The 112,503-nt window shown below is 70.7% G+C and carries 111 protein-coding genes, 2 rRNA genes and 1 pseudogene (1 of these 114 only partly in view); 62 read left to right on the top strand and 52 right to left on the bottom strand.

Annotated features, from left to right (window positions below):
• Positions 1–361 carry the 5' portion of a hypothetical protein gene (locus ACFVH0_RS18870; protein WP_385821502.1) on the bottom strand. It extends 251 nt beyond the left edge of the window, so only the first 361 of its 612 coding nucleotides appear in the window; the start codon lies at positions 359–361; its stop codon lies beyond the left edge, outside the window.
• A 154-nt stretch (positions 362–515) separates the two neighbouring features.
• Here ACFVH0_RS18870 and ACFVH0_RS18865 point away from each other — a divergent pair, with 154 nt between their 5' ends.
• The 3 genes from ACFVH0_RS18865 to ACFVH0_RS18855 all read left to right on the top strand — a co-directional run bounded on the left by ACFVH0_RS18865 (position 516) and on the right by ACFVH0_RS18855 (position 3,339).
• Positions 516–1,595: a MerR family transcriptional regulator gene (locus tag ACFVH0_RS18865; protein WP_385821500.1), complete on the top strand. Its 1,080-nt coding sequence runs from the start codon at positions 516–518 to the stop codon at positions 1,593–1,595.
• A 124-nt stretch (positions 1,596–1,719) separates the two neighbouring features.
• A complete protein-coding gene (locus ACFVH0_RS18860) occupies positions 1,720–2,343 on the top strand; it encodes a histidine phosphatase family protein (protein WP_385821498.1) in 624 nt (207 codons plus the stop codon).
• A gap of 99 nt (positions 2,344–2,442) precedes the next feature.
• Positions 2,443–3,339: a LysR family transcriptional regulator gene (locus ACFVH0_RS18855; protein WP_385821496.1), complete on the top strand. Its 897-nt coding sequence runs from the start codon at positions 2,443–2,445 to the stop codon at positions 3,337–3,339.
• Positions 3,340–3,447: 108 nt separating this feature from the next.
• On the opposite strand, the gene ACFVH0_RS18850 is transcribed toward ACFVH0_RS18855, so the two are convergent.
• Positions 3,448–4,224 carry an SDR family oxidoreductase gene (locus ACFVH0_RS18850; protein WP_385821494.1) on the bottom strand — a complete coding sequence of 259 codons (777 nt, stop codon included), beginning with the start codon at positions 4,222–4,224 and terminating at the stop codon, positions 3,448–3,450.
• A gap of 219 nt (positions 4,225–4,443) precedes the next feature.
• On the opposite strand from ACFVH0_RS18850, the gene ACFVH0_RS18845 reads away from it, so the two are divergent.
• From ACFVH0_RS18845 to ACFVH0_RS18825, 5 genes are all read left to right on the top strand, one after another.
• On the top strand, positions 4,444–5,133 hold the full coding sequence (locus ACFVH0_RS18845) for a HEAT repeat domain-containing protein (protein WP_385821493.1): 690 nt from the start codon (positions 4,444–4,446) through the stop codon (positions 5,131–5,133).
• Positions 5,120–6,124, top strand: coding sequence for a MerR family transcriptional regulator (locus ACFVH0_RS18840; protein ID WP_385821491.1), 1,005 nt, complete (start codon positions 5,120–5,122; stop codon positions 6,122–6,124). Before ACFVH0_RS18845 ends, ACFVH0_RS18840 begins: the two co-directional genes overlap by 14 nt.
• A 232-nt stretch (positions 6,125–6,356) precedes the next feature.
• Complete coding sequence (locus ACFVH0_RS18835; protein ID WP_385821490.1) at positions 6,357–7,283, top strand: oxidoreductase; 927 nt, start codon at positions 6,357–6,359, stop codon at positions 7,281–7,283.
• A 93-nt stretch (positions 7,284–7,376) separates the two neighbouring features.
• Positions 7,377–8,396 carry a UDP-glucose 4-epimerase GalE gene (gene galE / locus ACFVH0_RS18830; protein WP_385821488.1) on the top strand — a complete coding sequence of 340 codons (1,020 nt, stop codon included), beginning with the start codon at positions 7,377–7,379 and terminating at the stop codon, positions 8,394–8,396.
• 58 nt (positions 8,397–8,454) lie between these two features.
• Positions 8,455–8,979 (top strand): DUF2199 domain-containing protein, encoded by a 525-nt coding sequence (locus ACFVH0_RS18825; protein ID WP_385821486.1) that lies wholly within the window; start codon positions 8,455–8,457, stop codon positions 8,977–8,979.
• A 1-nt stretch (position 8,980) separates the two neighbouring features.
• On the opposite strand, the gene ACFVH0_RS18820 is transcribed toward ACFVH0_RS18825, so the two are convergent.
• From ACFVH0_RS18820 to ACFVH0_RS18800, 5 genes are all read right to left on the bottom strand, one after another.
• Positions 8,981–9,616: a TetR family transcriptional regulator gene (locus tag ACFVH0_RS18820; RefSeq protein ID WP_385821484.1), complete on the bottom strand. Its 636-nt coding sequence runs from the start codon at positions 9,614–9,616 to the stop codon at positions 8,981–8,983.
• A 25-nt stretch (positions 9,617–9,641) separates the two neighbouring features.
• Positions 9,642–10,457 (bottom strand): TetR/AcrR family transcriptional regulator, encoded by an 816-nt coding sequence (locus ACFVH0_RS18815; protein ID WP_385821482.1) that lies wholly within the window; start codon positions 10,455–10,457, stop codon positions 9,642–9,644.
• A 112-nt stretch (positions 10,458–10,569) separates the two neighbouring features.
• Positions 10,570–11,835: a GNAT family N-acetyltransferase gene (locus ACFVH0_RS18810; RefSeq protein WP_385821480.1), complete on the bottom strand. Its 1,266-nt coding sequence runs from the start codon at positions 11,833–11,835 to the stop codon at positions 10,570–10,572.
• A 97-nt stretch (positions 11,836–11,932) separates the two neighbouring features.
• A complete protein-coding gene (locus ACFVH0_RS18805) occupies positions 11,933–12,907 on the bottom strand; it encodes an asparaginase (protein WP_385821478.1) in 975 nt (324 codons plus the stop codon).
• Positions 12,908–12,954: 47 nt separating this feature from the next.
• The gene (locus ACFVH0_RS18800) at positions 12,955–13,569 is read right to left on the bottom strand and encodes an ABC transporter substrate-binding protein (RefSeq protein ID WP_385821476.1); all 615 of its coding nucleotides are present in this window, start codon (positions 13,567–13,569) and stop codon (positions 12,955–12,957) included.
• Positions 13,570–13,686: 117 nt separating this feature from the next.
• Between ACFVH0_RS18800 and dtd the strand changes: the two genes are divergently transcribed.
• Entirely contained in the window at positions 13,687–14,136 is a 450-nt protein-coding gene (gene dtd / locus ACFVH0_RS18795) for a D-aminoacyl-tRNA deacylase (RefSeq protein ID WP_385821474.1), read from the top strand.
• Between the two features lie 75 nt (positions 14,137–14,211).
• Here the strand turns inward: dtd and ACFVH0_RS18790 are convergent, their stop codons facing one another.
• The 6 genes from ACFVH0_RS18790 to ACFVH0_RS18765 all read right to left on the bottom strand — a co-directional run bounded on the left by ACFVH0_RS18790 (position 14,212) and on the right by ACFVH0_RS18765 (position 19,232).
• Positions 14,212–15,177: a YgfZ/GcvT domain-containing protein gene (locus ACFVH0_RS18790; protein ID WP_385821473.1), complete on the bottom strand. Its 966-nt coding sequence runs from the start codon at positions 15,175–15,177 to the stop codon at positions 14,212–14,214.
• A 50-nt stretch (positions 15,178–15,227) separates the two neighbouring features.
• Positions 15,228–15,701 carry a Fur family transcriptional regulator gene (locus tag ACFVH0_RS18785; RefSeq protein ID WP_385821472.1) on the bottom strand — a complete coding sequence of 158 codons (474 nt, stop codon included), beginning with the start codon at positions 15,699–15,701 and terminating at the stop codon, positions 15,228–15,230.
• An 81-nt stretch (positions 15,702–15,782) separates the two neighbouring features.
• Complete coding sequence (locus ACFVH0_RS18780) at positions 15,783–16,355, bottom strand: FABP family protein (protein ID WP_385821470.1); 573 nt, start codon at positions 16,353–16,355, stop codon at positions 15,783–15,785.
• A gap of 251 nt (positions 16,356–16,606) precedes the next feature.
• On the bottom strand, positions 16,607–17,449 hold the full coding sequence (locus ACFVH0_RS18775) for a hypothetical protein (RefSeq protein WP_385821468.1): 843 nt from the start codon (positions 17,447–17,449) through the stop codon (positions 16,607–16,609).
• Positions 17,446–18,420: a hypothetical protein gene (locus tag ACFVH0_RS18770; RefSeq protein ID WP_385821466.1), complete on the bottom strand. Its 975-nt coding sequence runs from the start codon at positions 18,418–18,420 to the stop codon at positions 17,446–17,448. The genes ACFVH0_RS18775 and ACFVH0_RS18770 overlap by 4 nt, the downstream gene beginning before the upstream one ends.
• Positions 18,417–19,232, bottom strand: coding sequence for a hypothetical protein (locus tag ACFVH0_RS18765; RefSeq protein WP_385821464.1), 816 nt, complete (start codon positions 19,230–19,232; stop codon positions 18,417–18,419). The genes ACFVH0_RS18770 and ACFVH0_RS18765 overlap by 4 nt, the downstream gene beginning before the upstream one ends.
• A gap of 175 nt (positions 19,233–19,407) precedes the next feature.
• Between ACFVH0_RS18765 and ACFVH0_RS18760 the strand changes: the two genes are divergently transcribed.
• Positions 19,408–19,770, top strand: a complete 363-nt coding sequence (locus tag ACFVH0_RS18760) for a DsrE family protein (RefSeq protein ID WP_124717294.1) — start codon at positions 19,408–19,410, stop codon at positions 19,768–19,770.
• 10 nt (positions 19,771–19,780) lie between these two features.
• Here the strand turns inward: ACFVH0_RS18760 and ACFVH0_RS18755 are convergent, their stop codons facing one another.
• From ACFVH0_RS18755 to ACFVH0_RS18720, 8 genes are all read right to left on the bottom strand, one after another.
• Positions 19,781–20,038: a DUF3099 domain-containing protein gene (locus tag ACFVH0_RS18755; RefSeq protein ID WP_266730944.1), complete on the bottom strand. Its 258-nt coding sequence runs from the start codon at positions 20,036–20,038 to the stop codon at positions 19,781–19,783.
• A gap of 147 nt (positions 20,039–20,185) precedes the next feature.
• A complete protein-coding gene (locus ACFVH0_RS18750; RefSeq protein WP_018490348.1) occupies positions 20,186–20,473 on the bottom strand; it encodes a DUF1416 domain-containing protein in 288 nt (95 codons plus the stop codon).
• Between the two features lie 49 nt (positions 20,474–20,522).
• Positions 20,523–21,368: a sulfurtransferase gene (locus tag ACFVH0_RS18745; protein WP_385821462.1), complete on the bottom strand. Its 846-nt coding sequence runs from the start codon at positions 21,366–21,368 to the stop codon at positions 20,523–20,525.
• Positions 21,369–21,527: 159 nt separating this feature from the next.
• The gene (locus tag ACFVH0_RS18740; RefSeq protein WP_350983699.1) at positions 21,528–21,635 is read right to left on the bottom strand and encodes a putative leader peptide; all 108 of its coding nucleotides are present in this window, start codon (positions 21,633–21,635) and stop codon (positions 21,528–21,530) included.
• A gap of 223 nt (positions 21,636–21,858) precedes the next feature.
• Positions 21,859–22,548: a DUF2993 domain-containing protein gene (locus tag ACFVH0_RS18735; protein WP_385821460.1), complete on the bottom strand. Its 690-nt coding sequence runs from the start codon at positions 22,546–22,548 to the stop codon at positions 21,859–21,861.
• A gap of 131 nt (positions 22,549–22,679) precedes the next feature.
• The gene (locus ACFVH0_RS18730; RefSeq protein ID WP_385821458.1) at positions 22,680–24,119 is read right to left on the bottom strand and encodes a hypothetical protein; all 1,440 of its coding nucleotides are present in this window, start codon (positions 24,117–24,119) and stop codon (positions 22,680–22,682) included.
• A 10-nt stretch (positions 24,120–24,129) separates the two neighbouring features.
• Complete coding sequence (locus ACFVH0_RS18725; RefSeq protein ID WP_124717298.1) at positions 24,130–24,384, bottom strand: MoaD/ThiS family protein; 255 nt, start codon at positions 24,382–24,384, stop codon at positions 24,130–24,132.
• A 41-nt stretch (positions 24,385–24,425) separates the two neighbouring features.
• Positions 24,426–25,322, bottom strand: a complete 897-nt coding sequence (locus ACFVH0_RS18720) for an alpha/beta hydrolase (protein ID WP_385821456.1) — start codon at positions 25,320–25,322, stop codon at positions 24,426–24,428.
• A 275-nt stretch (positions 25,323–25,597) separates the two neighbouring features.
• On the opposite strand from ACFVH0_RS18720, the gene ACFVH0_RS18715 reads away from it, so the two are divergent.
• From ACFVH0_RS18715 to ACFVH0_RS18690, 6 genes are all read left to right on the top strand, one after another.
• Positions 25,598–26,401, top strand: coding sequence for a response regulator transcription factor (locus ACFVH0_RS18715; protein ID WP_385821454.1), 804 nt, complete (start codon positions 25,598–25,600; stop codon positions 26,399–26,401).
• Between the two features lie 24 nt (positions 26,402–26,425).
• A complete protein-coding gene (locus tag ACFVH0_RS18710; RefSeq protein ID WP_385821452.1) occupies positions 26,426–27,466 on the top strand; it encodes a LacI family DNA-binding transcriptional regulator in 1,041 nt (346 codons plus the stop codon).
• 267 nt (positions 27,467–27,733) lie between these two features.
• Entirely contained in the window at positions 27,734–28,861 is a 1,128-nt protein-coding gene (locus tag ACFVH0_RS18705) for a S1C family serine protease (protein WP_385821450.1), read from the top strand.
• Positions 28,862–28,871: 10 nt separating this feature from the next.
• On the top strand, positions 28,872–29,039 hold the full coding sequence (locus ACFVH0_RS18700) for a hypothetical protein (protein WP_385821448.1): 168 nt from the start codon (positions 28,872–28,874) through the stop codon (positions 29,037–29,039).
• A 57-nt stretch (positions 29,040–29,096) separates the two neighbouring features.
• Complete coding sequence (locus ACFVH0_RS18695; RefSeq protein ID WP_385821446.1) at positions 29,097–29,828, top strand: response regulator transcription factor; 732 nt, start codon at positions 29,097–29,099, stop codon at positions 29,826–29,828.
• On the top strand, positions 29,825–31,252 hold the full coding sequence (locus ACFVH0_RS18690; protein ID WP_385821444.1) for a sensor histidine kinase: 1,428 nt from the start codon (positions 29,825–29,827) through the stop codon (positions 31,250–31,252). The genes ACFVH0_RS18695 and ACFVH0_RS18690 overlap by 4 nt, the downstream gene beginning before the upstream one ends.
• Positions 31,253–31,270: 18 nt before the next feature.
• On the opposite strand, the gene ACFVH0_RS18685 is transcribed toward ACFVH0_RS18690, so the two are convergent.
• The 3 genes from ACFVH0_RS18685 to ACFVH0_RS18675 form a co-directional block, all read right to left on the bottom strand.
• Complete coding sequence (locus tag ACFVH0_RS18685) at positions 31,271–31,756, bottom strand: PIN domain-containing protein (RefSeq protein ID WP_385821442.1); 486 nt, start codon at positions 31,754–31,756, stop codon at positions 31,271–31,273.
• A gap of 89 nt (positions 31,757–31,845) precedes the next feature.
• Positions 31,846–32,292 (bottom strand): helix-turn-helix domain-containing protein, encoded by a 447-nt coding sequence (locus ACFVH0_RS18680; protein WP_317862598.1) that lies wholly within the window; start codon positions 32,290–32,292, stop codon positions 31,846–31,848.
• A gap of 136 nt (positions 32,293–32,428) precedes the next feature.
• Positions 32,429–33,019, bottom strand: coding sequence for a TetR/AcrR family transcriptional regulator (locus ACFVH0_RS18675; RefSeq protein WP_385821440.1), 591 nt, complete (start codon positions 33,017–33,019; stop codon positions 32,429–32,431).
• Between the two features lie 222 nt (positions 33,020–33,241).
• Here ACFVH0_RS18675 and ACFVH0_RS18670 point away from each other — a divergent pair, with 222 nt between their 5' ends.
• Positions 33,242–35,149 carry a serine/threonine-protein kinase gene (locus ACFVH0_RS18670; protein WP_385821438.1) on the top strand — a complete coding sequence of 636 codons (1,908 nt, stop codon included), beginning with the start codon at positions 33,242–33,244 and terminating at the stop codon, positions 35,147–35,149.
• A 26-nt stretch (positions 35,150–35,175) separates the two neighbouring features.
• On the opposite strand, the gene ACFVH0_RS18665 is transcribed toward ACFVH0_RS18670, so the two are convergent.
• The 8 genes from ACFVH0_RS18665 to ACFVH0_RS18630 all read right to left on the bottom strand — a co-directional run bounded on the left by ACFVH0_RS18665 (position 35,176) and on the right by ACFVH0_RS18630 (position 43,190).
• Positions 35,176–36,069, bottom strand: coding sequence for a phosphatidylinositol-specific phospholipase C (locus ACFVH0_RS18665; RefSeq protein ID WP_385821436.1), 894 nt, complete (start codon positions 36,067–36,069; stop codon positions 35,176–35,178).
• 209 nt (positions 36,070–36,278) lie between these two features.
• Positions 36,279–36,875: an immunity 49 family protein gene (locus ACFVH0_RS18660; RefSeq protein WP_385821434.1), complete on the bottom strand. Its 597-nt coding sequence runs from the start codon at positions 36,873–36,875 to the stop codon at positions 36,279–36,281.
• 230 nt (positions 36,876–37,105) lie between these two features.
• Entirely contained in the window at positions 37,106–37,957 is an 852-nt protein-coding gene (locus ACFVH0_RS18655; protein WP_385821432.1) for an immunity 49 family protein, read from the bottom strand.
• An 11-nt stretch (positions 37,958–37,968) separates the two neighbouring features.
• Positions 37,969–40,761: a hypothetical protein gene (locus ACFVH0_RS18650; RefSeq protein ID WP_385821430.1), complete on the bottom strand. Its 2,793-nt coding sequence runs from the start codon at positions 40,759–40,761 to the stop codon at positions 37,969–37,971.
• Positions 40,758–41,183, bottom strand: a complete 426-nt coding sequence (locus tag ACFVH0_RS18645) for a DUF6507 family protein (protein WP_385821428.1) — start codon at positions 41,181–41,183, stop codon at positions 40,758–40,760. Before ACFVH0_RS18645 ends, ACFVH0_RS18650 begins: the two co-directional genes overlap by 4 nt.
• Positions 41,184–41,434: 251 nt before the next feature.
• Entirely contained in the window at positions 41,435–41,794 is a 360-nt protein-coding gene (locus ACFVH0_RS18640) for a hypothetical protein (RefSeq protein ID WP_385821427.1), read from the bottom strand.
• A 336-nt stretch (positions 41,795–42,130) separates the two neighbouring features.
• Positions 42,131–42,325: a DUF397 domain-containing protein gene (locus tag ACFVH0_RS18635; protein WP_384766848.1), complete on the bottom strand. Its 195-nt coding sequence runs from the start codon at positions 42,323–42,325 to the stop codon at positions 42,131–42,133.
• A 13-nt stretch (positions 42,326–42,338) separates the two neighbouring features.
• Positions 42,339–43,190 carry a helix-turn-helix domain-containing protein gene (locus ACFVH0_RS18630; RefSeq protein ID WP_385821425.1) on the bottom strand — a complete coding sequence of 284 codons (852 nt, stop codon included), beginning with the start codon at positions 43,188–43,190 and terminating at the stop codon, positions 42,339–42,341.
• A 249-nt stretch (positions 43,191–43,439) separates the two neighbouring features.
• On the opposite strand from ACFVH0_RS18630, the gene ACFVH0_RS18625 reads away from it, so the two are divergent.
• Positions 43,440–43,898, top strand: a complete 459-nt coding sequence (locus ACFVH0_RS18625) for an ATP-binding protein (RefSeq protein ID WP_385821423.1) — start codon at positions 43,440–43,442, stop codon at positions 43,896–43,898.
• A gap of 77 nt (positions 43,899–43,975) precedes the next feature.
• Here the strand turns inward: ACFVH0_RS18625 and ACFVH0_RS18620 are convergent, their stop codons facing one another.
• From ACFVH0_RS18620 to ACFVH0_RS18610, 3 genes are all read right to left on the bottom strand, one after another.
• Positions 43,976–45,829, bottom strand: a complete 1,854-nt coding sequence (locus tag ACFVH0_RS18620; protein ID WP_385821421.1) for a bifunctional metallophosphatase/5'-nucleotidase — start codon at positions 45,827–45,829, stop codon at positions 43,976–43,978.
• A gap of 860 nt (positions 45,830–46,689) precedes the next feature.
• On the bottom strand, positions 46,690–47,532 hold the full coding sequence (locus ACFVH0_RS18615) for a hypothetical protein (protein ID WP_385821419.1): 843 nt from the start codon (positions 47,530–47,532) through the stop codon (positions 46,690–46,692).
• A 145-nt stretch (positions 47,533–47,677) separates the two neighbouring features.
• The gene (locus ACFVH0_RS18610) at positions 47,678–48,010 is read right to left on the bottom strand and encodes a PadR family transcriptional regulator (protein ID WP_385821575.1); all 333 of its coding nucleotides are present in this window, start codon (positions 48,008–48,010) and stop codon (positions 47,678–47,680) included.
• A gap of 307 nt (positions 48,011–48,317) precedes the next feature.
• Here ACFVH0_RS18610 and ACFVH0_RS18605 point away from each other — a divergent pair, with 307 nt between their 5' ends.
• The gene (locus tag ACFVH0_RS18605) at positions 48,318–48,839 is read left to right on the top strand and encodes a SigE family RNA polymerase sigma factor (protein WP_385821573.1); all 522 of its coding nucleotides are present in this window, start codon (positions 48,318–48,320) and stop codon (positions 48,837–48,839) included.
• Positions 48,840–48,844: 5 nt separating this feature from the next.
• Positions 48,845–49,414: a PASTA domain-containing protein gene (locus ACFVH0_RS18600; protein WP_385821417.1), complete on the top strand. Its 570-nt coding sequence runs from the start codon at positions 48,845–48,847 to the stop codon at positions 49,412–49,414.
• Between the two features lie 117 nt (positions 49,415–49,531).
• Here the strand turns inward: ACFVH0_RS18600 and ACFVH0_RS18595 are convergent, their stop codons facing one another.
• The 3 genes from ACFVH0_RS18595 to ACFVH0_RS18585 form a co-directional block, all read right to left on the bottom strand.
• Positions 49,532–49,969, bottom strand: coding sequence for a DUF4267 domain-containing protein (locus tag ACFVH0_RS18595; RefSeq protein ID WP_385821415.1), 438 nt, complete (start codon positions 49,967–49,969; stop codon positions 49,532–49,534).
• Positions 49,970–50,111: 142 nt separating this feature from the next.
• Entirely contained in the window at positions 50,112–50,462 is a 351-nt protein-coding gene (locus tag ACFVH0_RS18590) for an antibiotic biosynthesis monooxygenase (protein WP_124720115.1), read from the bottom strand.
• Positions 50,463–50,543: 81 nt separating this feature from the next.
• Positions 50,544–50,990 (bottom strand): anthrone oxygenase family protein, encoded by a 447-nt coding sequence (locus tag ACFVH0_RS18585; RefSeq protein WP_385821413.1) that lies wholly within the window; start codon positions 50,988–50,990, stop codon positions 50,544–50,546.
• A gap of 90 nt (positions 50,991–51,080) precedes the next feature.
• Here ACFVH0_RS18585 and ACFVH0_RS18580 point away from each other — a divergent pair, with 90 nt between their 5' ends.
• The 12 genes from ACFVH0_RS18580 (at position 51,081) to pstB (ending at position 63,636) form a co-directional block, all read left to right on the top strand.
• The gene (locus ACFVH0_RS18580) at positions 51,081–51,659 is read left to right on the top strand and encodes a TetR/AcrR family transcriptional regulator (RefSeq protein ID WP_266620717.1); all 579 of its coding nucleotides are present in this window, start codon (positions 51,081–51,083) and stop codon (positions 51,657–51,659) included.
• Between the two features lie 184 nt (positions 51,660–51,843).
• A complete protein-coding gene (mshD, locus tag ACFVH0_RS18575) occupies positions 51,844–52,767 on the top strand; it encodes a mycothiol synthase (RefSeq protein WP_385821411.1) in 924 nt (307 codons plus the stop codon).
• 101 nt (positions 52,768–52,868) lie between these two features.
• Positions 52,869–53,279: a GntR family transcriptional regulator gene (locus tag ACFVH0_RS18570; protein ID WP_259931416.1), complete on the top strand. Its 411-nt coding sequence runs from the start codon at positions 52,869–52,871 to the stop codon at positions 53,277–53,279.
• Positions 53,276–54,172, top strand: a complete 897-nt coding sequence (locus tag ACFVH0_RS18565) for an ABC transporter ATP-binding protein (RefSeq protein WP_385821409.1) — start codon at positions 53,276–53,278, stop codon at positions 54,170–54,172. Before ACFVH0_RS18570 ends, ACFVH0_RS18565 begins: the two co-directional genes overlap by 4 nt.
• The gene (locus tag ACFVH0_RS18560; protein WP_385821408.1) at positions 54,169–55,194 is read left to right on the top strand and encodes a hypothetical protein; all 1,026 of its coding nucleotides are present in this window, start codon (positions 54,169–54,171) and stop codon (positions 55,192–55,194) included. Before ACFVH0_RS18565 ends, ACFVH0_RS18560 begins: the two co-directional genes overlap by 4 nt.
• Positions 55,195–55,454: 260 nt before the next feature.
• Entirely contained in the window at positions 55,455–57,710 is a 2,256-nt protein-coding gene (locus ACFVH0_RS18555; RefSeq protein ID WP_385821406.1) for an RNA degradosome polyphosphate kinase, read from the top strand.
• Positions 57,697–58,692: a CHAD domain-containing protein gene (locus ACFVH0_RS18550; RefSeq protein WP_385821405.1), complete on the top strand. Its 996-nt coding sequence runs from the start codon at positions 57,697–57,699 to the stop codon at positions 58,690–58,692. Before ACFVH0_RS18555 ends, ACFVH0_RS18550 begins: the two co-directional genes overlap by 14 nt.
• On the top strand, positions 58,689–59,138 hold the full coding sequence (locus ACFVH0_RS18545; RefSeq protein WP_385821403.1) for an NUDIX hydrolase: 450 nt from the start codon (positions 58,689–58,691) through the stop codon (positions 59,136–59,138). The genes ACFVH0_RS18550 and ACFVH0_RS18545 overlap by 4 nt, the downstream gene beginning before the upstream one ends.
• Before the next feature lie 305 nt (positions 59,139–59,443).
• Positions 59,444–60,580, top strand: coding sequence for a phosphate ABC transporter substrate-binding protein PstS (gene pstS, locus ACFVH0_RS18540; protein ID WP_385821401.1), 1,137 nt, complete (start codon positions 59,444–59,446; stop codon positions 60,578–60,580).
• A 174-nt stretch (positions 60,581–60,754) separates the two neighbouring features.
• Positions 60,755–61,750, top strand: coding sequence for a phosphate ABC transporter permease subunit PstC (gene pstC, locus ACFVH0_RS18535; protein ID WP_385821399.1), 996 nt, complete (start codon positions 60,755–60,757; stop codon positions 61,748–61,750).
• The gene (gene pstA, locus ACFVH0_RS18530; protein ID WP_385821397.1) at positions 61,747–62,832 is read left to right on the top strand and encodes a phosphate ABC transporter permease PstA; all 1,086 of its coding nucleotides are present in this window, start codon (positions 61,747–61,749) and stop codon (positions 62,830–62,832) included. Before pstC ends, pstA begins: the two co-directional genes overlap by 4 nt.
• Before the next feature lie 27 nt (positions 62,833–62,859).
• Positions 62,860–63,636, top strand: a complete 777-nt coding sequence (gene pstB / locus ACFVH0_RS18525; protein WP_266416316.1) for a phosphate ABC transporter ATP-binding protein PstB — start codon at positions 62,860–62,862, stop codon at positions 63,634–63,636.
• 231 nt (positions 63,637–63,867) lie between these two features.
• On the opposite strand, the gene ACFVH0_RS18520 is transcribed toward pstB, so the two are convergent.
• Positions 63,868–64,866 carry an inorganic phosphate transporter gene (locus tag ACFVH0_RS18520; protein WP_356083757.1) on the bottom strand — a complete coding sequence of 333 codons (999 nt, stop codon included), beginning with the start codon at positions 64,864–64,866 and terminating at the stop codon, positions 63,868–63,870.
• Positions 64,867–64,871: 5 nt separating this feature from the next.
• Positions 64,872–65,492: a DUF47 domain-containing protein gene (locus ACFVH0_RS18515; RefSeq protein WP_072488031.1), complete on the bottom strand. Its 621-nt coding sequence runs from the start codon at positions 65,490–65,492 to the stop codon at positions 64,872–64,874.
• Between the two features lie 200 nt (positions 65,493–65,692).
• Between ACFVH0_RS18515 and ACFVH0_RS18510 the strand changes: the two genes are divergently transcribed.
• On the top strand, positions 65,693–66,043 hold the full coding sequence (locus tag ACFVH0_RS18510; RefSeq protein WP_124720102.1) for a metal-sensitive transcriptional regulator: 351 nt from the start codon (positions 65,693–65,695) through the stop codon (positions 66,041–66,043).
• 30 nt (positions 66,044–66,073) lie between these two features.
• Here ACFVH0_RS18510 and ACFVH0_RS18505 read toward each other — a convergent pair whose 3' ends face one another.
• Both ACFVH0_RS18505 and ACFVH0_RS18500 read right to left on the bottom strand, forming a co-directional pair.
• On the bottom strand, positions 66,074–66,268 hold the full coding sequence (locus tag ACFVH0_RS18505) for a hypothetical protein (RefSeq protein ID WP_385821394.1): 195 nt from the start codon (positions 66,266–66,268) through the stop codon (positions 66,074–66,076).
• Between the two features lie 176 nt (positions 66,269–66,444).
• Positions 66,445–67,371 carry a hypothetical protein gene (locus ACFVH0_RS18500; RefSeq protein ID WP_385821392.1) on the bottom strand — a complete coding sequence of 309 codons (927 nt, stop codon included), beginning with the start codon at positions 67,369–67,371 and terminating at the stop codon, positions 66,445–66,447.
• A 133-nt stretch (positions 67,372–67,504) separates the two neighbouring features.
• On the opposite strand from ACFVH0_RS18500, the gene ACFVH0_RS18495 reads away from it, so the two are divergent.
• Both ACFVH0_RS18495 and ACFVH0_RS18490 read left to right on the top strand, forming a co-directional pair.
• The gene (locus ACFVH0_RS18495; protein WP_385821390.1) at positions 67,505–67,693 is read left to right on the top strand and encodes a hypothetical protein; all 189 of its coding nucleotides are present in this window, start codon (positions 67,505–67,507) and stop codon (positions 67,691–67,693) included.
• A 108-nt stretch (positions 67,694–67,801) separates the two neighbouring features.
• Positions 67,802–69,415 carry an FAD-binding oxidoreductase gene (locus ACFVH0_RS18490; protein WP_385821388.1) on the top strand — a complete coding sequence of 538 codons (1,614 nt, stop codon included), beginning with the start codon at positions 67,802–67,804 and terminating at the stop codon, positions 69,413–69,415.
• A 20-nt stretch (positions 69,416–69,435) separates the two neighbouring features.
• Here ACFVH0_RS18490 and ACFVH0_RS18485 read toward each other — a convergent pair whose 3' ends face one another.
• From ACFVH0_RS18485 to ACFVH0_RS18465, 5 genes are all read right to left on the bottom strand, one after another.
• On the bottom strand, positions 69,436–70,167 hold the full coding sequence (locus ACFVH0_RS18485) for a phosphatase PAP2 family protein (RefSeq protein WP_385821386.1): 732 nt from the start codon (positions 70,165–70,167) through the stop codon (positions 69,436–69,438).
• Positions 70,168–70,457: 290 nt separating this feature from the next.
• Positions 70,458–71,468, bottom strand: coding sequence for an NlpC/P60 family protein (locus tag ACFVH0_RS18480; RefSeq protein ID WP_385821384.1), 1,011 nt, complete (start codon positions 71,466–71,468; stop codon positions 70,458–70,460).
• Between the two features lie 251 nt (positions 71,469–71,719).
• Positions 71,720–72,322, bottom strand: a complete 603-nt coding sequence (locus ACFVH0_RS18475; RefSeq protein WP_385821382.1) for a hypothetical protein — start codon at positions 72,320–72,322, stop codon at positions 71,720–71,722.
• Positions 72,319–74,643, bottom strand: coding sequence for an alpha/beta hydrolase (locus tag ACFVH0_RS18470; protein WP_385821571.1), 2,325 nt, complete (start codon positions 74,641–74,643; stop codon positions 72,319–72,321). The genes ACFVH0_RS18475 and ACFVH0_RS18470 overlap by 4 nt, the downstream gene beginning before the upstream one ends.
• A 659-nt stretch (positions 74,644–75,302) precedes the next feature.
• Positions 75,303–77,333 carry a hypothetical protein gene (locus tag ACFVH0_RS18465; protein WP_385821380.1) on the bottom strand — a complete coding sequence of 677 codons (2,031 nt, stop codon included), beginning with the start codon at positions 77,331–77,333 and terminating at the stop codon, positions 75,303–75,305.
• A 228-nt stretch (positions 77,334–77,561) separates the two neighbouring features.
• Here ACFVH0_RS18465 and ACFVH0_RS18460 point away from each other — a divergent pair, with 228 nt between their 5' ends.
• The 8 genes from ACFVH0_RS18460 (at position 77,562) to ACFVH0_RS18425 (ending at position 86,251) form a co-directional block, all read left to right on the top strand.
• Positions 77,562–78,311, top strand: coding sequence for a DUF4232 domain-containing protein (locus ACFVH0_RS18460; RefSeq protein ID WP_385821378.1), 750 nt, complete (start codon positions 77,562–77,564; stop codon positions 78,309–78,311).
• 459 nt (positions 78,312–78,770) lie between these two features.
• Positions 78,771–79,586, top strand: coding sequence for a serine/threonine protein kinase (locus tag ACFVH0_RS18455; RefSeq protein WP_385821569.1), 816 nt, complete (start codon positions 78,771–78,773; stop codon positions 79,584–79,586).
• Entirely contained in the window at positions 79,583–81,238 is a 1,656-nt protein-coding gene (locus tag ACFVH0_RS18450; RefSeq protein WP_385821376.1) for a protein kinase, read from the top strand. The genes ACFVH0_RS18455 and ACFVH0_RS18450 overlap by 4 nt, the downstream gene beginning before the upstream one ends.
• Positions 81,239–81,365: 127 nt before the next feature.
• Positions 81,366–81,839, top strand: coding sequence for an RICIN domain-containing protein (locus ACFVH0_RS18445; protein WP_385821374.1), 474 nt, complete (start codon positions 81,366–81,368; stop codon positions 81,837–81,839).
• Between the two features lie 70 nt (positions 81,840–81,909).
• Complete coding sequence (locus ACFVH0_RS18440; protein ID WP_385821372.1) at positions 81,910–82,929, top strand: LGFP repeat-containing protein; 1,020 nt, start codon at positions 81,910–81,912, stop codon at positions 82,927–82,929.
• Between the two features lie 88 nt (positions 82,930–83,017).
• Complete coding sequence (locus ACFVH0_RS18435) at positions 83,018–83,959, top strand: hypothetical protein (RefSeq protein ID WP_385821567.1); 942 nt, start codon at positions 83,018–83,020, stop codon at positions 83,957–83,959.
• A 9-nt stretch (positions 83,960–83,968) separates the two neighbouring features.
• Complete coding sequence (locus ACFVH0_RS18430; protein ID WP_385821370.1) at positions 83,969–84,958, top strand: alpha/beta hydrolase; 990 nt, start codon at positions 83,969–83,971, stop codon at positions 84,956–84,958.
• A 54-nt stretch (positions 84,959–85,012) separates the two neighbouring features.
• Entirely contained in the window at positions 85,013–86,251 is a 1,239-nt protein-coding gene (locus ACFVH0_RS18425; protein WP_385821368.1) for a DUF4185 domain-containing protein, read from the top strand.
• 104 nt (positions 86,252–86,355) lie between these two features.
• Here the strand turns inward: ACFVH0_RS18425 and ACFVH0_RS18420 are convergent, their stop codons facing one another.
• Positions 86,356–86,793 carry an ATP-binding protein gene (locus tag ACFVH0_RS18420; RefSeq protein ID WP_385821366.1) on the bottom strand — a complete coding sequence of 146 codons (438 nt, stop codon included), beginning with the start codon at positions 86,791–86,793 and terminating at the stop codon, positions 86,356–86,358.
• Positions 86,794–87,006: 213 nt separating this feature from the next.
• On the opposite strand from ACFVH0_RS18420, the gene ACFVH0_RS18415 reads away from it, so the two are divergent.
• From ACFVH0_RS18415 to ACFVH0_RS18385, 7 genes and pseudogenes are all read left to right on the top strand, one after another.
• Positions 87,007–87,858, top strand: a complete 852-nt coding sequence (locus tag ACFVH0_RS18415; RefSeq protein WP_385821364.1) for a Scr1 family TA system antitoxin-like transcriptional regulator — start codon at positions 87,007–87,009, stop codon at positions 87,856–87,858.
• An 11-nt stretch (positions 87,859–87,869) separates the two neighbouring features.
• Positions 87,870–88,061, top strand: coding sequence for a DUF397 domain-containing protein (locus ACFVH0_RS18410; protein ID WP_385821362.1), 192 nt, complete (start codon positions 87,870–87,872; stop codon positions 88,059–88,061).
• Entirely contained in the window at positions 88,054–88,293 is a 240-nt protein-coding gene (locus tag ACFVH0_RS18405) for a DUF397 domain-containing protein (RefSeq protein ID WP_384766187.1), read from the top strand. Before ACFVH0_RS18410 ends, ACFVH0_RS18405 begins: the two co-directional genes overlap by 8 nt.
• A gap of 324 nt (positions 88,294–88,617) precedes the next feature.
• Positions 88,618–89,043, top strand: a complete 426-nt coding sequence (locus tag ACFVH0_RS18400) for a DUF6507 family protein (protein WP_385821359.1) — start codon at positions 88,618–88,620, stop codon at positions 89,041–89,043.
• Complete coding sequence (locus tag ACFVH0_RS18395) at positions 89,040–91,874, top strand: hypothetical protein (protein WP_385821357.1); 2,835 nt, start codon at positions 89,040–89,042, stop codon at positions 91,872–91,874. Before ACFVH0_RS18400 ends, ACFVH0_RS18395 begins: the two co-directional genes overlap by 4 nt.
• On the top strand, positions 91,871–92,725 hold the full coding sequence (locus tag ACFVH0_RS18390; RefSeq protein ID WP_385821355.1) for an immunity 49 family protein: 855 nt from the start codon (positions 91,871–91,873) through the stop codon (positions 92,723–92,725). The genes ACFVH0_RS18395 and ACFVH0_RS18390 overlap by 4 nt, the downstream gene beginning before the upstream one ends.
• 786 nt (positions 92,726–93,511) lie before the next feature.
• Positions 93,512–94,269: pseudogene (locus tag ACFVH0_RS18385) on the top strand (immunity 49 family protein).
• A gap of 184 nt (positions 94,270–94,453) precedes the next feature.
• Here ACFVH0_RS18385 and ACFVH0_RS18380 read toward each other — a convergent pair.
• Positions 94,454–98,563, bottom strand: coding sequence for a hypothetical protein (locus ACFVH0_RS18380; protein ID WP_385821353.1), 4,110 nt, complete (start codon positions 98,561–98,563; stop codon positions 94,454–94,456).
• 278 nt (positions 98,564–98,841) lie between these two features.
• Between ACFVH0_RS18380 and ACFVH0_RS18375 the strand changes: the two genes are divergently transcribed.
• The 8 genes from ACFVH0_RS18375 (at position 98,842) to ACFVH0_RS18340 (ending at position 107,437) form a co-directional block, all read left to right on the top strand.
• Positions 98,842–99,003, top strand: a complete 162-nt coding sequence (locus ACFVH0_RS18375) for a hypothetical protein (protein ID WP_385821351.1) — start codon at positions 98,842–98,844, stop codon at positions 99,001–99,003.
• A gap of 53 nt (positions 99,004–99,056) precedes the next feature.
• Entirely contained in the window at positions 99,057–99,722 is a 666-nt protein-coding gene (locus tag ACFVH0_RS18370) for a DUF402 domain-containing protein (RefSeq protein ID WP_385821565.1), read from the top strand.
• 303 nt (positions 99,723–100,025) lie between these two features.
• Positions 100,026–100,334 (top strand): hypothetical protein, encoded by a 309-nt coding sequence (locus ACFVH0_RS18365; RefSeq protein ID WP_018101695.1) that lies wholly within the window; start codon positions 100,026–100,028, stop codon positions 100,332–100,334.
• A gap of 178 nt (positions 100,335–100,512) precedes the next feature.
• Positions 100,513–101,391 carry a hypothetical protein gene (locus tag ACFVH0_RS18360; protein ID WP_385821349.1) on the top strand — a complete coding sequence of 293 codons (879 nt, stop codon included), beginning with the start codon at positions 100,513–100,515 and terminating at the stop codon, positions 101,389–101,391.
• Positions 101,381–102,745 (top strand): hypothetical protein, encoded by a 1,365-nt coding sequence (locus ACFVH0_RS18355; protein WP_385821348.1) that lies wholly within the window; start codon positions 101,381–101,383, stop codon positions 102,743–102,745. Before ACFVH0_RS18360 ends, ACFVH0_RS18355 begins: the two co-directional genes overlap by 11 nt.
• Entirely contained in the window at positions 102,742–104,292 is a 1,551-nt protein-coding gene (locus ACFVH0_RS18350; RefSeq protein WP_385821346.1) for an SCO6880 family protein, read from the top strand. Before ACFVH0_RS18355 ends, ACFVH0_RS18350 begins: the two co-directional genes overlap by 4 nt.
• A gap of 75 nt (positions 104,293–104,367) precedes the next feature.
• Positions 104,368–105,786 carry an ATP-binding protein gene (locus ACFVH0_RS18345; protein ID WP_385821344.1) on the top strand — a complete coding sequence of 473 codons (1,419 nt, stop codon included), beginning with the start codon at positions 104,368–104,370 and terminating at the stop codon, positions 105,784–105,786.
• Position 105,787: 1 nt separating this feature from the next.
• A complete protein-coding gene (locus ACFVH0_RS18340) occupies positions 105,788–107,437 on the top strand; it encodes a type IV secretory system conjugative DNA transfer family protein (RefSeq protein ID WP_385821343.1) in 1,650 nt (549 codons plus the stop codon).
• 263 nt (positions 107,438–107,700) lie between these two features.
• Here the strand turns inward: ACFVH0_RS18340 and ACFVH0_RS18335 are convergent, their stop codons facing one another.
• Positions 107,701–108,261: a GNAT family N-acetyltransferase gene (locus ACFVH0_RS18335; protein ID WP_385821341.1), complete on the bottom strand. Its 561-nt coding sequence runs from the start codon at positions 108,259–108,261 to the stop codon at positions 107,701–107,703.
• Positions 108,262–108,399: 138 nt separating this feature from the next.
• Between ACFVH0_RS18335 and ACFVH0_RS18330 the strand changes: the two genes are divergently transcribed.
• The 4 genes from ACFVH0_RS18330 to ACFVH0_RS18315 are packed head-to-tail and all read left to right on the top strand — an operon-like array spanning position 108,400 to position 112,163.
• Positions 108,400–109,344 (top strand): ATP-binding cassette domain-containing protein, encoded by a 945-nt coding sequence (locus ACFVH0_RS18330; RefSeq protein ID WP_385821338.1) that lies wholly within the window; start codon positions 108,400–108,402, stop codon positions 109,342–109,344.
• Positions 109,341–110,162, top strand: coding sequence for an ABC transporter permease subunit (locus ACFVH0_RS18325; protein WP_385821336.1), 822 nt, complete (start codon positions 109,341–109,343; stop codon positions 110,160–110,162). The genes ACFVH0_RS18330 and ACFVH0_RS18325 overlap by 4 nt, the downstream gene beginning before the upstream one ends.
• A 31-nt stretch (positions 110,163–110,193) precedes the next feature.
• On the top strand, positions 110,194–111,501 hold the full coding sequence (locus tag ACFVH0_RS18320; protein ID WP_385821334.1) for a sensor histidine kinase: 1,308 nt from the start codon (positions 110,194–110,196) through the stop codon (positions 111,499–111,501).
• Complete coding sequence (locus tag ACFVH0_RS18315; RefSeq protein ID WP_385821332.1) at positions 111,498–112,163, top strand: response regulator; 666 nt, start codon at positions 111,498–111,500, stop codon at positions 112,161–112,163. The genes ACFVH0_RS18320 and ACFVH0_RS18315 overlap by 4 nt, the downstream gene beginning before the upstream one ends.
• 73 nt (positions 112,164–112,236) lie before the next feature.
• On the opposite strand, the gene rrf is transcribed toward ACFVH0_RS18315, so the two are convergent.
• Together rrf and ACFVH0_RS18305 are read right to left on the bottom strand one after the other, a co-directional pair.
• Positions 112,237–112,353, bottom strand: a 5S ribosomal RNA gene (gene rrf / locus ACFVH0_RS18310).
• 77 nt (positions 112,354–112,430) lie between these two features.
• Positions 112,431–112,503, bottom strand: a 23S ribosomal RNA gene (locus tag ACFVH0_RS18305); the annotation flags it as partial.

Here is a 112,503-nt window from a genome sequence, read left to right as displayed (position 1 = left end):
CGGCCGCGCGGCGAGTCGCGCGGACTGCGTCGATGGCCACACCCCGCCGGATGTCATAGCGGTGTTGGTCGAATGGCTCCAGCGTCAGCCGCCCCAGCTGCCAGATGGCCCCCTGAGCCTCATGGGCGGCGTCCAGCAGGCTCTGATAGGCGGATTGCCTGCGATCCCTGCGCCATTTCCGGTGCTCGACCCGCAGTTCGTGACGTTGAGTGCGATCGTGCGCGGCCTCTTCACGTACTTGCTGACGCTCCAGCGCTTCGCTCCGGCGCCGCTCGGTCCGAGCGGCCGCGAACGCTGTCAGACCACTGCCGAGCAGGGTGCCGCAAATCGCGATGACTGTCGTGATCAGGCTACTCGTCATGGAGGACAGTCTGACGGGACGGCGTTCAGCCGCCGAGCGAGTGGGAGACCCTCTCGACCGGGCCGGAGCAGAACTCCGGTTGACCTTCACCTTGGGGGAGGCCACAGCATCGGTGAGGCCGGGCGAAGTGCTCGGCATGAGGAGGAGAGCGGGCATGGGGTTGCTGACCATCGGGACCTTCGCGAAGGCGTCCCGGCTGTCGCCGAAGGCGTTGCGTCTCTACGACGAACTCGGTCTGCTGACCCCCGCTCGCGTCGACCCGGTGACCGGCTACCGCCTCTACGACCCGGAACAGCTGGACCGAGCCCGGCTCGTCGCCTGGCTCCGGCGCCTGGGCATGCCCCTGGCCCGCATCCAGCACGTCTGCGCACTGGAGGCAGGCCCGGCAGCCCGGGAGGTCCGCGCGTTCTGGGCGCAGGTCGAGGCCGACACCGCCGCGCGGCGAGACCTCGCTTCCTTCCTCATCGGCCATCTGTCCTGGAAGGACCCCGCCATGTCTCCGACCACCAAGCCCCTGGGACTCCGTTACGCCGCTCTCTCCGACACGGGCCTGGTCCGTGAGAGCAATCAGGACACCGCCTACGCGGGATCCCGCCTGCTCGCCGTCGCCGACGGCTTCGGGAGCAAAGGAGCGCCCGCGAGCGCCGCCGCAGTCGACACGCTCAAGCGCCTCGAAACCGACGGCATCCCGGCAGGCGATCTGCTCAACCTCCTTGAAGACGCCGTCGAACAGGCCGAACTGGCCGTCAACGGCATTGCCGGGCCCGCCTCACCGCCCGAGGAGGCCGGCACCACACTCACCGCGATGCTCTGGACCGGCTCGCAGTTGGCCCTCGTCCACATCGGCGACTCACGAATCCACCTCCTGCGCGACGGAGAGCTGTTCCAGATCACCCACGACCACACCATGGTCCAGTCGATGGTCGACGAAGGACGACTCAGCCCGGAAGAGGCCGCCTCCCACCCCCAGCGGTCACTGCTGATACGCGCTCTGGGCCGAGGAGCCGATGGCACCCCCGACATGCGCCTGCACGACGCCCGGCAGGGCGACCGCTACCTGCTCTGTTCCGACGGCCTCTCCACCGTCGTGCCGACCGAAGAGATCCACCGGGCGCTCCGCGAGATCGATGAGCCCGAGCAGGCGGTCCGCGAACTCGTCGCCCTCGCCAACGGCTCCGGCGGCCCCGACAACGTCAGCTGCGTGGTCGCCGACGTCGTGGAGCTCCGGCGATAGGAGCGAGCGGCACGCCCACGGTCGCCCGGGACGGGGCAGCCGCGACGGAACGTGCTCGAAGGGCTCCGCGTCCATCTCTGGCATACGGGATCACGGATGGCGACGGAGCACGGAGACACGGGACATGACGGACACAGCAGCGCGATACCTCTACCTCGCCCGGCACGGTGAAGCGTCGGCGGATGAGACGACCCTGACGGAGAACGGTCGGCGCCAGGCCGTTCTGCTCGGTGAACGGCTCCGGAGCGCCCCGCTCTCGGTGATCCACCACGGGCCGCTGCCCCGGGCGCAGCAGACGGCCCAACTGATCGGCGCACAGCTCGACGGCGTCCCCCTGCACCGGTCGGAACCGGCCGGTGACTACGTACCCCACCTGCCCACGAAGGAGGAGCTGCCGCCGGACTCGGCCGACGCCCTGCTCGACTTCCTGGCTCAGGTCCCGGAGGAGGAGCGCGGTCTCGGTCCGGCGCTGGCCCGGGAAGCGCTCGCGGAGTTCACAGGTCCGGTCGACGGGGACCGTCCCCGCCATGAGCTGGTCGTCACGCACAACTTCCTCGTCGGCTGGCTGGTCCGGGCCGCCCTCGACGCGCCCGAGTGGCGCTGGATGGGCGTCAACCAGGGCAACGCGGCTCTGACGGTCATCCGCTACGCACCCGGCAGGCCGTCCTCCGTGCTGTTCCACAACGACATGGCTCACCTGCCCGCAGAACTGCGCTGGACCGGCTTCCCGCCCGAACTCCGAGCCTGACCCGGCTGCCGGTCGGGCGGGCAGTCGGGCGGGCGGGAATCTCCGTCGGCGGAACCGAGTTGCTTGCTACTACAGCGATTGCGACGGGGGGCGAAGCGGATGAGCCTTCGTCAGTTCGAGTACGCCCTGGCCGTTGCCGAGGAGGGCTCGGTGACGGCGGCAGCGGAGCTGCTGCACGTCGCTCAACCGTCGGTGTCCCAGCAGATCCGCGGCCTGGAGCGGGAGCTCGGCGTGGAGCTGTTCGCCCGCACGCCGACCGGACTGGTGCCCACCGTGGTCGGCCGCGCGTTCCTGCGGGAGGCCGAGGCCGCGGTGAGCGCGGCACGGCGGGCGAGGGCGACGGCGCGGGCCGGTGCCGACGAGCTGGTGGGCGAACTGGTGGTCGCCGTCCAGATGGGCTTCGGTACACGGCAACTGCCGGGCGCGCTCGGCGCGCTGCGTCGCCGCTTCCCCCGGCTGGAGGTCACCGTCTTCGAGGAGCCGAGCTCCGCCGAGCTGGAGCGGCTGTGCCGCCGGGGCGTGCTGGGCCTCGCCCTGATGGCGGCGTGTGAGCGTACTCCCGCCGACGCCCACCACCTCGGCGACGAGGAGTTCGTCGTGGTGGTGGGCGCCGGACACCGGCAGCTCGCCGCGGACCGGGTCGAGCTGCGCGAACTGGACGGGGAGCCGTGGGTGCGGTTCGACCGCGACAGCGCGCTCGACGGCGTGCTGCTGAACGTGCTGCGGGAGAACGAGCTGACCCCGGCCACGGCCGCCCGCGCGTCCCAGACGGCGACGGCTGTGCGCTGGGCCGCCCACGGGCTGGGGGTGACGCTCGTCCCGGCCTCCGCGGTGCCCCACGGTCATGAACACCTGGTGCGCCCGGTGCTCCCGGCCGTGTCCCAGCCCGTCATCGCCGTGGTCCGGCCTGGCGCGGGCCCGGCGGAGACGGCCCTGCTCGAACTCCTGCGCAAGGAGACCTGGTCCGGTTCCGATTTCTCCTTCCCGGTGCCCTGACACCGGGAAAGAGACGACCGCCACAGAATCCTCCCTCCCGGACACGTAATTCCAGAATTCATGAACTACGGGATCACGGGATTACGGGATCACGGGATTACGCCGACGTCAGCCTCTCGGGAATTCACCGCCGTCCACGACGAGATTGCTCCCGGTCAGCCAGCTCGCCCGGTCGGACACGAGGAACAGCACCGCGTCCGCGATGTCGTCGGGCCGGCCGTCGCGCCCCAGCGGCGCGGTGGCGTCGGCGCTGGTCTGACCCGGCGCCGTGTCCAGGCGCGCCCACCGCTCCCGCGTCTCCTCACCGCCGGGAGTGGCGACCCTGCCCGGGGTCACGGTGTTGACCCGGATTCCGGACGGGGCCAGTTCCAGGGACAGCCCCCGGCTGTAGGTCTCCAGCGCCGCCTTCGCCGCCACGTAGTGCAGGAACGGTCCTACGGGGGTGAGGACCGCGGCCGAGGAGACGTGCACGATCGCCCCCGAACCCCGCTCCCGCATCCCCGGTACCAGCAGCGAGTCCAGCCGTACCGACGCGAGGTAGTTCAGGTCCAGCGCGTCCTGCCACTCCTCGTCGGGGATGACCAGGGCGCCGTTGTGAGGCCGCGCCCCGCCCGCGTTGTGGACCAGGACGTCCACCCCGCCGAGCCTCTCCCGCGCGGCTGCGGCGACCGCCTCCGCTCCGGCCCGTGTCCGCACGTCGGCCGCCACGAAGGAGGCCCCCTCCGGCACCGTGCTCGTCGCCGACCTGGCGGTCGTGAGCACCTCGGCGCCCGCGTCCAGCAGTTGACGCACGACGGCCGCTCCGATTCCGCGGGAACCACCTGTGACCAGTGCCCGCTTTCCCGTGAATTCCCGCGTTCCCGATCCGTTTCCGATTGTGGTCATGCCACCGGTCCTCTCGATCGCCCAGTCGGTCGCTCGGCGCAATGAGAAAGGCGCGCATCTCGTCGAGCTGTTTCACGGTACGTACGGAAAAGAGCGAGAGGCAAAGACGAAATACCAGCAGGCGATATAGGGAACTCCTATGGGCGCCGTGCGCAGCGGTCGCCGTTTGACCTTGACACTGTGGCAAGCCCTTCACTGCTTGCCGAGGAGGTGGTCCCGATGGCGATCACGGAACAGGACACAGATGTGGTGCGGGCGCTCGGGGCGCTGGAGGACGGCCGTGCGTCCGTGCGGCTGCGGGGCGCCATGGCGGTCGGCACGGCGCCCGATCCACGCTTCGTCGACAAGCTCGTCGAGCGATGCGCGATCGAACCCGAGTTCTTCGTCCGCGACATGCTGACCTGGGCGCTCACCCGCCACCCGGTGTCCCTGACGCTTCCCCTGCTGGTCGGCGAGGTCCGCTCGGAGCGTGCGCAGGCGCGGAGCCAGGCGCTGCACACGCTGTCCAAGATCGGGGACCGGCGGGCGTGGCCGGCGATCACACGGTCGCTGCTGACCGACGCCGACGACGAGGTGGCGCGGAGCGCCTGGCGGACCGCGGTCGTGCTCGTACCGGAAGGCGAGGGGTCCGCCCTGGCCGCGGTGCTGGCGACGCAGCTCGGGCGCGGTGAGCGGCAGACGCAGCTGAGTCTCAGCCGGGCGCTGGTCGCGCTCGGCGAAGTGATCGGGCCGGCCCTGGACACGGCGACGGCGTCCCCCGACCCGGGCACGCGGGCGCACGCGCTCGCCACCCGACGGCTGCTGCGCGACCCGGACACCGGGTTCGAGTTCGCCATCGAGGAGGCGAAGCGCGTCGTGGCCCTCGGCGGCACGGCGGGGAGGGACGATACAGGGTGTGTTGATCGGTGAGGTGGCGCGGCGGTCCGGGGTCAGTGCCCGCATGCTCAGGCATTACGAATCGCTCGGCCTGGTGCGGCCTTCGGGCCGTACGGGCTCCGGGTATCGGGAGTACTCCGAGGAGGACATCCGGCGGATCTTCCATGTCGAGAGCCTGCGGTCGCTGGGGCTGACGCTCCGTGAGATCGGGCGGGCGCTCGACGATCCCGGCTTCACGCCCTCGGCGCTCGTCGGCGACCTCGTCCGTCAGACACGCGAGCGCATCGCGGCCGAGACCGAACTGCTCACACGGCTCCGCCGGATCGATGCCGCGGAGCCGTCCGGCTGGGAGGACGTCCTCCAGGTCGTCGCGCTCCTCCAGGCACTGGGGTCGAAGAGCCCCGACGCGCGCCAGCGCGCGGCCCTCTCCTCGGTGGACGAGGTCCCGGTGCCGGTGGAGGCCCTGGTGGAGGCGGCGTTGAGCGAGACGGAGCCGAACGTCGCCGGAGCCCTTCGGTGGGCGCTGGCCCGGTCGGGCGGCGACGGACCGGCACTGCTGGCGAAGGGCCTCGGCTCGCCGGTGGCCGCGGTGCGGGAGCGTGCCGTTCAGTCCCTCGCCGAGATGCCCGGCGGTGAGGCTGCCACGCTGCTGCGGGACGCCCTCGCGCACCCCGACGCCGTGGTCCGCGGGTATGCGGCGCTGGCACTGGGGACACGGGGCGCGGCCGATGCGGTCCCGACGCTCATCGACATGATCGTGGCGGGAAGGAACGACACCGACGCGGCCGATGCGCTGAGCGTGCTGGCGGACGACACCACGACGGCGGACCGGATCGCGACCGGGCTCGTCGCCCGCCTCGCCCGCCACACCACCGAAGCGCCTGCGCGCGGACGGCTGACCCAGGCGCTGGCGGGCGTCCCGGGACCGACGGCGTCACGCGCCCTCGTGGAGCTGTCGCACGACGAGGACCGCGCCGTCGCGCTGACCGCGACGTACCTGCTCCGGCTGCGCGACGCAGGGTGACAAGCGAACTCTCCGCGCCCACCGGGACTGCTGACGCCTCGTCCGGAACTTCCGAAGACGGTTGCCCAGGACGGTCGCCCGTTCCCGTCGGCGAGCCGGACCCTCCGGCCGTCGGCGCACGGAGGGATGCGGACGCGTGACTCTCCCGTCCCGCATCACCGTGCCGGGCCGGATCCGGTCCGCGGAAGAAATGAATGTGGCAATCCGGCCCAACTGGCGCGATGCTGCCCCCATGACCTCCTCATCCGCTGAACCGACCCCGGACTCCGGTCCGACATCCACCACCGGCACCACCAGCACCTCGGGCCCCGGCGTCTTCGAACTGGGCGGCACCGTCACCATCCCGCGCCTCGGCTTCGGGGCGATGCAGCTGCCGGGACGGTGGAGCGGACCGGCCGGCGACACGGCGAAGGCCGTGGCCGTGGCGCGGCGCGCCGTCGAGCTGGGGGCGCGGTACATCGACACCGCCGCCTTCTACTTCTCCCCCACCCACCGGGCCAACGACCTGCTCCGCGAGGCCCTGTACCCGTACGCCTCCGACGTCACCATCGCCACCAAGGTCGGCCCGCTGCGGGACGAGACCGGTGAGATGTACGCCGAGGCCCGCCCCGATCAGCTGCGCGGGGAGGTGGAGCGGAATCTGGAGGACCTGGGGGTCGACACCCTCGACCTGGTGCATCTGCGGGTCGGCCGGCTGAGCGGCGGTGTCGTCGAGTCGCTCGGTGAGCGCTTCGCCGTGCTGGCGGCGCTGCGCGAGGAGGGGCTGATCCGGCAGCTGGGCCTCAGCAATGTGACGAGCGGGCAGCTCGCGGAGGCCCGGTCGATCGCACCGGTCGCCGCCGTGCAGAACCGCTTCGGTGTGCTCGACCAGAAGGACGCCGCGCTCGTCGACGAGTGCGCGGACGCCGGTATCGCGTACATGCCGTTCTTCGCGCTCGGCGGCGGTCACACCGACCTCGGCGAGGAGAACCTGCGGAAGGTGAGCGAGCGGCACGGCGCGACGGTGCACCAGGTGGCCATCGCGTGGGGCCTGGCCCGCTCGCCCTCGATCGTGCAGATCCCCGGCACCGCCTCGCTCGCCCACCTGGAGGAGAACATGGCCGCCGGGCGCCTGGTCCTCGACGAGGACGACATGACGCTGCTCGGGCGCCGCGGCTGAGGACCGACCCGCCCCGGCGGCGCCCCCGCCGGGGCGGGTCGGCGGCTCGGCCTACGATCGCTCCACCAGCTCAGTGAGAGAGGCGGGCATCGCATGAAGGTTCTGATCGCCGGAGGCGCGGGGTACATCGGCAGCACGGTCGCGTCCGCCTGCGCGGACGCCGGGATCACTCCCGTCGTCCTCGACAACCTGGTCACGGGCAGGCGGGAGTTCACCGAGGGCCGGTCCTTCCACGAGGGCGACATCGCGGACGGCCCCCTGATCGACCGGGTCTTCGCCGAGCATCCGGACATCGATGCCGTGGTCCACTGCGCGGCGCTGATCGTGGTCCCGGAATCGGTAGCCGACCCGGTCGGCTACTACCGGGCGAACGTGGCCAAGAGCCTGGAGTTCACGGACCATCTGCTGCGCAACGGCTGCACCCGCATGATCTTCAGCTCCTCCGCCTCCATCTACGCCGCCGGTGCGGATCTGACGGTCGACGAGGACTCCCCGCTCGCCCCGCAGAGCCCGTACGCGCGCACCAAGGCGGTGTGCGAGGCGATGTTCGCCGACATCGCCGCCGGCCGGCCGCTCCGGGTGGTGTCCCTGCGCTACTTCAACCCGGTCGGCGCGGACCCGAAGCTGCGCACGGGGCTGCAACTGCGGCGCCCGAGCCACGCCCTGGGCAAGATGATCCAGGCCCAGGAGGAGGGCGTCCCGTTCCAAATCACCGGGACCGGCTACCCGACGCGCGACGGCTCCGGCATCCGGGACTACATCCACGTCTGGGACCTGGCCGCCGCGCACGTGGCCGCGCTCGGCGCCTTCGACACCCTCCTGCCCGAAGGCGGCGGGGAGCCGGGGTCCGGCTCCATGGTCATCAACCTGGGCACCGGCACGGGCACCACCGTGCGCGAACTCCTGGCCGCCTTCAACGAGGTGACCGGCACCCCCGTCCCGGCGGTCGACGCGGCGGCGCGGCCGGGCGACGCGGCGGGGGCGTACACCCGGAGCGACCGGGCGGAACGGCTGCTGGGATGGCGGCCGCGGTACTCACTGACGGAGGGCATCCGCCACTCCCTGGACTGGGCCGCGGTGCGTGAGGACGTACTCAAGGAGACGGCCCGGTAGCGAACGGTGACGGCGAGAAGCAGACAGCGGTTCGACCACAGGATCTAAGATCCGGCCCATGGCTATCGACCCCGGCTACATATGCTCCCGCTGCGGCGAACACCACGCGGAACTCCCGATGGGGTACTCGACCATGGCACCCGACGTCTGGGACGCGAGTCTGGAGAGCGACCCGGACAGCATGCTCTCCTCCGACCAGTGCATCGTCAGACACGAGCACTACTTCATCAAGGGCCTGATCGAGATACCCGTGTTCGGCAGCGAGGAGCCCTTCTCCTGGGGCGTCTGGGTCTCGCTCAGCCGGGAGAACTTCGCCCGCGCCCTCGAAGTGTGGGAGACCCCCGGCCGCGAGTCCGAGCAGCCGTACTTCGGCTGGCTGAGCACCGAGCTGGGGCTGTACTCGCCCCGCACGACCAACCTGCGGACCAACGCCCACACCCGCCCGATCGGCCGGCGCCCCAGCATCGAGCTGGAGCACACCGACCACCCCCTCGCCGTGGAACAGCGCACCGGCATCACCCGGGACCGGGTGCGGGAGATCGCCGAAGCGGTGCTGCACGCCGAGGACGACCAGGTCTCCTGAGCTACCGCTGCTCCCCGAGCCCCGACCGCAGCTGCACGAAGGCGAGTTCGGCCGCCTCGACCGCGTCCGCGTACACCTGTCGCGCGCTCTCCCCCGCGTCGATCCGCCGCCAGTTCTCCAGGGCGAGGATGCGCAGTACGGCGATGATCTGGCCCGCCGCCAGCCGGTCCGCCATCCGGTCGCCCAGCGCACGGGCGAGCGCCGCCTCCGAGCGGTTCTGGTAGCCGTACAGGCGGGCCACCAGGGACGGCGTTCCGTACAGCAGCCGCTGGAACGCCAGCACCTGCGGCACATCGCAGAGCCCGGTCACCGGATCGCCCCGCTCCAGCCCGTCCAGGAAGTTGCGGCGCAGCGCGTCCAGCGGGGATTCGGTCTCCGCCCGGGTGGCGACCACGCGGGCCGACTCGTCCTCGTGGTCGGCGAACCGGTGCAGGACCAGATCCTCCTTGGCCGGGAAGTACCGGAAGAGCGTCGGCTTCGAGATGTCGGCAGCCGCCGCCACCTCCGCCACCGAGACCTTGTCGAAGCCCCGCTCCAGGAACATCGCGATCGCGGCCTCGGAGACCGCCTGGTAGGTCAGCTGCTTCTTCCGCTCCCGCAGGCTCATCTGCTCGTTCCCGGGCTTCTCTCCGTCCATGACCACGAAGCGTACGCCCCTGACCTCAACCGGACTTGACCTCGGGGAGCGGCCGCACACGCCTTCCGTCCGGCTCGGCCCGCGCCTCCACCAGCGCCTCGACCCCGTCCAGCACCCGCTCCAGCCCGAAGGCGAACTCCTCGTCGGACCCGCGCGGAGCCCGCAGCGCCCCGGACTCCAGCACCCGGGAGAGCGACGGATGGCGTACGGGGTCGACGAGCCGGTCCAGGGTGCGGGTGTGCCCGTCCGCCACCTCCTGCGCCGGAATGCCCCGCGCCTCGACGGCGGCCGCGAGATCACCCATCAGCAGCGCCTCGTTCCGTACGAACCCGTTGACGAGCAGGATGACGGAGACCTCGTCGCGCGCGTCCAGGCCGGTGCCTTCGAGGGCCCTCAGGCCCTGCTCCCACCAGGCGACGGAGTTCGGACTGGCGGGCGGGCCCGGGACCGGGATGCGGAGCATCCACAGATTGCGGTGGAACACCCGGCGCTGCGCCCACGCCCACCGGGAGAGCGCCTCCCGCCAGCCGGTGCCGCTCTCCGGCGCGGGCAGCGGGGGCGGCGGACCCATCGCCGCCTCCTGCATCAGTACGTACAGCTCCCCCTTGGCGGACACGTACCGGTAGAGCGACATGGTCGAGGCCCCCAGGTCCTTGGCGACCCGCCCCATCGACACCCCGCCGAGCCCCTCGGACGCCGCCACCGCCACCGCGGCATCCACGATGCGGGCCAGACTCAGCCCCGGCTTCGGGCCCTTGACCGGCCGCGCCCGCAGCCCCCAGGCGGCCTCGATGCTGGCCGGCAGGCCCGTACCGCCCGACGAGCCCTTCTCCTCAGTCACCTGAACCCCATTTTCCGGGCGGTGCCCATCGCCGCCCGGCCCACGAGCCCCCGCCCGCGCGGCGTCCCGCCCTCGGCTCCCATCCTAGTTTCGTGGATCGCCGGCATTCGGCTCAGAACACATCCGGGCACCAGGCCCGCCGCCCCGCCCGGAACATCCCCTCCGCCGTCGCGACCGCGCCCGGCGTGAGCTCCTCGATCCGGCCCAGGGCGGCCAGCCGGGACGGTGATTCGTCACCCAGGTAGAGGGTGCCCAACTCCCGTACGTCCAGGGCGAGATCGGCGTCGTCCTTGGTGGGGGCGCAGCTCGCGCCGGCGGGGGTGGCCTCCAGGCGGTAGCGGCCGGCGGTCAGGCCCGCGGCGTCGTGGACGTCGAGGGTGAGCGTGCCGGGGACCGCGTAACTGCGGGCCTCCAGTGCGCGTACGACGTCCAGGAGCCGCACCCACAGCCAGTCCGCCTGGGTGACGATGCGGGCCGCGCGCGGGTCCGGGAGGAGCAGCGGCAGCAGGTCGTCGGGGGCGCGGTAGCCGGAGCGGACCGTGGTGATCCAGTCGATCGAGCAGACGAAGTGCCAGAGCGCGCGCTCGGCGGCCGGGGTGACGGCGATCTGGCTGACCACGGTGGCCCGGTTCAGCGGCTGCTTGGAGTCGCCCCAGCTGCCGTCGGCGCGGTAGACGGTCAGGCCGTCCACCTCGCCGGCGGCGTTGCTGTAGACCGCGTAGAAGGGCTCCGCCCAGGCCCCGGAACCCGGCGCTCCGGGGCCCGGCTGGGCCTCTCCGGTGTTCACGGCCCACCAGCGCTCGTCGCGGTCGATCACACCGTGCTGCCGGGCGCGCAGCCGTTCGTGGAGGGCCGGGCCCAGCTTGCGTACGTCCGCGCCGCTCACCAGGTCGATCCGCCCGCCGTCCCGCTCGGACGGGCCCGACCAGCGCGGGTCCAGGCCCGCCCGCGGTACGTCGATCTCCCACTGGGTGATCCAGGTCGCCGGGCCGAAGCCGTACCGGCCGTAGATCGGGTACTCGGCGGCGATCAGCGTGGCGACCACCTCGCCGCGCTCCTTCGCCGCCGCCAGGTCCGCGGCGATCATCCGGTTGAGCAGCCCGCGGCGGCGGTGCGTGGGCGACACCGTGACGTTGGAGATCGCGTCGGCCGGCACCGCGGCACCGCCGACGGCCGTGAGCTCCTGGGCGAAGGAGCGGAACGTGGCCACGCACCGCCCGTCGTCGAACGCGCCCTGCGTACGGGAGAGGTCCGTGTGCGGGAGGCGTCGCTCCGCCTCCTCTTCCGTGCTCGTCTGCGGGCGCAGGAAGCCGGTGTGCTTGGCGCGCAGCCAGTCGGGGAACTCGGCGGCGGTGACCGTGCGGATGTCGAGAGCCATACGGGCCACGCTATGCACACGGATCACGGGATGTCGCCCTGTTTTCCGCCGCCTTTCCCGGCCTTCGGCCGCCTTCCGCCGCCGTGGAACGGACAGGTCAGAAGGCCGCCCGGATCTCGCCGACCTCGCCGCCGCCGCCCAGCAGCGGCGCGTGCCCGATCCTTTCGACCACCGGGGCGTCGATGCCCAGCAGCCGCAGCGAACGGGCCAGCACCGGGCCGAGCGCCCGCGTCGCACCGTCGTCGACCTTGAAGGCCAGCGCCCGGCCGTCCGCCAGCGCCACCGCCTGCACCGCCTCGGCGCCCATCTTGGAGAGCGTGCCGGGCACCTCCCGCATCAGCCAGGTGTCGGGGCGGCGCGTCCCGGCCACGTACTCGGGGTGGGCCCGCATCGCGTCACCGACCCGGCGCTCCGCCGTCCCCGGCTCCGCCAGTACGAACGCGCGGAAGGCCCGCGCCAGGCCCACCAGGCTGATCGCCATCAGCGGCGCCCCGCACCCGTCCGTGCCGACCGCCGTGACCGGCTCGCCGGCCGTCTCCTCGACGACCCGGTGGACCAGTTGCTGGAGCGGATGCGACGGGTCGAGGTAGGACGCCCGGTCCCAGCCGTTCACCGCGCACACCGCGAGCATCGCCGCGTGCTTGCCGGAGCAGTTCATGGTGATCCGCTCCCGGACGTGGCCCGCGGCGAGATACGTCTCCGCCTCGACCGGGTCCAGCGGCAGGTCGGGCGGGGTCTGCAGATCGGCGGGTGTCAGTCCGTGCTCGGCGAGCATGGTGTGGACGAGTTCGAGGTGGAAGTCCTCGCCGGAGTGGCTCGCGGCGGCCAGTGCCAGCCGCTCCCCGGACAGATCGAGCCCGGCCCGCAGCACGGCCGCGGCCTGCATCGGCTTGTTGGAGGAGCGCGGGAAAACCGGCGCCGTCGGATCGCCCAGGGACCGTTCCACGCTGCCGTCGGCGGCCAGCACGACCAGCGAGCCCCGGTGGTGGCCCTCCACGAAGCCGGACCGTACGACCTCGGCCAGGACGGGGAGAGCGGGGGATATGACGGACGGGGCGGCGCTGGAGGTCATGGTGGCCTTCCGGGGACGGGCGGAACCCGCCCCCCGGAAGGATCGCTTCAGGCGAGCAGGTCGTCTACTTGTGCTTCACCGTCACGGTACCTGCGGGCGATCTCCGCGCTGCAATCGTCGGTGGTGCGTTGCAACTGGTGACGGCGGCGCGAGACCTGCTGCTCGTAGCGGACCAGGCGCCCCATCGCGGTGTGCAGCTCTTCGTCCGTACGGGCGTCGAGGTCGGAGAGTTCGACCTCGGCGAGCGTCTCGGCGGCCAGCCGGCGGTACTCGTCGCTGCGGGGCGTGGTCAGCGTGACGTGCCGGGCGGAGGAGCGGTGCTGGGACGGGGTGTCGGCGAGGATCTCCGAGAGCCGGTCCACCACCGGTGTCTCCGGGTCCAGCCGCCGGGCCAGCTCGGCCCGCAGGATGTCGATCCGGCCCTGGACGAGCCGGCGCACATAGCTGAGGTCGGCCTCGTCGCGCTGCGACTCGCGGCGCAGCGTGCGCAGCTCCGGCAGCCGCAGGGTGCCCAGCTCGGGCTGCGGGCCGGCGGACAGGCTGTCCTCCAGACCGTGCCCGGTTCGCTGCACGGGTGGCCGCATGGTGCTGGTGCTGGTACTGGCGCCGGTTCGCGTGACCGGTACGGCGCCGGGGGACTGCCCGGTTCCATAGGTACTCATGCTTGTGTCCATCCCCTCGACCGGTGCGTCGGCACACCGCCTCCCGAGCATCGTGCCACTCCGGTGGGGCCTATGTGGATGCTCTGTACCCGTTCAGCCCAAGATAGGTTGGTCTGTATGCGTGCAGTGATACAGCGGGTGGACGGCGCGAGCGTCACGGTGGCCGACGGCGCGGACGGGGCGGGCGGCCCCGAGGTGGTCGGCGAAATCGTCGGCGAAGGACTGTGTGTGCTGGTGGGAGTCACCCATGGGGACACCCCCGAGAAGGCGGCGCAGCTCGCCCGCAAGCTCTGGTCGCTCCGCGTCCTGGAGGGCGAGAAGTCCTGCTCCGATGTGAATGCACCGCTTCTGGTGATTTCGCAGTTCACTCTCTACGGGGACGCCCGGAAGGGCCGCAGGCCCACCTGGAACGCGGCGGCGCCCGGCGATGTCGCCGAACCGCTGGTCGCCGAGGTGGTGAAGCAGCTGCGGGCGCTGGGCGCGCAGGTGGAGACGGGCCGGTTCGGGGCGGACATGCGGGTCTCGCTCACGAATCACGGCCCGTTCACCGTCATCGTCGAGGTCTGAACCGGCCCCTTTCCGGACCGATCCGTTCCGGACCGGCCCCTTTCCGGACCGGCCCGTCCGGGACCGCGGGACGTCCTACGGCTCGACGACCGTCTCCTGTGCGGCGGCCGTGTCCCCGGCGAGCAGTTCGGCGTCCACCGCAACGTTCCGCTTGACCAGGGCCAGCGCGATCGGTCCCAGTTCGTGGTGGCGGGCGGACGTGGTGATGAAGCCCAGCTGGCGCCCCTCGGCGCCGTCCGCGGCGAGCCGCACCGGAGTGCCGTGTCCGGGCAGCAGCACCTCGCTGCCGTCGAGGTGCAGGAAGACCAGCCGACGCGGCGGCTTGCCCAGGTTCTGCACCCGGGCCACGGTCTCCTGGCCCCGGTAGCAGCCCTTCTGGAGGTGGACGGCGGTGCCGATCCAGCCCAGCTCGTGCGGGATGGTGCGGTGGTCGGTCTCGAAGCCGAGGCGCGGGCGGTGCGCCTCCACGCGCAGCGCCTCGTACGCCAGGATGCCGGCCACCGGGCCGTTCGCCGCCGCGTACTCCTCCAGGTCGGCGCGGGGCAGGAACAGGTCCCGCCCGTACGCCGTCTCCCGTACCGTCGCGCCGTCCGGGACCTCCGCGATGGAGCCGGCCGGCAGGTAGACGACGGCGAAGTCCTCGGTGCGGTCGGCCACTTCGACCCGGTAGAAGAACTTCATGGACTCCAGATAGGCGACCAGGTCGCCCTGGGTGCCGGGTTCGGCGTGCATCCAGACGGTCTCGCCGTCGTCGACGAGGTAGAGCGCGTGCTCGATGTGCCCGTTGGCGGTGAGGATCAGGGCCTCTGTGGCCTGGCCCGGGGCGAGTTCGCTGACGTGCTGGGTGAGCAGCAGGTGCAGCCAGGCCAGCCGGTCGCTGCCGGTGACCGTGACGACGGCGCGGTGCGAGAGGTCGACGAGGCCGGAGCCGTCGGCGAGGGCGCGCTGCTCGCGGAACAGGTCACCGTAGTGCGCGGCGACGCCTTCGTCGCGGCCTTCGGCGGGGACGGCGCCGGGCAGGGACAGCAGGGGGCTCTTCATGCGACCAGCGTACGACGCGGTGTGAACGGTACGACCGGGGAGTCCGGACGCTACGGCCGGCCGGCGCCCTCCGCGTCCTCGCTGTTCGCGGTGTTCTCCGCCGCCGCCTTCGCCGTGCACCCGGCGCAGCGGCCGAAGATCGCGAAGTGCTTCATGTCCGTCTCGAACCCGAAGCTGTCCCGGAGCTTCGCGGTGAACTCGGCGACGACGGCGACATCGGCCTCGATGACGTCGGTGCAGTCGCGGCAGACCAGGTGGATGTGGTGATGACGGTCGGCAAGGTGGTACGTGGGTGCCCCGTGCCCCAGATGGGCGTGGCTGACCAGCCCGAGCTCCTCCAGGAGTTCGAGCGTCCGGTAGACGGTGGAGATGTTCACGCCGGACGCGGTCCTGCGCACCTCCGAGAGGATGTCGTCGGGTGTCGCGTGTTCCAGCGTGTCGACGGCTTCCAGGACAAGCTGCCGCTGCGGCGTCAGCCGATAGCCGCGCTGTCGGAGGTCGGACTTCCAGTCGGTGCTCACCACACGCCCAGTGTAGGACCGGGTGAGCACCTGCCCGCAGCCGTTGCCCGGCGGCAGGCCGAGAGCCGACGGGCCCGCGGCGGACTACTTGAAGAAGGCGATGCCGTCGTCCGGGAGGTCGCCGAGGCTCTTCGCCATCTCCTCGACCTCTTCCGGGGTGACGACCTTCTTCAGGTGCGCCGACATGTACGGGCGCAGCTCCACCTCGGGGGTGGCCTTCTCGCCGACCCACATCAGGTCGCTCTTCACATAGCCGTACAGACGCTTGCCACCGCTGTACGGGCCGGAGGCCGCGGTCCGCGCCACCGCGTCGGTGACCAGGTCGATCTGCGGCTTCTGGTCGGCCAGCTCGCCGTACCAGATCTCGATGACGCCCTGGTCGCGGGCCATGACGACCTCGACCTTGCGGTCCTTGTCGATGCGCCAGTAGCCGGACTCGGACTCCAGCGGCCGGACCTTCTTGCCCTCGGAGTCGAGCACCCAGGTGTGCGAGACGTACTCCAGGAAGTCACGGCCGTCCTGGCTGAAGGAGACCTCCTGGCCGAAGTTGCACTGCTCGGCGCCGGGGAAGTCGGAGACGCCGGCGCCCGCCCAGTTGCCGAGGAGGAAGGCCAGCGGGACGAGGTCCGGGTGGAGGTCGGACGGAATCTCGATCATGAGCGGCTCAGACGATCTGTGAGGTGGGACGGGGAGGTGTCAGCGCTGACCCTGGTACAGCTTCTTCACGGTCAGTCCGGCGAAGGCGAGAACGCCGACGCAGACCAGGACCAGCAGGGCGGAGAAGAATGCCTCAAGCACGGGAACTCCTTGCAACGAGCGTTATGGCAGCAGTACGGGGCCGGCCCCAGCCTAATGGGTTGGGACCGGCCCCGCCGGTTCGGGGTTTGCCGGGGGACGCCGGGGACGGGTCAGCCCAGCAGCTGGTTCTGCAGGATCACCGTCTGGTGGAACGGAACGCTCCGGGTGCCCTCCTTGCCCTTGCGGGACTGGACGACGAGGGCCAACGTGTCGCCGGCGACCACGTAGCCGTGGCGGACCTGCGCCCGACCGTACGGCTTCGCCTCGTCGTACACGTAGGACGAGGTCCCCGCCACCTTGCCGCCGCCGCTCCAGCCCTCGTCGAGAACGGTCTCGGGCGCCCCGGCGAGCGGCACCGGTGATCCGCTGACGGTGATCCGGTCCAGGAGGGACTGGGCGAAGGCCGTCGAGTTGAACCGGACGAGATAGATCCGGGTCGATGTGCCGTCCGGCATGGTCCAGCCGCGTGCGGCGACGTGCCGCGGGGCCGAGTCCTTCAGCGTCTGCGCGAGCTCGGAGCGCCCGCCCTTCGCATACTCGGAGAGGTACCGCTCGGCGCTCACCCAGCCGCCGTCGAGCCTCTTGTCCACGACTGCTCCGGCCGGGGCGGGCAGCAGCAGGCGCCGCAGGTCGGCGTGGTGGATCTCGGCGACGTTGCCGTCGCTGTACGGGCGGGGCGAGCCGGCCGGCAGCGCGGGCAGGCTGAGCTCGGGGTAGTCCCAGCGACCGTCGCTCTCGGTGGCCAGGCCGGGCACGTCGGTGCGTTCCATCGAGGTGATGCCGAAGGCCGTACCGGCACCGAGCCCGCCGAGGACCAGGGCGGCGACGGTCCACCGGGCGACGGCCCGCAGCACCCGCCGCGGCGGCTTCGGCGCCCGCGGCGGTACGGGGGCGGCCTCGGCGGGTACGGCGGGCACGGCCCGGGCCGGTGTGTCCGTCGTCTGCTCGGTCATACGTACTCCCCCGGAGACGCGATGTGGTTCAGCTGGTCCTTCAGGAGTTCGGCGACGGCCTTGCGGTCGAACGGCCTGGTGCCGGACGCCGAGAGGCCGATGCTCAGCTCGCCGTCGTACGCCAGACAGTTCATCGACTCGATGGCGTCCTTGCTGCCCTTGCGCAGGACGTAGCACCTGGCGTTTCTCGTGTGCCCCTCGATCCTCGGCTCCGTGCGGAAGATGCCGATGGACTCGAAGAGGCCCGTCCTGAAGGTGTAGAGGTTCCGGACGGCCCGCTTGTCCTTCATCCGCATGATCTCGGTGCTGATCGTCAGGTTGTTGGCGTCCCCGGTGTAGGAACGGGCGGCGATGCCCTCGATGCGGAGCTTGTCGATCCGCTTCTCGTAGGCCCGGCGCTCCTTGCCCGCGAGACCGCGGGCGCTCTGCTTCGCGGCAGCGGTCGCCCTCTTGCCGCTCTGCTCGCCGTCGTTGCCCAACTCCCCGTTGTCGGGGCCGAGCCGGTAGCCGGCCGGGACCGGCAGCAGCAGCTTGCTGAGCGCGGTGGAGGCCCGGCCCCGGGCCACGTCACCGGCCGGGTCCTTGCCCTGCTCGTGCTCGGGCTCCGCCATGAGGCGGGTCCTGACGCTGCGGTCGGCGCCGTCCACCGCGTTCTCGGTGTACGCGGCCGCGCCCGCGACCGCGGCGAGCACCAGCACGACGGGAAGCGCCATGAGGATCCCCCGGCGCGGACGGCCGGAGGCGGCGGTCCCGGTGGCGTCGGACCCGGTGGCGCCGGACCCGGTGGCGCCGGACCCGGTGGCGCCGGACCCGGTGGCGCCGGACCCGGTGGCGTCGGACCCGGTGGCGTCGGACCCGGTGGCGTCGGACCCGGTGGCGTCGGACCCGGTGGCGTCGGACCCGGTGGCGTCGGACCCGGTGGCGCCGGCGTTCGCGTCGGGAGCGGTCGCCTGCGTGGTCACGTCGTTCACAGGCGCTCCAGCTGTCTCTCGGCCAGCATCCGGATGTCCTTCTTGCTGATCGGTACGGTGTCGTAGACGTGGATGTCGGCCACGATGTCGCCCCGGTACACGGTGGCCCTGGCCTGGTACGACGGCAGATAGCCCGGCTTCCGGTCGACCTCGTAGAGGTAGTAGCGGCCGTTGCCGCTGCCCTTGATCGCATCGCCGCTGTTGCCCGCACCGATCTCGGTTCCGGGCATGTACCTGAGCTGGGCCTCGGCGAATTCCTGGGCTCCCGGGAAGGTCGACGAGCCGAACTGCACGAGATTGATCTCAGCGGTGCGGTACTGCCCACGCTTCCAGGCCGCGCTCGCGATCCGACGTATGTCGCTCTCCAGGAAGAACTCGTACATGGAGCCCTCCTCCTCGAAGGAACGGGCGTAGACGTCCGGGCGCAGCCAGCCGTCGCCGAGGCCCGGCACCGAGTTGTCGTCGCTCCAGCCCGCGGGCCTGTCCACGATCAGCTTGCGCAGGTCGCCGTCCGTCCTGACCCGGCGGTCCTGGGACGCGGGCAGCGGATCGGGGGCCTCGCCCGGGGGCAGTGTCTTCGCCGGGTACGCCAGATCGGGCTGGGACAGGGCGGGCGGCGGGGTCGGGGCGCGTCCGGCCTGTATGTCGTAGCCCACGGCGGTGCCGCCCGCGATGCCGAGCACCGCGGCAGCGACGACGAGCAGCGCCGTACGACCACGCGGGCGCTTCGCGGCCGGCGCGGCGGCCATCGGCGCGGCGGCCGGCGCGGCGGCCATCGGCGCGGCGGCCGGCGCGGCCTCGGGCCCTGGCACGGGCTCGGGCCCTGGCACGGGCTCGGCCACGGGCGTCGGCCCGTCAGAAGTGGTGTCTTTCGGTTCCAATTGGGGTCCCCCCACGAGACCAGAAGCGCTGATTCCGTTATCCGCGCACCTACCCGACTGCCACCGAGGAGATGAGGTTGCCCGCTCGACGATTACAGTTCGGCATATGCCGAAGAAGCTCGTGATCAAGGTGACCGCAGGTGCCGACTCCGCCGAGCGCTGCTCGCAGGCGTTCACGGTGGCCGCGGTCGCCGTCGCCAGCGGGGTCGAGGTCTCGCTCTGGCTGACCGGGGAGTCCTCGTGGTTCGCGCTGCCGGGGCGCGCCGCCGAGTTCGAACTGCCGCACGCCGCGCCGCTGCCGGATCTGATCGAGTCGATCCAGGCGGGCGGCCGGATCACCCTGTGCACGCAGTGCGCGGCCCGTCGTGACATCACCGAGCAGGACGTCCTGGAGGGCGTGCGGATCGCCGGTGCCCAGGTCTTCGTCAGCGAGATCATGGCCGACGGCGTCCAGGCCCTCGTCTACTGACGCGAGAGCGTCACCGCCGCTTCTTGCCGTCGAGTTCGTCCCACCACTCGTCGGACTTCGGGTCGCCGGACGGATCGTCCCACCAGCGGTCGTCCGGCCCCCGCCGGTTGGCGACCATGGCCGCGATGGGCGGAATCACCATCGCGACGAGGCACATCGCTATCGCGGCGGGCATCGACCACAGCCTGACAAAGGCCCAGGCCGATACGAACAGGACGATGCAACCGCCCATCATCAGGAAGTAGCCACGCCGGCGTCGGGCGTACATACCTCCAGCGTAGGCCCGCCCCGGCCCATGGCGTAGGCCCCGTTCCCGCCCGTACGAATGGCTCGAAGGGCCGTACCCCGTTCAGGAAGGCGTCCAACCCCCTGGGGTACGGCCCTTCGGCCGATCTGTGTCGCGGTGCGGGACGCGCTAGACCGCGATCGCGACCTCGGAGAGGCCGCCGGTCTGCGCCACGACCGTGCGGTCGGCGCTGCCGCCGGGGACCAGGGCGCGCAGCGTCCAGGTGCCCTCGGCCGCGTAGAAGCGGAACTGTCCGGTCGCCGAGGTCGGGACCTCGGCGGTGAACTCGCCGGTCGAGTCCAGCAGGCGGACGTAGCCGGTGACGGGCTCGCCGTCACGGGTCACGCTGCCCTGGATGGTGGTCTCACCGGGCTTGATGGTCGAAGCGTCGGGGCCGCCGGCCTTTGCTCCACACATGTGTTTCGTCCTTCTGGTCGGGGGTCGTGCTGGTCCGGGTCGCGCGGAATTACTTGTTGGCGCCGAGCTCGATCGGCACGCCCACGAGGGAGCCGTACTCGGTCCACGAACCGTCGTAGTTCTTGACGTTCTCCTGGCCGAGCAGCTCGTGCAGCACGAACCAGGTGAGCGCGGAGCGCTCGCCGATGCGGCAGTACGCGATGGTGTCCTTCGCCAGGTCGACCTGCTCGGCCTCGTACAGGGCCTTGAGCTCGTCGTCCGACTTGAAGGTGCCGTCGTCGTTGGCGTTCTTCGACCACGGGATGTTGCGGGCGCTCGGCACGTGGCCGGGGCGCTGGGACTGCTCCTGCGGGAGGTGCGCCGGGGCGAGCAGCTTGCCGCTGAACTCGTCGGGCGAACGCACGTCGACCAGGTTCTGGTTGCCGATCGCCTTCACGACGTCGTCGCGGTAGGCGCGGATCGACTCGTCCTGCGGCTGGGCCTTGTACTCGGTGGCCGGGCGGGACGGGATCTGGTCGCCGTCGACCAGGTCGCGGGAGTCGAGCTCCCACTTCTTGCGGCCGCCGTCGAGCAGGCGGACGTCCTGGTGGCCGTAGAGCTTGAAGTACCAGAACGCGTAGGACGCGAACCAGTTGTTGTTGCCGCCGTACAGGACGACCGTGGTGTCGTTGCCGATGCCCTTCCCGGACAGCAGCTTCTCGAACCCGGCCTGGTCGATGAAGTCACGGCGGACCGGGTCCTGGAGGTCCTTGGTCCAGTCGATCCGGATCGCGTTCTTGATGTGGTTCTTCTCGTACGCCGAGGTGTCCTCGTCGACCTCGACGAGAGCGACCTTCGGGTCGTCGATGTGGGCCTCGACCCAGTCGGCGTCTACCAGGACGTCACTGCGGCTCATTCTGTTCTCCTCCGGGGCAGTCTGCGGCGAGATGATGCGAGACGGTGCGTGATGCGGATGTACGTCGGCGCGGCGTGCGGCGCACGTACAGCGACGATCGGGATGGGCCCTGACTGCGGTCGAAGGGCCGGGGGAATACGGGGTGCCGAAGGCTCCCGCTCAGACAGTGCGACAGAGCATGGCGGCGACGCGGCACAGGTCCACTGCCCGCCGCTTCGTGAGATCCGCCCGTCCCCGCTGTGGGAGACCGCCAATAGAGCACTGCATGGGACCGATCGTAGGGAGGTGCGGGCGGACATGTCACCGCCGTATCGCATTCTGAGAAACGATCGTCCGCCATACGGGACGAGAGAGGGGTGAAGCGCCCCTCACGTCACTCCGGCATCGCGGGCGGGCACCGGCCATCTACGGATCGGACACGGCCGTCTCAATATGTGGCGCGGTATTGCGCGATGCCGTGTACGAGGGGGTGTGGGGGCGTGCGGGTGCCTCAGCCGGCGAGCTGTACGTCCGTGCCGGTCACCGAGATCTCCAGGCCGTCCGCGGTGGGCTGGATCTTCTGGAGTTCGAGACCGCTGGGCAGACCGCCGACCTCGCGGTCGAAGTCGGTCTTCTTGCGCACCAGCCCCTCCAGCCCGGGTATGCCCTCGCCGGGCACCTGGTCCGCATGGACCCGCAGGGTGTGGCCGTCGACCAGGGTGACGGTGGACAGGACGCTGCGCGAGATCGGGTTGCCGAGGACGTCGACCGTGCCGGTCACCTTCACCTTGTTGTTGCCGCCGTACTCGACGGCGACGCCCTCGCTGGCGGCCTCGGTGAGGTCCTTGTACGAGATGACGGCGGTGCCCGTGGCGCGGGCGGCGGTGGCGCTGGAGTAGCCCTCGGACAGCTTCACGTCGTGCAGCGCCGCGTTCATCCTGCTGATCCGGAGCCGGTGGCCGTTGGCGTCGGTCTCGATGCCGGTGATCTCCACGTCGACCTCGTCGAGCCGGTCCGCGGCGACCTGCGTCAGGAACGGGAATCCCTTGATGGAGATGTCCGTCGAGCCGATCGTGGCACCGGTGACCTTGACCCGCCCCGCGGCCTCCGACTCGGCGAAATACACCGCCGCCCGGTCGACGGCGACGAAGATCCCGCCCAGAACCACCACGATGACCAGCAGTATCCGCAGTGCACGCATGTCCGCTCTTCCCCCACCCTGCATTCCGGCCGGACCCCTGGCGCCCCGCACGTCCACCGGATGTGCACGGCGCCCCGGGTGATCGACGAGCGGGCGCCCCTCTTCGGTTCCCGGGGCGCCCGGGTCGGGCACTACGAGATCGCGCGGCCGATCAGGTACACGGCGGGCGCCGCGGCGGTGAGCGGCAGCGCCACACCGGCGGTCATGTGGACGAACCGGGACGGGTAGTCGTAGCTGGCCACCCGCAGCCCGATCAGTGCGCAGCCGCCCGCCGCGAGGCCGAGCAGCGCGCCCTTGGTGCCGAGGTCGGTGATCGCCCCGGCCACGGCGCCGCCGCCCGTCGCGGCGAGCAGCGCCACCACGACCGAGGCCGGTCCGGGCAGCGGCAGCGCGCGGACCAGCACGGCGACCGCGACGGCCACCCCGCCCACGGTCACCGCGTCCGGGACCGCCGCGAGGTGTCCGGCGGCCAGGACCGAGAGCGCGGCCGAGGCGACGGTGGCCATCAGCCCCTGCATCCGCTCGTCGGCGCTCGCGTGGCTGCGCAGCTGGAGGACCACGGTGAGCAGCACCCAGACGCCGAGGGTGCCGAGGATGGCGGCCGGACCGTTCTCCCGGCCCGCGGCGAGCAGCGCGATGTCGGCGACCAATCCGCCCGCGAACGCGAGCGCGATGCCCTGCCGGGCCGGCCACATGCCGTTGAGCCGGAACCAGCCGGCCGCGGTCACGGCCTGGAGCAGCACCAGCGGCACGACCAGGGCGTACGACCCGATCGCGGCGCCCAGGGCGAGCAGCAGCCCGAGCCCGGCGGTGATCGCGGCGGGCTGCATGCCCGGCGCGATGATCGGCGAGCGGCCCTCGGCGCGGGCGCGCTGGGCGTCGGTGACGCGGCTGTTGCCCAGGGTGGTGGGGGCGCTGTAGCCGGCCGCGTCGTGCCCGGAGGCGGCAGCGGGAGCGGGTTCGGCCGCCGGGGCCTCGGGCGGCAGCGGGTACCCGCCCGTGGCGCCCTGCGGCGGCAGGTAGCCGGTCTCGGCGGCGGCCGGAACGGGCTGCTGCACGGGCCGGTCCGGCTGGGCGGGCTGCGCCGGCTGCGCCGACTGGGCGGAGTGGATGACCGGCTGGTACTGGGTGTCCCAGGTCTGGCCCTCCCACGTCTGCGCGACGCCGGGGTCCTGCGGACCGTGCGCCACGGGCGCGGCGGGCTCCTGCGGATACCCGGCCGGCCACGCCTGCCCGGGACTCGCCTGGGGTGCCTGAGGTGTCTGAGGTGCCTGGTTCGGGTCGTACTGGCCCTGCGCCTGCTGACCGTACGGCTGCCCGCCGTAGGACTGCTGGGTGCCGTAGGACTGCCGGCCGTACGACTGATCGCCGTACGGCTGCCGGGTGCCGTAGGGCTGCTGGGTGCCGTAGGGCTGCGCACCGTAGGCCTGGTCGCCGTACGACTGCTGCGGCTGCGGCTGCGGCTGCGACGGCTGCTGGTGCGGCTGCTGACCGTTCGACGGGTCGTGGCCCGGGACGTACCCGTACCCCGGGTCCTGTCCGTACGGATGCTGCTGATCGTTGCTGCTCATGTGCTGCGGTTCACCCTCCTGCGAACGGCGGGAGCACCTCGACCGTGCCGCCCTCGGCAAGGCGTACGGTCTCATGGCCGCGGGTGCCCACGGGGTCACCGTCGATCAGGAACGAGCACCTTTGGAGCACTCGGGTGAGCTCTCCGGGGTGCCGTTCGCGCACCGCGTCGAGCGCCTCGGCGAGGGTCGCAGCTGTGTACGGCTCCTCCGCGGTCCCGGCCGCGGCCTTGGCGGCGGCCCAGTAGCGGATGGTTCCCGCGGGCATGGCGCCACTCCTCTCGTCTCGCGTCAGCTGTCCATGATGGGTCACGGCGTCACCGCCCATTCGGCGATGCGGGTGAGCAAGGTCTCGTCCGCGGCGTTCTCCGCGTGCCCCATGCCGCGCTCCAGCCACAGCTCGGCGCTGTCGCCCGCCGCGTCGGCCAGCGACCTCGGGTGATCCAGCGGGAAGTACGGATCCCGGTCTCCGTGCACGATCAGCAGCGGCGTCGGGCCGAACAGCCCGGCCGCCTCGACCGGTGCGAGCGGCACCGGGTTCCATTCGTCGCGGTCGATCCGGGTGTGCAGGCCGTACCGGCCGACCAGCCGGCCCAGGGGCCGGGTGACCACCCAGTGCAGTCGGCGCATCGGGGCGGTGCCCCGGTAGTACCAGCGGGCGGGGGCACTCACGGCCACCACCGCATCCGCGTGCGCCTCCGTACGCGCCCCGGTGCGCCCCTCGCGCTCCACTCCACCGACGGCTCCCGCGTCGTCCGCCGGCCGTGCCGCGTACAGCGCCCCGTGCCGCAGCACCACGGAACCGCCCATCGAGAACCCGACGGTCACCACCCGGCGGTGTCCGAGCGAGCGGGCCCACGCCACCGCCGCCGCCAGATCCAGCACCTCGCGGTCGCCCACCGTCGAGCGCCCGCCGGACCGGCCGTGCCCCCGGAACGAGAAGGTGACCACGGCCGCACGCCCGGCGAACACCCCGGCGGCACGCCGCACCGCGGGCCGGTCCACCGAACCGGTGAAACCGTGCGCGAGCACGATCGCAGTACCGTCGAAGGATGATTCCGCGACGGCCCCGGCACCTGCCGTGCACGGCTCGTACACCGCCTCGATACGCACCCCGTCATCGGCACGCAATGTGGTGCGCAGGGGACCGGGCGTGATCAAGGGAACAGCGGAACCCCGAAATCGCCCCTCGGACACAGAACTCATGTGGGCTATTGTGCTGGGAAGAGGATCCGGGCAGAGAAGCCCCCGGGTCCTTTTGTGCTTTCCAGGCGTTGTTACGGCGACGTTTCCACAAGCTCAGCGGCCCCAGGGCGCGGGACCGCACCGTGGAACCAGCACGAATACGTACGAAGAAGTGCCGCATACTCCCCCGGGCCGGGCCCGGGAGTGCCCCTCTCGCAGGGAACGAGGAGGACCGACGTAATGGGCGAGCGAACCGTGCACGATCATCGACCGACGACCCAGGCAGGTGGGCGGCGATGAGTTCACTGCTGCTCCTGACGAATGCCCTTCAACCGTCGACGGAGGTGCTCCCCGCCCTCGGTCTCCTGCTTCACAGCGTGCGGGTGGCACCGGCCGAAGGCCCCGCTCTCGTCGACACCCCCGGTGCCGACATCATCCTGATCGACGGCCGCCGCGACCTGCCGCAGGTGCGGTCGCTCTGCCAGCTGCTGCGGTCCACCGGACCGGGCTGTCCGCTGATCCTCGTCGTGACCGAGGGCGGCCTCGCGGCCGTCACCGCCGACTGGGGCATCGACGACGTACTGCTGGACACGGCGGGACCGGCCGAGGTGGAGGCCCGGCTGCGGCTGGCCACCGGACGGCAGCAGATCTCCTCCGACGACTCCCCGATGGAGATCCGCAACGGCGACCTCTCGGTCGACGAGGCCACGTACAGCGCGAAGCTGAAGGGACGGGTCCTGGACCTGACCTTCAAGGAATTCGAACTGCTCAAGTACCTGGCGCAGCACCCGGGCCGGGTCTTCACCCGTGCCCAGCTGCTCCAGGAGGTCTGGGGCTACGACTACTTCGGCGGTACGCGCACGGTCGACGTCCATGTGCGGCGGCTGCGGGCCAAGCTCGGCCCCGAGCACGAGTCGCTGATCGGCACGGTCCGCAACGTCGGCTACCGCTTCGTGGTGCCCGAGAAGGTGGAGCGCGCGGCCGAGGAGGCCAAGGAACGGGCCGCGGCGAGGGCGGCCGCCGAACCCGTAACCCGTTCGGAGCAGTCGCGGGCTGCCGGGGCGAAGGAAGAAGCCCCGGTCCGACCTGCCGGAAGGTAGGTATATCCGCGTAGACTGCCGCGCGTGGCCAAGGTGACGCGGGACGATGTGGCGAGACTGGCGGGGACGTCGACCGCGGTCGTCAGCTACGTCATCAACAACGGACCGAGGCCGGTCGCCCCGGCCACGCGCGAGCGGGTACTCGCCGCGATCAAGGAGCTGGGCTACCGGCCCGACCGGGTTGCCCAGGCGATGGCCTCGCGGCGGACCGATCTCATAGGGATGATCGTGCCGGACGCCCGGCAGCCGTTCTTCGCGGAGATGGCGCACGCGGTCGAACAGGCCGCCGCCGAGCGCGGAAAAATGGTGCTCGTCGGCAACTCCGACTACCGCGACGAGCGCGAGGTCCACTATCTGCGGGCCTTCCTCGGCATGCGGGTCTCCGGCCTGATCCTGGTCAGCCAGGGCCCCAGCGAGCGGGCCGCCGCCGAGATAGAGGCGTGGGACGCGCGGGTCGTGCTGCTGCACGAGCGGCCGGAGGCGATCGACGACGTCGCGGTCGTCACGGACGACGTCGGCGGCGCCCAGCTCGCCACCCGGCACCTGCTGGAGCACGGCAACGAGTACGTGGCGTGTCTCGGCGGCGTGGAGTCCACCCCGGCGGTCGGTGACCCGGTCGCCGACCACGTCGAGGGCTGGCGCCGGGCGATGCACGAGTCGGGCCGCCCGACGGAGGGCCGGCTCTTCCAGGCCCCGTACAACCGTTACGACGCGTATCAGGTGGCGCTGAAGCTGCTCGCCGGGCCGGACCGGCCGCCGGCGATCTTCTGCTCGACGGACGACCAGGCGATCGGGGTGCTGCGGGCCGCGCGCGAGCTGCGCATCGACGTGCCCGGGGAGCTCGCGGTGGCGGGCTTCGACGACGTGAAGGAAGCCGGGCTGACCGATCCGCCGCTCACGACGGTCTCCTCGGACCGGCCCGCGATGGCGCGGGCGGCGGTGGACCTGGTGCTCGACGACTCGTTGCGGGTGTCGGGGTCGCGGCGGGAGCGGCTGAAGCAGTTCCCGTCGGCGCTGGTGGTGCGGCGCTCGTGCGGCTGCGGGGAGCCGACGCTCCAGGCGTGACGGTCCGGGGCGGGACGGGGTTCCCCCGGACCCGGGGACGGGACGGGGTTCACCCCCGGGCCCGAGGACGGGACGGGGTTCACCCCCCGGACCCGGGGACGGGACGGGATCCCCCCGGGCCCGAGGACGGGACGGGGTTCACCCCCCGGACCCGAGGCGCTCCTCGTCCGGACCCGGGCCGCTCCTTATATCGGGCATACGAGCTTCTGCCGGGCTTCTCAGCGGGTGCTCAGGCTTCTCTCATCTTCGCCGGACACGCTCATATACATGACAGAGAGCCAGCGCCCGAGCGGCGAGTACCCGATGTACCCCTCGTACGGCAACGGCGACGCGGCCTACCCGCCGCCGCCGTCATACCGGCCCGCGGAGCCGATCGCGACGGGCCCCGGCACCACCGTGTGGCCCGGCGGGAACGGCGCCGACGGACACAGCGGCGGCAACGGCGGCGACGGTGGCGACGGCGGCGACGGACCGGCCTTCCCGCCGCCCGAGCCGGCCGCGCCCCGGCACCGGGCCAGGCGGCCGGTCGCCCTGCTGGCGGCCGTGGCGATCGCGGCGGCGATCGTCGGCGGCGGCACCGCCACCGTCATCGAACAGCTCACCGGCGGCGGAACGAACAGCGCGGCCTCCGAAGTCGTCCCCGGCACCACCGTCTCGCAGAGCAGCAAGGGCACCGTCTCCGGTGTCGCCAAGGCCGTCTCGCCGATGATCGTCGAGATCAATGCGACCTCGACCGCGGGCGAGTCCACCGGCTCCGGCGTGGTCATCACCTCCGACGGCGAGATCGTCACCAACAACCACGTCATCTCCGGCGCCTCGTCGATCAAGGTGACGCTCAGCACCGGCAGGACGTACACCGCCGATGTCGTCGGCACCGACCCCGACAAGGACCTCGCGCTGATCAAGCTCCAGGGCGCGAGCGGGCTGAAGACGGCCACCCTGGGCGACTCCTCGGCCGTCGCGGTCGGCGACCAGGTCGTGGCGATCGGCTCGCCCGAGGGCCTCACCGGCACCGTCACCAGCGGCATCGTCTCCGCCCTCGACCGCGATGTCACCGTCGCCAAGGAGGACGGCGGCGGCCAGGGACAGAGCGGGCAGGGCGGCGAGCAGTGGCCGTTCGAGTTCGGCGGCCGGCAGTTCAACGGCGACACCGGCGAGTCCACCACCACGTACAAGGCCATCCAGACCGACGCCTCGCTCAACCCCGGCAACTCCGGCGGTGCGCTCATCAACATGAACGGCGAGATCATCGGCATCAACTCCGCTATGTACTCGGCGAGTTCGTCCAACGGATCCAGCGGTTCGAGCGCCGGCAGCGTGGGCCTCGGCTTCGCCATCCCGGTCAACACGCTCAAGGCCGACCTCGACACCCTGCGGGCCGGCAACAGCTCCTGAGGAGACAGTCATGCACCACCCCGCCCACACCCCCACCGGTCCGGCCGATCTGGCCCTGCCCCTGGCGCTCGTGAGCGAACAGGCCACGCAAGGTACGGACCGCGCTCCGGAGGTCGGTACCACCGCCGCCCGCAAGCGCCGGGCCGCACGACGACGCACCATGGCCGTGCGAGGCTGAGAGCACGACGTCCCGGAACGCCCGGGACCGCACGGTACGAGAAGAGGACGACGAGCGATGAGCCCCGCCGAAGACGATCCGCAGCGCATCCTGATCGTCGACGACGAGCCCGCCGTGCGCGAGGCCCTGCAGCGCAGTCTCGCGTTCGAGGGCTACGGCACCGAGGTGGCCGTCGACGGCCTCGACGCCCTGGCCAGGGCGGAGTCGTACGCCCCCGACCTCATCGTGCTCGACATCCAGATGCCCCGGATGGACGGCCTGACCGCCGCCCGCCGGCTCCGCTCCACGGGCACCACCACGCCCATCCTGATGCTCACCGCCCGCGACACCGTCGGCGACCGGGTCACCGGTCTCGACGCGGGCGCCGACGACTACCTGGTCAAGCCCTTCGAGCTGGACGAGCTGTTCGCCCGCATCCGGGCCCTGCTGCGCCGCAGCTCGTACGCGGCCGCGGCGGGCGGCGCCGTCCCCTCCGACGACGAGCTGGCCTTCGCGGACCTGCGGATGAACCTCGCCACCCGCGAGGTCACCCGGGGCAACCGCCGGGTCGAGCTGACCCGTACCGAGTTCACCCTGCTGGAGATGTTCCTGGCCCACCCGCGCCAGGTGCTGACCCGCGAGCAGATCCTGAAGGCGGTGTGGGGCTTCGACTTCGAGCCGAGCTCCAACTCCCTGGACGTGTACGTGATGTACCTGCGCCGCAAGACGGAGGCGGGCGGTGAGCCGCGCCTCGTGCACACGGTGCGGGGTGTCGGCTACGCGCTCCGCTCCGGCGGCGGTGACGGATGACCGGCGCCCTGCGACGGCTCCGCGCCCTGCCCCTGCGCTCCCGGCTCGCGCTGCTGGTGGCGACGGCGGTGGCGATCGCGGTCGCGGCGGTCGCGGCGGGCTGCTGGTTCGCAACGAAGGCGCAGCTGGAGAGCCAGCTGGATTCCTCGCTGCGCAATGTCTCGGTCAGCAACGACTACATGCAGAAGCTGTTCATCGCCTGCACCCACCCCGACCAGGCGACCGTCCCGCCGATCGGAGGGACGTACACCGTGCAGCTCGTCACCGCGTCCGGGAGCACCTGCACCTCCGCCGGGGCCTCGCCGATCGGCGTGACGGCCGCCGACATCGCCGTGGCCGCCGGTGTACGGGACAACGTCCTGCACACGGCCAGCACGAAGAGCGGCAAGAAGATGCGCGTGTACACCTACGCGTACGAGACCCGCAACCCGGCGCCCGGCCTGGTCCCGGGAAGCTTCGCGGTCTCCATCGCCCGTCCGATGAGCGAGATCGACGACCCGCTCTCCACCCTCGCCTGGGTGCTCCTGGCCGTCGCCGGCGTCGGCGGCGTCGGCGCGGGCGCGGCCGGTCTCTGGGTCGCCCGCACCGGGCTGCGCCCCGTCGACGAGCTCACCGAGGCCGTCGAGCACGTCGCCCGTACCGAGGACCTCACCGTCCGCATCCCGGTCGACGGCGAGGACGAGATCGCCCGGCTGTCCCGCTCCTTCAACACGATGACCGCGTCCCTGGCCAGCTCCCGCGACCGCCAGGCCCAGCTGATCGCCGACGCGGGCCACGAGCTGCGGACCCCGCTGACGTCCCTGCGCACCAACATCGAGCTCCTCGCCCGCAGCGACGACACCGGCCGTGCGATCCCGCCCGACGACCGCAGGGCCCTGATGAAGTCGGTCAAGGCCCAGATGACCGAGCTGGCCTCACTCATCGGCGACCTCCAGGAACTGTCCCGCCCCGACGCCCCCACCCCCGGCCCGCTCCAGGTCGTCGCGCTGCACGACATCGCGGACACCGCCCTGGAACGCGCCCGGCTGCGCGGCCCCGAGCTGACCATCAGGGCCGACCTGACGCCCTGGTACGTACGGGCCGAGCCCGCCGCGCTGGAACGCGCGGTGGTCAACGTCCTGGACAACGCGGTCAAGTTCAGCCCGCCCCGCGGCACGATCGAGATCGCCCTGCGTGACGGCGAACTGACCGTACGGGACCAGGGCCCCGGCATCCCTGCCGACGAACTCCCCCACGTCTTCGAACGCTTCTGGCGCTCCCCCTCCGCCCGCCAGCTCCCCGGCTCGGGCCTGGGCCTGTCGATCGTCGCCCGCACGGTCCAGCAGTCGGGCGGCGAGATCACCCTCAGCCCGGCGACGGACGGCCCGGGCACGATCGCCTCGATCCGGCTCCCGGGGGCACCGCAGCTGCCGCCGGGGCTCTGAGCGCGGGGCGGAGCGAAGTCAAAGGCGGCGCCGGAACTCGGCAGCGAACTGCGGGGCGCCTCCCGCGTCCAACCGGTCCAGCAGCCCGTGCAGATCGCGGGGCTCCCGCCGGTAGGAGCCGGCCTGGGCGCGCAGCACGGAGTTCATCTCCACCGGGGCGAGATCGAGCATGTCCAACAGAAAGTCGTCGGGACGCATCACCTCGATCTCGTACGGATCCGAAGCCTCGGCCGGGAAATCCTTCATGTTCAGCGTGACGACGGCATGCACCTGTCCCCGGACCGCCGCCGCCAGCACATGCCTGTCCTTGGGGTCGTTCGCCATGGCAGGTATGAGCGCCTCGTATCCCGACACGAGACTGTCGGGAAACGTACCCGCCATGGCTTCGACGATTCCCCTGGCCTTCAAGGCCCCGATACGCTCGCCGACGTTCCTGGTCAGTTCGTCCAGGATGTCGTTGGACCAGAGCGGTTCGTAGAGCTCGGCCTCGGCGAGTCTCAGCAATGTGTCCCTGAGGTAGTTCGGGAAGAGACACAGGTGTCCAGGACGACGCGCTGCACATCGCTCCAGTCGGCTCGGGCGGATTCAGCTGATCAGTTGTCGTAGAGACCGGCGTCCTCGGTCAGCCCGACCAGTTCGTCCAGTCCTCGGCGACGCTGCGAGCGTCTTTTCTCCTTGTGGTCGAGAACGTCGGCCAACAGCACTCTGCGGTGCCTTCCCGGCCGCGAGAAGGGAATCCCGCCCTCATCGAGGATCTTGACGAACGTCGGTCGGCTGACCCCCAGGAGATCGGCGGCCTCCTGCGTGGTCAGTGTGGTGTTCACCGGTGCGACCGTCACGGCCTTGCCCTCCGACAGGGCCCGCACCACCACCATCAGCGCCTCGTAGACCTCCGGGGGCAGCGTGCGCGTGGCACCGTCGGGGCCGCGCAGCAGGGCCGGCTCCACAGCTTGCGGGGTCCGGTCCAGGAAGGCGCAGAGCTCAGCGATCTCCGCGCGGTGCTCGGGCAGCAGAGTGCGGTCTTCAGTAGTGCCGTGCATAGCTCTGTCTCCTTTGAGAGTAGACCCAGCATCGCGCAATTCGAAAGAAACGCAAGCGCCGATTCGGGCAGGACCCAGACCCTCGGATTGCACCGAATCAGGGATTCGACCGGGCCGGACGGCAGCCCGGGGCCGCTCACCGGCCGACCGAGCGCCAGATGTGGTCCGGGACCGTCCGGGCGGCTTCCTCCATGTCGATGTCCCCGACGGAGAGCCAGCGGCGCACGATGCCCGTCACGGGGCCCAGGATCAGTGATTCCAGTACGGGCAGGGGCAGGTCGACGAGCTGCCCCGACGCCTGATGGGCGTGCAGCCAGGCCGCGATCGGGGCCAGCCGGGCCTCCTGGGCGCCCCGGACCCGATGGGCGTGTGCCGTGATCTCACGGTCCGCGGTGACGGAGTGCATGAGCCGTGCCGCGTCCGGGTTGAGCCGGGCGAAGCCCAGATAGGCCCGCACCACGGCATGGACGCCGGAGCGTGCGTCGTCCGTCTGCTCCAGCGCCTTGCCCAGCTCGTCGAGGAGCCGGTTCAACCAGGTCTGCGCGAGCGCGAGCGCCACTCCCTGGAGGCTGCCGAAGTGGTGGTAGATGCTCCCCGCGCTGACCCCGCTGGCCGAGGTGATCGCGGAAAGCGTGAGACCGGCTTCGCCCTGCGCCACGTAGATGTCGAGTGCGCAGTCGAGCACCTGGGCGGCAGTGGCCTCACCGCGTTGCTGCTTCCGGCTCATCGATGCCGTCCCCGTTCCCGGAACCGGAGGTTCCTTGTGGAATGTCTCCCGGAACAGCCTAGTGAAGTTTCTGGAATTCTTTCCGGAAGTAGTTTCAATTACTGGGCGCCGTACCTCAGACTGAACACCGATCTCGCCAAGTCGCAGCAGAACAAACGGATTTCGGATGACTGAGACGGTCCCACGGGCTGCGACGCGGGACGCTCGGGGGAGCGCTCGAACATGGCCAGCGTGCACAACGACGATCACGAGAGCAGTGACGACAACGTCGACGGCGGCATCAAGCCGCTGACCGCGAACGACCCGGCCCGCATCGGGCCCTACCTGCTGCTCGGCAGGCTCGGCGCGGGCGGCATGGGCCGTGTCTATCTCGCCCGTTCCGAGGGCGGCCGCACCGTCGCGGTCAAGGTGGTGCACGCGGAGCACGTCGCGGATCCGCACTTCAGGGCCCGTTTCCGCCGCGAGGTCGACGCGGCGAGGCGGGTGGGCGAGCGCTACACCGCGCCCGTGCTGGACGCGGCCCCCGACGAGGAGTACCCCTGGGTGGCCACCGGCTACGTACCGGGGCTCTCCCTCGAACAGATCGTGCGCGGCCACGGCGCACTCCCCACCGGGTCCGTGCTCGCCCTCGCCGACGGGCTGCTGCGGGCGCTCAAGGACATCCACGCGGCCGGCATCGTCCACCGCGACCTCAAGCCGTCGAACGTGATGCTCACGGTCGAGGGCCCCAAGGTCATCGACTTCGGTATCGCCCGTGCCGTCGAGACCTCGGTCGACTCCCTGCTCACCAGCACGGGGATGGTGATCGGGTCGCCGGGCTTCATGGCCCCGGAACAGATACGCGGCGAGAGCGCGGGCCCGAAGAGCGATGTGTTCACGCTCGGTTGCGTACTGACCTACGCGGCGACCGGCACGCTCCCGTTCGGCCAAGGGGTGAGCAACCAGCACGCGGTGATGTACCACATAGTCGAGGCCGCACCCGATCTCGACCGGGTGCGCGACGAGGGTCTGCGCACCCTGATCGCCCGACTCCTCACCAAGTCGCCCGACGAACGCCCGTCCGTGGACGAGCTGTTGGCCGAGCCCGGCCGCCAACACCTCGCCCCGGCTGCGGCGTCGTGGCTGCCGGCGGAGGTGGTGGGTCACCTCGCCCGGCAGTCGGCACAGCTTCTGGACGCGGAGGCGGCGCCGGTACGGCAGGAGCGTGTGGACCGCAGCACGGTCGGCCTGCGGCCGGCGGGGCCCGTTCCCGGCGCCGCCGGCGAGGCCACCCCCGAGGCCGTTCTCATCGGTGGGGCGGCCGAGCCGAAGCGCAAGCGGGAGAAGCGGCGCCGGACGTTGATCGTGTCCGTCCCCGTGGTTCTGGTACTGGCCGGGGGCGGCGGCACGATGGCCGTGCTGCAGCCGTTCAGCGGCGACAGCGGCAACCACGCGTCCTCACCGTCCGCAGGCGCGACGAACCCGGCCGCCCCGGCATCGTCGTCATCGCCCGCGGGCACACCCTCCCAGGGGGAGAAGAGTCCCGGCACCTCCGGCGGCAAGGACAAGAAGGGGGACAAGAAGGAGGACAGGAAAGGCGACGCCGGCGAGGACGGCCGGGACGGAAGGGACGGCCAGAACGCCGAGAACCCGGGCACAGGCTCGGGATCATCCGGCGCGGGCGACACATCGTCCACGGGCGGGTCCTCGTCCAGCAGCTCGTCCGGCGGCGGATCGCCGTCAGGGGGAGGGTCCGGCGCTACGGGCGGCGGAGGTTCGAGCAGCACCTCGGGCTCCACGAACGGTTCGGGCGGTTCGGGCGGCGGGAGTTCGGTTCCCTCGTCGTTCGTGGGCACCTGGAAGTTCGGCGAGACGTACAACACCGGGCAGCCGGGCACCATCACCATCTCCCGGTCGGGTGTGGTGCGCATGTCCGACTTCCCGTACAACAACTGCCCGTACGAGGCCAAGGTGACCTCCGCGGCGAACGGCAACAGCCGCATCAACGTCGGCACTTCCAAGCTCGTCGGGCCCAACCCCGGCTACTGCTACACGACTGTCGACCCGTCGTTCTACGTCCTCAACGGCAGCGGCATCCGGCACAACGTCGGGCCCGCCAGCGGCGACGGCTACTACTACAAACGGGGCTGAGGCCGGACGCCGGAGGCCGCGGAAGCTCAGACCCCCGGGTTGTGCCGGATCAGCGACTCCACCAGGCCCGACCGGGTGGCGGGGAAGTCCAGCGGGACGATCCCGAGCCCGGTCCAGCCCGCCGCCTCCGAGCCGTCCAGGAACGACTGCACCTGCGGGTTGAGCCGGTCCGCGTTCCAGCGCGGCGGCATCAGGGCGGCCGTGCTGACGTAGTTCATGTACAGCTTCCCGGGCTGCTGGGCGGCCTTGCGGAACTGGGCCTCGATCTTCGGGTACTTGGCGAACGGCTCCGCCATGTAGTCGTCCTGGATGTCGAAGAGCTCCGAGTCCGCGTACCGGACACCGGGCAGTCCGCCGTTGTCGGCCAGCAGCACGACCTTGCCGCGCGCCTCGCCCAACGAGGGCAGCGCCGAATCGATACGGAACAGCGGGCGCCAGCCCCGGTTGTCGAGGTAGTCGTCGAAGACCGCGCGGAACGCCGCGTCGCTCTCCTCCGAATACTCCTGCTTGACCCGCATCAGCACGGTCTCGGTGGGGTGCGCCGCCAAGAAGTCCCAGCAGGCGCCCAGCACATCGCCGAACATCAGGTTCTGATACGAGGCGCCGTGGTGGATAGCGAATGAGCCGCCGGTGATCCGGCACCGTACGTCCAGGAAGCGGATGCCGCTGTTCAGCTGCTCGGCGATCGTGGTGTTCTGGCACTCGGTCCAGGGCCCGCCGTAGCGGGCGCCGGAATCGTGCGAGCCGGGGATCGTGAGGCGTTGCAGCGCGGTGACGCCGGGGACGGCGCCCATCCAGTCCTGGGTGGTGAGGACTTGGCGGTCGGCGGCGCGCGCGGGGGCCGTGCCGACGAGAACGGTGGCGGTGGCGGCGAGGGCGCCGGCCAGGAAGTTCCGGCGAGTGGCGGTGTACGGGCTCATGCGGGACGTGCCTCCGTCTGCCGTGGGGGGTCGACCCAGGGATTATGACGGGTACGCGTCACGACGGGAACAGAGCGAGGCGGTGTGCTTCTCCACCGGCCCGTCTGGAGCCGTATGCGCAAGAGCGTCGAGCCGCGGAGACCCCGGCCAGAGGTCCCCGCGCTCGGACTGCGGGACGGCGAGGGCTCGCGCGCTACTCCCCCTGGAGGCTATGCGCCGAATTCGCCGCGCCAGGCGAAGTCCAGCAGTGCGCTCGGCAGGTAGCCGGACTCGACCTCGATGGAGATGCCATTGGCCTTCGCCAGGCAGGCCATTGCCAGCGGAACGATGGCCACGACCCCTTCGACGTTCTGGGTGCGGTCCTCGTCGGCCGTCCAGTAATCCTTGTGCCGGCGAAGAGCGTCGTTCAGGGCCTCGTTGAAGCCTGCTGCGTCGTTGCGCAAGTAGCGGTAGAACATCTTGATCGGCGGGTACTCCAGCTTGCCCATGGTCTCGGCGTCGAGAACATGGGCGGCCTCGGGGGCGCTCAGGTCCACGGCCCGCACCAGGTGCTGGCTGACGTCGTCGCGCCGCAGCCAGAAGCTCCGGAGGGTCTCCACCCAGGCGTAGACGTACTCGTCCAGCACACCGCCACAGTCACGCAGCAACGACGCCGGCACGCGCGCCAGCATGTCGAGGCGGGCCGTCTCCCGGCAGCCCCCGACGCAGCGGATGCGCGCCACGTTCAGGGACGTCGTCAGCGACCCGATCCTGGCGTCGTGCGAGGTTTCAATGGTCCGCAGCGAATCGGCCAGGGAGCCCTCCATGACCGGCACAACCTTCCCCGTCGCAGCCACCGGACAGCTCTGGCTGGACACGCTCGTAACCACTGATCTCCCGTGCCAGGTTCGGATCTTGAAGTATTCGATGGTCGCTCCGGCGTACGCGTTCTCGCCCTCGGCCGTGTTCTGGGCTTACGCAAGGATCGGCGCCATGGCCTCGGCCGCATTCGTCCGTATGGAACGCGTGGTGGGGAACGGCAGGGCTCGTGTGCGCCTTACGTGGGGAATTCGCCGCACCAGTTGCGTCCCAGGAGGGTAGCGGGCAGGTAATCGGACTCGACTTCGATGGAGATGCCCGCGTCGTGGGCGAAGCAGGCCATGGCGAGCGGTGCGAGCGCGACGAGGCCCGGGACCAGACCGGCCCTGTCCTCGTGGGACCAGTACTCCTTGTGCCACTGGAGGGCGGCGCCGAGAGCGCGGTTGAAACCGGCGTGGTCGTTGCGGACGATCCGGTGGAACATTTCCATCGGCGGATAAAGAATCTTGCTCACCATCTCCTGGTCGGCGCTGGTGTCCGAGTCCGCGCCGCCGATGGCGGCCACCAGCTTCGGGCCGAGGTCGTCGCTGCCGAGCCAGTAGGTCTGGAGAGCGTCGATCCAGGCGTAGTCGAACTCCTTGTAGCGCGCGCCGTTCTCCCGCAGCAGGGACAGGGGTACTCGGCACAGGGCAGTGATCCTGTCCCGTTCCCGACACACCACGGCGAAGTAGAAGGCGGTGAGCCAGGTGCTCGGGGCCACATACGGCTGCGGGCCGGTGGCCTGGAGGGTGCGGTCCTTGTGCGCGATGCGGCACTGGACGTGGCTTTCGGTTGTGGTCGCGGCGGCGAACGCAGCGGAGCCGAGTTGCATGGCGTTCACCCAAGCGTTCCAGGTGGGGAAGAGCGATCCTCGCGGGTCCAGCAGGCAGTGCGCCTTGGCCAGCGTGATGCAGGTACCGAAGGCCTCGCCCAGACCGGTGGAGTCCACCTCCAGCCCGTCGACCCACCTGTCAGCGCTCTCCTGGAGAACTGCGATGCCCCCTTCCGCGTGCTCCGTGGGGAAGGGGTGGCGGGGGATGATCGAGACCAACGTGGTTCTCCTCAGAAAAGTTTGAAGTGCTTGAGCACGGCCCCAGCGTACTGACCGGTGTTCTCGGAGGCCTGGACAAGGACATAGCGCAAGGTCTCGTCTGTTATGGCCCTTTCGAGTTCGATGATGTATTTGGCCTCCCCCGGTGAAGTCATGACGCGCTCCTTCATGTCGGAAATGATCGTGCGGACGTACTCGATGGAGCCCTGCTTCACCTTGAAGTCCTGGTCGAGTTCACCGTTGCCCTGGCGCCACTCCAGCTTCCCGTTGGGGCTCTTCGCCTCAACGATGACGAGGTTGCCGTCCTTGTCGCGCCAGAGCTGGTCGAACCTCTTCGAACCGTTGGCCGTCTCAGGGAGGTCGGTGATCTCATGGGCGCCTTCGAACTCCTTCTGCAGGAGCATGTGGCGCCTGGCGGCCTCTTCTCCGAGGTCCTCGCCGAGCTTGGAGTTGTTGGCGACACCCTCGCCAACCGTCTGGCTGTAGTGCTCACGTGCGTGGGCCAGGTCATACGCGTTCTCAAAGCTCGGATTCGTCTCGAAGACCTTCTCGGCCGCGGTCAGGTCCATGCCTGCAATGCGCTTGGCCGCGACCTCGTCGAGGTACGCGAGGTCATCGGGGGCGACAGTGGCCCTGCCCCTCTCCAAGGGGGTGAGATGGAATTCACCGGGATGTGCGTACGGGATGTCGGAAGTGGCGATCCACGTACCGGGAGACTTTTCGGTCAGCTTCGGCAGGAGCTGGCCGTCGACCAGCTCGTCGGCATCGTTACGGAAACCGGATCCCCACTTGTCGTAGTGCTCCGCTCGCCAGGCCGGGTCCTCGTTGGCCAACCGGACGTGCTCGCGGGTGATGGCCCTGCTTTCGTCAGGCGTCCGGTGCTTGATCGGAACCTCACGAGCAGCCTCGTACTCCGTGCGGTGGGCCGCGCGGGTCGCGTCGTCAGGGGCCTCCGCCGAGGCCGGAGGCTCGTGGCCGCCGGCGCCCGTGCCACCCGGACCGTCCGGGTCGTGGCCACCCGCGGGTGGGGGCTCGTGGCGGCCTCCACCGGTGGGCGGGCCGTCCGTGTGGCCGGTGCCGCCCGGACCATCCGCGTGGCCGCCGGTTGATGGGGTGTCCGTGTGGCTGCCCGCGGAGGAGGTGTTGCCGTGTCCGCCCCGGGGAGCATCGAGTTCGTTGGAGGGCCCGTGCCCCGCGTGGCCGCCGGGGGTGGGGTCTGGGCGGGCGCCTGGTGTGTGGTCACCCACGTGAACCGGGTCAAAGATCTCGCTGCCCAGGCGGGTCGCGTCGTCGCCACTGCCGCCGACGCGTATCAACTCGCGCTCCGGGATCCCGGCCGTCGCCGGGGAGTCCACCTTCGATGGTTCGACGCGCGGGGTGTCCGCGCCGGCGTCCGGCTTGCCCGTCGGGGAGTCCTTCGTGTGCTGGGTGATGTGGCCTGCGGCGTCGTAGATGTTGCCCTTGGGGTCCATGAACTGCGGCGGGCCGTCCACTGGCAGCTTCACCGTGCCCGGCGGAAGGGTGGTGGTGCCCTCGGGGAGCTTGATGTTGCCGTCGGGGAGCTTGAGCGCCCCGTCCGGGACCGCCGAACCTGACGGGAGGTGGATCGCCCCGTCGGGGAGGTGAACGGCACCCTCGGGGAGAGCGATCGCACCATCCACGTCGATGCTCGGGGCCTCGAATCTGCCCAGGCCCTTGAGGCCGGCCATGACGTCGCTGATCTTCGTCAGTCCGGCGCCTGCGCCCTTGAAGACGTAGGTCATGGGGTCCACGGCGCGGGCGGTCCTGCTGGTGAGGGAGAGGGCCTTGGCTGCCAGGCCGGCTTTGCCCGCGCCTGCCGCGGCGCTGCCGGAACCGCCGGTGAAGACGGTGGTCAGGACATTGAAGGTGACCGCTCCGGCGGCGCGGGAAGGGTTGCTGCCCCACTGGTCCCAGGCCACCAGTGCCTTGCCGGTCTCCTTCACCGCAGTCCGGGAGTCACGTATCCAGGCGGAATGGTCGCCGGGCAGGACGTGCAGGACGAGCATCGCGGCGGGGGAGAGCCCGGTGGCGAGTTTGGCCAGGCCGGTCCACGCCTGTTTCGCGGCGTCCCCGCCCTCGAACCCGGCCAGGGTGCCCAGGCCCTTGACGGTGCCCCAGACCCCGTCGACGAGGAAGCCCTTGCCGAAGTCGTAGGCGTGCTCCCACACCTGCCACCAGGGCGTCGACTCCTCGACCGCCTCTCCCCAGGGCAGGCTCTTGGCCTGCTTGAGGGCATCGGCGTCGTACCCGTACACGCCCTCCTTCCTGCCGGAGCCGTCATCGATCTTCAGCGCCTTGCCACCGACCAGGGCGACGATCCTGGCGTGACAGGCCCGTTCCACCTCCTGGAACGCGGCCCAGACCTCGGCAATCTCGCCACGGCGCCGGTTGTTCTCCTCGACCAGGTCACCGTCCTCGCGCCACTTGTCGTCGCCGTCGGCCTTCACCCGGAACGCGACCGCGTCCCGCTTCAGCTCCTTGAGCTTCTCCACCAGCGGGAACGCATCGTCCGAGTACGTACTCAGCGCACCGGCGATGACACACAGGTCCGAACTCAGAGCCAGCCCGGTCGCCGCCACCGGCCCGGTCGTCGCGAACAACTGCTCCGCCTCGGGCGCCTTGTAGAAGGCGCTCAGCCCGCCGAAACTGCTGTGCACATCACCGGCAGCCGTCGCGATCGCGGCCCCGTGGCCCGACAGCGCCGTCACCTTCGTGTCGAGCAGCGCCAGATCACCGGTGAAGACCGGTATCCCCACCGGGTCGACCGGCCCGGCACCGCTCACCGGTGCCCCTGCATGCCCTTGAGAACATCCAGACGTACGGCCCTCGCCGCGTCCTGTGCGTTCCTGGCCGTCTCCAGATCACCCTCGCAGTACGCGTTCGTGGCCTCCACCGCACCCAGCACCGAGGCCTCGATCCGCTCCGCCGCCGCCTTGAGATCCTTCTCGCGCTCACCCAGATACTCACCCAGCGCCGCAGCCACCGGCCCCATCGCCGAACGCGACAACGGCGCCTGCCCCGGAGCCACCGGACCCTGAAGATGCGTGACCGCCTGCGCACCCGGAACCGCCGTACCCGCCGCCTGCGCCGCCTCCGACACCGTCGCCAACAAAGCCGTCAGAGCCTTCTCCAGATCACCGGCATGCGTACCGACCACCCTCAACTGCCCCTGCACACCCTGCGGCCTGATATCCCACCCCACCATGAAAGGACCCCCTCGTGCCGGTTGCCCCCGACGCCGGAACTTCCAGCAGTTTGAACAACCGTTCGCACGCTCTTCCCTATCAACTCGAACATCGCTGATGCAATCAGCAAATCAACAACCAGCCAACTACGTCCGACATCAGCCCCTGGGGTGTGCCTCAATCTCGCCTGCACGCGCAGTACGGCCGACCTCACGGCCCTGGCAAGCAGTTCGCAGTCGCCATGCGCTCGCCCATCGGTTGAACGCTGCGGCTAATCCAGCAGCAAATCCTCAAGGCCTGCGGAAGAGTTGAACCCCGGGCGTACGGTCCACTCGATCCAGGCCCCCCGGTGACTCAGCGAGAGGCCGCAGGGCTCGCCGCGATGGAGCGCGCCGACGGCACCGACGCATCCGCCGCCGTCCACCCAGCTCAGCGCCCGATGCCGCTCCATGGGCGGCAGCTCAGCGGCCAGCGCGCGCACGTCCAGCCGGATTAAGCGGATCGCCTCGGCGGGGTCGAGCGCCGTGTGCCGGGACACCTCGGTGATCTCGTCGGCCTCCATCGTGCGGTAGGTGACCCGCTCGCACCGGAACACGCGCGTTGCGGAGGGTACGGGTTGTTGCTCGCGCACAGAACTCCTCCTGGCGCCGCATCGAGACCGCCCCGCGCCTGCGGCCGGCGTGACGAGCGGCAGGCGCGGGACGGCCTTTCGGAACTCCATTCAACTGGCGCAGAATTGAACGGAGTTGGGCACCCCAGGCATGACTCACCGAGGAGTCGGGCCACCCGGGGGTGCCACCCGAAGCTAGCGTTTTAAGCGAGCCCGTTTCAAGCGTTTGACGTCTAACGAGTGAGGTGTAGATAGTCGACAGGTGCGGCTCGACCGGCTATTCCAAGCCACCGGGATACGCCAAGGGCGGCCCCCACCTGCGCCGATGGGAACCGCCCGAAGCGAGAGCGTCAGAGATCAGGCCAGATCGTCGAACTCGCCCTCCTTGGCGCCACCGAGGAAGGCACGGAGCTTGGCACGGGTCGTACGGATGACCACGCCCGGGTTGTCGCTCTCGCGCATCAGGATCTCGCCGCCGTGCTCGGCCAGCTCAAGGCAGTTGCTGCCTTCGCCATCCGACGACTTCGACGACTTTCGCCACTGGATTTCTATTGTTCTCACGCCTTCATACTTGTAGTGCGATGGTACGAATGAAGTCCCGTGTCTTCTCCGGGTCGAGGGAACGCTCCTCGGTCCGGTTGAGAGCTACCCGCGAGTTCTCAAGGATTGTTTCAGCGTCCAGGAACTTCGGTCCGCTCGCGGTGTCCATCTGCAAGGTGTCGAGCTGCGGCACGGGACCGTAAAGGTAGTGTGCCGAACTGCTGGCGCGCGGGAAACCGCCTGCCGCGAACGGGATCGCGCGGATGACGATGTTGTCGCGCTCCGACTGGAGCAACAGGTAGTCGAGTTGGCTGCGCGCGATGGCGGAACCGCCGTAGACCATCCGCAGCGCCGCCTCGTGAACCAGGAACACGCAGCGGGGCTGATCCATCCGATCGAGTACATCCCGACGCCTCAACCTGTGGGAAAGCAGCCGCCGTTGCCGCATCGGACTGGGCGCGGGAACGGTCTCCGTGAACACGGCCCGCGCGTAGTCCTCGGTCTGGAGGAGACCAGGAATGTGCATGATCTCGACCGACCGAAGGCCGACAGCATGGTGCTCCAGCTCGGCCAGATCGAGAGCGTCGCCGGCGAATTCGCCCCGATACTCCTCCCACCAGCCGTTTATGCGCTCTCGCGCCATCTCCACGAGTGCGTCGATGTACGCCTCGTCGGAACAACCGTAGTTCTCGGCCCAAGTGCGAACCCGCTCCGTGCTGACGCCGAACCGCCCGGACTCAATGTTGCTCACCGTAGTGCGGTCCGTGCCGAGCATCGCCGCCGCCTCGGTGAGCGAAAGGCCCGTGCGCTCTCGCATCTTGCGCATCTCGGCACCCAGTCGACGCTGGCGCACCGTGGGCGCCTTCCTTGATGGCATCACATTCTCCTCTCCCTGGGTCAGTGTGGCCCCGTTACCCATCGAGCCGCACATCGTTCATGACATTACACAAACGCGTCCAACGCGTGAGGTGCATCGGCTATGGTCGCCACACCGTCGCGCCACACGTCGACAGACCGAAGTGCAGCCGTACACAGGCATGTTGACCAGTTCCTGCATACGGCCATCGCCACGGACGACGAGCGACGCACCCGTTCGCACCGCACCCCACCGCGTTGGGAGAACGACATGACCCACGTCCACGCCACCGCTTACTCCACGCCACCGGTCCCACATGGCGGCGAGATCTACCGGCTCGCCCTGCCGAACACGGCCGGCGCCGCGAAGCTCTCGCGTGACTTCATCGCGTCGCTGCTGACCGTCAGCAGACACCGCGGGCTGGTCGACGACGCGCGTCTGTGCGTCACGGAGGTGGTCACCAACGCCCACCGTCATACGCGTACGTCGCTGATCCGGGTCCGCGTGACCGTCCAGCGCAAGCTGGTCACCGTCTCCGTCGCGGACGACGACCACTGGGCCCTTCCCGAACCTCCGGCCTTCCGCGAGGCGCGCGAACAGGAGGGCGGGCGTGGGTTGTTGCTCGTGGAGCGGCTGGCGTCCGCCTGGGGGATGACCGTGCTGGGCGGCTGCTTCCCGTACCGGAAGGCGGTCTGGTTCACGCTCGCCCGGACCAGGTCGGCGCCCTGAACCGGGCGCGGACACGCGGACACGCAGAAGGGCGGTGGGCCCGCCGGCCCACCGCCCCGCTCACCCGCGTACGGGAGTTACTGGATGACCGTGATCCGGTCCGTCGCCGGCGGGGCCAGCGGTGCGGCGGCCGTGGAGTGGGCCGCCAGGTAGTCGTTGAAGACGTCCAGGTCGGACGGGCCGACCAGCTTGTTCGTGCCCTCGCCGAGGGCCGCGAAGCCGTCGCCGCCGCCCGCCAGGAACTCGTTCATCGCGACGCGGTAGGTCTTGGCCGGGTCGATCGCCTCACCGTTCAGCTTGATGGTGTCGGTGACCACGCGGGCCGCGCCCGTCTTCGTCATGTCCAGGGTGTACGTGAGGCCCTTGGAGACCTGGAGGATCTTCGGGCTGGCCTCGTTGGAGCCGCTGACCTGCTGCTGGAGCGCGGAGACCAGCTGGGCGCCGGTCAGGTCGACGACGTTCATCATGTTGGTGAAGGGCTGCACGGTGAAGGACTCCCCGTACGTCACCACCCCGTCGCCCTCGCTGCCGGACGCCTTGTGGACCAGGTCGGCGCGGATGCCGCCCGGGTTCATGAAGGCGACGACCGCCCCGCCCTTGTCCGCCGGGGCCAGGCCCTCCAGCTGGGCGTCGGCGATCAGGTCGCCGAGCGGCTTCTCGGGGGCCGTGGAGCCGCGGCCGTTGATGTCGGCGGTGATGTAGCCCTGCGGCTTGTTGGAGATGGGTGCCGCGAGGGTGTTCCAGCGGGCGATCAGGGCCGTCATGTCATTGGCCTTGGGCTGGTCCCGGCTGACGATGTGGTTCGCCGACTTCGGGTTCTTGGCACCGGCCGACTTCACCGACGTACGGACGATGTCCTTGGTGCGGCGGTCGTACGTGAGCGTCGTGTCGGTGTAGAGCTTGCCGAAGGAGGACGCCGAGGTGACCATGCGCGGGTTGCCCGCCGGGTCCGGGATGGTGCACACGTACGCCTGGTGGGTGTGGCCCGTGACCAGGGCGTCGACCTTGGGCGTGATGCCCTTGGCGATGTCGGTGATCGGCCCGGAGATGCCGTCACCGGCGCCGGAGCTGTCGCAGTCGTAGTTGTACGAGGTGGAGGCGGGGGCCCCGCCCTCGTGGATCAGCGCGACGATGGACTTGACGCCCTGGCGGTCCAGCTCCTTGGCGTACTTGTTGATCGTCTCGATCTCGTCGTGGAACTTCAGTCCCTTGACGCCGTTGGCCGTGACGATGTTCGGCGTGCCCTCCAGGGTCACCCCGATGAAGCCGATCTTGACGCCGTTCTTCTTCCAGACCGTGTACGGCTTGAGGATCGGCTTGCCGGACTTCTCGCTCGTCACATTGGCGGCGAGGTAGGGGAAGTCGGCCCCCTTGAACTTCTTGCCCTTCTCGTAGCACCCCTCGACCGGGTGGCAGCCGCCGTTCTGGAGGCGGGCCAGCTCGGTGGCGCCCTCGTCGAACTCGTGGTTGCCGACGCTCGTCACATCGAGGTCGATCTTGTTGAGCGCCTCGATGGTCGGCTCGTCGTGGAAGAGACCGGACAGCAGCGGGCTCGCGCCCACCATGTCGCCGCCGGCCGCGGTGATCGAGTACGGGTGCCCCTTGCGCGCGGTGCGCAGCGAGGAGGCGAGGTACTCGACGCCACCGGCCGGGATCGCCTTGGTCGTGCCGTCGGCCTGCGTCTCGGTGACCGTGCCGGCCGAGCCGGCCGGCGGCTCCAGGTTCCCGTGCAGGTCATTGAAGGACAGCAGCTGTACATCGACGGTACGGGGCTTGTGGTGCCCGTGCCCATGGCCATGCCCGTGGCCGTGGCCGTGGCGGTCCTGGGCGCCGGCCGGCATCGCGGCGACGAGCGCGCCGACGGTGGCGAGCCCGGCCGCGGCGGCGAGCACCCGCCGGGACGCGCGGTTCTTCTGAGGTGTCGCTGACATCGGTCCCCTTGTGAGTTCAGCGGAGGTTCGAAAGTGGTGACGAGTCTGGAGACTTCGTGCGCAGCCTAGGGTCAACGCGCGTAGCGCGACAGGTGTCGGCGGTTACGAACTGGTTGCCATGCGGTGGGAATGACTTCAAACCGTCACATGTCATGCGTATGGCTCGCATATGGGGGCGGAGAAACCCCGGCACTCCTGTGCGACGCAAGGCTGTACGCCATGGACACAGGGCGGACGGTCGGGGGTCGAGGAACATCGGAACGAAAACCGGTGCTAAGCCCGTCCGGCCTCTGCGAGGGCTTTGACCTGGACTTCTGTGGTGGCTGAACCTTCGGCAGTCGTGTTGATCGACTGTTCTGGAGGTCCGGGGTGCCGGTTGAGTTTTTGACGGATGAGCAGGCGTCCCGGTACGGGGCGTTCTACGGCGCCCCGGCGCGGGCGGGGATGGCCCCCAGGCCGACGAGGCGCTGCGCCGGATGCGCGACTGCTCCCCGCGCCCGCGGGGATGGCCCCCCGTTCCCGGCAGCGGGTGCCGGACGTGGTCCGGCACCCGCTGCGCAGCCTGGTGGCGGTCTTCCGCCGCCCGTTGTTCGTCTTCGACGCCTGCCGGGTCGTCACCACGGCCCACCCCTGGGGCGGCGGCGAAGGCCCGGTGCCTGGGCGGCCGGCCGACGCGGGCTACCGGCACGAGGTGTACCGGGACGACCGGAGCGCCCGCCCTGACCTACGGGTCTGGGAGCTCCGGTCGTCCCGGAGCCCGTGGTGGCGGCACGGCCCCGAAGCGTCCGGCCGCCGCGCGGGGGAGTGCCTGCTCGCCGGTCCGCTTCCGTGCGGTCCGACCGGCAGCCGACCGCTTACCTTCAGGGAGCAGGGAGGGTGCGTGGGTCAGCTGCGGGAAAGCCCCCTCCTCGGAAGGCGGCGGTACAGGAGGATCGCGCCTCGGGCCGCCAGGTAGCCGAAGGCGGACAGGACGAGGAGCTGGGGCAGCAGGGCGGTGGCGGCGGACGCCTGGCCGCCGAAGAGCAGGGGGTGAGCAGCGGTGGGGCCGCGAGGACGGTGGCGGCCATCACCGCGTCCCTGGGCCCGTGGGTGCTGCGGGCCAGCGCGGCTCCGGTGGCGAGCGGGGCCCAGAGGCCGAGCCCGGAGGTCGTGAGGACCTCGATCCATTCCTCCCCGCCGCCGGCGGCACCGACGGCCGAGGCCGTGACGACGCCGGCGAGCCACAGCCCGGTGCCGGGGCGGCGCTCCCGGTCGGGCGGGGCGAGCAGGAGGATCAGGGTGTTGAGCGTGATCAGCCCCAACCCGCGCGGGCCGAGGCCGAGTTCGGCTGCTGCGGCTCGGTCCGGGCCGAGCGGCCCGGTGTAGGACAGCAGGCAGAACAGTGCCGCCGAAGCGGCGGCCAGCAGGGCCAGGACCCGTGCGGCGGACCAGCGGTCGGCCACCACCGCGCAGGCCGTGAGCGCGGCCGGGACGAGGAACGAGACCGCCGCCAGGAGCGGGCCTCCGTCGGGGAAGCCGCTGGTGGAGGAGCCGTGGGTCTCGGGGCTGACGGCGGTTCGCACGTCGCGCACGACCGAGGCTGCCGCGCAGGTTCCGGCGAGCAGGGCGGCGATCGGCGCCGCGGTGGCGAACGCCCGGCCCGTCGGGCGGTGGGAGACCAGGCCGAGCCGGACCCGGACTCCGTGCCCGGCGACGTCGGCCACCTCGCGCAGCCCTCCGGCCGGACCGGAGAGCGATCCGGCGGCGCGGCGAAGTCGGTCACCTCCGCGAGCGCGCCGGTGCCGTACGAGGACGGGTAGAGCGCGAGGGCCCGCCGGAGAAGCCAGGCGTTCAGGGGGTGCTTCGAGGTCATGTCGAGCCTCCTGCGGAACGGGTCCGGGGTGCCGCCAGGCGGCGGTCCGCCTCGCGCAGGGCGGAGCGCAGGCGGTCGGCCTCGGTCCTGAGCGACTGTTCTCCGTCCGGGGTGAGGGTGAACACGCGTCGGGGGCGTCCGTCCACCGTCTCCTCGCGCTCGACGCGGATCAGCCCCTCAGCCAGCAGGCGGTCAAGGGCGCCGTAGAGGCTGCCTGCGCCCAGTCGCACCCGACCGTCGGAGATCGCGGCGACCTCGTCCCCGAGCGCGTAGCCGTGGCGCGGCCGGTCGGCGAGTGCGGTGAGGAGGAGGAAGGTCGGCTCCTGCATGGAGCGTTTGTTCTTCACCCGGCACACCGTAGTACGGTCACCGTAGTATCTGGCAAGAGGCGCCCCCGTTCTTCTCGGCCGACTGCGGGCCGCCCGCCCGGCGGCCCTCCGCTTCGCCGGGCCCCGCCCGCACCCCGGGCGGCAGCGGCGCGAGATCCTGGGACACCCTTCCGTCCCGGCTGTGATTCACGTCACTGCCGGCGGCTCGGTGCAGCACCCGGCCCCGTTCCGCCGTCATGGGGGCAGTGATCGGGACGGGACGAGGAGAGGAGGTCGGCGGGTGAGGTTTCGCAGGAGCGGTCCGGGCATCGGATTCACGGAGTTCGTCGCACAGCGGTCGGGAGCGTTGTTCCGCGCCGCGTATGCGCTGACCGGTGACGTGCACGTGGCCGAGGATCTGGTGCAGGAGGCGCTGGAGCGGGCGTGCCGACACTGGCGGAAGGTCGCGGTGGCGGACTCGCCGGAGGCGTACGTGCGCAAAGTGCTGGTCAACCTGGCCAACGACCGCTGGCGGCGGCTGTCGCGCCGGGGCGAGCGCCCCGGGCTGTCGGGGGTGCCCGAGACGGCCGACCCCCGGGACCGGTTCGGGCAGGTGGATCTGCGCGCGGAACTGATCGAGGCACTGCTCGGGCTGCCGATGGGCATGCGCAGCGTGGTGGTCCTGTACTACCTGCACGATCTGGACGCCCGGCAGATCGCCGACGTCCTGGACATCTCTTCGAGTGCGGTGAGGTCCCAGCTCGCCCGCGGCCTGGCCAAGCTGCGCGATTCCGTATCGGGCGCCCAGGCGCCGCACACGCCGTCGACCGCTTTCGGAGGTACGAAGTGAGGAACATGTCGTCCGGACCGGCCCCGTTCGAGCCGGGCTTCGAAGCCGAGCTGCGTGCCGCGGTGGCCTCCTTCGCCGACGGGCCGACGGCGCCGGTCGTCGACGCGGCCGCGATCGAGCGAGCCGTCAGCCGCAGCCGCACCCGCCGGGCGCTCCTCGGCACCGCTGCGGCGTGCTGCGTGCTGGCGTGCGCCACGGTGGGGTTCTTCGCGCTGAAGCCCGTGCCGCCCGCGCCCGGCGCCTCCCCGTCCCTGTCCTCACCGGCGAACGGGGCGTGCACCCCGCTCGCCACCGGCACCCCCAAGAGCGGAAGCGCCGATGCGACTCCGACACAGGAGCAGAAGCAGACCGCGGGAGCGGGCATCGCGCTGCCGGACCTGGCCGGCATGCCGGTCGAACAGGCCGGAAGCCTGTTGCGCGGACTCGGACTGAGCTGCACGATCATGCGGCACACGGACTGGAACGCTCCCGCCGGGCAGGTGATCAGCAGTCAGCCCCGGGGCGGCGCAGAACCGGTGGCACCGGGCTCGTCCGTCCTCCTGCTGGTCTCGACGGGCAAACCCGGCGGAACCTGAGCGACCGGGCCCTTCGGCCCGCGCACCGGCCGAGTGACCCCCCGGTCCTGCCGCGACGGCGGAACAAGGGGGTGGCCCGGCCACGTGGCCGGGCCACCCCTTGCGGGCATGCGGCTGTCAGGCGGGCTGCGCGGCGGACGCCGGGGCGGGGGCCTTGTCGGCCTTGCCGGTCTTGCCGGTCTCGCGGAGGATCAGCAGGCCGGTGATCGCGATCAGCGCCGAGGTCAGGCCGTGGATGCCGAACGCGGCGGCGACGGAGCCGTGATGGGCCAAGACGTTGATCATGTCGCCGAACGGGGCGACGGCCTCCATCAGAAGGACCCAGCCCAGGGCGCGGCGGTGGCCCGTCACCAGCAGGATGCCGATGACCAGGCCCATCGAGAATTCACGGATGCCCTTCATGACGAGGAAGCCGTCGCCGTCGCCCTCGGGCCAGTTCGGCAGGCCGACACCCGGAGTGGACGTCTCGGGGGTCAGGATGAAGGACAGCCCGAGGTAGAGGACGAACAGGGCGCCTGCGGAGGCCAGGACGGTGTTGACGTTCTTCAGCGACATGGTGCTTCTCCTTCGACGTACGGCCTGGGTGGGGCGGGGTGGGGTGGGGCGGGGTTCGGCGGCGGGCGCAGACCCGCAGGCCAGAAGCGCATCGCGGTGCTGCCTCGCACTCGAAGTCGTCGCCTCGGCCGCGGCCGCCGTGTCATACGTCGATCTGCTCGAAGATGTGCGGGTACGACACGATGTCGTCGGGGAACTCGGCCGCCATGCGCTGGAACTCCGGGCTGCCGAACGCCGTGGCGAGGGCCTCGGTCGATTCCCAGACCGCGACGTTCATCAGAAGCCGGCTGTCCGCCGTTCCCTTGTGCATCTGTAGGGAGATGAATCCCGGCTGAGCCTTCATGAACTCGGCCTGCCCGCGAAAGTGGGCCAGGAACGCTTCGGCCCTCTCCTTCGGGACGACGAAGGTGTTGGCCAGGACGATGGGCCCGGTCTTCTCCTTGAACTGCGCGAACATCGGCGTGCTCGGGTCGAGACTCTGCAGCGTGGCCATTCTCGGAACTTCCTCTCGCTGTCGGTGAATGGGTGCCGGTGAAAGGGCGCCGGTGAATAGGTGCCGTCGAGGTCGGCCGGGTCAGCTGAGGGCGGTGACCAGCAGGGCGAAGGCGGCGATGATGACGGCGACGCGGACGTAGTGGAAGCGGTCCCAGCGGCTCAGCTGCTCCTTCCAGTCCTCGGGCCGGTTCTCGGGAGTCCACGCCCTGTTCCGGTTGTTGATCGGGACGAGCAGCAGGATCGACATGACCACGCTGAGCATCAGCAGCGCTCCGGCGGTGACGACGAGGCCGGTCCCGTGGTGGTGCCACCCGGCGACGGCCCGGATGCCGACGAGGACGAGCGAGCCGATGTACCAGACCGGCATCACGGCGCCGAGCATCCGGCCCCCGTGGGCGTGGCCGAGTTGGCCGCTGTCCTCCGGGAGGGCGTTGAGGATCGGGTTGATGACGAAGGCGACGGAGAACTCCACCCCCACCATCACGCCGACGACCACGGTGGTGACGACCTCAAGTGCATTGAGCATGACGACCTCTCCGAAATCTAGCGTCGCTAGCTGACGAGGCAACGCTAGTGCTACTGCCGCTCTCATGTCTAGCACTGCTAGGATCGAATCATGTCGGTACAGGAACGCAAGGAGCGTGAACGGGCGGGCCGCGAGCGTCTCATCGTGGCGACGGCCCGCGAACTCGCCGAGCAACAGGGCTGGGACGCGGTCACCACCCGTCGGCTCGCCGAGCGCATCGAATACAGCCAGCCCGTCCTCTACAGCCACTTCCGCGGCAAACGCGAGATCATCGGCGCCGTCGCCCTCCAGGGCGCCACCGAGATGGCCGCGGCGATGCGGGCCGCGACCTCCGCCGCGGACGGCCCGCGCGCCCGGGTGTATGCCCTCGCCCGCGCCTACCTCGACTTCGCCACACGCAACCCGGCGGTCTACGACGCCCTGTTCCAGCTCGACGGCGGTCTGGCGTACGCGCAGGAGGACACCCCGGAACCCCTCAAGGACGCCTTCGCCGCGCTGCTCGACTGCCTCGGCGAAGTCGCCGGGGACGGCGTCGACCCGGGACTGTTCACCGAGGTGTTCTGGGCGGCCCTGCACGGGGTGGCGACCCTGACCCGGTCGGGGCGGCTGCCACCGGAGGAGACCGAGTCGAGGGTGGAGCTACTGGTGGGCCGGCTCGCCGTGGTCTGACACACCACGGCGCGGCCTGACACACCGCGCCGCAGACCGCGGACCGCCGGCCGAGTCCCGAACACACCGCGGACCGCGGACCGCGGTCCGCGCGCCGCGCGCCGCGACCCTCCGACCGCCGACCGAGTCCCGAAGCGCCCGCGCACCGCCCCGGTACCCACCCCGCCCCCGTAGGCTCGTAGGCATGACGACTGACGCACCCCTCCCCGCTCCCGGACGTGAGATCCGGACGCTCGACGAGCTCTCCCCCGAGCAGGCGGACGCCGTGTCCGATCTGCTCGCCGAGGCGGCCCGGTCCGACGGCAGGCAGGCCGTCTCGGAGCAGGGGCGGTTGCAGTTGCGGGGCGGGCGGCGGGCGGGGGTCCGACACCTGCTGCTGACCAGTGGGACGGTCCTGGTCGGGTACGCGCAGCTGGAGGACACCGACCCCGTCGAGGCTCCGGCCGCCGAGCTGGTCGTGCATCCGGCGTACCGGGGGCAGGGTCACGGGCGGGCGCTGGGAGCGGCGCTGCTCGCCGTGACCGGGAAGCGGCTGCGGGTGTGGGCGCACGGCGGGAAGTCCGCGGCGCGGCATCTCGCGCAGGTCCTCGGCCTCTCGCTCTTCCGCGAACTGCGCCAGCTGCGCCGCCCGTTGGCCCCGCTGGACATCGCGGAGCCGGTGCTGCCGCCCGGCGTCACCATCCGCACCTTCGTGCCCGGCGAGGACGACGCCGCCTGGCTCGCGGTGAACCGTGCCGCCTTCGCCCACCACCCGGAGCAGGGCTCGCTGACCCAGCGCGACCTGGACGACCGCAAGGCGGAGACGTGGTTCGACCCGAAGGGGTTCTTCCTGGCCGAGCGCGACGGCGAGCTGATCGGCTTCCACTGGACGAAGGTGCACGCCGAGGAGCAGCTCGGTGAGGTGTACGTCGTCGGCATCCGGCCCGACGCGCAGGGTGGCGGGCTCGGCAAGGCGCTCACCGCGATCGGGCTGCGCCATCTGGCCGCCGAGGCGCTGCCGACCGCGATGCTCTACGTGGACGCGGACAACAAGGCGGCCCTGGCCGTCTACGAGCGGATGGGCTTCGCGACGCACGAGGTGGACCTGATGTACCGCACGGAGTCCTGAGGCAAGGGTCCACGGGCCCAACTCCCCCGGGGGCGGCGTCGCTTGACGCCGCCCCTTTCCTGCGCCACCCTTTCACTACTCAATTAGTGAAAGGGGTGAACATGGCAGAGTCCGCAGCGGTCGAGTACCGCATCGACCGGCGCAGCGGCGTCGCCACGTACCTCCAGATCGTCCAGCAGACCAAGCAGGCCCTCCGCCTCGGTCTGCTGGAGCCCGGCGACCGGCTGCCCACCGCGCGCGAGGTCGTCGAAGCGACCGCCATCAACCCGAACACCGTGCTCAAGGCCTACCGGGAGCTGGAGCGCGAGGGTCTCGTCGAGGCCCGGCGCGGGCTCGGCACCTTCGTCACCCGGACCCTCGGCGGCGCGGCGGCCGCCGACGACGCACCGCTGCGTGCCGAACTCGCCGACTGGGCCCGCCGGGCCCGCGCGGCCGGGCTGGAGAAGGACGACGTGAGCGCGCTCTTCACCGCCGTACTGGACAGGACTTTCGAGGGGGATCAGGCCGGATGACAGGCGCTGCGATCGAGGCCGCCGGCCTCGGCATGAAGTACCGGGGCAGAGGCAGGGGCTGGGCGCTGCGCGACTGCTCCTTCCGGCTGCCCGCCGGGCGGGTGTGCGCCCTCGTGGGGCCCAACGGCGCGGGCAAGTCCACCCTGCTCGCCCTCGCGGCGGGCTTCCTGCGGCCGTCGGAAGGGACGGTGCGGGTGCTGGGCTCGGTCCCGGGCCGGGCCCGTGCCCGGATGGCCTTCGTGGCCCAGGACAAGCCGCTGTACCCGCAGTTGACGGTGGACGCGACGCTCTGGGCGGGCGCCGAGCTGAACCCCGCGACCTGGGACCAGGACACCGCCGAGCGGATCGCCGGGGAGCTTCCGCGCGACGCCAGGGTCCGTGACCTCTCCGGCGGCCAGCGCACCCGGCTCGCCCTGGCCCTCGCGCTGGGCAAGCGGCCCGAACTGCTGCTGCTGGACGAGCCGATGGCCGATCTCGACCCGCTCTCGCGCCACCGGCTGATGGGCGCGCTGATGGCGGAGGCCGCCGAGCACTCCACCACGATCGTGATGTCCTCGCACATCCTCACCGAACTGGAGGGCGCCTGCGACTACCTCCTGCTCGTCGACGGCGGCCGGGTCCGCCTCGGCGGCGAGACGGAGGACCTGCTCGCCGCGCACACACTGCTCACCGGTCCGGTACGGGACACCGCACCGCACACCGTCGTCGAGTCCCGCACCGCGGGACGTCTGCAGACCGCACTCGTACGGAGGCAAGGCGCCGTGAACACAGACGTCTGGGAGGCCGCCGAGCCTTCGCTGGAGGAACTGCTCCTGGCGCATCTGCGGTCGCCGGAGGCCCCGGCGCTGCTGACGCCCAGCGCGTCGGCCGGTCAGGAGGTGGCCACCGCATGAGCGCGATCAGTGCCCCTCCCTCGTCGCCCGCCCCTCGTGCGGCCGCCGCGTCGCGCAACCGCCTGCGCGGCCCGGAGCGGGTCGTCGTGGCCCAGCACCGATGGGCCCTGTGGATCATGGGAGTGCTTCCCGTCCTGGTCACCGTCTCGCTCGTCGGCGCCTGGCTGTGGACCGAGCATGTCCTGGATGCCTTCGCCGCCACGGGCTGCTCGGTCACGCACCCGACGCCGGGCTGCGACGACACGGTCAACGCGTACCTCGACCGCCAGATGTGGTTGCGGGAGGTACTCGACCGGGCCGGCCTGCTGATGATGGTCCTCCCCGCGCTCATCGGGATCTTCGTGGCGGGGCCGGTCATCGCCCGTGAGCTGGAGAGCGGCACGTACAGGCTGGCGTGGACACAGTCCGTGACGCCCGCCCGCTGGCTCGCCGCCAAACTCGCCGTGCCCGCCGTCGTGACGCTGGCCTCCGTCTCCGTGCTGTCGGCCGCCTGCACCTGGGCCCAGGGCCGGGCCGACCGGGCGTACCAGGGGCAGGAGTGGCACGAGCGCACCGCGTACGGCTCGATGGGCACCATCCCCGTCGGTTACGCCCTGTGCATGCTGGCCCTCGGCGCGCTCGCCGGGCTGGTGCTGCGGCGGACCCTCACCGCGATGGTCGTGACGGTGATCGGGTACGGCGCCCTGGTGGCGGCGTTCAACTCCGTGCGCAACAGCCTGTGGCCGACCCTGACGGACACGTTCGAGCAGGGCGGCGACTACCGGTTCCCCGACGGGGCGGTCAGCGTCGCGACGGGCTGGCTGACCGATTCCGGCCGGCGGCTGCCCCACAGCGCGTGCCTGGAGTGGGGCCCCGGCTTCGAGCAGTGTCTGGCCGAGAAGAACATCGAGTTCCGCTATTTCGACTACCACCCCGCCTCGCACTTCTGGCCCCTCCAGCTCGTCGAGACCGGCCTCCTGCTCGTCCTCGCCGCGCTCGCCGTGGCCCTCGCCTTCCGGGTGCTGCGCCGCCGGCACGGCTGAGAGGCTGTCGGGTCACCGGGCCGTGTCCGGGCGCCCCCCGGGCACCCGGGCACGGCCACACCGCTTCCTGCACGTCATGTCGCCGTTACCAGCCATTCAGAAGCGCTTGCCACCCTTTCAGGATGCAGCCAGCCGTGCCGACCCCCCGCAACGGGAGAAATCCCGGCGGAGACCGCACGAACGACGTGAACCGCGCGTTCCCCGCGATCTCCGCACCCTCCGGCGCGCCCCTTGGGCCATCCGCGCGGAAGAATAGGGCCATGAGCCAGCAGCCCAGCTCCGAGGTACCGGTCCAGTCCACCGTGCAGCCGTCGGTCGGCTCACTCGCCGCGCACCGGCCGCACGCCGTCGCCACCGCCGCTTCCAACGGTGGCGCGCTGTCCACCGCCGCCGACCTGGATCCCGACATCGACGCCGACGTCGACGCGTACGAACCCGATGTCGACGGCGACGAGCTGCCACAGGGCCGCTTCCTGGACCGCGAGCGCAGTTGGCTCGCATTCAACGAACGTGTGCTCGAACTGGCCGAGGACCCGGCGACCCCCCTCCTCGAACGGGCTAATTTCCTCGCCATCTTCGCCTCGAACCTGGACGAGTTCTTCATGGTCCGGGTGGCCGGTCTGAAGCGCCGCATCGCCACCGGCGTCGCCACCCGCTCCGCCTCCGGACTCCAGCCCCGCGAGGTCCTGGACCTGATCTGGACCCGCTCGCGCGAACTCATGGCCCGGCACGCCGCCTGCTTCCAGCAGGACATCGCCCCCGCCCTGTCCGACGAGGGCATCCAGCTGATCCGCTGGCCGGAGCTGACCGAGAAGGAGCAGGCCCGCCTGTTCACCTTCTTCCGGCAGCGCGTCTTCCCCGTGCTGACACCGCTCGCCGTCGACCCGGCGCACCCCTTCCCGTACATCTCGGGGCTCTCGCTCAACCTCGCCGTCGTCGTGCGCAACCCGGTCAGCGGCCACCGTCACTTCGCCCGGGTCAAGGTGCCGCCGCTGCTGACCCGCTTCCTGGAGGCGTCGCCGCAGCGGTACGTGCCCATAGAGGACGTCATCGCGGCCCACCTCGAAGAGCTCTTCCCGGGCATGGAGGTCCTCGCCCACCACATGTTCCGGGTCACCAGGAACGAGGACCTGGAGGTCGAGGAGGACGACGCCGAGAACCTCCTCAAGGCCCTGGAGAAGGAGCTCATGCGGCGCCGCTTCGGCCCGCCGGTCCGGCTGGAGGTCGAGGAGTCCATCGACCCGTACGTGCTCGACCTGCTGGTCCGCGAGCTGAAGGTGTCCGACGCCGAGGTCTACCCGCTGCCCGGACCGCTCGACCTCACCGGGCTCTTCGGCATAGCCTCGCTGGACCGGCCCGAGCTGAAGTTCCCCAAGTTCATCGCCGGTACCCACCGCGACCTGGCCGAGGTCGAATCCGCCTCCGCGCCCGACATCTTCGCCGCGCTGCGCGAACGCGACGTGCTCCTGCACCACCCGTACGACTCCTTCTCCACCTCCGTACAGGCGTTCCTGGAGCAGGCCGCGGGCGACCCCGACGTCCTCGCCATCAAGCAGACCCTGTACCGGACCTCGGGCGACTCGCCGATAGTCGACGCGCTGATCGACGCCGCCGAGTCCGGCAAGCAGGTCCTGGTCCTCGTGGAGATCAAGGCCCGCTTCGACGAGCAGGCCAACATCAAGTGGGCGCGGAAGCTGGAGGAGTCCGGCTGCCACGTGGTCTACGGCCTCGTCGGCCTCAAGACCCACTGCAAGCTCTCGCTCGTCGTCCGGCAGGAGGGCGACACCCTGCGCCGCTACTCCCACGTGGGCACCGGCAACTACCACCCCAAGACCGCCAGGCTCTACGAGGACATCGGCCTGCTGACCGCGGACCCACAGGTCGGCGCGGACCTCTCCGACCTCTTCAACCGGCTCTCCGGCTACTCCCGCCGGGAGACCTACCGCCGGCTCCTGGTCGCCCCGAAATCCCTGCGGGACGGGCTGATCGCCCGGATCAACAAGGAGATCACCCACCAGCGGGCCGGGCGGACCGCCTATGTCCGCATCAAGGTCAACTCGATGGTCGACGAGGCGATCATCGACGCCTGCTACCGGGCCGCGATGGCCGGCGTGCCGGTGGACATCTGGGTACGCGGAATCTGCGCGATCCGCCCCGGTGTCGCCGGCCTCTCCGAGAACATCCGGGTCCGCTCGATACTGGGCCGCTTCCTCGAACACTCCCGGCTCTTCGCCTTCGGCAACGGCGGCGAACCCGAAGTGTGGTTCGGTAGCGCCGACATGATGCACCGCAATCTCGACCGCCGGATCGAAGCACTGGTCCGGGTCACCGACCCCGCCCACCGCGCCGCGCTCAGCCGTCTCCTGGAGACCGGCATGGCCGACACCACCTCCTCCTGGCACCTCGGTCCCGACGGGAACTGGACCCGGCACGCCACGGACGCGGACGGCCAGCCGCTGCGGCACGTACAGGAAATGCTCATTGACGCCCGGAGGCGCCGGCGTGCGACGCCATGACCACCAGACGACGCAGGCGGACCTTACGGCAGGCGCCGTACTCGCGCCCTACCTTCAGGACCAGGCCGCCGAATTCCTCCGCAGCCTGCGCCTGCACCGCGAGAACAGCGCCCCCACGGACGCCGGAAGCCACGGAGCCGAGGAGGCCGCCGGTGCGCTGCGCCGCTCCTCGCGCCGGATCGGCGGCACACTGCACACCTTCCGGGCGGCGCTGGACGCCACCTGGGCCGAGCAGCTCCGTACCGAACTGGCCTGGCTCTCCGGCACCCTGGCCAGAGAACACGCCTACGCGACCCGGCTGAACCGGCTCCTGGAAGCGCTGCACGCCCTGTCAGGCACCTCGCTGCCCACCGCCCGCAACGGGTCCGGCTCCGACGGCGCCACCGACAAGGAGCGCGCCGCCCTCGGCGTCGGCGCCGCCCGCGCCGGAGCGCTGCTCGACCGGCAGCTCACCCTCGCCCGCACCCGCGCCCACTCCGCGGCGCTCCAGGCGCTCGGCTCCTCCCGCTTCCACGCGGTGGCCGACGCCGTCGCGCTGCTCGCCTCGGAGGTCCCGCTCGCCCCGGCGGCCGCGGCCCCGGCCGAGGAGATGCTGCACGGGCCCGCCGACCGGGCCGAGCAGCAGCTGCTCGGCGCGGTGGCGGCGCTCCCGTCCGGCCAGGCGGCCGAGCCGTACAACGAGGCGCAGGACGCGCCCTGGCACCGCACCCGGCTGCTGCTCCGGCTGCACCGGTACGCCCACGAGGTGGTCCGGGGCATCCCGGACCCGGTCCTGGCCGCGCCGGGTCGCGCCCTCGATCTGCACCGGGACGCCTCGGAGGCGGCCGCGGCGGCGGCATCGGCGGCCCGTACGCCCCGCATCGCGCCGGCGACCGCGTACGCCCTGGGAGTGCTCCACGCCGACCAGCGCCACGAGGTGGAGGCGGCCCGCGGCGTGTTCCGGACGAGCTGGCCGTACGCCGCGGCCGTGATCGCGCCATGAGCGGGGCGGTGGGCGCCCGCGGCACCGAGCGCACCGTGGACCGGCCGGTGCTCGCCGCGGGGTGCGTGCTGTGGCGCCGGTCGGAGCACTCCGGCAAGCTGGAGATCTGTCTGGTCCACCGGCCGCGTTACGACGACTGGTCGCACCCCAAGGGCAAGTTGAAGCGCGGCGAACGGGCGCTGGACGCCGCCCTGCGCGAGGTCCTGGAGGAGACCGGTCACCACTGCGTCCCCGGCGCCCCCCTCCCCACCGTCCGCTACCTCGCGAACGGCCGCCCCAAGGAGGTCGCCTACTGGGCGGCCGAGGCGGCCGGCGGCTCCTTCGTGCCCTGCTCCGAGGTCGACCGGGTCAGCTGGCTCGCCCCGGAGGCGGCCCGTGCCCGGCTCAGCCAGGACCGCGACCGGGAGCTGCTCGACGCCCTGCTCGCGCTGCTGCCGGACCTCTGACCATGCCGAAGCCCGCCCTTCGCCGACTCCGGCCGCACCGGAGCCCCGACTCCGCCGAGCCTCCGGCCGCGCCGGAGAGACCCGGCCTTCCCGGACCGCCGACTCCGTAGAAGCTCTGACCAAGGGCGAGAACCGCACCGTCCTGCACGGTTCACCTTCCGTTCACTCTCCCCCGTAGGCCGCTTCACCTGTTCTGCCTAACTTCGGCAGTGCACGGTGCGCGGCGAAACGCCGGAGCACCCACAACAACGCACGCCGTCGTAGAACGAACAGACCTCGGCGGCTCCTGGAAGGAACACCCGAAAGTGAAGCTTCAGCGCAAGAACCGGCTTCGTGCCACCGCGCTCGGTGCCCTCGCCGTCTCCAGCGCCCTGGTCCTCACGGCGTGCGGTTCGGACGACAACAGCAGCGGCACGACCGGCGGGAACGGCGGGAAGACCAACGCCGCGTCGAACATCAAGTGCGACGACGCCAAGGGCCAGCTGCCCGCCTCCGGCTCCAGCGCGCAGAAGAACGCCATGGACCTCTGGGCCAAGAACTACATGGCCGGCTGCTCCGGCGTCGAGATCAACTACAAGTCCTCCTCCTCCGGCGAGGGCATCGTCGCCTTCAACCAGGGCACCGTCGGCTTCGCCGGTTCCGACTCGGCGCTGAAGCCCGAAGAGGTCGCCGACTCGAAGAAGATCTGCAAGGGCGGCCAGGGCATCAACCTCCCGATGGTCGGCGGCCCGATCGCCATCGGCTTCCACCTGGAGGGTGTCGACAGCCTCACGCTGGACGCCCCCACCCTCGCCAAGATCTTCGACGGCAAGATCAAGAAGTGGAACGACGGCGCGATCGCCAAGCTCAACACCGGCGCGAAGCTCCCGGACAAGCCGATCCAGGCCTTCCACCGCTCCGAGGACTCCGGCACCACGCAGAACCTCGGCAAGTACCTCGGCGCTGCCGCCCCGAGCGACTGGAAGTACGAGGCCGAGAAGAAGTGGCCGGCCCCCGGTGGCCAGGCCGCGTCCGGCTCCTCCGGTGTCGCCGCCCAGGTGAAGCAGGTCGACGGCTCGATCGGCTACTTCGAGCTCAGCTACGCCACCTCGCAGTCGATCTCCACCGTGGACATCAACACCGGCGGTTCCGCCCCGGTCAAGGCCACCTCGGAGAACGCCTCCAAGGCCATCGCCGCCGCCAAGATCAAGGGCACCGGCAAGGACCTGGCGCTGGACCTCGACTACACCACCAAGGCCGAGGGTGCCTACCCGATCGTCCTGGTGACGTACGAGATCGTCTGCGACAAGGGCAACAAGGCCGAGACCCTCTCCACGGTCAAGTCCTTCCTGAACTACACCGCCGGTGACGAGGGCCAGAAGCTCCTCACCGAGGCCGGCTACGCGCCGATCCCGGCCGAGATCAACGCCAAGGTCCGCGAGACCATCGCCTCCCTCTCGTAACCGGGACGGGCGAGCAACACCCGCAGCACCTTCAGCGACACCAGTAACACCAGCAGGACCAGCAACATCCGGCAGACCGGTCCGGTGCACCCCTCCGGACCGGTCAGCCACCATCCATCCGGTGCACCGCCGCCAGGGGAGCCAGACCGCTCCCCCACACAGACCGGAAAGACCATGGCTTCCACCACACCGATAGATTCGCCGCCGGCACCGCCGGTGGCGCGCAAGCGCGCCGGGACGAAGACCGGCCGCGTGGGCGACAAGATCTTCCTGGGCCTCTCCAGGGGCTCGGGCATTCTGCTGCTCGTGATCATGGCGTCGATCGCCGTGTTCCTGACCTACCGCGCCTCGCTCGCCATCTCCAAGGACGAGGGCAACTTCTTCACCACCCTCGACTGGAACCCGGCCGGCACCCCGCCGGAGTTCGGCATCGCGGTCCTCCTCTTCGGCACGGTCGTCAGCTCGATCATCGCGATGGCCATCGCCGTCCCGGTCGCTGTCGGCATCGCCCTGTTCATCTCGCACTACGCGCCGCGCAAGCTGGCCGCGCCCCTCGCGTACGTCGTCGACCTGCTCGCCGCGGTACCGAGCATCGTGTACGGCATCTGGGGCGCCCTCGTCCTGGTCCCGTACCTGGAGGGCCTGAACCTCTGGCTCGACCAGTTCTTCGGCTGGACGTACATCTTCGAGAAGACCGAGGTCGGCGTCGCCCGCTCGCTCTTCACCGTCGGCATCCTGCTCGCGATCATGATCCTGCCGATCGTGACCAGCGTCAGCCGCGAGGTCTTCCTCCAGGTCCCGAAGATGAACGAGGAGGCCGCCCTCGCCCTGGGCGCCACCCGCTGGGAAGTCATCCGCCTCTCGGTGCTCCCCTTCGGCCGCTCCGGCGTGATCTCCGCCTCGATGCTGGGCCTGGGCCGTGCGCTCGGCGAGACGATGGCCGTCGCAACGGTCCTGTCGCCGAGCTTCATCATCTCCGGGCACCTGCTCAACCCCGGCGGCGGCACCTTCGCCCAGAACATCGCCGCGAAGTTCGACGAGGCCGACGAGTTCGGGCGTGACGCCCTGATCGCCTCGGGCCTGGTGCTCTTCGTCCTCACCCTGCTGGTCAACGGCGCGGCCCGGATGATCATCGCCCGCCGCAAGGAATACTCGGGGGCCAACGCATGAGCCAGGCAGCCAACACCGGCATACAGGAACGCCCCGCCCCGACGGAGCCCGCCCGTCCGACCAGCCTGAGCAGCCGGGCACTGCCCCGCTGGGCCCCGTTCGCCTTCGCCGCGCTCGCGCTGGCGCTGGGCGTGGGCACCGGCGCCGCGGCCGGCTGGCAGAGCCGCACCCAGTGGGGCCTGTTCTCCGCCCTGCTCTTCGTCGTCATCTCGTACGTCACGACCTCGGTCGTCGAGAACCGGCGCCAGGCCAAGGACCGGCTCGCCACCAGCATCGTCTGGGTGTGCTTCCTGCTGGCCGTCGTGCCGCTCGCCTCGCTGCTGTGGACGACGATCAGCCGGGGCGCGGAGCGCCTGGACGGGTACTTCCTGACCCACTCGATGGCCGGCGTGCTCGGCTCCGAGCCGACCGGCGGTGTCTACCACGCGCTGATCGGGACGCTGGAGCAGGTCGGCATAGCCACCCTGATCTCCGCCCCGATAGGCATGCTGACCGCCGTCTACCTGGTGGAGTACGGCAAGGGCGCCCTGGCCAGGGCCGTGACCTTCTTCGTCGATGTCATGACGGGCATCCCGTCCATCGTCGCCGGTCTCTTCATCCTCTCGATCATGCTGATGACGAAGACCCAGCCGTCCGGCCTGATGGGTGCGCTGGCGCTCACGATCCTGATGATCCCGGTCGTGGTCCGCTCCACCGAGGAGATGCTCAAGCTCGTCCCGAACGAGCTCCGCGAGGCATCGCTCGCCCTCGGCGTCCCGAAGTGGCGCACCATCCTGAAGGTGGTCCTGCCGACCGCGATCGGCGGCATCACCACCGGTGTGATGCTCGCGATCGCCCGCATCGCCGGTGAGACCGCGCCGATCATGCTGCTGGTCTTCGGCAGCCAGCTGATCAACCCCAACCCGTTCCAGGGCGCACAGTCCTCGCTCCCCTTCTACATCTGGGAGCAGTACAGGGTCGGCACCGACCAGTCGTACGACCGTGCCTGGGCCGCCGCGCTGGTCCTGATCGCCTTCGTCATGATCCTCAATCTGGTGGCCCGCGGCATCGCCCGCTGGAAGGCCCCGAAGACCGGCCGCTGACGCGGCACGAAAGAAGCAGTGATTCAGATGGCCAAGCGCATCGACGTCAGCGGCCTGTCCGCCTACTACGGCTCCCACCTCGCCATCGAGGACATCTCGATGACCGTGGAGCCCCGCTCCGTGACCGCCTTCATCGGCCCGTCCGGCTGCGGAAAGTCCACCTTCCTGCGCACCCTGAACCGCATGCACGAGGTCACCCCCGGTGGCCGCGTCGAGGGCAAGGTGCTGCTGGACGACGAGAACCTGTACGGGGCGAACGTCGACCCGGTCACCGTGCGCCGCACGGTCGGCATGGTCTTCCAGCGTCCGAACCCGTTCCCGACCATGTCGATCTTCGACAACGTCGCGGCCGGCCTCAAGCTGAACGGCTCGTACAAGAAGAGCCAGCTGCCCGACATCGTCGAGAAGTCCCTGCGCGGCGCCAACCTCTGGAACGAGGTCAAGGACCGGCTGAACAAGCCCGGCTCCGGTCTCTCCGGCGGTCAGCAGCAGCGTCTGTGCATCGCCCGCGCGATCGCGGTCGAGCCGGACGTGCTGCTGATGGACGAGCCCTGCTCCGCGCTGGACCCGATCTCCACCCTCGCCATCGAGGACCTGATCGGCGAGCTGAAGGAGCGCTTCACGATCGTCATCGTGACGCACAACATGCAGCAGGCGGCCCGCGTCTCGGACCGCACGGCGTTCTTCAACCTCGCGGCGGTCGGCAAGCCCGGCAAGCTCGTGGAGATCGACGAGACGGAGCGCATCTTCTCCAACCCGTCCGTCCAGGCCACCGAGGACTACATCTCCGGACGCTTCGGATAGTCACCCGGCAACGGGGCCCGACCTGGGCCGGGGCGTGGGCGGTTACGCCCGGTGGTGGATCTCCACCGGCGAACCGTCTCCCCCTCCGGCGAACCGGCCTCGTCCTCAGACAGCCTTGAGGTGCTGCATGGCGGTGCCACCGCAAGGCGAAGGGGCCGCCCCCACTCCCCGCAGAGGGAGTGGGGGCGGCCCCGTTTCCGTACCGTCGCGGCCCGGTGGCCGCGCGACCCGTCAGCCGAAGAGCAGCACCACGACGCCGTAGCTCGCGGCGGCGACCAGGGCCGCGGCCGGCATCGTGATGAACCAGCCCAGGATGATGTTCTTGGCGACACCCCAGCGGACGGCGTTCACCCGCTTCGTGGCGCCCACACCCATGATCGCGGAGGTGATCACATGCGTCGTGGAGATCGGCGCGTGGAACAGGAACGCCGAGCCGAACATGATCGACGCGCCCGTCGTCTCCGCCGCGAACCCCTGCGGCGGGTCCAGCTCGATGATCTTCCGGCCGAGCGTGCGCATGATGCGCCAGCCACCGGCGTACGTACCGAGCGAGAGCATCAGCGCGCAGACCAGCTTCACCCAGACCGGGATCGGGTCGCTCGGGCTCTCGACATCGGCGATGACCAGCGCCATCACCACGATGCCCATGGTCTTCTGCGCGTCCTGGAGGCCGTGGCCGAGCGCCATGCCCGCGGCCGAGACCGTCTGTGCGATCCGGAAGCCGCGCTTGGCCTTGTGCGGGTTGGACTTCCGGAACATCCACATGATCGCGACCATCACCAGATAGCCGACGACCAGACCGATGACCGGCGAGACGAACATCGGGATGACGACCTTGTCAAGCACCCCGTCCCAGTGCACCAGCGTCCCGCCGGCCAGCGCCGCGCCGACCATGCCGCCGAACAGGGCGTGCGAGGACGAGGACGGCAGGCCGAAGTACCAGGTGACGAGGTTCCAGATGATCGCGCCGACGAGCGCGGCGAAGAGGATTCCCATCCCCTTGGCGCCCTCGGGCGTCGCGATCAGGCCCTCGCTGACGGTCTTGGCGACACCGCTGCCGAGGAACGCACCGGCCAGGTTCATCACCGCGGCCATCGCGAGCGCCGCGCGCGGGGTGAGCGCACGGGTGGAGACGGACGTGGCGATGGCGTTCGCCGAGTCGTGGAAGCCGTTCGTATACGTGAAGCCGAGCGCGACACCGATGGTCACGATCAGCGCAAAGGTGTCCACGTGGTTCAGGACTCCTTGACCGCGATGGTCTCCACCGTGTTGGCGACGTGCTCGAACGCGTCGGCCGCCTCTTCCAGCACGTCCACGATCTGCTTGAGCTTCAGCACCTCTATGGCGTCGTACTTGCCGTTGAAGAGATGAGCGAGCAGTTTGCGGTGGATCTGGTCGGCCTGGTTCTCCAGACGGTTGACCTCGATCCAGTACTCGGTGAGATTGTCCATCGTCCGCAGACCGGGCATCGCCTCGGCGGTCAGCTCGGCCGCCCGGGCCAGCACCTCGATCTGCTGGGCAATACCGTTGGGGAGTTCCTCGACCTGATAGAGCACGACCAGGTCGACGGCCTCCTCCATGAAGTCCATGATGTCGTCGAGCGACGACGCGAGGTTGTAAATGTCCTCACGGTCGAACGGCGTAATGAAAGAGGAGTTCAGCTGGTGGAAGATCGCGTGGGTGGCATCGTCCCCCGCGTGCTCCGCTGCCCGCATGCGCTCCGCGATCTCGACTCGGGAGGCAGAGTCCGCCCCGAGCAGTTCCATCAGGAGTTTCGAGCCCGTGACGATGTTGTCCGCGGATGCGGAGAACATGTCGTAGAAGCTCGTCTCCCTGGGGGTCAGACGAAAGCGCACGTGGGGTCCTCGGGGTGCTTTGGATTCGGTCAGGCTGATGCTAGGCGCATCATCCGGCCACGGCTAACCGGCGTTCTTCAGTGTCGCGCATCAGGCACGGTGATCAGCACGGGCCCCCGGTCACGTTTCAGATGAATTCGTTAGGATATACCCACCAGGGGTATATAAACGGCAGGGTAAAGGGAAAACGGGAGGCAGTAATGACCACCACCGAGGCCGCCGGGACCACCACGGAGACGGAATCCCCCGTCACCGACCACGACCGGGGCATACACGGTTATCACCACCAGAAGGCCGAACACCTCAAGCGGCTGCGCCGGATCGAGGGCCAGATCCGCGGCCTCCAGCGCATGGTCGACGAGGACGTCTACTGCATCGACATACTGACCCAGGTATCCGCGTCCACGAAGGCCCTCCAGTCCTTCGCCCTCCAGCTGCTGGAGGAGCACCTGCGGCACTGCGTCGCGGACGCGGCGGTCAAGGGCGGCGAGGAGATCGACGCCAAGGTCGAGGAAGCCACGAAGGCGATCGCCAGGCTGCTGCGCACCTGATGGCGGGGGTCTCGGGCCGCGGGGCCACGCTCACCCCCGGTGGTCGCCCTGCCGGGGGACGGTGGTCCGCTCGGTGATCACGTGGACGTCGAGCACCTCGTCGATGCGGTCCGCGCTGAGCCGTTCCCCGATCGCGGCCGACGCGGCGATCATCAGCTCGCCGCAGAGTTCGATCTCGGCGAGGGCCACATGATCGGATACGGTCCGCACGCTGAGCGTCACCACGTCACTCGCCTCTCACTGCCGTCGCCAACTTTCCGGTGCCCCTCCCGGCAAGCTTAGGGAGCGGACCGCACGCCACGCATGGCACGGACGGACCATTTCGCCGGTACCGGCATGCCTACTCACCGCCCGCACCCGCCCCCGAGCCCACTCCCGTACCGCACCCCTGCGCCGCTCGGCTACCGCTGCCGGATCTGCCCGGTGTAGATGTCACGGCCGTCCGGCAGCCGTACGGAGACCGGCACCCCGAACCCGAACAGCAGTGTGGTCGACACCACTTCCGCCGCCGGTCCCTCGTTGGCGAAGCCGAACCGGTGGCGCACCTTGCGCAGCCGCCCCTGCTCGTCGAGGTACGCGTCGAACGACACCGTGTCCCTGCTGAACCCTTTCGCTGCCGCGGCCAGCGCCCCGCGCGACCCGGGCGCGGCCTCGCGCGCGGCCAGCCCGATGTCCGCCGTCCCCCGGTAGTGCCGCACGGCGACCCCGGCGAGATCGGTCACCCCCATGTACGTCACCTGCCGCGCCCCGCGCAGCAGTTCGGCGGCGGCCATCGGATCGGTCACCCCACCGGTGACGAGGTTGCCGTCCTCCAGGGTCGTCGTGTCCACCCTGACCCATTTGTCGGCTGGCACTCCGGCGCCGCGGTTCATCATGTACAGCGCGCCGGGGGCCAGCAGTTCGGTGATGGGGCGGTGCTCGTCCTCACCGGCGGCGTCCTTGGGCAGTACGACGGTGAGCCGGCCGGTCCGGGTGCGGAAGTCGTACGTGCCCCGGCCCCGGATGGTCACCCGCGTCCCGCCGGCCGCGGTCTCCATCGACGTACGCACCTCGGCGGTCCCGGCGACGGTGCCGGAATCCGGGGCGGTGCCCGGGTCCGGGGTGGTGCCGGCCACCGCCGCCGTCCCGGTCCCGCTCACCGTCCCCGCGAGCACCGAGGCCGCGCGGCGGACCGCGTCGAGGGAGTCGGTCCCGCCCCGCTCGTCGGCCACGGCCCGGTCACCGCCACCGCCCGCCGAGCACCCGGCGGTCGCCGCCATCAGGCCCACCACGGCAAGGGCGCAGACAGCGCGCGCCCCGCCTTTGGAACTGTGCTGCCGCACCACCATCGCCTGCCAACCCCCAACGCCGTAACGCCTGCCCGAGAGGCCCGTCCGTTCCGCATAACGACGGCCCGTGTCCCCCGTCACGCCGCCCCCACCGGGCACACCGACGGGTGGCCGCGGCCAGTACCGTGGACGGGTGTATGACCGACGCACCGACGAGGTCCCGCCGACCGCCCCCACCCCCGCGTCCGCCGGGCACCGGCCCACGACCGTGGAACGCGGCTCCTTCTGCACCGCGCGCTGCACCTGTGGCTGGTCCGGCCCGGCCCGCCGGTCCAGAGACCGGGCACGTACGGACGCCGCGGAACACCTCACGGCACCTTGACCTCCCCCCGCCCTTCCGCCGTCCCCGATCTCTCCAGCCGATCCCCCCACGCCCGGCCTCCCCCGCCCACCGCCGGCCGGCCCATGAGTGCCAAGACTCGGAGATCCGATGAACCTGCCGCCCCCGCCCGCCCGGCGCACCCTGCTCACCGCGGGCGCCGCGGTACTCACCGGCGTCACCGCCACTGCCTGCAGCGGCACTTCCGGCGGCGACTCCACCGGCCCGTCCGACGCCTCCGGCACCTCGGGCGGCACGGACGCCTCCCCCGCCCCATCGGCTCCGTCGAGGACCGCCCCCACCGGGCCGGCGGACTTCTCCGCCCTGGCCGAGAGCCTCGACGGCAGCCTCGTACGGCCCCAGGACGCCTCCTATCCGACCGCCCGTCAGCTCTACAACACCCGCTTCGACGGCCTGAAGCCGGCGGCCGTCGCCTATGTGCGGCACGAGGCGGACATCCGCGAGTGCCTGGCCTTCGCCCGCCGCACGGGCACCCCGGTCTCCATCCGCAGCGGCGGTCACTCGTACGCGGGCTGGTCCAGCGGCAACGGGCGCCTCGTCCTCGACGTCTCGTCGCTCTCCCGCGTCGAGCGCGGCGGCACGATCGGCGCGGGCGCCAAGCTCATCGACGTCTACCAGGGCCTCGCCCGCAACGGTCTGACGATCCCCGGCGGCTCCTGCCCCACCGTCGGCATCTCCGGCCTCACCCTCGGCGGCGGCCACGGCGTCGCCTCCCGCGCGTACGGCCTGACCTGCGACAGCCTGACCGCGGCGACCCTCGTCACGGCCGACGGCAAGACCCTCACCGCGGACGCCAAGAACCACCCGGACCTCTTCTGGGCACTGCGCGGCGCGGGCAACGGCAACTTCGGCGTGGTCACCGAGCTGACGTTCCGCACCCGCCCGGTCCCGCAGACCGTCACCGCGTACATGTCGTGGCCGTGGTCACGTGCCCGGTCCGTCGTCTCGGCCTGGCAGGAGTGGGGCCCGGCCCAGCCCGACGAGATCTGGTCCTCCGCGCACCTCGACGCCGGGCCCGGGGGCGCCGCCCCGACCGTTTCGGTCGCCGCGTTCAGCCTCGGTACGTACGGCGATCTGCAGAACGCCGTCGACCTCCTCGCCGACCGGATCGGCGCCCCGGCCTCCTCCGTATCGCTGCGCCGGCGCAGCTACCAGGAGTCGATGCTCGTGTACGCGGGCTGCTCGGGCATCACCGACGCGCAGTGCCATCTGCCGGGGACGACGCCCGGCCGCACCACCCAGGGCACCCTCCAGCGCGAGACGTACGCCGCCGCGTCCGACTTCTACGACCGCTCGCTGTCCCCGGCGGGGGTGCAGGCCCTGCTCGACCGGGCCGAGGCGTTCGCCCGGATTCCGGTGACCGCGTCCGGGGGCAGCGGCTCGGTCGCGCTCACCGCGCTCGGCGGGGCGATCAACCGGGTCTCCCCGCAGTCGACGGCCTTCGTCCACCGGGGCTCGCGGATGCTCGCGCAGTACATCGCTTCCTGGAGCCCCGGCACGGCGGGCACCGCCCAGCAGGACTGGCTGAAAAACACTCATGCGGCGATGCGCCGGCACGCGTCCGGAGCGGCGTACCAGAACTACACCGACCCGGCGCTGACGGACTGGCGCCGGGCCTACTACGGTTCGGCGGCCGACCGCCTCGCCGGTCTGAAGAAGCAGTACGACCCGGAGCGCCTCTTCGCCTTCCCCCAGGCGCTCTAGCCAGGGGCGGGGCGGGTCTCCTACGCGGCGAGGTCCTTCTCGCCGTCGCCGCCGCCCGTGCCCGGCCTCGGCTCGGGGATTCCGAACGCCCCGGCCGGGGCCCCGGCCGCCGCCACCGGCACCGGCCGGCGCGACCGCACGAGCCGGCCGAACCGGTCCGACCGCGAGACCGCCGCCACCAGCGGGGTCAGCAGCATCATCGCCAACGGGGCGAGCAGCAGGGCGACCGCGGTGCCGAGGGCGAATCCGCCGACGACGTCGGTCGGGTAGTGGACGCCCATGTAGATCCGGCAGAAGCCCTCCAGGAGGGCGAGCGCGATCGCGGCGATGCCGAACTTCCGGTTGGCCACGAAGATCCCGACGGCCAGTGCCATCGCCATCGTGGCGTGGTCGCTGACGAAGGAGAAGTCGTTCTTCCCCGCCACCAGGACGTCCAGCCCCTGGTGGTCCTTGAACGGGCGGGGCCGGTGCACGAATCCGCGGATCGGGATGTTGATCAGCAGCGCGATCCCGGCGGCGAGCGGCGCCCAGACGATGCCGGCGACCGCCGTCACCGAGTCGTCGTCCGTGCCGCGCCGGCGCACGCTCCACCAGCACCACAGGACCACGAGGACCATGCCGAGCATGATTCCGTACTCACCGACGAACTCCATGACCCGGTCGAACCAGGTGGGAGCGGACTTCGCGAGCCCGTTGATGTCGTAGAGCAGGCTGACGTCGGGGTTCGACCCATCCAGTGCGAGTCCAGCCATCTGCTGCGGCCCCTTGCCTTGTCTGCTGCCGCGGGCACACCCATGTGCACCGCTTTGACGAACCCCCGTGTCGGTTCGATCACTGTGTCTGAACGGCACTGCGTCCGATCCGTACTGCGTGGACCGGTACTGCGTGAATCGGTCGTCCTGGTCCCCCCAGGGAACGACCTCCCCCGTGCGTGCGTTCCACTCTCCACCGAATGATCACCATGACGTTATCGAAGAGTGACTCATCGTCGCAGCTCAGGGCCCAGGCTTCACAGAGAGTTCCGGCCACCGCCGCCGTCGCGTCATGCCGCCGGCCAGGCCGTCGGCAGGGCCGCGGCCCCGTCCTTGGTCACGCGCGTCGCGCCGAAGTAGTCGGGGCTGTCGATCTTGTCGAAGCGGATCACGGCCCCGGTGTACGGGGCGTTGATCATGTACCCGCCTCCGACGTAGAGCCCGACGTGATGGATGGCCCGCGAGTTGGTCAGGTCGTCGGAGAAGAACACGAGGTCGCCCGGGAGCAGCTCGTCCCGGGAGGGGTGCGGCCCGGCGTTGTACTGATCGTTCGCCACCCGGGGCAGCTCGATGTCCACCGTCCGGTATGCGGCCTGGGTCAGGCCCGAACAGTCGAACCGCCCGTTCTGCTCGGGCGTGCCGTTGCCGCCCCAGAGGTACGGCGTACCGAGCTTCTTCTGCGCGAAGTAGATCGCCCCGGCCGCCTGCTGCGAGGGCTGTACGCGCCCGACGGGCCTGGCGAAGCTCTTCTCCAGGGAACGGATGATGGTGACGTAGTTCCGGGTCTCCGAAATGTCCGGAACCCCGCCGGCCCGGATCACCCGGTACGCGCCGGCGTTGTACGCGGCCAGCATGTTGTCCGTCTGGTCCCCCGGCACCTTCTTCACGTACCCGGCCAGTTCGCAGTCGTACGAGGCGGCGGACGGGATCGCGTCGGCGGGATCCCAGACGTCCCGGTCACCGTCCTTGTCCCCGTCGATCCCGTGGCCGGCCCAGGTGCCGGGGATGAACTGGGCGATGCCCTGTGCGGCGGCGGGACTCTCGGCCCGGGGGTTCCACCCGCTCTCCTGGTAGAGCTGGGCGGCCAGCAGGGCCGGGTTGATGGCAGGGCAGAGGTTGCCCCACTTCTGCACCAGCGGCTGGTATTTCGCGGGCACGGCCCCCTTGGCCAGCGCAACGGCTCCGCCGCCACCGGAACCCGCGAGTCCGGCGGCGGCGGAGTACGTACCGACGACGAGCAGCGCCACGAAGCACATGGCCATGCCGACACCGATGCCACCGACCACCCAGAATTTCCGCACCCCTCAACCATCCCCCATCGGAGCCACGTTCATGGGCGGTTTCGACGGTGTGTGCGAGTATTCCGGGTCACCCGGGGGTGTCGGGCCGTCAATTACGGCGCACGGCACCACCGGTCCGGCGCACCGGGCGCCCGGCCCGGCGCACCGGATGCACCGGATGCGCGGGGCCGGTCCGCCCGGCGGACCGAGTGGCCGAGTGGCCGAGTGGCCGAGTGGCCGAGTGGCCGAGTGGCCGAGTGGCCGAGTGGCCGTCAGGAGGCTCCGGCCGACCAGAAGTCGGAGCGCACATTGGGGCTCGGGAGCGGGTAGACGCCCTTGTAGGCCGGACCGTTCGGCTTGGACGTGGAGTCCGCGACCTTCGACTCCTTCACGCAGGGGGTGTCCGCCTCGAAGAAGACCTGCCCCTTGGCGCGCACGCTCACGCTGATGCCGAAGCCGTCCTTCGTCAGCGCGTAGACCGCCGGGAACTCCGTGTCCTTGTTCTTCGCCCTGATGCGGTAGTCGCTCGCCCGCCAGAACTCCTCGACCTGGTCCAGGAAGCCCTGCCTGCGGTCCGCGGACACGATGGTCATGACGGTGCGCCTGCGCGTCACGTCGCAACTGCCCTTGGTCGTCGGGCCGTGCGCCCACTGCACCTCGGGGTCGATCTCCTTCAGTACGTCGTCGAGCATGCCGTCGGCCCGCTCGGCGGCCTCCTGCATGTCCATGTTGCTCCCCTTGGTGCCTTCGGAGCCCGCGCTTCTGGTGGTCGTGGTGTTCGTGTCGGCCTCCGGGTGCGCCTTCTCGCTGCCGCAGGCGGACAGCGCGAAGCCTACGGCCAGTGCCACCGCGACGATCTGGAACCTTCGGCTCATCGGTACTCCTCAATCTTGAGCCGGTCGGAGTGTCCCGACACGATAAGAGCGATGCTGTCGGCGGACACGGCGTCCCGTGACGGGGTGAAGTAGTTGGAGTGCGAGTCGAAGCTCATGGGCTTGCCCGGATCCACCGGGAACCGCGTGGCCCCGAACGCCTTGCTCGCCGGGTCCTTGCCGAACCAGAGGTCGTCGTCGCCCGGGTCGGCCAGGTCGCCGGCGATGTAGGAGCCGGCCGGACCGCCCAGGATCATCCCGATCCCACCCACGACGACCTGCGTCTTGGACGGGAGCTTGGTCACCGGGTCGTTGGCCGCGGCGCCCACGAAGACGTGCCCGGCACCGACCCCGAGGTCCACGGCCCGGTCCACGCCCACCCCGGGGCTGCCGACCAGGATGATGTCGTCCACTCCCGGGATCCCGCCGAGGCGCTGGGTCGCGGCGCCGACGGTGCGCGAGCCGTAGGAGTGCCCGATGGCCGTGATGTGCGGGTCCTTGTTCTGGTTGGTCGCGACGATACCGCTCATGAAGTCGTTGTACGCCGCGCCGCCCTTCTCCGCCCGCGCGGTACCGGCGACCGCCAGGCTCTGCAGCCCGTCCGGCGTCTGCGGGGCGTCGTACCCGAGCCACACGATCGCCGCGCTGGACGGGTCGTACCCCTGGGCACCGATCGCCGTGTCACGGGCCCGCTTGAGGCCGCTCTTCGCGAACTCCTCGTCGAGGGCGGTGTTCAGGCCCGGCACATAGGCCGACACGTTCTTCGAGGTGTCGGGGTTGCCGTAGGAGACGATCGCCCGGCCGTTGCCCTCGTCGCCGATGCCGATGAGGTACATCGGGGGCTGGCTGCCCTCCTTCAGCTGGCGGTCGATCTCCCGCAGCCCGGCCAACTGCTCCTTCGACGTCTTGTCGGTCTTGCCCTCCAGCTTCGAGATCAGGTTCGGCAGGTTGCGGCGGTTGGCCGTGTCACGGTCCGCCACCGGAATCCCGTCGAGGCTGCCGATCTGGTCCGGGAGGAGCTCCAGGTACTGATCGCGCTGCTGCTGCGTCAGCCCCTTCCACCACGCCTCGCGGCCGGCCGCGCTGGAACCGCGCGGGATGCGGTCGTTGAGGTACTGCCGCTCCGCGTCCCGTACCGCCGAGTCGACCCGCGTGCCGGACCCGGGCAGCCCGGTGAACACGCCACCGCCGGAGCCCTTGGTCATGTCCACCGCGGCGGCCACGTACTGGCCCTTGTCCCACTTGCCGTTGGCCTTGTTCGCGGCCTGCGCGTACTGGTCGACGACGCCTTTGGCGGCGTCGACGGGGTGCGCGATCGTGTCGATGGCCCCGGTGACGTCGCCCATCAGACCGTCGTCGCCGACGATGCCGCTGAGGAAATTGCCGTCCGGACGCTCGGGGGTGCCGGGGACCGGGTTTTGTCTACCCGCGTTGACCTCTGTAGAAGAACCACTGGTTCCTTCCGAACCAGCGCTCCCGCCGGTACCGCCGGAGGCGTCGGACCCGCCGGATCCACTGCCGCCCGAACCACCGGAACCACTGCCTCCGGAGCCGTTGCCCCCGGCACCGCCGGAACCACTGCCTCCGGACCCGCCGGATCCGCTGCCGCCCGAACCGCTGCCGCCCGTCGCGTCCGAGCCCGCGGTGCCGGCGCCGGTCCCACCGGCCACGGTCGCGCCCTCGGACCCGGCGCCACCGCCACCGCTGCCGCCGCCATTCCCCTGGCCGCCGCTACCGGCTTCGACGTTGGAGGGCGCGCAGCCCCCGCCGGTCAGCTGGCAGATGGCGTCCTGGATCCGGCCGGTCAACTGCCCGCCGATCCCCGTGGCCACGAGCCCGCCGATGAGGGCGACGACCACGAGGATCATGCCCAGGTACTCCATCGCGGTCTGACCGGTGTCGGCACGCCGCTGCTTGAGCATCCGCACGATGCTGAACGGCCGGTGCTCGGCGCGCTGTTCGGCGGCGAGCCGGAACCAGGCCCGCGAACGGGACCGGAGCAGCAGGACGATCAGGACGACGGGCAGCACCAGTTGGGCCACGCCCTGCCCGTTCGCGTCGCCCAGTGTGGCCAGCGCTCCGAGTGTGAGCCAGGCGCTCACGGCCAGCAGCCCGCGCCAGACCCAGACACCCCCGGTCCGCACCCGGAACGACAGCACGAACCCGGCGATGCCGGGCAGCGAGGCGTACAGCACCATGCCGAGCAGCCGACCGTCCACCGCATCGACCGACGCGGCCAGGAGCAGCGCGTCGAGCGCGCCGACGACCGTGACGGCGAAGAGCAGTCGGACGAGAATCAGCACCGCCTGCAAGGGGCGCGACAGTGGCTGCCTGCCCGGAGGGACCTCGGCGGTGCTCACGTCAGCACCACCCGGTACCGCTAGTTCTCGTATGCCAGACACGGCGAGTCTCCCCAGCTTTGTGAGTGGGCGCAGCGATAGTTCCCCCCGGTATCCGTATGCGACCACAGCGGCGCTGACCCGGCATGGGCCCCAGGACCCAATGCCGGGCTCAACGTCGAACACCCGGCCTATCCCGTACTGCCACCGACCGGCCCGTTACGGGTCATTGGGGGCAGCGCGGTGGCGTCTGGACGCTCGGGCCGGCCGGAAGGCGGAGTGGACGTCGGGAGCGGGGAAGGGGGTGGACGCCGTCGTGGCCGGGGCCATTGGGCGGCGTGGTGGATTCAACGGCCTCCGACCCTGTACGCAGGGGCTGTCCACCTCGAAGAAGACCTGCCCCTCACCACCGATGCCGAGGCTGACCCCGAAGCTGTCCGCCGGCACCCATTCCTTCTCAGGGTCGAAATACCGGGAGTGCGCACGGAGCGAAGGGCCATGTCGGCCGACGAGGGGAGGCCCCTCGTCGGCCGGGAAGCGCCGGGCACCGAACGCTTCGCTCGCCGGGTGCGGTCGGACATTCGGCGGGGGACGTCGCCGGCCGCCCGGATCCGATCACCCGAACGGTGGGCGGGCGCCGGGGCCTACCCGCGTCCGGCGCCGCCCCCGTCGTACGTCCTCGGGTCCACCGTGGCGAGCCGGTGCAGCGCGGCGGCGGCCCGGTGTTCGGGGGTGGCTCCGTCTTCCGGGATGTGCCAGACGCGGTACTGCCAGTGGGTGTCCTCCGCGCCGTGGCCGGCGGACGGGGTCGCGCGGTATCGGAAGGAGACGGCCGTGAGGTCCCGGTCCCTGAAGTCGGTGCCGATCCAGCCCGGTTCGACGTCCCAGCGGGCCAGCAGGCCCGGCCGGTCGCGCAGGCCCGCCGCGATGAGCCGTGCGGTCCTGCGGGCCGGCCATGTCCACGAGTGGTCGTTCTCGGCACGCGCGATCTCCGCGTCGTACGCGGCGGCCTCGAAGCGGTGCTCGGGGAGCTCGCGCGCGGGCAGCGGAGCGGGCGGCGGGGACGGGCGGCGCCAGTCGGACCAGATGACGTGGTCCCCGTCCCGGCGGATGGTGACGTGGAGCGCGCCGCAGCAGCCCTCGGTGCAGTACGCCTCCGCGAGCTGCACTTCCCGTGGTTCGTCCGTGGCCCGCAGGCGACCGCTGTCCAACAGGTACTCCGGGGCGTTCGCGACGCCCCGGCCGAAGGCCGCCGGCACCAGGGGGCGCCCGTCGATCAGAATGCGGGTCTCGACGACGTCCGGATCCACCGGGTCGAGCACGGTGGCCTCGATCCTCAACCGGCTTGCCGGGCCCGAGCGTTCGGCATCGCGGCGGAACGGCTGACGGGCCGTGCGCCGGGCCCACTCCACCCGCCGTCGTTCGGCGAGGTCGCTGCCCTCGGCGGGGTCGCCGTCCCCAGCGGGGTCGCTGCCCTCGGCGGGGTCGCTGTCCCCAGCGGGGTCGCTGTCCCCGGCGGAGTTGCTGTCCCCGGCGGACCGTCCGCCCAGGACCGCCTGCCAGGCCGGTCGGTCCAGCACGGACTCCAGGCCGTCCAGCAGCGCTTCGCGCAGGCCCGCCCCCCACTCCAGCAGGCGGCTCGGGCCGCTGTGCAGTTCGAGCGCGACGGACAGCAGGATCGCGTAGTGGTCGAGGGTGGGCGGCAGTTCGGCGGCGCGTTCGGCGAACACCTCGAAGAGGCCGACGGCCACCGGACAGGCCAGGATCTCGGCCCGGTCGTCGTTCGCGCTCGACATCCGGCACAGCAACCGTCCCGCCCCGGCCACCAGCCCCGCTTCCCCGGGACGGGCCTCCCGCAGGAGGTCGGCGAGCCGGGCGGCCTCGGCGACTCGGCGTGCGGTCTCGGGCCGCTCCGCGCTCGCCTTCCGCAAGGCCGCTTCCAGCCGTCCGCGGACGGCGGACTCCTCGCCCGCCACGAGGGCGTCGACCAGGCCGCGCAGCTCCGGGCCCCTGGTGCAGCGGCCGAGCCACACCAGAGCCGCGGTCGGGCGGTCGATGACGTCGAGTGCTTGTACGGCATGACCGGCGAGGTCCCGGAACTGCCCGAGGACCCTCAGGTACGGGATGTCCTCCGGTTCACCGAGGCGCCGCAGGAGAGCGAGGCCGACGCGGACCGCCATGGGGCTGGTTCCCGTACGGGTCAGGCACCGGCCGAGCGCACGCGCCCAGCCCTCGTCCTCCAGCGGCAGCCGGGCCACCACGGACCGGATGTGTCCGCCCCGGATGTTCAGCGCTGCGAGGCGCAGATGAATCTCTTCGGCGGCCTGTGCCACATCGGGCGCGTCGGCGCCGGTGTCGGCGTCGGTACAGGTGTCGTCGTCGGTATAGGTGTCGGCGTCGGCGTCGGCGTCGGTGTCAGCGCCGGCATCGATGTCGGCGTCGGTGTCGGCGGCGGTACGGGACAGCAGAGGTGTCAGCGCTTCCGTCAGCGCGTCCGTCAACGCCGCGCAGGCCGACTCCCAGGAAGTTCTGGTCCTGGGGCGGCGCTCCGGCGGGGCCGGCAGCGCATATCCCCCTTCGGGGAGCCTGCCGTCGGGCTCCGCGCGAAGAAGGCGCAGGGCACAGGAGTACAGGGAGGCGGGAGGGAGCGCGGCGCGCTCTTCCGGGGCGCTCAACGGGCGGGGTGGGTCTCGATTCCATGAGTCATGCGCGGAGTCTCGCAGGCGGCCCGACCACGCACCAGCCGATTTCCCCGTGGGCCATTCCGGGAACGTCAGCAGGACGTCAGTGAGGCGTCAGCGTAACGTGAGCGACCCACAGGATGCTTATGTTGTCAAGAGGTCAGAGAGAGCGGTTCGCCGCAGGATCCGGGCCTTGTCTCACGCTCATCCTGGGAGAATTCCATGCGCACGATCCGTAGCCGCAAGCACACCGCCGCTCTCGCCGCCGTCACCGCGGTGCTCGCCCTGTCGCTCACCGCCTGCGGCGGGGACGACACCGGCACGAAGTCCGCCGGCCCCGCGAACAACAGCGACACCGCCTCGACCGGCGCCTCCCAGCCCTCCACCGACGCGACGACCACGGACACCACGAAGACCGGCGGCACCGCGCAGAACACCGGCGCCACGAAGACGGGCACCTCGAAGTCCGGCACGGCCGCCGGCAGCGGCGCGACGGGCGGCAACACCGGCGACAGCTACGCCTACAAGCACCCGTGCAAGAGCTCGGACCTGTCGGTGCGCGTCTACCCGCGTGAGGGCTCGTCCACCCAGCAGGTCATCGAGGTCAACAACACCGGTGCCAACTCCTGCGGTCTGAGCTACTTCCCGCGGGTCGGCCTGGGCGCCTCGAAGGCCTCGGACCACAGCAAGGACATCACGCCGGCGGTCCCGGGCGGCCTGGGCGGCGCGCCCGCGTACCCGGTCAAGCCCAAGACGGCGGCCATCGCGGTGATCGACCTCAACCCGAGCGGCGGCAACGGCGTGACCTGGGTCAACGAGATGAACGTGCTCGCCGACGGCGACCACATGCCCAACGCCGACACCCAGAACTTCGAACTCGGCCCGGACGTCAAGGTGAACAGCCCGAAGCTGGGCCTGTACCAGGGCTCGGTCGCCGACGCGGTGAACTCCATGAAGCAGGCGGGCAACTGACCTGTTGAGCAGGGCCGTACGACGAGCCCAGCGGGAGGCGTCCGTGCCTCCCACCGCACCCGAACACGTAGGGCCCGGATCCGATGCGATCCGGGCCCTACGTGTTGGACGCCCCGTAAACAGCGCTCCGGGCGAGGCACCAAATCGAGCCAGTTCGCCAAAACGGGCAGAGTCGCTCCCCATATCGAACACCTCTTCCCCGGCGCCGGATCGAGCGCGGGGCCCGGCCGGCTCGGGCTCTCCTCCCGGCGCGAGAACCTGAAGCTGGGCGCCCGGCGCGAGCCGCGACGGCCCCCGCTCCCGAGGCGGCACCGCGCCACGAACGACGGCTCGGCGGCGGCCGGGCCGCGGTCCGGCGGCAGGCCGAAAACGACCAGAATCCGGGCGGGGACGGCCACCCCGGATGGGTAACGTTCGACGGGTGTGGAAGTTCACCGACACGGGGGCGAGGTGGGTGCACTGAGCGGGATCGTGGTCTATCTGCCGCGGCGGGGCGACGACATCGGAGGGGCACCGTCCGGTGACCCGGTGACGTTGCGGCTCGGCCCGGGACAGACAGCACGCTTCGGACGGGGCTCCGCGACGACCCCGGTCGAGCTGCGCCTCGACGACGAGGCCATCTCCCGGCTGGCCGGCGAGATCCGGGTGACGGACGACCACTGGCAGCTCAGCAACCACAGCGCGACCCAGAGCTACCTGGTGGAGAACCCGGAGGGCGCGGGCGAGTACCTACGGGTTCCGCCCCGGCGGGCCGGCGCGCCCATCCCCTTCGAGTTCTCCCGGGTCGTACTGCCCACCCGCCGCGACACCACCGTCTCCTTCCAGGTGTTCGCACCCGACCACGTCTATCTGGATCCCTGCCCGGACCCCGCCGGTACGGCAGGCCAGTGGGGCAGCCGCACCGTCATGGCGTACTCGCTGGACGAGACGGCCCTCTACTTCCTGATCCTGGTCGCACTCTGCGAACCCCGGCTGCGCGACGAGTCGCCGGTCGCGGTGCCGACCACTCCGCAGATCGTCGAACGGCTCAAGGGGCACGCCGCGTGCGGCCGGTTGAAGGCGCGGGCGGTCAGCTCGCACATCGACTACCTCGCCGAGGAGAAGATGCGGATCAGCGCCCCGGCCGAGCAGGGGTCCTCAGGAGCGCGCCGCAACGGGAAGCGGGAGGCCCTGGTCGGGATCGCGCTGCGCTTCGGACTCGTACGGGAGGAGCATCTGGCGCTGCTTCCACCCCGGGCCACAACGCGCAACCACGGCCGGGAGACGGGCAGTTGAGCCGGGGGCCCACCGGGGGCGACGGGCCGCGGACGGGCAGCGACCGTACGGAGCTGCTTCCGCGTGGCTACCGGGTCGGCGGCTGGGAGGTCACCGAGCCGATCGCCTCCGGCGGCTGGGCGACGGTGTACGCGGGCCGTCCGGTCGAGAGCGCGGCACAGCAACCAGGACCGGGGCCGGGAACGGGAGCGGGAGCGGAAACGGGGCCGGGGCCGGGACCAGGAACGGGGCCGGGAGCGGGACCGGAGCCCGTGGAGGTCGCGCTCAAGTTCCTGCCGACCGCGGGGCTCGCGCCGCGCCAGGCCCGCAAGGTCGCGGAGACCGCCCGGCGGGAGGTCGAGCTCGGCCGCCGGGCCGGCCATCCGAGGCTGATCCGTCTGCTGGACTCCGTCGTGATCAGCGATCCGGACCGGGCGTTCCTGGACGGTGCGATCGTGCTGGTGATGGAGCGGGCCGAGCGCAGTCTGCGGGATCTGTTCGACGCGGGGGTGGAGGGGGCGGACGTCGCCCGGCTGTTCGCCGAGATCTGCGAAGGGCTGGCCCATCTGCACGGCAGCGGCTGGGTGCACGGCGATCTCAAGCCGGAGAACATCCTGCTGATGGCCGACGGCGCGCTCAAGCTGTCGGACTTCGGGCTCGCCACCGAACTGACCGGCACCCACGGCACCCATGGGTACGCGCCACCGATGGGCACCCTGGACTACCTCCCGCCCGAGCGCTGGCAGGCCCCGCTGGGCGAGCACGGCGTGGAGGTCCGGCCCAGTGCCGACATCTGGGCCCTGGGCATCATGGTCCACGAGGTGTTCGCATCCGGCGCCTCGCCGTTCCCCGGCGCGACCCCGGTGGCGCGCGGCGCTGCGGTACAGGAGTACGCCGACGGGCGCGCACCGCTGCGGATCGACAGTGCGCTGCCGCCGTTCTGGCGCGCCCTGGCCGCCGACTGCCTGGCCCCGACCCACGCCGAGCGCGCCGTGCACAGCGCCGAGAGCCTGCTCGCGCGCATCGCCGCACGGTCGACGGCAGCCCGTCCGGTACGTCGGCGGTGGAGGTCCCGTGCCGCTCTGGTGACCGTCGCGGTGTGCTCGGTGGCCGCCACGGTCTGGTCGCACGCCGTCGGCGACGCCGCATCGGGCGCGAAGGATGAACCACCGGCACGGCTGCGGGTGTTCAACGCCGACGACGGGTGCAGGGAGCGTACGGACCGGAACCCGCAGTGCAGCCTCGGCCTGGCCATCGACCCCCTGAAGCCGTACACCGTGGACAACGTTGTACCGGTACGGGTGTGGCACGGCGACGTCCTCGCGGTCGTCTGCCGGCTTCCCCGGGGCATTCCCATCATCGACGAGTCGGACGCCAGCTCCACCGAGTGGTACCGGGTCCGTCTGCCGGCCCGCTCCACCACCGCGTCCGCCGCCTCCGCGTCCACCTCCGCAGCCTCTGCCGTCTCCGGCGTATCCGCCTGGCTGCCGGCCGTGCGTACGGCGGATCATCCCCGGGTTCCCGACTGCCAAGGCCCCACGGGCAAGCCCGTGGCCACGTCCGTACCCACGTCCGCATCCACGTCCGTACCCACGTCCGCATCCACGTCCGTGCCCGCGTCCGCACCCACGTCCGTACCCACCTCCGTGCCCGCGTCCATGCCTGTCCGTTGAGTTTCGGCGTTCGCGTCGCGGGGTGTCACTCCGGATCGTTCCGGATGTGCGGCCCGGCACCCCGCCACTAATTTGCGGACCGTCGCCAACTCGCCCGAGCACCACCGGACGGAAGAGGAATCAGCCCATGCGCGGCACGCGCTCGCTCCTGCTCGGCGGGGTCTTCGCCCTCGCCTCCCTGGCCGCGCCGTCCGGCGCCCTGGCCGCCGACAACGGCTCGACGTCCCCCGCGCGGGCCGACGACGCCATCCAGAGTTTCCGCAACCAGGCCACCGGCCGTTGCATGGACGACACCGACGACGGATTCCGCACGTGGAGCTGCAACGGAAGCAATCCACAGCTGTGGACCGTGCACACCTGGGACGACGGAACCCGCCAGCTGCGCAACATCAACACGGGTCGCTGCGTCGAGGACACCGACAACGGGTTCCGCACCGTCGGCACGTGCAGCTCCAGCCCCGAGCAGAGCTGGTGGGTCAAGGTCTGGGCCGACGGCACCGTCCGCTTCCAGAACCAGGCCACCCTGCGGTGCATCGACGACAGCTCCCTGGGCTTCCGCACCTGGGCGTGCAACGACACCCCGTACCAGAGCTGGTCCTGACGCCCGGGACCGCAGAGGTCCATCGGCTCCCTTTCTTCTCCTGGCCATTCCGAAACGAAGGAGCAAGCACGTGCGTGGCTCTACCGAACGACGCGCGATATGGAGATCAGCGGTCCTGCTGGTCGTAGTGGCCGTGTCCGGCCTCGGCAACCCGGCCTTCGCCCATAGTGCGGGCGAGGTGCCCGGCCCCCTCGGCAACTCCGCCCCGGCCACACTGTTCTGCGACATCCCGGCGGACCGGGACATCGCGGTGACCCGCAAGGTGTACGAGGTCGGGCAGCGCCGCGGCGTGTCCGACAAGGTGATGCTCGCCGGCTTCGAGACGGGCTGGGTCGAGTCCCGGATGAACAACCTGGCGTGCGGGGACCGGGATTCGCTCGGTGTCTTCCAGCAGCGGCCGTCGATGGGCTGGTGCGAACCGGCCCAGTGCCTCGACGTCGACTTCGCGGCCAACAAGTTCTTCGAGGTGGCCCAGCAGATGGAGCCCGACTGGGACACCGCGGGCGAGCTGGCCCAGGCCGTCCAGCGCTCCGCGTACCCGGAGCGCTACCCACAGGCGGAGGGCTACGCCCGGGAGTTGATGGCCGAGGCGTTCCAGCCGTACGGCACGATCGGCGCGAAGTACGCCGGGCTGGGCGGCCACGACGGGCCGCTCGGCTGGCCGGTCCGTGCCGAGGAGGACTCCTCGCTGGGCGGGCGCTTCCAGCTCTTCCAGAACGGGATCGTCATCTGGCACCCGGACGAGGCCCACGCCATCTACGGGGACATCCTGACCAAGTTCTGGGACACCGACGCCGAACGCCGCTGGGGCTTCCCCACCACCGACGAAGCCGACGCCGCACCGGCACCCGACGGCACCAAGGGCCGCTACCAGTTCTTCGAACGAGGCCTGTTCCTCTGGTCACCCCAGACCGGCGCACACACCGTCCACGGCGCCATCTACGACGCCTTCCACACCGCCGGACACGAAAGCGCACTCGGCTACCCCCTCACCGACGAAACCGACGAAGCCGGCGGCAAGGCACAGAAATTCCAGAAGGCCACCATCCACTGGACCGCCGAAAAGGGCACCTGGATCACCCAGAACTGACGGGGAGGCAGTCATGAACTCACTCGGACCGCTGAGTCTTCGGCGGGTGATCGGGGCGGTGACACTGGCCCTGGCGGCCCTCGCGGTCATGTTCGGCACGGCACCGGCCGCGAGCGCGTCGGAGCCGGGCGGGCCGATCGGGCGCGGCGAGGCGATGGACCGTGCGTGGTCGTGGATCGCCGAGCAGGTCCCGTACAGCCAGAGCGGCTGCCACCAGAACCAGTTCGGCTGCTACCGGCCGGACTGCTCGGGCTATGTGTCGATGGCCTGGAACCTCGGTACGTCCCTGACGACCTGGGGCCTGTGGGACGTCACCTTCGACATCCCCGCGAACGACCTTCAGCCGGGTGACGCCCTGCTGCGCGACTCGGGCGGCACGGACCACGTCGCACTGTTCCTCCGCTGGGCGGACCCCGCCCACACCCAGCCGGTCGTGCGCGAGGAGTACGACTTCGGGCACGTCGCCGAGGAGCGGGTGTGGGGCGACGGGCTCAGGGGTTTCACGCCCCGCCGCTACAACAACCTGGACGACCTGATCCCGTACGGCACCATCGCGACGAAGTACGACAGCACGGGCGGCCCCGGCGGCCCGCTGGGCCGGCCGATCACGGGTGAACGCGACTCCTCGCTCGGCGGGCGCTTCCAGCAGTTCCAGAACGGGATCATCATCTGGCACCCGGACGAGGCCCACGCCATCTACGGGGACATCCTGACCAAGTTCTGGGACACCGACGCCGAACGCCGCTGGGGCTTCCCCACCACCGACGAAGCCGACGCCGCACCGGCACCCGACGGCACCAAGGGCCGCTACCAGTTCTTCGAACGAGGCCTGTTCCTCTGGTCACCCCAGACCGGCGCACACACCGTCCACGGCGCCATCTACGACGCCTTCCACACCGCCGGACACGAAAGCGCACTCGGCTACCCCCTCACCGACGAAACCGACGAAGCGGGCGGCAAGGCACAGAAATTCCAGAAGGCCACCATCCACTGGACCGCCGAAAAGGGCACCTGGATCACCCAGAACTAGGAGATCGAGTTGAGCCAGCACCACCCCACCCGCCGGAACGTCCTGAGGACCGCGGGCGGTCTCTCCGCCGCGCTGGCGCTCGGTGCCGGGGGCGTCCTCGCGACGGCCACGGCGGCGAGCGCGGCCGGTGACGGCTTCGGGCTGCGCATCGTGGACCACAACGAGAGCGACCGCCGTCTGAAGTACTACCGCTTCCGGACCGACGCGATCGGCTGGAACCCCGGTGTGAACGTCCTGCTCCCCGACGACTACGCCACGAGCGGTCGCACCTACCCCGTGCTCTACCTCTTCCACGGCGGAGGTCTCACCTCGGACTTCATCGAGTTCGACCGCGCGGGCGTCCGCGACTGGACCGCCGGGAAGCCGATCATCGTCGTGATGCCCGACGGCGGTCACGCCGGCTGGTACTCCAACCCGGTCAGCTCCAACACGGGCGCCCGGAACTGGGAGACCTTCCACATCGCCCAGTTGCTCCCGTGGATCGACGCGAACTTCCGTACGTACGCCGAGTACGACGGCCGCGCCGTCGCAGGGTTCTCCATGGGCGGCTTCGGCGCGCTGAAGTACGCCGCGAAGCACTACGGCCACTTCGCCTCGGTCAGCGCCCACTCCGGCCCGGCCAGCCTGCGCCGCAACCTCGGCGCGATCGTCCACTGGGCCAATGTGTCCTCCGCCGCCGCGGACCTGGCGGGCGGCACGGTCTACGGCGCTCCGCTGTGGGACGAGGCCCGGGTCAGCGCCGACAACCCGGTCGAGCGCATCGAGAGCTACCGCAACAAGCGGATCTTCCTGGTCGCCGGCACCGGTGGCCGGCCCGTGCCCTGGTTCAGCCAGGTCAGCGAGGACAACGTGCTCCAGGGCCAGCGGGAGTTCCGCGGCCTCCTCGACGGGGCCGGCATCCCGTACGAGGCGCACGAGGAACCCGGCAGCCACGAGTTCCGCGTACCGCTGTTCCTCCGCGACCTGGACGGCATCATCGGACGCCTCCGCAAGGCCTGACACGGACCGCCGCTCTCCCCCGCCCCCTCATCCCACCCACACGGAGGACCGAACATGCCCACCCCCTCACAGCCGGAGCACCGAGCCGCCAGCCGCCGGTCGGCGCTCAAGGCCGGCATGGGCTTCGCCCTGGGCGCCGGACTGCTGGGAGCCGCCCCCGGTGTGGCGGCCGCGAGCGACAGGGCCGTACCGGCCCCGGCCGACGCCGGGAAGCCGTCCGCCCGGCTGCTCCAGACCGGCACCCCGCTGTGCGAGCAGCCCGGCGACTCGGCGAGCGCGCAGGGTCTCGGCTCCGGGGACCTGGCGATCCCGTACCACCGGGAGCACGACAACACCTGGGGCTATGTGTTCGGCGACGCGTTCGGCGGGATCGCCCAGGCCGACCCCTACCTCGGCTCCCCGGTGATCCTGAACCAGGCGAACTTCGACGCCTCGGGCGCGTCCCCGATCTCGTTCTCCTGGGCGATGCCGACCGGGGGCGCCGCGAAGCAGTGCTTCGACTACGCGCACTGGGCGGACAACGGGCACGGCTTCGAGATCTCCCGCATTCCCAACGACTGCATCGAGTTCGGGGGCCGCACCTATATCCAGTACACGTCCGTGGCCCTGTGGGAGAACATCCCGGCCGGTTACGACGGATCGCTGATGTCGGGCGTCGCGTACTCGGACGACTACGGCGTGACCTGGCAGGACTACCCCTACCACTGGGCCGGCGACACCCAGGGCTCGAACCAGTCCATGTACGGGATGTGGTCGTTCGCGGGCATCGACCCCGACGGCTGGCTGTACATCTTCTCCAAGCGCTGGAACGGCACCCATGTGAACACCGCCGACGGCGGAGCGATCCAGCTGTTCCGCATCCGTCCGGACGAGTTCCGCGCGGGCAACTTCGGCGCCCAGGAGAACTGGGCGTTCCTGGACGGCCGTTGGCAGTGGACCACGGCGGTCGGCCCGTCGATCATGCTGTCCGGCAACAAGATCGGCGAGTTCTCCGTGAAGCGGATCGGCAACACGTACTGCATGAGCTACTTCGACGTGGACGACTACGCGATCTGCACACGCACCGCGCCCCGTCCCGACGCCGTATGGACCGCCCCCAAGGTCCAGATCGTCGGCGACGGCCTCCCGCCCCACCACTGGGGCAAGCCCCAGCTCCCGTTCCTGTACGGCGGATACATCCACCCCGGCAGCGCGAGCGCGACATCCCTGACCCTGATCGCCTCGCAGTGGCAGTCCGTGAACCACGGCAAGACGCCCTACCGCGTCCTCCAGTACGACGGCATCCAGCCCTGACGCCCAGGCCGCCGCGCACGTAACGGCCACACCGGTTCACCAGGCACATCGGGGCGTCACCGAGCACCACGGTGGCGCCCCGAGTCATGTGCCGCGCCCGCCCGCTACGCCTTCGCCGCGCACTCCACCCAGAGCAGTTTGCCGCCCTGCCCCGGCAGCCCGCCCCGCATGGGGTACGCGCCCCAGCACTCCGCGTACAACGTGACGAGGTACAACCCCCGCCCCCGCTCGGCCAGTTCATCTGCCGCCCGGGGGCCGCCCCACCGGAACGGTGCCGGGATGTGCGGATCGCTGTCCCACACACTCATCCGTACGCGGCTGCGCCCGGCATCGCGCAGCCGGAGCGAGTACGGCCCAGAGGAGTACAGGTACGCGTTGGTGACCAGTTCACCGGCCAACAGCGCGGCCACTTCGGTGAGTTCGGGCATGCCGTGCACGCGCAGGACGTTACGGAGGGTGGCACGGGCGACGCCTGGGGCGCGGGGATCCTGCGGGAGTTGGAGTGTGTATGTCCAGGGCGGGGATACCGTGGCACTGACCATGGAAGTCTCCGTTCACGGAGGGAAGTCGGATGGTGCGCTTCGGATTGCCCGGTGACGAGGCCGCTCCGTCGAGCGGGGTACTTCCGGGCGGGTGGCCTGAGACCGAGACCAGACTCGCGCAAGGATTGTTTTCACCGATCGACCGGAATCCTTGAACTGAACCACTCGTGTGAGTGACCGACCGTCTCAGCCGTATTCCAGGGAGAGTTCGAGATGGCAGGCAGGGCCGCCCCTACCGCGCGACGCACCCGGCTCGGTGCCGAGCTGCGCAAACTGCGGGAACGCGCCGGGATGACCACGACGCAGGCAGCCGACCTTCTCGGCACGAGCTCGGGGCAGCTCAGCAACATAGAAGTGGCACGCTTCGGCGTGAGCGCAGATCGTGTGCGGGTCGCGGCCCACACCTACTCCTGCACCGATCAAGCGCTGGTCGACGCGCTCGTCGCCATGACAGGTGACCGCAAGCGCGGCTGGTGGGAGGAGTACCGGGAAATCCTGCCGCCCAAGCTGCTCGACCTGGCCGAGATCGAACACCACGGCACCGGTCTGCACGCGGCGCACAGCATCCACATTCCCGGGCTGCTCCAGACCGTTGACCACGCCCGGGAGATCTATCGGCAAGCCGTTCCCGAGTTGTCGCCGCCGGAGATCGAGCACCGCGTCTCGTACCGCATCAAACGACAGGAAGTGCTCTACCGGACGACCCCCATCCCCTACCGGGCCGTCATCCACGAGGCTGCCCTGCGCATGAAGTTCGGCGGTTCGGACATTGCGCGGTACCAGCTCCAGCACCTTCTCAAGGTGAGCGAACTCCCCTGCACGACCATTCGCGTAATCCCTTTCGAGGCCACCTGCTACCCGGGCTCAGGACAGTCTGTCTACTACGTGCGGGGACCGGTGCCCGCGCTCGATACCGCGCAACTCGACCAGTCACACGGCCCCGTTTTCATCGACGCAGAGGCCCAACTGACCCAGTACCGCCTGCTGCTCGAACGCCTCGACGCCGCGGCTCTGGACATCGGTCGGTCCCGAGAACTCATCCACAAGGTCGCCCGAGACCTGTGAAAGGAGCCGATATGCCTTCGTACATCTGGCAGAAGTCGTCCTACTGCGCACAGGGCGAGGCATGCATACACGTGGCGGCAGCCGGACCCGGCACAGTCGAACTGACCGAATCCGGCGACCCCACCGGAGCGATACTCCGCACCGCCCCCACCGCCTGGGCCGCCCTCGTACGCACGATCAAGGAGAGCCGCACACGTGACTGACACTCCCACCCCCGGCATCCCCGCCGACCTGGCCTGGGTCCGCGCCGCCCCCGAAGGCGAGGAGGGACCGGGCCCCTGGATCGAGATCGCCTTCGGGCCGGACGACTTCGTCTACCTCCGCGAGACCGGCGACCCCACCAACATCGTCACGACCACCCGGACGAAGTGGGTGGCCTTCACCAAGGGCGTCATGGCAGGCGAGTTCGACCACTTCGCCGAGCTCGACGACTAGAGCCGGGCCTCACGCCCGACGCGGCGATCCGGCCGCCGCCCAGGCGCGGGCGCACCATTCGCGCGGGCGGCGGAAGACTCCGCATGCATCCATAGCTGCAAACACCTCTCCCGACACTGGCAAGGCAGCGAGCAGTACGCATCACCAAGTCATGAGTGAGCCAGTGCTGGCCAATTACCGATTTGCTGATTGCGCGAGCGACGCCCGGATTGATAGGGATGATCAAGCGAACAACCGTTCGCCCCGTCCATGGTCAGCTACATGTTTCGTTGGAGCGGGTCGTCAGCCGGTTTCAGCAGGGCGCAGCAAAGAGAGGGCCTTCCCATGGTGGGGTGGGATATCAGGCCGCAGGGTGTGCAGGGGCAGTTGAGGGTGGTCGGTACGCATGCCGGTGATCTGGAGAAGGCTCTGACGGCTTTGTTGGCGACGGTGTCGGAGGCGGCTCAGGCGGCGGGTACGGCGGTTCCGGGTGCGCAGGCGGTCACGCATCTTCAGGGTCCGGTGGCTCCGGGGCAGGCGCCGTTGTCGCGTTCGGCGATGGGGCCGGTGGCTGCGGCGCTGGGTGAGTATCTGGGTGAGCGCGAGAAGGATCTCAAGGCGGCGGCGGAGCGGATCGAGGCCTCGGTGCTGGGTGCGGTGGAGGCCACGAACGCGTACTGCGAGGGTGATCTGGAGACGGCCAGGAACGCACAGGACGCGGCGAGGGCCGTACGTCTGGATGTTCTCAAGGACATGCGGGGGCACCGGTGAGCAGTGCCGGGCCGGTCGACCCGGTGGGGATACCGGTCTTCACCGGTGATCTGGCGCTGCTCGACACGAAGGTGACGGCGCTGTCGGGCCACGGGGCCGCGATCGCGACGGCTGCGAGTGATGTGCACAGCAGTTTCGGCGGGCTGAGTGCGTTCTACAAGGCGCCCGAGGCGGAGCAGTTGTTCGCGACGACCGGGCCGGTGGCGGCGACCGGGCTGTCTCTGAGTTCGGACCTGTGTGTCATCGCCGGTGCGCTGAGTACGTACTCGGACGATGCGTTCCCGCTGGTGGAGAGGCTCAAGGAGCTGAAGCGGGACGCGGTCGCGTTCCGGGTGAAGGCCGACGGCGACGACAAGTGGCGCGAGGACGGTGACCTGGTCGAGGAGAACAACCGGCGCCGTGGCGAGATAGCCGAGGTCTGGGCCGCGTTCCAGGAGGTGGAACGGGCCTGTCACGCCAGGATCGTCGCCCTGGTGGGCGGCAAGGCGCTGAAGACCGATGACGGCTCCGGCAGGAAGGAGGGCGTGTACGGGTACGACGCCGATGCCCTCAAGCAGGCCAAGAGCCTGCCCTGGGGAGAGGCGGTCGAGGAGTCGACGCCCTGGTGGCAGGTGTGGGAGCACGCCTACGACTTCGGCAAGGGCTTCCTCGTCGACGGGGTCTGGGGCACTCTCAAGGGCCTGGGCACCCTGGCCGGGTTCGAGGGCGGGGACGCCGCAGCAGAGGCCTGGACCGGCCTGGCCAAACTCGCCACCGGGCTCTCCCCCGCCGCGATGCTCGTCCTGCACGTCCTGCCCGGCGACCATTCCGCCTGGATACGCGACTCCCGGACTGCGGTGAAGGAGACCGGCAAAGCACTGATCGCCTGGGACCAGTGGGGCAGCAACCCCTCCCGCGCCGCCGGAGCGGTCACCTTCAACGTCCTGACCACCGTCTTCACCGGCGGCACCGGCAGCGCCGCGGCAGGCGCGGGCAAAGCCGGCCTGGCCGCCAAGGCCCTCTCCCTCACCAGCAGGACCGCCCGCGCCGTGGACCCCATGACCTACGTCTTCAAGGGCGCAGGCGCCGGACTGACGAAGATCAGCGACGTCATGGCCGGCCTCAAGGGCCTGGGCAAGTTCGAGGCCCCCACCATCGACGTGGATGGTGCGATCGCTCTCCCCGAGGGCGCCGTTCACCTCCCCGACGGGGCGATCCACCTCCCGCCAGGCTCGACGGTCCCGGACGGGGCGATCAGGCTCCCCGACGGCAACATCAAGCTCCCCGAGGGCACCACCACCCTTCCGCCGGGCACGGTGAAGCTGCCAGTGGACGGCCCGCCGCAGTTCATGGACCCCAAGGGCAACATCTACGACGCCGCAGGCCACATCACCCAGCACACGAGGGACGCCCCGACGGGCAAGCCGGACGCCGGCGCGGACACCCCGCGCGTCGACGCCCCGAAGGCGGACTCCCCGGCGTCGGCCAGGATCCCGGAGCGCGAGCTGGTAGGCGTCGGCGGCAGTGGCGACGACGCGACCCGCCTGGGCAGCGACATCTCCGACCCGGTTCACGTGGGTGACCACACACCAGGCGCCCGCCCGGACACCACCCCCGGCGGGCACGTGCCCGACAACATGCCGCGCAACGACCTGGACAACACCCCCCGCGGCGGCGACAACCGCACCGGAGGCACTCCTTCCACAGTCGGCCCCCACATGGACGGCCCCTCCGCAGAAGTCGGCCACCACGAGCCTCCGTCCACGGGCAGCATCCACCCGGAAACCCCGGGCACCGGCAGCCTTGACGACGCGGCCCACATCGGCGACGACACGACGAGTCCTGGTGGTGGCGCACCCGGCGCGAACCGTGTTCCCGACCCTCCGAGCTTCATGCGACAGGGGGACAACCCCTACGGCCCTCCCGGGTCGCTCAGACCGGACCAGGTTACGGAGATCCAGGTCTACAGGGCCAATCACGAGGAGGGGTACTTCAAGGAGTACTACGAAAAGCGCGGCTATCGCCATGACACCGACGTCCCTGACGAGAGCGGCTTTCCACCACCGCAGCTGATCAAGAACCCCGCCGATCCGAAGATGTGGATCGCGAAAGACAATGCTCCGCCGGCCTTCCCGACGAAGTACCACGAGGGCTGGGACCGTCCGGGAACCGCCGAGCAGCTCAACGACCGGCAGGCACAGTCAATCCTTGACAACGCCGCCAAGACACGGCACGAGGCGATCCAGGCCGACAACCCATTTCACGATCCGCTTGGCAAGGCCAAGAAGGCCTGGGTATCGAATAGAACGCCCGAGAACAAATCGATATACGAGGCTCTCAAGGCTGAGCATGCGCCGTTCCATGACACGATGTCAAAGGCCACGGAGGCTTATGGTGAGGCCGTCGCCCGGCATCATGTCGTCTCGCAGTTCTATGAGGGTGCGAAGTGGGAGCCGACTGCCGGCCCCAAGAACGGAAACGACCAGTTCGACCAGGTCTGGCGGCGCAAGGACAACAAGGGCTTCGCAGTCATCGAAGCGAAGAGTGACGTCGGCACGGGCATCAACGAGCGTACGCTGCCGAGTGGTTACAAGGCAAAGCAGGGCTCACGTGAATACTTTCTCGACATCATGAACGAGATGTGGAAGAGAGCAGAGAACGGAGACGCCGCCGAGCTCAAGTTGTACACTGACCTGAAGAAGGCGCTCATAGCGGACAAGGTCGAATACATCCTGGTCAAAGGAGTTTCCCAGGGTCCGACTTATAGTGGCTTCAAGAGCCGTCGATTCAATATCGGAACGTTTAAAGCGGAAGACTTCTTCTTCGAGACTACCAACAGGAGTAATCCGTGACGGTGATTGTGGAGCGGCATGCCATTCCTACGGTCGACCAGCAGGTCACCGAGCAATTGGCCGAGGAGTTCGAAACGAGCATCCAGAATCTGAACGCCTCGCCTGCGATCGTCGGCATGGCACTGAACGAGGCGCTCCTGCAGGTGCAGGCGAACCAGGCCCTCAATCCGCGCGGCAATCGTTTCGCCACGTGGGATTCCACCGTCTGCGCCATGCAGGTGGGTACGGCGGCCTTTGCCGCCGCCACTGTCACCGAAGGTCTGATCGAGACGCGCATTGCACACGAGATGCGTACCATCAAGGCCACAGGTCCCCAGTTCTACGCAAACGCCGGAAACTGGCTGACCACACTCTGGTTCGTCGTGGTTTGCCGTGACCAGCCCCGCATGGACGCGATGTGCCAGATTCCGCTCGATCTCCTACGGTCGTCCGGCGCCGAGGGCGATGAGTACACCTACTACTGGGTGGACGCCCTGCAGACGTACTGGCGCGAGCAACCGGGGCTGCCGGAGAAACTGACAGCGGCCATCGAGCAGTCCCATCCGGACATCGCCACGATCACGCCGCGCGATCTGCTCCAGTGCGTGCTGTACCCACCGATCAACCTCTTCTACCAGTTCCTGCGCAAGGACCACGCCGGGTTCAACCAGGCACTCGTGGAGGCCCTGGAACTTCACAAGGCGTACTGGAGTACGCCGGAACGTTCGGGGGACATCGCAGGGTTCCTGGCCCTCGGGCCGCTGGCCATCGCATGCCTCGCGTACGACGCAGGCTTCCCCATCGAGGTCGAGTCCGAATACCTGCCCGTCCGCCTTCTGGACCGTTCCTGGGTGGGCGAGTTCGACACGTGATGCCACCGCGCGGGAGGACCACGGCAGCGGATACCAGCCGGTCCGCGCCCGTGGTTGTTGCCTGGAACGACATACCGGACGGACCTGAGCCGATAGGATGGCGGAGCGAATCGGTGAACAAATGGCCCGGCGAATCGACGCTATCGAAGAGTCAGCCAGTCTGATCGATTTCGCGTTCAACTCCTCCTTCCTGACTCTACTTACTCTCTGCGTCATCGACCCACGAGCGCCGGCAGTGGGGCCGTGGTAGACCACGGCCAACGCGGTCCGGTTGAGTGTGACCCTGCGAGCGAGGGTTCTGCCGAGTGCCGCATCAACTGCGAGCTGCAGACCCTTCCGGCAGAGGCCCGCTGCCGACAGCCGATACAGGAAACTTGCTGACGGCATATTTCCTGACCGCCGTCTGCCACGAGCAGACGCACATTACGCAGTTCTGCGAGATTCTCCTGATCCGGCTGTGCTCCCCGACAGGGCAGTCCGGCTGACCATGAGGAACCGGTCTAGCTGGCGGAACATTACGACAAATAGGGCCCGGCTATCGCAACAATACCGACGAGCTGGTCGACGGCTAACGGAACGCCGGAGTACGTCCGCATGATCATTGCCGATGTGCGGTCGCGCCATGGCTTCACCAGGAGAGGCCAGATGTATCACCGAGGTCGAAAACGCCATCAAGTACGAAACTCTGCACTACGTCCTCATGCAGGCCTCTGAGAACACCGTTCAGTGTGCTGGGGCCTTGCTCAAGTAATTCAAAACCTTTCAAGGAGAAGCGTGTTGGTCCCGATGATTCCCCGCCACCCCATTCCCACGGGGAACGCGGGAGCGGGCCTCGTCGTTCTCCAGGAAAGCACCGACGGGTGGATCGACGGCCTGGAGGCGGACTCCACAGGTCTGGGCGAGGCCTTCGACATCTCGCTCATGCTGGCTAAAGGGCACTGCCTGCTGGACCCGCGAGGTTCGATCTTCCCCACCTGGGACGCCTGGGTGAACGCGATACAGATCGGCTCCGCCGTGTTCGCCGCGTCGACCACTACCGAGGGCCACGTCCGGTGCCGCATCGCGCACAAGGACCGCACTCTCCAAGCCACTGGTCCGCAGCGGTACGTGACCCCGGGCACCTGGCTGACCGCCTTCTACCTCGCCGTGGTGTGCCGGGAACGCGACAGGATCACGGCCCTGTGCCGAGTTCCCCTGTCTCTACTGCGGGAGAACAGCGCGCACTACGACGAGTTCGAGTACGCCTGGATCGATGCCCTCCAGACCTACTGACTCGGCGGCGACGACTTCGGCTGGAGATGTTCCACCGGGTCATCCGCGACGACCATGCCGGCTTCAACCGTGCTCTCTCCGCCGCCCTCCAGTGGCACAAGGAGTGCTGGACCGATGAAACCCGGGCCGGCCTGATCTCGGGTCTCGTCGCGCTCGTGCCGCTCGCCATGGCCTGCTTCGCCCACGACGCGGGCATCCCCATCGAAGTCGAGTCCGAGTACCTGCCCGCCACCCTCCTGGGACGCAACTGGTGCGGCGAATTCCCCACGTAAGGCACGCGTGGCCACCGTCGTTCCCCGCCATGCGTTCCGTACGGGCAAGGCGGCCGAGGCCACGGCGCCAATCGCTGCGTCATGGTGAACGGCCTCAGCACCCCGCTGCGAGCGAGCAAGTTGCCGGGCGGCATCTGGGCGGCCCCAGGGGGTGTTGCAACACGGTGACGGCGCCGGGCCGGCCTCACAGCCGAGAAGCGCCGACATCCGCCCACGCGCGGGCGAACCGCTCGTGCGCGGGCGGCGGGACGGCGGCGATCGGAGCCGCCGGGGCGGGACGGGGTGCCTTCGCGGCGGTGAGCTCCTTGCGGACGGCGCGGTGGTGGTCGAGGGTCCAGGTGTTCCAGCGGCGTACGGTGCGGTCGGCCGGGCGGTCGAGGGCATGCAGCTGGAGGTGGAGGGCCGCCGCGTCGCGGCCGACGCCGAGGGACGCGGCCACCTCGTCCACCAGGTCCGGGACGCTGAAGAGCGGGTTGGCCTCGTACTGGCCCGGCGGGACCGGGGTGGCCGTCGTGCGGTCCGCCAGGGCACGCAGGGCGGTGAGCTGATCGGCGGGGATGTCCGTGGGCCGGCCGAGCAGCGCACGGGCTCCCTCCGTGGCCGGGTCGCCGACCGGTCGCTCGGTGAGGGCCCAGGTGAGGGCGGTGACGGCGGACCGTATCCCGTCGGCGTCCTGCGGGAGTTCCGCCGCGTGCTCCAGGCGGCCGGTGAGCAGGGCGGTGGCCCAGGTCGCGGGCAGGTCGTGGTCCTTGGCCAGCGCGGCGGCATGGCTGCCGTCGTCGGCGTACGGGGTCACTGCGAGCCGGGCGCACCATTCGGTGGCCATCCGGTCCGCCGCGGCGGTCATCCCGCCGGGGGCCCAGAGGTCCGCCGGATCGGCGGGGACGGCGGCGGCGAGCACGGCGCGCCGGCCCTCGGGGCGGAGGTCCATGCGCGCGACGTCGTACTGGTGGATCAGCTCCCGGTCGGCCTTGTACGGCTTGGCGCGGCACAGCTTGAGGTGGACCGCGTAGTCGTCGCTGCCGGCGAAGCCGTCGAGGACCAGCGCGGCGATCGCGCGCGGCACCCCCGTACGCCACCGGAACAGGTCCACGGCTTCCTCGGGCACCGGCAGCGGGCCGCGCTCGGCGAGCAGGGCCAGCAGGCGGGGCAGTCTCGTGGTGTCGTCGCCCTCGATGGTGCGGGTCTCGCACTCCTCGGCATAGGCGGGCGCCGGGTCGGCGGCCCGCTGGAGGAAGGGGACGAGGTCGCTGCGGACCGGGCCGGTGGCCACCGGGACATCGGACGAGCGGAGCTCGGCGATCCGGGGCTCCGGGACGCGGCCGGTGCGCCAGGTGGTGCCGGGCTCCGCGAACGGCTGGCGGTTCCACACCCCGAGCAGCGCGGTGAGTGCCCGCCGGTGCTCGTCCGGGGTGGCGGCGACGGCGGCGCGCCAGGCCACGGCGTCGATCCGGCCGGTCAGCACCGCCCATTCGGACGGCGGGGCGGGCAGCGCCAGCACCCGTACCTCGTCGTCGATCTCGCCGCGCAGATACCGGCCGTCGGCGGCGACCGCGGTGAGGACGGCGGGCTGCGGCTGCGGCGGCCGTTCCTCGTACCCCCGCAGCTGGGGCAGCAGGCCGTGCAGGGCCGGGACGAGCCGGGTGTCGGGCTCCGGGTCGGGCAGCTCGACGACCGGTCCGGAGCGCATGACGCCCACCCGGTGCGACAGTTCGCGGCGGCGGCGCAGCACATCGGCGGCGAGCCGGGCCGCGCGGGCGAGACCCTCCCGGATCCGGGGGTCGGTCACCCCGGGCAGCGCGTCCTCGGCGCCGGACAACAGCAGCTCGCGCACGGCCTCGTCGGTGACCGCGCGAAGTACGCCGGAGGAGGGCTCGTCGCGCGGGGTGAGAAAGTGCCAGAACGCGGGCGGCGGCACGGGCCCGGCCTGCTCACCGAGGGTGGCCCGGACCGGCCCGGTGCGGTGGCTGCCGGGGAAGCCCCGGACCTGCCAGAGCAGCGAGTTGTCCTCGGCGGCGTGGCAGCGGACCGTGGTGCTGCCGACGACGACGGCGTCCTCACCGCCGGACGGAAGGCCGAGGATGCCCCATGGCCGGCGGCCCCAGGTGGTGGTGCGGTAGGACGCGGTGCGGCCGTCGATGGACTCCAGCTCGAACTCGCGGGGCGAGGGACCGGCGTACGGAGTGCGGTGGTCGACCCGGCAACCGGTGAGCCGGCCGTCCTGGCCGAGCGGGGACGGCGGGGCGCCGGGCGGCAGTTCGGCGAGGATCCGGTGATCGGGGAAGGGCTTGGTGCCGTCCGGGCGCGAGTCGGGGGTGTGGAAGCCGGGCAGGGGGCGGTCGGCGGTGGGCTCGCCGGTGGCGGGATCCACCCGGGACCACCCGACGCCGCGATCCTCGCTGAACACCGTGGTGCTCCAGAGGTACTGGCCGTCGTACATCTGGTAGTCGCGGTGGCCGATCCCCCCGGTGTCGCCGGGCCGCAGGATCTTCTCGCCGTCGAACCGGCCGCCGTCCGGGGTCTGGAACTGATAGCCGAGGCCGCCCCGGATGCTGCCGCCGTAGGGGCGCAGCCCGTAGGACTCCTCCGGTACGAAGATGTCGGCGGGGCTGCCCGACCAGTACGCCGCCGTGTCGGGCGTGTTGCTCTCGCCCGTGCCCGCGCCGGACCAGGCGACGAGGAACTGGCCGCCGACCCAGTGCACCGTGGGGCGCAGGGCGCCTTCCGGCAGCTCCAGGGTGTGCTCGCCGCGCCGCCCCGCGTGGTCGACGGCGAACGCGCGGCTCTCCCCGTACAGGGTGAGCACCGGCCAGCTGCTGGTGACGTACACCGTCTCGTCCGGCCGGAATTCGGCGAGGGCCTCCTCCAGGGCGGGCCAGCCCAGCTCCTCGGGCAGCCCGGCGCGCAGGGCGCGGGCGAGCGGGCCGGTGAGGTCCAGCGCGTCGAGCGCCTCCTCGATGCCGTCCAGGGCGATGGCGGTGGGCCGGTCGAGGAGGTCGTGCAGCTCGTCCACCGCCTCGTCGGCCGCCGCGAGCCCGCCGCCGCGCAGGCTGTCGAGCAGCTTCTCGATCCGGCCGTGCACCTCGGCGGCGATACCAGGATTGTGCGGGAGGCGGCTGATGGCGGTGCCGCCCCGGGAGCGGAGCCCGGCGTGCACCGTGCCTTCGAGCCGGGATCCGAACACGGGGTCGGCGGCGAGGGCCCTGAGGTCGCGCCGCGCCTCCTTGTCCCAGAACTCCAGAGGGATGGTGCCGCCGGGGTCGTGGACGGGGATGGACTCGGCGAGGCAGACGTCGAGCAGATCGGCATCCAGATGCGGCCACTGGTAGCGGTCCTCGTGGAGCCGGACCGGGGTGCCGTCCTCCTTCAGCCGCGGTGCGAACCGGGCGACCAGCTCGAAGAGTTCGGCCGGCATGGCCTGGCGGGTCACCCCGCCACCGGCGACGGTGCGGTGGGAGTACCGGGTGGCGTACCGGCGCAGCCACTCACCGAGGCCGCCCTCGGGGGCGATGCGGCCGGTCGCTGCGGCGTCGGCGGCCCCGCAGCCGATGAGCAGCCGCAGCCAGGCGGCCGCGTCGTTCTTCGACTCGGGGAACAGGTCGAGCAGGGCGGCGGACCGGTCGTCGGCCGGCGGGTGGGCGGTGAGCGGGGCGAGTGCCGCGTCGAACAGCCGGTCCGGCACGGCCTTGCCGGGAGCGGACGCGAGCACCTCGCCCAGCACCCGTGCCTCCTCGTCGGTGCCGAGTCCGGCCGCGCGCGCGGAGTCCCTGACCCGGCGGGCCAGATCGGCGGGCAGCTCCCCGGGGGACGCCGCCCAGGTGGTCAGCAGCCGTGTGAACTCGCGGTGCGCGTCGCCCGGCCCGTGAACCTCGGTCAGCCAGGCGGGGGCGCCGCTGAGTTCGGTGGCGGGCAGCGCGCCGAACCGGGCGAACAGCTGAAGGTTCGCCGACCGCCAGTCGGGGTCGACGGGCAGCCCGTGGGTGCGCTCCGCGGTGCGCGCGTTCCCGTACGCGCGGGCGGCGGAGCGGCGGTGCGTCTCCAGCATCCAGTGCCCGATGGTGTCCCAGAACCACGGCAGATGGGCGGCCGGCAGGCCCCGGGCAAGGCGCTCCGTCTCGTCCATGAACCGTCCGGGCTTCTCCCAGGCCCGGTGCCGGCCTCGGCCTGCCCGCTCCAGTGCGTCACGGGCGTCGGCCTCGGCGCCCGGAACGCGGGCGCGCGCCCAGTCGACGTACGTCTCGGAGATGCGGTGATTGGCCGGGAGCGGAACGGGAGTTCCGGTGCTGCTGGTCATGTGTACGAGTCTGGCAGGCGGCACTGACAGCGGGCCGCCGCGCCCCGGAAGCCTGTGCAAGGTCCCGGCAGGCCTGCGTTCCGTCGACTTCGACTTCAAGCTCCTGGTCATCGAGCAACTCATGTACGGGTCACGCACGGGGACAAGACGCTCACCCCGGCCTTCAACATCGACGAGTGCCTGCGGGCCATGGGGATCCCCGACCGGCAGCTCCACGCGTTCGGCAACGACCTCGCGTACTTTCCCCGGTCCGGGACGACGAGGACGAACTGTTCGACGTGGAATCGCTCGACGACCTCGACCTGCTGCCGAACCTGCGCCGGACCACCGGCGCCGAGAACTGCGGGATGGGCGTCCCGTTCACGGAGGAAATCCTCGCCGCCCGGGGCATCGCGTCCGACCGAGACACCGTCACCGGCGAGGTATCCGGATGCGGCTGAGGCAGCCGTGGCGTCGGTGGCGCCGCGTCAGGTAATCGGACGAAGTGTCCGGCCTGCGTGGCGCGGGCATGATCAACGACATGAACGACGGCATGAACGACGAGCCGGGCCGGATCCTCCGCTGGAACTTCTTCATCGGCGGCCACCTGAGTGCGTCGGTCCCCGTACGCCTCGTCGAGCGCACCGACCGGGGCCAGCTGGTGTGGATGGAGACCGGCACCCCTATGTGGCGTACGGAACTCCCGAACGGGGCGCATCTTCGGGACATCGCGCCCGACGACCGCCCGCCCGGCGGCTACCCGGTGGTCGCCGACCGCTGGCCGATGGGCAACGCACTCTTCTACCAGCCGACCGGCGCAGCGCACTCGGTGCTCTGGCTCTTCGGCCGCAGACGGAAGTTCCGTGGCTGGTACGTAAACCTGGAGCGCCGGATCCATCGCGGTGACGACATCGACATCACCGACCACGAACTCGACATCAACGTCGCACCGGACCGGAGCTGGCGATGGAAGGACGAGCGGTCCTTCGCCGAGAAGACCGGTCACCCCGTCTACTGGTCGGCGGACGAGGCATCGGCGATCCGGGACGAGGGCGCGTCGGTGGCCCGGCTCGCCGAGGCCGGAACGTTTCCCTTCGACGGCACCTGGTGCGATTTCCGGCCACCGCCCTCCTGGACCACGCCGCCCCGGCCGCCCGTCCCACGCCATCCGCTGCTCTGACCGGCCCCTGCTCCGACCGGGTACGGCGCGCTGACCAGGGCATGTGCAAAATTCTCGGCCAGGGTGGCGGGATGGCAATCATTGCCCGGGGTCACCCCCCGTGATACACAGAGTAACCATACGTATTCGGTCATACATCGATTCGATCCGCTGGTCAGGGCGGTCGGACCGGTCACATGTGCGGAATCCGGGTAAAGAGAGCCGTCAAGTCGTCGTACGAGAGCAGTTTCATCAGCGAAGATAGAGAGCGACCCGTGCCGTGCGGCAGGGGCAATGAACTACCCAACAGGGGCGGTGACTTACATGATCCTGGCAGCTGAAAAGGGCGACATCACCACCATCATCGGCGGAATCGCCCCGAACTGGGGGCCGTTCGGGACCTTGGGCAACGAGGCCCGCGTAATGATCGAGGTCGTGATGGCCATCGCCATCCTGCTCTGCCTCGGCATCGCGGTATGGGGTGCGGCGAAGCAGCGCATCGGTGCGACGGCACTGCGCGACACGTTCAGCGCCGAGCAGGGCAAGGGGCTGATCGTTGCCGGTCTGACCGGTGTGTTCATCATCGGATCGCTCGGAACCCTGTTCACCATCGTCTACGGAATGGCCGTCTGACCGGCTGTCATCCCACGCCAGGGGCAGTACCGCCCACCCCCACACCATCCGTCCGTCGTGCCCACCGGCAGAGGTTGCGTCCCCTGATGTCGAGTCACCACACCGCGTCCGCGCGGCATCCCGCACGGCTACCGTCGTACTACCCGGTTCAGGCAACGGTTGAGGGGGCGTACGCGGCATGAGCCTCGGCGACGACAACGGCTACGGCAACGACTCAGGCCGTACGGACGATGCATACAGCACCATCGGCGGGACACGCCAGACCCGTACCCGCCTGCCCGACGGCGAGGGCGGCGACGGCTACAGCGCCCCCCGCCGCCCGGCCCGTGCTTCCCGCTCGCTCGTCACGATGGTCGGCGTGGTCGTCCTCCTGATCGCGGCCATCGCGTTCGCCAACATGGGCGGGGGCGGCGGGAACGGCAACGACGGCGACGGCTCGGGGAGCGGGGGGAGCAAGCCGGAGTCGGCGTCCACGGCTGCCACGGGGACGAAGCCGGTGACGGGGAAGAACGGCACGATTCCGTCGGGGTTCGCGCATGACGAGCAGGGGGCGCAGAGCGCGGCGGCGAACTATGCCGTGGCGCTCGGCTCGGCCGACATGTTCGACAAGACCCGCCGCCGCACGGTCGTCACGGCCGTCTACGCGCCCGAGGTCGCCGCCGCCCGCCAGGGCGATCTGGACAAGGTGTACTCCGGCCAGGACTTCCTGACCAGCATCGGGCTGAACGCCGATGGCAGCGCGCCGGCGGGCCTGTCCTTCATCTCGCGCTCCAACCCGGCCGGCACCAAGATCGTGAAATTCAACGGCGACTCCGCGAGCGTCGCCGTTTGGTACTCAGCTCTGTTCGGACTGGCCGGTGAGGGTTCCAAGAACCCTGTCTCCGAGAGCTGGTACACCAACACCTTCGAGCTGGCGTGGATCGACGGAGACTGGAAGATCACCGACTTCACGCAGAAGGACGGCCCCACACCTGTCGGCCGTGACCAGGCTGCTTCCCCTGCGGAGGAAATGGCCAACGCCGTGGAACAGTTCGGAGGGTTCACCTATGCCCGGTAAACGATCCAGCCGAGCCCTTTCAGTCGCTGCGGCGGCATCCGGCCTGCAGGTCGCGTTCGTGCTGCTGGCCAGCCGCGCGTTCGCCGCGCCCTCTCCCAGCCCAACGCCCAGCGAGAGCAACAACGCGTGCGACTTGATCCGTGGTCCCGCGAAGGACTACTGCGAAAGCGGCGACGCAGCCCCCAAAACCAACGCCCCCTCCACCCTCGACAGCTCCCTCGATCCCCTCTCCTCCCTCGCCCGCGGCTGCGCCGACGCCGCCGCGTGGATCGTCGGAAAGCTCAGCGAGGCCGTGAAGGGCACCGCCAACGTCGACTTCACGAACACCAAGTTCCTCCAGCAGTACGCGATCGTCTTCGCCGCCTCCACCGTCCTGACCCTCGTCCTGTGGCTGCTCGCCGTCGCCAAGCGGGCGATCCGCGGCGTGCCGCTGACCACCGCGATCTCCGAGGCCATCGGGTTCCTGTGGCTGACGGTCCTCGCCTCCGCGTTCACCCCGCTGATCCTCTACACGATCGTCTCCGCGACCGACGGCGTCACCGAGGTCATCGCCTCGTCCTCCGGCGGGCAGACCGACGTCTTCTTCGGGTCGTTCGCCGAGGCGCTCAAGAAGGGCTCCGACATCGGCGGCGGGCCGATCATGCTGATCGTCGTCTCGCTCGTCTCGATCCTCGCCGCGGGCATCCTCTGGCTGGAGCTCGTCATCCGGGCCGCCCTGCTCTACGTCGGCGCCCTGCTCGGCACCGTCGTCTACGCCGGGCTCGTCGACAAGAACATGTGGGGCCACGTCCGGCGCTGGGCGGGAATCATGATCGCGGTGATCATGGTGAAGCCGGTCATCGTCGTCGTGCTCGGGCTGGCCGGCGCGCTCTCCCAGAACGACGGGCCGAACGCCTTCTCCGCCGTCGTCTCCGGCCTCGCCATCATCCTGCTGGCGATCTTCGCCTCCGCGATGATCTACCGCTTCGTCCCCGGCTTCGGCGACGAGATCCAGGGCGCCCGCACCAACCGCAAGGCGGCCACCGACGGCTCCCAGGCCGCCGCGCTGATCAGCTCGCCCGCCGCCCTCGTCTCCCAGGGCATCAAGACCCACAGCAGCCGCAGCGGCCAGAACGGCGGCGACGGAGGCAACAGCGGCGGCCGGCCCGCCAACGCGATCAGCGGCGGAGTCGCCGCGCACAGCTCCCGCAACTCCGGCGGGAGCGGAGTCGGCGGCGGATCTGTCCCCTCCGCCGCACCTCCGCCGCGCAGCGGATCCGGGCCGACGTCCGGCACCCCGCACGGCAGCCGCTCCCACCGAGGTGGCGGATCAGGCAGTTCAGGTAACAACAGCACGGGAGGTGGAGGGCGTTGACGACTCCGTCCCATACGATCGGGCCCCGCCGTACGTATCTCATCGGCCGGGCCCGGCCGAACGCGATCGTCGGCAAGAACCGCGAGACCGGCGAGATCGCCCTGATCATCGCCGGCGCGTTCCTCGGCATGATGAGCGGGCTGATCGTCCCGATCCTGCCCCTGCGGATCGTGCTGCTCACGGGCTTCCCGTTCCTCGCCCTGGCGATCGTGTACCTCCCGTACAAGCACCGCACCTTCTACAAGTGGTTCGAGATCAACCGCAGCTACAAGCGCTCCCTGCGCCGCGGTACGGCCTACCGCTCCGCCGCCATGGAGGCGGGCGTCGGCGCCGACGGGCGTGAGGTCGAGATCGGCCCGCCCCCCGGCATCGGCCGGATCAACTGGCTGGCCGCCCCCTTCGGCCCGGACGAGATCGCCGTACTCCTGCACGCCGACCGACGCACCGTCACCGCCGCGATCGAGATCGAGGGCCCCGGCGTCGGTCTCCGCGACAGCGAGGACCAGGAAGCGCTCGTCGACCGGTTCGGCACGCTGCTGAAGCACGTCGCCAACGGCGACGGCTTCGTGACCCGCATCCAGATGCTGGCCCGCACCCTGCCCGCCGACCCCGACGCGCACGCCAAGGACGTCGCCCAGCGCGGCGACAAGGCGTCCCCGGGCTGGCTCCAGGAGTCCTACGACCAGCTCCAGTCCATGGTCTCCACCTCCAGCGAGCAGCACCGCGCCTACCTCGTGGCCTGCATGCACTACACCCGCGAGCTGGCCGCCGAGGCCAATGCCATGGCCCGCGCCGCCCGCCCCGAGGCCGGCCGCAGGCTCGACCGGGACGCCGGCCTCGCCGTCGTCATGGCGCGCGAGCTCACCGACATCTGCGCCCGCCTCGCCGAGGCCGACATCCGGGTCCGCCAGCCGCTCGGCCAGAGCCGGCTCGCCTCCCTCGTCCACTCGATGTACGACCCCGACCATCCCATCGACCACATCCAGGCCATGACCAAGCGCAACGCCTGGCCGGCCGAGCTGGACGCGGTCGAGCCGACGTTCCTCCAGGCCAAGACCCGCGAGTCGGTCACCCGCGCCCCCTGGTGCCACTCCACGGCCTGGGTGAAGGAGTGGCCGATGACCCCCGTCGGCGTCAACTTCCTCGCCCCGCTCCTCGTCCACACCCCCGATGTGATCCGTACGGTCGCGGTCTGCATGGACCTGGAACCCACCGAGGTCGCCATCGAGCGGATGCTCACCGAGAAGACGAACGACGAGGCGGAAGCCAGCCGTCAGGCCAAGATGAACCGCACCGTCGACCCGCGCGACATCGCCGCCCACGGCCGCCTCGACCAGCGGGGTGAAGATCTCGCGAGCGGCGCCGCCGGGGTGAACCTGGTGGGGTACATCACCGTTTCGTCGCGCTCGCCGGAGGCCCTGGCCCGCGACAAGCGGACGATCCGGGCCTCGGCCGGCAAGTCGTATCTCAAGCTGGAGTGGTGCGACCGCGAGCACCACCGCGCCTTCGTGAACACCCTGCCGTTCGCCACCGGCATCCGCCGCTAGCCCCGCCCCACCGCACCACCACACAGCACAGCAACCGAGACAACCGAGAGAACCGAAAGGGAGGTCGGTCCCGCCATGCGAGATCCGCTGTCCGCGCTGTCGGACGCCTTCACCGCCTTCCTCTTCGGGAAGGTGGAGACGACCAGGCTGCCCGTCCGCACGTCGACCGGACAGGCCCAGGCCGTCTATCTGCCCACCGCGGCCCCCGGCCTCGGTGACTCCGGCGTGATCATCGGCCGCGAGGTCTACTCCGGCAAGGGCTACATCTACGACCCCTTCCAGCTGTACGGACAGCAGTTGCCGGCCCCGCACTGGCTGGTGCTCGGCGAGTCCGGCAACGGCAAGTCCGCGCTGGAGAAGACGTACGTGCTCCGCCAGCTCCGCTTCCGCGACCGCCAGGTCGTCGTGCTGGACGCCCAGGGCGAGGACGGCGTCGGCGAGTGGAACCTCATCGCCCAGGAGCTCGGCCTCACCCCGATCCGCCTCGACCCGACCGCCGCCCTCAACGGCGGCATCCGGCTCAACCCGCTCGACCCCGCGATCACCACCACCGGCCAGCTCGCCCTGCTCCGCACGATCATCGAGGTCGCGATGGGGCACGGCCTGGACGAGCGGTCCGGCTTCGCGCTGAAGGTCGCCCACGCCTACGTCAACGAGACGATCACCGACCGGCAGCCGGTCCTCACCGACATCGTCGACCAGCTCCGCCACCCGGAGCCCGAGTCCGCCGAGGCGATGAACGTCGACATAGACGATGTACGGGCCTGGGGCCTGGACGTCGCCCTCGTCCTGGACCGGCTGGTCGACGGTGACCTGCGCGGCATGTTCGACGGACCGACCAGCTTCGGCATCGACCTCGACGCGCCGCTGATCGTCTTCGACCTCTCGCACATCGACCGGAACTCGATCGCGATGCCGATCCTGATGGCGATCGTCGGCGTCTGGCTGGAGCACACCTGGATCAGGCCCGACCGGAAGAAGCGCATCTTCCTGGTGGAAGAGGCCTGGCACATCATCAACTCGCCCTTCGTGGCCCAGCTCTTCCAGCGCCTGCTGAAGTTCGGACGCCGCCTCGGCCTGTCGTTCGTGGCCGTCGTCCACCACCTCAGCGATGTCGTCGACGGAGCGGCGGCGCGAGAGGCCGCGGCGATCCTCAAGATGGCGTCGACCCGCACGATCTACGCCCAGAAGGCCGACGAGGCCAGAGCGACGGGACGCGTGCTCGGCCTGCCCCGGTGGGCGGTCGAGATCATCCCGACCCTCACCCCCGGCATCGCGGTCTGGGACGTCAACGGCAACGTCCAGGTGGTCAAGCACCTGATCACCGAGGCGGAACGCCCGCTGGTCTTCACCGACCGCGCGATGACCGAGTCCTCCGCCGGCGACCTCCTCCCCGAGGACGTACGCGCCGCCGACCTGGAGGCGGAGCAGCGCGCGGCCCGGATCGAGCACCAGCAACGGCTGAACGAGTCGTCCGAGTCAACGGTGGCATGACATGGCGGGGCGCGCTGAGCAACGTACCGGCGGCAACGGCAGTGGAAACAACGGCGGCGGCATCCCCGACGGCATGCTGATCGGCCTGCTGGCCTTCCTGCTCGGGCTGACGCTGCTGGTATGGACGGCCACCGGCCTGGCCGGACTGTTCGCACACGGCGCCTGGCCGGAGGGGGTCACGCTCGCCGAGACGCCCCTGTCGATGCGCCGGCTCGTCACCGCACCGCACGACCTCCCGGCCGCCTGGCCGAACACCCCGGCGGACGAACTCTCCGGATACGGGCTCTTCTGGGGCCTGTTCATCGGAGAACTGATGGTGCTGCTGGTGCTGACGGTGTTCGTGCTGGGCGTGGTGGCCCGCTGGCGAGCGGTACGGGCCCGGCAGCGGGCCGAGCGGTACGTGGGCGGGGAGGCGGACGAGTACGGGGACGAGCCCGTACGGTCCCGTCGGCGGCAGGAACCCCACCGCCGGACCCGACGGAACGACACCGCCGTCCCCATCGAGCGCACCCCGGCCGAGACTGCCGTCCTCATGGAGCACACCCCGGCCGAGACCACCGTCCCCATGGAGCACACCCCGGCCGACACCACCCCTCTCCCCAGGACCGAACCCGCCACCGGGCCACGGACCGAACCCGCCACCGGAGCCGGAGCCGCAACCGGCGCCCACGCCGATCCCCGACCGGCCTCCGCCCCCGACCCCGCCGGCCCCGTCCTCCCCCCGCTCCCCGCCCCCCGCGCCCCCGTCGTCTACGGGCCGGCCACCACGCGCCGTCCCACCGCCGTCCAGGCCATCCTCGAAGCCGACGGCCCCGCGCTCGTCGTCACCTCCGACCCCACCGTCTGGGCCGAGACCAAGGACGCCCGCGCCAAGCTCGGCCCGGTCCTCGTCTACGACCCGGGCCATCTCTGCGACACCCCGGCCCGCCTCCACTGGTCCCCCACCGCGGGCTGCGAGAAGCCCGACACGGCCGCCGCCCGCTCCGCCGCACTCCTCGCCCCGGTCCGGCCGCAGGCCCGGATCGACGCGGCGACCGCCGACACGGCGGAAACGCTCCTGCGGTGCTGGCTGCACGCCGCCGCCATAGACGGCCGGCCCTTCCGCCAGGTCCACCGCTGGGCTCTCGGCGGCAGCGCCCACGAACCGGTGCGCCTGCTCCGTACCCATCCCAAAGCGGCCTCCGGACTCGCCGGACTGCTGGAGTCGGCACTGACCGCACACCCCGAACGCCGCGAGATGGCACAGGAGTTGACCGTACGGGCCTTCGGCGCGCTCTCGTCGGTGCACATCCGCGAGGCCTGCACACCGAACCGGGCCGATTCCCTCGCGCTGGAATCATTCGCGGACGAGGGGGGCACCCTCTATGTGGTGGGGGAGCCGATCGAGGACCCCCGCTCGGGTCCGGGAGCAATGCCCCTGCTCACGGCACTCGCCTCACACGTGGTCGAGCACGGCCGCCGCATGGCCGCACGGTCAACCGACGGTCGGCTCGACCCACCAATGACGCTGGTGCTCGACGACGTCGCCGCGGTGGCCCCGCTCCCCCGCCTCCCGGAACTGCTGGCGAACGGCCGGGCCATGGGCCTGCCGACCCTGGCCCTCCTCCGCTCGCAGGAACAGGCCCGCGCCCGCTGGCCCCAAGGGGTATGACCCACCCGCGCCGGGGCGGGCAGCCGCATCGGGCCCGTCAGGGGTTGTTCGGACAGGCGAGTACGGTCGGCGGGTTGATTCCCCGGACCAGTTCACGAAGCTCGGTCAGCGATGCGGGCGGCGCCGGGCCGTGCCGCCCGCATCAGCGCCCTGGCCCGGTCCGGATCGGTCTCGCGTTGCTCACCCGGGGCTCCGCACTGCGCGCCGCCTTCCCCCGGACACGCTGACCCGCCCGCCGCGCGCCCCGGTCACGGGACCGGGGTCTACGCCTTCCGCTCCACCGCGTACTCGATCTCCCGGGCCGACGGGTCGCCCGGCACGGGCACCGAGCGCCCGGTCGCCGAGAATCCGATCCGCCGGTAGAAGGCCGCGGCCCTCGGGTTGTCCTCGTGCACATACAGCCGCACCCGCTCGATCCGCGGCCCCGCCAGCGACCAGGCCCAGTCCGTCCCGGCCCGGAACAGCTCCTCGGCCAGACCCGCGCCCCGGGCCTCCGGCCGTACGAACACACCGACCACATGCGCCTGATGGGCGTCGACCGCCTCCCCGAACCGCACCTCCGCGTCCGGCCGTTCGATCAGCACGGTGACCCCACCGTCCCACCGCCCGTCCGGCGCGACGGCGACGAACTGCCGGACGTCACCACCGCCGGTCTCGGACGCGCCGAGTGCCCGGTCCTGCCAGAACTCGTCGGAGTAGGCCACGCCCTGCTCGTACGTCTCCAGAAACGCCACCGGCGCGACCGGATCCCGCAGGGCGGCCAGCCGCAACTCCTTGACCAGGGGCCATTCATCGGCGCGCACGGCTCGAATCACATGTTCCATCCGCCGATCCTGCCCCCGCCGGGCGACCCGCGCAAACAACGTTCCCCGACCCCGCGTCGTACCCCGGTACTACGCCCGTCACCAGGTCCCGCCCCAGGTCCGACGCCTGCCCGGGCCCCGCTCCGTAGCGTCGACCGCATGATCAGGGCATACGAACTCACCAAGAAGTACGGGGACAACACCGTCGTCCAGGGCCTCACCTTCACGGTCCGGCCCGGCACCGTCACCGGTTTCCTCGGCCCGAACGGCGCCGGCAAGTCGACGACCATGCGCATGCTGCTCGGCCTGGACGCACCGACCCGGGGCCGCTCGACGATCGGCGGGCGGGCGTACGCCGCCCACAGCGCACCGCTCACCGAGGTCGGCGCGCTCCTGGAGGCCCGCTCCGTCCACCCGGGCCGCACCGCCTTCAACCACCTCATGTCACTGGCCCACACCCACGGCATCCCGCGCGGCCGCGTCGAGCACGTACTCGACCTGGCGGGGCTGACCGGGGTCGCCCACAAACGCATCAAGGGCTTCTCGCTCGGCATGGGCCAACGGCTCGGCATCGCCGCCGCGCTCCTCGGCGACCCGGCGACGCTCATCCTCGACGAGCCCGTCAACGGCCTCGACCCGGAGGGCGTGCTGTGGATCCGTAACCTTCTCAGATCCCTTGCGCAGCAAGGCCGTACGGTCCTGGTCTCCTCGCACCTCATGAGCGAGATGGCACTCACCGCGGACCATCTGATCATCGTCGGCCGCGGCCGGCTGCTCGCCGACACCACGGTCGCCGACTTCGTCGCCACGGCCGGCGGCGCCTCGGTCAAGGTCGTCACCCCGCGGGCCGACGCGCTGCGCGGACTCCTCACCGGTATCGGCCCCGGCATCGAGATCTCCACCGGCCCGGACACCGCCCCCGACGAGCTGGAGGTCCGCGGCACGGACGCGGCGCACATCGGCCGCACCGCTGCCGCCCACGCCATCCCGCTGTACGAACTCACCCCCCGGACCGCCTCCCTGGAACAGGCATTCATGGACCTGACCCAGGCGTCGGTCGAGTACCGGATCACCGCCCCCGAACCGACCGGAGCCCTCGCATGACCACCGCGACCACCCAGCCGAACGAAAGCGCCCACGACCGCCGGGACCACCACGCGTACCGGATCACACCCGCCCGGGTGCTGCGCTCCGAGTGGCACAAACTCCGATCCCTGCGCTCCTCCTGGATCACTCTGGTCTCGGCGGCCGTCCTGATGCTCGCCGTCGGCCTGGTCATGGGTACGACGTACACCTCCGACGGCGGCGACTCCGACGTCGACACCGTGGTCCTGGTCCTCTACGGCTCGATACTCAGCACCCTGTGCACCGTCGTCCTGGGCATCCTGGTCACCGCCGGCGAGTACTCGACCGGTCTGATCCGCGCCTCGCTCGCCGCGGTCCCCCGCAGGCTCCCGGTGCTGTGGGCGAAGGCGGCGGTCTTCACCGCCACGGTCTTCGTCACCATGCTCGCCACCGCCCTGATCACCTTCCTCGCCGCACAGTTCTTCCTCCACGACACCGACCAGGCGGCCTCGCTCGGCGACCCGGGCATCCTCGGCGCGATCGTCGGCAACTCGGCGGCCATCACCCTGCTCAGCCTGATCGCACTCGGGCTCGGTGCCCTGCTCCGCTCGGTACCGGGGGCGATCGGCGCCTACATCGGCGGCGTGATGATCCTGCCGGAGATCCTCTCCATGCTTCCGTACGACGTGGTGGAGAGCGCCATCAGGTTCTTCCCCACCCAGGCGGCCGGAGTCCTCGGCTCCGCCACCCCGCTGGACGGCGACGCCTCGACGGGCGGCGCGGTGCTCGCCCTGTGCCTGTGGGCCGCGGCGGCCCTGGGCTCGGCAGCACTGCTGCTGCGCCGACGGGACGCATGACGCCGGGGCGGCGGGCCACGAGGATGGACGCGTGACGAACGACGACGACCTGAGCAGCTCCCCGGACACCGCCGGGGGCGCCGCCCCCGGCACCGCCCCGCTCACCGGTCACATCCAGCGCCTGCTCCAGCGCGTCCGCGCGTTCGACGTGCGCCGGCCGCTGGTCTGGGACGGTCTGCTGACCATGTCCTGGATCCTGTTCGCCGTGCTCGACGTCACCTCGGGCGGCTGGCGCACCGTGGCTCTGGACCCGAACGTGTCCGGGACGCTGGTGCTGCTGATGAGCGTGGCCTTCTCCGCGCCGCTGCTGTGGCGGCGTACGCGTCCCCTGACGGTGCTGGCGTTCATGGCGCCGGTCTCGCTGGTGAACGCCTGGTCCGGCGCCGTCATCCAGGCCGCCTTCCTCCAGGAGATCGTCGTCTTCCACGTCGCGCTGCGGCTGCCCGGCCGGGCCCTGGCGTGGGCGGGGGCCCTGGTGGCCGCGCCGCTGGTGGCCGGCGCTCTGCACCGCCCGCACAGCTGGGATCCGATGATCGTGCCCCACCTCTGGGCGTTCGCGCTCTCGGCGCTGCTCGGGATCGTGGTCCGCACCCGCAAGGAGTACACCGCCGCCCTCGTCGACCGCGCCCACCGGCTGGAGCTGGAGCGCGACCAGCAGGCCCGGCTCGCGGCCGCCGCCGAACGCACCCGGATCGCCAGGGAGATGCACGACATCATCGGCCACAACCTCTCCGTGATCACGGGCCTCGCGGACGGCGGCGCGTACGCGGCGGCCAAGAGCCCGGAACGGGCCGCCCAGGCCCTCGAAGCCATCGGAACCACGAGCCGCCAGGCCCTCACCGAACTCCGCCGCCTCCTCGGCGTCCTGCGCGACCACCCCGCCGAGGCCGACCGGACCCCGCAGCCGACCCTGGACGACATGGACGAACTCCTCACCGGCGTACGGGCGGCGGGCCTCCCCGTACGCCTGCACATCCGCGGCACGCCCCCGTCCGCCCCACCCACCGCGGGCAGGCAGTTGACGGTCTATCGGGTGGTGCAGGAGGCCCTGACGAACACGCTGAAGCACGGCGGCACGGCCCCGTCACCGACCGCGGAGGTCACACTGACCTACCGGGCCACCGAACTGGAGGCCGTCATCACGGACACCGGCACAGGCACAGGCGCCGACGCCGCAGGCCGTCACGGCCCGGAGGGCGGCGGGCAGGGGATCACCGGGATGCGTGAGCGGGCGTCGCTCTACGACGGCACACTGGAGGCCGGCCCGCTGCCGGGATGCGCATCCGCGACCGGCTGGCAGGTACGGCTCCGACTTCCTCTGGAGGACACACCCTCGTGACGACCGTGCTCATCGCGGACGACCAGCCGATGCAACGTTTCGGGTTCCGCATGCTGTTGGAGAGTCAGGACGACATGACCGTGGTGGGCGAGGCCGGCAACGGCCTCGAAGCCCTGAGCCTGGTCCAACAGCATCGGCCGGACGTCGCGCTGATGGACATCCGCATGCCGCTCCTGGATGGCATCGAGGCCACCCGCCGCATTATCAGGGCCGGTGCCCGCACCCGCGTCCTCATCGTCACGACCTTCGACCTGGACCGGTACGCGTACGACGGCCTCCGCGCCGGCGCCAGTGGCTTCCTCATCAAGGACGCGATGCCGGAGGAGCTCCTCTCCGGCATCAGGGCCGTGGCCGGCGGCGACGCGGTGGTGGCCCCCAGCCTCACGCGACGTCTGCTGGACGCGTACGTCCAGCATCTCCCGGCCGTTCCCGGTGGATCCGTCCCCCTGGACGCACGCATCGCTTCCCTCACCGAGCGGGAACGGGAAATCCTCACCGTCATAGGTCAGGGCTGGTCCAACACGGAGATCGCCGAGCGGCTCCATCTCGCCGAATCGACGGTGAAGACGCATGTCACGCGCATTCTCGCCAAGACCGGATGCCGTGACCGTGTCCAGGCGGTCATCCTGGCGTACGACACCCACCTGGTCACCCCTGCCTGACAGCAGAGAAAATGGGTGGTAAACGCAGAAAAGCCCCGTGTCCACAAGGACACGGGGCTTTCCCGTAAAAGGAGTTCGGCGGCGTCCTACTCTCCCACAGGGTCCCCCCTGCAGTACCATCGGCGCTGAAAGGCTTAGCTTCCGGGTTCGGAATGTAACCGGGCGTTTCCCTAACGCAATGACCACCGAAACACTATGAAATTAACCAACACCGGAAAAACACGGCCGTTCGTTATTTCAGAACAAACACAGTGGACGCGAGCAACTGAGGACAAGCCCTCGGCCTATTAGTACCAGTCAGCTCCACCCGTTACCGGGCTTCCACATCTGGCCTATCAAC

Source organism: Streptomyces sp. NPDC127117 (genome assembly GCF_042677325.1).
Lineage (GTDB): Bacteria > Actinomycetota > Actinomycetes > Streptomycetales > Streptomycetaceae > Streptomyces.
The sequence above is the reverse complement of the archived record's forward strand: the minus strand, read 5'-3'. Positions and strand labels throughout refer to the sequence as shown.

Excerpts from the sequence above, each read along its gene's own strand:
- ACFVH0_RS18580 (WP_266620717.1), top strand. The coding sequence starts at position 51,081 with ATGTCGGTACAGGAACGCAAGGAGCGTGAACGGGCGGGCCGCGAGCGT.
- ACFVH0_RS18590 (WP_124720115.1), bottom strand. The coding sequence starts at position 50,462 with ATGGCCACGCTGCAGAGTCTCGACCCGAGCACGCCGATGTTCGCGCAG.
- ACFVH0_RS18800 (WP_385821476.1), bottom strand. The coding sequence starts at position 13,569 with ATGAGTACCTATGGAACCGGGCAGTCCCCCGGCGCCGTACCGGTCACG.
- ACFVH0_RS18720 (WP_385821456.1), bottom strand. The coding sequence starts at position 25,322 with ATGAGTTCTGTGTCCGAGGGGCGATTTCGGGGTTCCGCTGTTCCCTTG.
- ACFVH0_RS18435 (WP_385821567.1), top strand. The coding sequence starts at position 83,018 with ATGTTCGGCACGGCACCGGCCGCGAGCGCGTCGGAGCCGGGCGGGCCG.
- ACFVH0_RS18690 (WP_385821444.1), top strand. The coding sequence starts at position 29,825 with ATGACCGGCGCCCTGCGACGGCTCCGCGCCCTGCCCCTGCGCTCCCGG.
- pstC (WP_385821399.1), top strand. The coding sequence starts at position 60,755 with ATGGCTTCCACCACACCGATAGATTCGCCGCCGGCACCGCCGGTGGCG.
- ACFVH0_RS18760 (WP_124717294.1), top strand. The coding sequence starts at position 19,408 with ATGCCGAAGAAGCTCGTGATCAAGGTGACCGCAGGTGCCGACTCCGCC.
- ACFVH0_RS18780 (WP_385821470.1), bottom strand. The coding sequence starts at position 16,355 with ATGATCGAGATTCCGTCCGACCTCCACCCGGACCTCGTCCCGCTGGCC.
- ACFVH0_RS18565 (WP_385821409.1), top strand. The coding sequence starts at position 53,276 with ATGACAGGCGCTGCGATCGAGGCCGCCGGCCTCGGCATGAAGTACCGG.
- ACFVH0_RS18790 (WP_385821473.1), bottom strand. The coding sequence starts at position 15,177 with ATGAAGAGCCCCCTGCTGTCCCTGCCCGGCGCCGTCCCCGCCGAAGGC.
- pstA (WP_385821397.1), top strand. The coding sequence starts at position 61,747 with ATGAGCCAGGCAGCCAACACCGGCATACAGGAACGCCCCGCCCCGACG.
- ACFVH0_RS18705 (WP_385821450.1), top strand. The coding sequence starts at position 27,734 with ATGACAGAGAGCCAGCGCCCGAGCGGCGAGTACCCGATGTACCCCTCG.
- ACFVH0_RS18360 (WP_385821349.1), top strand. The coding sequence starts at position 100,513 with ATGAGCCTCGGCGACGACAACGGCTACGGCAACGACTCAGGCCGTACG.
- ACFVH0_RS18560 (WP_385821408.1), top strand. The coding sequence starts at position 54,169 with ATGAGCGCGATCAGTGCCCCTCCCTCGTCGCCCGCCCCTCGTGCGGCC.
- ACFVH0_RS18675 (WP_385821440.1), bottom strand. The coding sequence starts at position 33,019 with ATGAGCCGGAAGCAGCAACGCGGTGAGGCCACTGCCGCCCAGGTGCTC.
- ACFVH0_RS18625 (WP_385821423.1), top strand. The coding sequence starts at position 43,440 with ATGACCCACGTCCACGCCACCGCTTACTCCACGCCACCGGTCCCACAT.
- ACFVH0_RS18380 (WP_385821353.1), bottom strand. The coding sequence starts at position 98,563 with ATGACCAGCAGCACCGGAACTCCCGTTCCGCTCCCGGCCAATCACCGC.
- ACFVH0_RS18810 (WP_385821480.1), bottom strand. The coding sequence starts at position 11,835 with ATGGCTCTCGACATCCGCACGGTCACCGCCGCCGAGTTCCCCGACTGG.
- ACFVH0_RS18400 (WP_385821359.1), top strand. The coding sequence starts at position 88,618 with ATGGTGGGGTGGGATATCAGGCCGCAGGGTGTGCAGGGGCAGTTGAGG.
- ACFVH0_RS18445 (WP_385821374.1), top strand. The coding sequence starts at position 81,366 with ATGCGCGGCACGCGCTCGCTCCTGCTCGGCGGGGTCTTCGCCCTCGCC.
- ACFVH0_RS18805 (WP_385821478.1), bottom strand. The coding sequence starts at position 12,907 with ATGACCTCCAGCGCCGCCCCGTCCGTCATATCCCCCGCTCTCCCCGTC.
- ACFVH0_RS18715 (WP_385821454.1), top strand. The coding sequence starts at position 25,598 with ATGAGTTCACTGCTGCTCCTGACGAATGCCCTTCAACCGTCGACGGAG.
- ACFVH0_RS18475 (WP_385821382.1), bottom strand. The coding sequence starts at position 72,322 with ATGAGCCGAAGGTTCCAGATCGTCGCGGTGGCACTGGCCGTAGGCTTC.
- ACFVH0_RS18855 (WP_385821496.1), top strand. The coding sequence starts at position 2,443 with ATGAGCCTTCGTCAGTTCGAGTACGCCCTGGCCGTTGCCGAGGAGGGC.
- ACFVH0_RS18340 (WP_385821343.1), top strand. The coding sequence starts at position 105,788 with ATGGCGGGGCGCGCTGAGCAACGTACCGGCGGCAACGGCAGTGGAAAC.
- ACFVH0_RS18865 (WP_385821500.1), top strand. The coding sequence starts at position 516 with ATGGGGTTGCTGACCATCGGGACCTTCGCGAAGGCGTCCCGGCTGTCG.
- ACFVH0_RS18630 (WP_385821425.1), bottom strand. The coding sequence starts at position 43,190 with ATGCCATCAAGGAAGGCGCCCACGGTGCGCCAGCGTCGACTGGGTGCC.
- ACFVH0_RS18645 (WP_385821428.1), bottom strand. The coding sequence starts at position 41,183 with ATGGTGGGGTGGGATATCAGGCCGCAGGGTGTGCAGGGGCAGTTGAGG.
- ACFVH0_RS18725 (WP_124717298.1), bottom strand. The coding sequence starts at position 24,384 with ATGCCCGCGGGAACCATCCGCTACTGGGCCGCCGCCAAGGCCGCGGCC.
- ACFVH0_RS18730 (WP_385821458.1), bottom strand. The coding sequence starts at position 24,119 with ATGAGCAGCAACGATCAGCAGCATCCGTACGGACAGGACCCGGGGTAC.
- ACFVH0_RS18325 (WP_385821336.1), top strand. The coding sequence starts at position 109,341 with ATGACCACCGCGACCACCCAGCCGAACGAAAGCGCCCACGACCGCCGG.
- galE (WP_385821488.1), top strand. The coding sequence starts at position 7,377 with ATGAAGGTTCTGATCGCCGGAGGCGCGGGGTACATCGGCAGCACGGTC.
- ACFVH0_RS18825 (WP_385821486.1), top strand. The coding sequence starts at position 8,455 with ATGGCTATCGACCCCGGCTACATATGCTCCCGCTGCGGCGAACACCAC.
- ACFVH0_RS18510 (WP_124720102.1), top strand. The coding sequence starts at position 65,693 with ATGACCACCACCGAGGCCGCCGGGACCACCACGGAGACGGAATCCCCC.
- ACFVH0_RS18620 (WP_385821421.1), bottom strand. The coding sequence starts at position 45,829 with ATGTCAGCGACACCTCAGAAGAACCGCGCGTCCCGGCGGGTGCTCGCC.
- ACFVH0_RS18680 (WP_317862598.1), bottom strand. The coding sequence starts at position 32,292 with ATGCACGGCACTACTGAAGACCGCACTCTGCTGCCCGAGCACCGCGCG.
- ACFVH0_RS18850 (WP_385821494.1), bottom strand. The coding sequence starts at position 4,224 with ATGACCACAATCGGAAACGGATCGGGAACGCGGGAATTCACGGGAAAG.
- ACFVH0_RS18775 (WP_385821468.1), bottom strand. The coding sequence starts at position 17,449 with ATGACCGAGCAGACGACGGACACACCGGCCCGGGCCGTGCCCGCCGTA.
- ACFVH0_RS18460 (WP_385821378.1), top strand. The coding sequence starts at position 77,562 with ATGCGCACGATCCGTAGCCGCAAGCACACCGCCGCTCTCGCCGCCGTC.
- ACFVH0_RS18410 (WP_385821362.1), top strand. The coding sequence starts at position 87,870 with ATGCCTTCGTACATCTGGCAGAAGTCGTCCTACTGCGCACAGGGCGAG.
- ACFVH0_RS18750 (WP_018490348.1), bottom strand. The coding sequence starts at position 20,473 with ATGTGTGGAGCAAAGGCCGGCGGCCCCGACGCTTCGACCATCAAGCCC.
- dtd (WP_385821474.1), top strand. The coding sequence starts at position 13,687 with ATGCGTGCAGTGATACAGCGGGTGGACGGCGCGAGCGTCACGGTGGCC.
- ACFVH0_RS18600 (WP_385821417.1), top strand. The coding sequence starts at position 48,845 with ATGTCGTCCGGACCGGCCCCGTTCGAGCCGGGCTTCGAAGCCGAGCTG.
- ACFVH0_RS18555 (WP_385821406.1), top strand. The coding sequence starts at position 55,455 with ATGAGCCAGCAGCCCAGCTCCGAGGTACCGGTCCAGTCCACCGTGCAG.
- ACFVH0_RS18365 (WP_018101695.1), top strand. The coding sequence starts at position 100,026 with ATGATCCTGGCAGCTGAAAAGGGCGACATCACCACCATCATCGGCGGA.
- pstB (WP_266416316.1), top strand. The coding sequence starts at position 62,860 with ATGGCCAAGCGCATCGACGTCAGCGGCCTGTCCGCCTACTACGGCTCC.
- ACFVH0_RS18355 (WP_385821348.1), top strand. The coding sequence starts at position 101,381 with ATGCCCGGTAAACGATCCAGCCGAGCCCTTTCAGTCGCTGCGGCGGCA.
- ACFVH0_RS18670 (WP_385821438.1), top strand. The coding sequence starts at position 33,242 with ATGGCCAGCGTGCACAACGACGATCACGAGAGCAGTGACGACAACGTC.
- ACFVH0_RS18570 (WP_259931416.1), top strand. The coding sequence starts at position 52,869 with ATGGCAGAGTCCGCAGCGGTCGAGTACCGCATCGACCGGCGCAGCGGC.
- ACFVH0_RS18860 (WP_385821498.1), top strand. The coding sequence starts at position 1,720 with ATGACGGACACAGCAGCGCGATACCTCTACCTCGCCCGGCACGGTGAA.
- ACFVH0_RS18695 (WP_385821446.1), top strand. The coding sequence starts at position 29,097 with ATGAGCCCCGCCGAAGACGATCCGCAGCGCATCCTGATCGTCGACGAC.
- ACFVH0_RS18610 (WP_385821575.1), bottom strand. The coding sequence starts at position 48,010 with ATGCAGGAGCCGACCTTCCTCCTCCTCACCGCACTCGCCGACCGGCCG.
- ACFVH0_RS18665 (WP_385821436.1), bottom strand. The coding sequence starts at position 36,069 with ATGAGCCCGTACACCGCCACTCGCCGGAACTTCCTGGCCGGCGCCCTC.
- ACFVH0_RS18740 (WP_350983699.1), bottom strand. The coding sequence starts at position 21,635 with ATGCAGTGCTCTATTGGCGGTCTCCCACAGCGGGGACGGGCGGATCTC.
- ACFVH0_RS18490 (WP_385821388.1), top strand. The coding sequence starts at position 67,802 with ATGAACCTGCCGCCCCCGCCCGCCCGGCGCACCCTGCTCACCGCGGGC.
- ACFVH0_RS18660 (WP_385821434.1), bottom strand. The coding sequence starts at position 36,875 with ATGGAGGGCTCCCTGGCCGATTCGCTGCGGACCATTGAAACCTCGCAC.
- ACFVH0_RS18425 (WP_385821368.1), top strand. The coding sequence starts at position 85,013 with ATGCCCACCCCCTCACAGCCGGAGCACCGAGCCGCCAGCCGCCGGTCG.
- ACFVH0_RS18545 (WP_385821403.1), top strand. The coding sequence starts at position 58,689 with ATGAGCGGGGCGGTGGGCGCCCGCGGCACCGAGCGCACCGTGGACCGG.
- ACFVH0_RS18745 (WP_385821462.1), bottom strand. The coding sequence starts at position 21,368 with ATGAGCCGCAGTGACGTCCTGGTAGACGCCGACTGGGTCGAGGCCCAC.
- ACFVH0_RS18755 (WP_266730944.1), bottom strand. The coding sequence starts at position 20,038 with ATGTACGCCCGACGCCGGCGTGGCTACTTCCTGATGATGGGCGGTTGC.
- ACFVH0_RS18735 (WP_385821460.1), bottom strand. The coding sequence starts at position 22,548 with ATGCGTGCACTGCGGATACTGCTGGTCATCGTGGTGGTTCTGGGCGGG.
- ACFVH0_RS18330 (WP_385821338.1), top strand. The coding sequence starts at position 108,400 with ATGATCAGGGCATACGAACTCACCAAGAAGTACGGGGACAACACCGTC.
- ACFVH0_RS18335 (WP_385821341.1), bottom strand. The coding sequence starts at position 108,261 with ATGGAACATGTGATTCGAGCCGTGCGCGCCGATGAATGGCCCCTGGTC.
- ACFVH0_RS18820 (WP_385821484.1), bottom strand. The coding sequence starts at position 9,616 with ATGGACGGAGAGAAGCCCGGGAACGAGCAGATGAGCCTGCGGGAGCGG.
- ACFVH0_RS18415 (WP_385821364.1), top strand. The coding sequence starts at position 87,007 with ATGGCAGGCAGGGCCGCCCCTACCGCGCGACGCACCCGGCTCGGTGCC.
- ACFVH0_RS18485 (WP_385821386.1), bottom strand. The coding sequence starts at position 70,167 with ATGGCTGGACTCGCACTGGATGGGTCGAACCCCGACGTCAGCCTGCTC.
- ACFVH0_RS18595 (WP_385821415.1), bottom strand. The coding sequence starts at position 49,969 with ATGTCGCTGAAGAACGTCAACACCGTCCTGGCCTCCGCAGGCGCCCTG.
- ACFVH0_RS18835 (WP_385821490.1), top strand. The coding sequence starts at position 6,357 with ATGACCTCCTCATCCGCTGAACCGACCCCGGACTCCGGTCCGACATCC.
- mshD (WP_385821411.1), top strand. The coding sequence starts at position 51,844 with ATGACGACTGACGCACCCCTCCCCGCTCCCGGACGTGAGATCCGGACG.
- ACFVH0_RS18585 (WP_385821413.1), bottom strand. The coding sequence starts at position 50,990 with ATGCTCAATGCACTTGAGGTCGTCACCACCGTGGTCGTCGGCGTGATG.
- ACFVH0_RS18845 (WP_385821493.1), top strand. The coding sequence starts at position 4,444 with ATGGCGATCACGGAACAGGACACAGATGTGGTGCGGGCGCTCGGGGCG.
- ACFVH0_RS18700 (WP_385821448.1), top strand. The coding sequence starts at position 28,872 with ATGCACCACCCCGCCCACACCCCCACCGGTCCGGCCGATCTGGCCCTG.
- ACFVH0_RS18345 (WP_385821344.1), top strand. The coding sequence starts at position 104,368 with ATGCGAGATCCGCTGTCCGCGCTGTCGGACGCCTTCACCGCCTTCCTC.
- ACFVH0_RS18500 (WP_385821392.1), bottom strand. The coding sequence starts at position 67,371 with ATGGTGGTGCGGCAGCACAGTTCCAAAGGCGGGGCGCGCGCTGTCTGC.
- ACFVH0_RS18420 (WP_385821366.1), bottom strand. The coding sequence starts at position 86,793 with ATGGTCAGTGCCACGGTATCCCCGCCCTGGACATACACACTCCAACTC.